The 114,639-nt window shown below is 60.5% G+C and carries 105 protein-coding genes, 1 pseudogene and 1 riboswitch (1 of these 107 only partly in view); of the genes and pseudogenes, 57 read left to right on the forward strand and 49 right to left on the reverse strand.

The window, feature by feature from the left end; genetic code table 11:
- Positions 1-204 (forward strand): annotated as a pseudogene (locus AAFN47_RS21025) (IS5/IS1182 family transposase); the annotation flags it as partial.
- 517 nt (positions 205-721) lie between these two features.
- On the opposite strand, the gene AAFN47_RS21030 reads toward AAFN47_RS21025, so the two are convergent.
- The 4 genes from AAFN47_RS21030 to AAFN47_RS21045 form a co-directional block, all read right to left on the reverse strand.
- The gene (locus AAFN47_RS21030) at positions 722-847 is read right to left on the reverse strand and encodes a hypothetical protein (RefSeq protein ID WP_499811224.1); all 126 of its coding nucleotides are present in this window, start codon (positions 845-847) and stop codon (positions 722-724) included.
- Between the two features lie 25 nt (positions 848-872).
- A complete protein-coding gene (locus AAFN47_RS21035; protein ID WP_499811225.1) occupies positions 873-1,028 on the reverse strand; it encodes a hypothetical protein in 156 nt (51 codons plus the stop codon).
- Between the two features lie 18 nt (positions 1,029-1,046).
- A complete protein-coding gene (gene lpxD / locus AAFN47_RS21040; RefSeq protein WP_499811226.1) occupies positions 1,047-2,099 on the reverse strand; it encodes a UDP-3-O-(3-hydroxymyristoyl)glucosamine N-acyltransferase in 1,053 nt (350 codons plus the stop codon).
- 182 nt (positions 2,100-2,281) lie between these two features.
- Positions 2,282-2,485: riboswitch (cobalamin riboswitch) on the reverse strand.
- A gap of 74 nt (positions 2,486-2,559) precedes the next feature.
- The gene (locus AAFN47_RS21045; RefSeq protein WP_499811227.1) at positions 2,560-3,207 is read right to left on the reverse strand and encodes a TetR/AcrR family transcriptional regulator; all 648 of its coding nucleotides are present in this window, start codon (positions 3,205-3,207) and stop codon (positions 2,560-2,562) included.
- Positions 3,208-3,466: 259 nt separating this feature from the next.
- On the opposite strand from AAFN47_RS21045, the gene AAFN47_RS21050 reads away from it, so the two are divergent.
- From AAFN47_RS21050 to AAFN47_RS21070, 5 genes are all read left to right on the forward strand, one after another.
- The gene (locus tag AAFN47_RS21050) at positions 3,467-5,485 is read left to right on the forward strand and encodes a TonB-dependent receptor domain-containing protein (RefSeq protein WP_499811228.1); all 2,019 of its coding nucleotides are present in this window, start codon (positions 3,467-3,469) and stop codon (positions 5,483-5,485) included.
- 113 nt (positions 5,486-5,598) lie between these two features.
- Positions 5,599-6,504, forward strand: coding sequence for a siderophore ABC transporter substrate-binding protein (locus AAFN47_RS21055; protein ID WP_499811229.1), 906 nt, complete (start codon positions 5,599-5,601; stop codon positions 6,502-6,504).
- A gap of 42 nt (positions 6,505-6,546) precedes the next feature.
- Positions 6,547-7,506: an ABC transporter permease gene (locus AAFN47_RS21060; RefSeq protein WP_499811230.1), complete on the forward strand. Its 960-nt coding sequence runs from the start codon at positions 6,547-6,549 to the stop codon at positions 7,504-7,506.
- The gene (locus tag AAFN47_RS21065; protein ID WP_499811231.1) at positions 7,496-8,440 is read left to right on the forward strand and encodes an iron chelate uptake ABC transporter family permease subunit; all 945 of its coding nucleotides are present in this window, start codon (positions 7,496-7,498) and stop codon (positions 8,438-8,440) included. Before AAFN47_RS21060 ends, AAFN47_RS21065 begins: the two co-directional genes overlap by 11 nt.
- Positions 8,437-9,189, forward strand: a complete 753-nt coding sequence (locus AAFN47_RS21070; RefSeq protein WP_499811232.1) for an iron ABC transporter ATP-binding protein — start codon at positions 8,437-8,439, stop codon at positions 9,187-9,189. Before AAFN47_RS21065 ends, AAFN47_RS21070 begins: the two co-directional genes overlap by 4 nt.
- A gap of 29 nt (positions 9,190-9,218) precedes the next feature.
- Here AAFN47_RS21070 and AAFN47_RS21075 read toward each other — a convergent pair whose 3' ends face one another.
- Both AAFN47_RS21075 and AAFN47_RS21080 read right to left on the reverse strand, forming a co-directional pair.
- Positions 9,219-9,512 carry a DUF2218 domain-containing protein gene (locus AAFN47_RS21075; RefSeq protein WP_499811233.1) on the reverse strand — a complete coding sequence of 98 codons (294 nt, stop codon included), beginning with the start codon at positions 9,510-9,512 and terminating at the stop codon, positions 9,219-9,221.
- Positions 9,513-9,575: 63 nt separating this feature from the next.
- The gene (locus AAFN47_RS21080; protein ID WP_499811234.1) at positions 9,576-11,543 is read right to left on the reverse strand and encodes a TonB-dependent receptor domain-containing protein; all 1,968 of its coding nucleotides are present in this window, start codon (positions 11,541-11,543) and stop codon (positions 9,576-9,578) included.
- Positions 11,544-11,789: 246 nt separating this feature from the next.
- Here AAFN47_RS21080 and AAFN47_RS21085 point away from each other — a divergent pair, with 246 nt between their 5' ends.
- Complete coding sequence (locus tag AAFN47_RS21085; protein WP_499811235.1) at positions 11,790-12,788, forward strand: helix-turn-helix transcriptional regulator; 999 nt, start codon at positions 11,790-11,792, stop codon at positions 12,786-12,788.
- A gap of 25 nt (positions 12,789-12,813) precedes the next feature.
- On the opposite strand, the gene AAFN47_RS21090 is transcribed toward AAFN47_RS21085, so the two are convergent.
- Positions 12,814-13,770, reverse strand: a complete 957-nt coding sequence (locus AAFN47_RS21090; protein WP_499811236.1) for an aldo/keto reductase — start codon at positions 13,768-13,770, stop codon at positions 12,814-12,816.
- Between the two features lie 23 nt (positions 13,771-13,793).
- Positions 13,794-14,504 (reverse strand): SDR family oxidoreductase, encoded by a 711-nt coding sequence (locus AAFN47_RS21095; RefSeq protein ID WP_499811237.1) that lies wholly within the window; start codon positions 14,502-14,504, stop codon positions 13,794-13,796.
- 391 nt (positions 14,505-14,895) lie between these two features.
- Here AAFN47_RS21095 and AAFN47_RS21100 point away from each other — a divergent pair, with 391 nt between their 5' ends.
- Positions 14,896-15,645 (forward strand): GGDEF domain-containing protein, encoded by a 750-nt coding sequence (locus AAFN47_RS21100; RefSeq protein WP_499811238.1) that lies wholly within the window; start codon positions 14,896-14,898, stop codon positions 15,643-15,645.
- A gap of 30 nt (positions 15,646-15,675) precedes the next feature.
- On the opposite strand, the gene AAFN47_RS21105 is transcribed toward AAFN47_RS21100, so the two are convergent.
- The gene (locus AAFN47_RS21105) at positions 15,676-16,329 is read right to left on the reverse strand and encodes a GntR family transcriptional regulator (protein ID WP_499811239.1); all 654 of its coding nucleotides are present in this window, start codon (positions 16,327-16,329) and stop codon (positions 15,676-15,678) included.
- A gap of 96 nt (positions 16,330-16,425) precedes the next feature.
- Between AAFN47_RS21105 and AAFN47_RS21110 the strand changes: the two genes are divergently transcribed.
- From AAFN47_RS21110 to AAFN47_RS21135, 6 genes are all read left to right on the forward strand, one after another.
- A complete protein-coding gene (locus tag AAFN47_RS21110; protein ID WP_499811240.1) occupies positions 16,426-17,403 on the forward strand; it encodes a TRAP transporter substrate-binding protein in 978 nt (325 codons plus the stop codon).
- A 2-nt stretch (positions 17,404-17,405) separates the two neighbouring features.
- Positions 17,406-17,900, forward strand: a complete 495-nt coding sequence (locus AAFN47_RS21115) for a TRAP transporter small permease (RefSeq protein ID WP_499811241.1) — start codon at positions 17,406-17,408, stop codon at positions 17,898-17,900.
- Between the two features lie 5 nt (positions 17,901-17,905).
- Complete coding sequence (locus AAFN47_RS21120; protein WP_499811242.1) at positions 17,906-19,171, forward strand: TRAP transporter large permease; 1,266 nt, start codon at positions 17,906-17,908, stop codon at positions 19,169-19,171.
- 35 nt (positions 19,172-19,206) lie between these two features.
- Positions 19,207-20,049 (forward strand): fumarylacetoacetate hydrolase family protein, encoded by an 843-nt coding sequence (locus AAFN47_RS21125; RefSeq protein WP_499811243.1) that lies wholly within the window; start codon positions 19,207-19,209, stop codon positions 20,047-20,049.
- Between the two features lie 24 nt (positions 20,050-20,073).
- Positions 20,074-20,955 (forward strand): amidohydrolase family protein, encoded by an 882-nt coding sequence (locus AAFN47_RS21130; RefSeq protein ID WP_499811244.1) that lies wholly within the window; start codon positions 20,074-20,076, stop codon positions 20,953-20,955.
- A 100-nt stretch (positions 20,956-21,055) separates the two neighbouring features.
- Positions 21,056-21,739, forward strand: coding sequence for a sulfotransferase (locus AAFN47_RS21135; protein WP_499811245.1), 684 nt, complete (start codon positions 21,056-21,058; stop codon positions 21,737-21,739).
- Here AAFN47_RS21135 and AAFN47_RS21140 read toward each other — a convergent pair whose 3' ends face one another.
- Complete coding sequence (locus tag AAFN47_RS21140; protein ID WP_499811246.1) at positions 21,740-23,710, reverse strand: glycosyltransferase; 1,971 nt, start codon at positions 23,708-23,710, stop codon at positions 21,740-21,742.
- A gap of 241 nt (positions 23,711-23,951) precedes the next feature.
- Here AAFN47_RS21140 and AAFN47_RS21145 point away from each other — a divergent pair, with 241 nt between their 5' ends.
- Positions 23,952-25,613, forward strand: a complete 1,662-nt coding sequence (locus tag AAFN47_RS21145) for a sensor histidine kinase (RefSeq protein ID WP_499811247.1) — start codon at positions 23,952-23,954, stop codon at positions 25,611-25,613.
- A 5-nt stretch (positions 25,614-25,618) separates the two neighbouring features.
- On the opposite strand, the gene AAFN47_RS21150 is transcribed toward AAFN47_RS21145, so the two are convergent.
- Positions 25,619-26,872 (reverse strand): cytochrome P450, encoded by a 1,254-nt coding sequence (locus tag AAFN47_RS21150; protein ID WP_499811248.1) that lies wholly within the window; start codon positions 26,870-26,872, stop codon positions 25,619-25,621.
- A 252-nt stretch (positions 26,873-27,124) separates the two neighbouring features.
- Here AAFN47_RS21150 and cysG point away from each other — a divergent pair, with 252 nt between their 5' ends.
- The 4 genes from cysG to AAFN47_RS21170 are packed head-to-tail and all read left to right on the forward strand — an operon-like array spanning position 27,125 to position 31,129.
- Positions 27,125-28,543, forward strand: a complete 1,419-nt coding sequence (cysG, locus tag AAFN47_RS21155) for a siroheme synthase CysG (protein ID WP_499811344.1) — start codon at positions 27,125-27,127, stop codon at positions 28,541-28,543.
- A 25-nt stretch (positions 28,544-28,568) separates the two neighbouring features.
- Positions 28,569-28,880 (forward strand): DUF2849 domain-containing protein, encoded by a 312-nt coding sequence (locus tag AAFN47_RS21160; protein WP_499811249.1) that lies wholly within the window; start codon positions 28,569-28,571, stop codon positions 28,878-28,880.
- A gap of 39 nt (positions 28,881-28,919) precedes the next feature.
- Positions 28,920-30,590, forward strand: a complete 1,671-nt coding sequence (locus AAFN47_RS21165) for a nitrite/sulfite reductase (protein WP_499811250.1) — start codon at positions 28,920-28,922, stop codon at positions 30,588-30,590.
- Positions 30,590-31,129, forward strand: coding sequence for a DUF934 domain-containing protein (locus tag AAFN47_RS21170; RefSeq protein ID WP_499811251.1), 540 nt, complete (start codon positions 30,590-30,592; stop codon positions 31,127-31,129). Before AAFN47_RS21165 ends, AAFN47_RS21170 begins: the two co-directional genes overlap by 1 nt.
- A 67-nt stretch (positions 31,130-31,196) precedes the next feature.
- Here the strand turns inward: AAFN47_RS21170 and AAFN47_RS21175 are convergent, their stop codons facing one another.
- The 4 genes from AAFN47_RS21175 to AAFN47_RS21190 are packed head-to-tail and all read right to left on the reverse strand — an operon-like array spanning position 31,197 to position 34,941.
- Positions 31,197-31,739 (reverse strand): NADPH-dependent FMN reductase, encoded by a 543-nt coding sequence (locus tag AAFN47_RS21175; protein WP_499811252.1) that lies wholly within the window; start codon positions 31,737-31,739, stop codon positions 31,197-31,199.
- Between the two features lie 59 nt (positions 31,740-31,798).
- Positions 31,799-33,271, reverse strand: a complete 1,473-nt coding sequence (gene cysN, locus AAFN47_RS21180; RefSeq protein ID WP_499811253.1) for a sulfate adenylyltransferase subunit CysN — start codon at positions 33,269-33,271, stop codon at positions 31,799-31,801.
- Positions 33,271-34,188, reverse strand: a complete 918-nt coding sequence (gene cysD / locus AAFN47_RS21185) for a sulfate adenylyltransferase subunit CysD (protein ID WP_499811254.1) — start codon at positions 34,186-34,188, stop codon at positions 33,271-33,273. Before cysD ends, cysN begins: the two co-directional genes overlap by 1 nt.
- A gap of 12 nt (positions 34,189-34,200) precedes the next feature.
- The gene (locus AAFN47_RS21190) at positions 34,201-34,941 is read right to left on the reverse strand and encodes a phosphoadenylyl-sulfate reductase (RefSeq protein WP_499811255.1); all 741 of its coding nucleotides are present in this window, start codon (positions 34,939-34,941) and stop codon (positions 34,201-34,203) included.
- Positions 34,942-35,285: 344 nt separating this feature from the next.
- Between AAFN47_RS21190 and AAFN47_RS21195 the strand changes: the two genes are divergently transcribed.
- Together AAFN47_RS21195 and AAFN47_RS21200 are read left to right on the forward strand one after the other, a co-directional pair.
- Positions 35,286-35,498: a hypothetical protein gene (locus tag AAFN47_RS21195; protein ID WP_499811256.1), complete on the forward strand. Its 213-nt coding sequence runs from the start codon at positions 35,286-35,288 to the stop codon at positions 35,496-35,498.
- A 129-nt stretch (positions 35,499-35,627) separates the two neighbouring features.
- Positions 35,628-36,128, forward strand: coding sequence for a MaoC family dehydratase (locus AAFN47_RS21200; protein WP_499811257.1), 501 nt, complete (start codon positions 35,628-35,630; stop codon positions 36,126-36,128).
- Here AAFN47_RS21200 and AAFN47_RS21205 read toward each other — a convergent pair.
- Genes AAFN47_RS21205 through AAFN47_RS21220 form a run of 4 tightly spaced genes read right to left on the reverse strand, consistent with a single transcriptional unit; the run spans position 36,121 to position 41,234 of the window.
- A complete protein-coding gene (locus AAFN47_RS21205) occupies positions 36,121-36,675 on the reverse strand; it encodes a sarcosine oxidase subunit gamma (RefSeq protein WP_499811258.1) in 555 nt (184 codons plus the stop codon). The genes AAFN47_RS21200 and AAFN47_RS21205 overlap by 8 nt on opposite strands.
- Entirely contained in the window at positions 36,668-39,655 is a 2,988-nt protein-coding gene (locus tag AAFN47_RS21210) for a sarcosine oxidase subunit alpha (protein WP_499811259.1), read from the reverse strand. Before AAFN47_RS21210 ends, AAFN47_RS21205 begins: the two co-directional genes overlap by 8 nt.
- Positions 39,652-39,960 carry a sarcosine oxidase subunit delta gene (locus AAFN47_RS21215; RefSeq protein WP_499811260.1) on the reverse strand — a complete coding sequence of 103 codons (309 nt, stop codon included), beginning with the start codon at positions 39,958-39,960 and terminating at the stop codon, positions 39,652-39,654. Before AAFN47_RS21215 ends, AAFN47_RS21210 begins: the two co-directional genes overlap by 4 nt.
- Before the next feature lie 20 nt (positions 39,961-39,980).
- On the reverse strand, positions 39,981-41,234 hold the full coding sequence (locus AAFN47_RS21220) for a sarcosine oxidase subunit beta family protein (protein WP_499811261.1): 1,254 nt from the start codon (positions 41,232-41,234) through the stop codon (positions 39,981-39,983).
- A gap of 330 nt (positions 41,235-41,564) precedes the next feature.
- Between AAFN47_RS21220 and rpsU the strand changes: the two genes are divergently transcribed.
- The gene (gene rpsU / locus AAFN47_RS21225) at positions 41,565-41,789 is read left to right on the forward strand and encodes a 30S ribosomal protein S21 (RefSeq protein ID WP_220229922.1); all 225 of its coding nucleotides are present in this window, start codon (positions 41,565-41,567) and stop codon (positions 41,787-41,789) included.
- 109 nt (positions 41,790-41,898) lie between these two features.
- Complete coding sequence (locus tag AAFN47_RS21230; RefSeq protein ID WP_499811262.1) at positions 41,899-42,738, forward strand: tetratricopeptide repeat protein; 840 nt, start codon at positions 41,899-41,901, stop codon at positions 42,736-42,738.
- 86 nt (positions 42,739-42,824) lie between these two features.
- Here the strand turns inward: AAFN47_RS21230 and AAFN47_RS21235 are convergent, their stop codons facing one another.
- From AAFN47_RS21235 to AAFN47_RS21255, 5 genes are all read right to left on the reverse strand, one after another.
- Positions 42,825-44,219: an NAD(P)(+) transhydrogenase (Re/Si-specific) subunit beta gene (locus AAFN47_RS21235; RefSeq protein ID WP_499811263.1), complete on the reverse strand. Its 1,395-nt coding sequence runs from the start codon at positions 44,217-44,219 to the stop codon at positions 42,825-42,827.
- Positions 44,220-44,229: 10 nt separating this feature from the next.
- The gene (locus tag AAFN47_RS21240) at positions 44,230-44,649 is read right to left on the reverse strand and encodes a proton-translocating transhydrogenase family protein (protein ID WP_499811264.1); all 420 of its coding nucleotides are present in this window, start codon (positions 44,647-44,649) and stop codon (positions 44,230-44,232) included.
- Positions 44,649-45,800: a Re/Si-specific NAD(P)(+) transhydrogenase subunit alpha gene (locus AAFN47_RS21245; RefSeq protein WP_499811265.1), complete on the reverse strand. Its 1,152-nt coding sequence runs from the start codon at positions 45,798-45,800 to the stop codon at positions 44,649-44,651. The genes AAFN47_RS21240 and AAFN47_RS21245 overlap by 1 nt, the downstream gene beginning before the upstream one ends.
- Before the next feature lie 79 nt (positions 45,801-45,879).
- Positions 45,880-46,104: an aa3-type cytochrome c oxidase subunit IV gene (locus AAFN47_RS21250; RefSeq protein ID WP_499811266.1), complete on the reverse strand. Its 225-nt coding sequence runs from the start codon at positions 46,102-46,104 to the stop codon at positions 45,880-45,882.
- A 142-nt stretch (positions 46,105-46,246) separates the two neighbouring features.
- Positions 46,247-46,975: an N-acyl amino acid synthase FeeM domain-containing protein gene (locus AAFN47_RS21255; protein ID WP_499811267.1), complete on the reverse strand. Its 729-nt coding sequence runs from the start codon at positions 46,973-46,975 to the stop codon at positions 46,247-46,249.
- Between the two features lie 389 nt (positions 46,976-47,364).
- Between AAFN47_RS21255 and AAFN47_RS21260 the strand changes: the two genes are divergently transcribed.
- Positions 47,365-48,651, forward strand: a complete 1,287-nt coding sequence (locus AAFN47_RS21260; RefSeq protein ID WP_499811268.1) for an MFS transporter — start codon at positions 47,365-47,367, stop codon at positions 48,649-48,651.
- Positions 48,652-48,663: 12 nt separating this feature from the next.
- Here the strand turns inward: AAFN47_RS21260 and AAFN47_RS21265 are convergent, their stop codons facing one another.
- Together AAFN47_RS21265 and AAFN47_RS21270 are read right to left on the reverse strand one after the other, a co-directional pair.
- Complete coding sequence (locus AAFN47_RS21265; RefSeq protein ID WP_499811269.1) at positions 48,664-51,000, reverse strand: putative bifunctional diguanylate cyclase/phosphodiesterase; 2,337 nt, start codon at positions 50,998-51,000, stop codon at positions 48,664-48,666.
- 84 nt (positions 51,001-51,084) lie between these two features.
- On the reverse strand, positions 51,085-54,561 hold the full coding sequence (locus AAFN47_RS21270) for an indolepyruvate ferredoxin oxidoreductase family protein (protein WP_499811270.1): 3,477 nt from the start codon (positions 54,559-54,561) through the stop codon (positions 51,085-51,087).
- A gap of 138 nt (positions 54,562-54,699) precedes the next feature.
- On the opposite strand from AAFN47_RS21270, the gene AAFN47_RS21275 reads away from it, so the two are divergent.
- The 6 genes from AAFN47_RS21275 (at position 54,700) to AAFN47_RS21300 (ending at position 59,608) form a co-directional block, all read left to right on the forward strand.
- Positions 54,700-55,392 (forward strand): TetR/AcrR family transcriptional regulator, encoded by a 693-nt coding sequence (locus AAFN47_RS21275; protein WP_499811271.1) that lies wholly within the window; start codon positions 54,700-54,702, stop codon positions 55,390-55,392.
- Positions 55,389-56,279, forward strand: a complete 891-nt coding sequence (locus tag AAFN47_RS21280; protein WP_499811272.1) for an amidohydrolase family protein — start codon at positions 55,389-55,391, stop codon at positions 56,277-56,279. The genes AAFN47_RS21275 and AAFN47_RS21280 overlap by 4 nt, the downstream gene beginning before the upstream one ends.
- A 20-nt stretch (positions 56,280-56,299) precedes the next feature.
- The gene (locus AAFN47_RS21285) at positions 56,300-57,028 is read left to right on the forward strand and encodes a PIG-L deacetylase family protein (protein WP_499811273.1); all 729 of its coding nucleotides are present in this window, start codon (positions 56,300-56,302) and stop codon (positions 57,026-57,028) included.
- Positions 57,028-57,702 carry a 4-carboxy-4-hydroxy-2-oxoadipate aldolase/oxaloacetate decarboxylase gene (locus tag AAFN47_RS21290; RefSeq protein WP_499811274.1) on the forward strand — a complete coding sequence of 225 codons (675 nt, stop codon included), beginning with the start codon at positions 57,028-57,030 and terminating at the stop codon, positions 57,700-57,702. Before AAFN47_RS21285 ends, AAFN47_RS21290 begins: the two co-directional genes overlap by 1 nt.
- Complete coding sequence (locus tag AAFN47_RS21295; protein ID WP_499811275.1) at positions 57,695-58,762, forward strand: 4-oxalomesaconate tautomerase; 1,068 nt, start codon at positions 57,695-57,697, stop codon at positions 58,760-58,762. Before AAFN47_RS21290 ends, AAFN47_RS21295 begins: the two co-directional genes overlap by 8 nt.
- 66 nt (positions 58,763-58,828) lie before the next feature.
- A complete protein-coding gene (locus AAFN47_RS21300; protein ID WP_499811276.1) occupies positions 58,829-59,608 on the forward strand; it encodes a gamma-glutamyl-gamma-aminobutyrate hydrolase family protein in 780 nt (259 codons plus the stop codon).
- Here AAFN47_RS21300 and AAFN47_RS21305 read toward each other — a convergent pair.
- Together AAFN47_RS21305 and AAFN47_RS21310 are read right to left on the reverse strand one after the other, a co-directional pair.
- Entirely contained in the window at positions 59,598-60,614 is a 1,017-nt protein-coding gene (locus AAFN47_RS21305) for a LacI family DNA-binding transcriptional regulator (protein ID WP_499811277.1), read from the reverse strand. The genes AAFN47_RS21300 and AAFN47_RS21305 overlap by 11 nt on opposite strands.
- 146 nt (positions 60,615-60,760) lie before the next feature.
- Positions 60,761-61,237: a MarR family winged helix-turn-helix transcriptional regulator gene (locus AAFN47_RS21310; RefSeq protein WP_499811278.1), complete on the reverse strand. Its 477-nt coding sequence runs from the start codon at positions 61,235-61,237 to the stop codon at positions 60,761-60,763.
- Between the two features lie 170 nt (positions 61,238-61,407).
- Here AAFN47_RS21310 and AAFN47_RS21315 point away from each other — a divergent pair, with 170 nt between their 5' ends.
- The 3 genes from AAFN47_RS21315 to AAFN47_RS21325 all read left to right on the forward strand — a co-directional run bounded on the left by AAFN47_RS21315 (position 61,408) and on the right by AAFN47_RS21325 (position 64,332).
- Positions 61,408-62,199, forward strand: a complete 792-nt coding sequence (locus AAFN47_RS21315) for a creatininase family protein (protein WP_499811279.1) — start codon at positions 61,408-61,410, stop codon at positions 62,197-62,199.
- 62 nt (positions 62,200-62,261) lie between these two features.
- Positions 62,262-63,344, forward strand: coding sequence for a CobW family GTP-binding protein (locus AAFN47_RS21320; protein ID WP_499811280.1), 1,083 nt, complete (start codon positions 62,262-62,264; stop codon positions 63,342-63,344).
- A 13-nt stretch (positions 63,345-63,357) separates the two neighbouring features.
- Positions 63,358-64,332, forward strand: a complete 975-nt coding sequence (locus AAFN47_RS21325; protein ID WP_499811281.1) for a WD40 repeat domain-containing protein — start codon at positions 63,358-63,360, stop codon at positions 64,330-64,332.
- Positions 64,333-64,338: 6 nt separating this feature from the next.
- On the opposite strand, the gene odc2 is transcribed toward AAFN47_RS21325, so the two are convergent.
- A complete protein-coding gene (odc2, locus tag AAFN47_RS21330) occupies positions 64,339-65,472 on the reverse strand; it encodes an ornithine/lysine decarboxylase (protein WP_499811282.1) in 1,134 nt (377 codons plus the stop codon).
- 530 nt (positions 65,473-66,002) lie between these two features.
- On the opposite strand from odc2, the gene AAFN47_RS21335 reads away from it, so the two are divergent.
- The 4 genes from AAFN47_RS21335 (at position 66,003) to AAFN47_RS21350 (ending at position 69,823) form a co-directional block, all read left to right on the forward strand.
- Positions 66,003-67,202: an amidase gene (locus AAFN47_RS21335; protein WP_499811283.1), complete on the forward strand. Its 1,200-nt coding sequence runs from the start codon at positions 66,003-66,005 to the stop codon at positions 67,200-67,202.
- Between the two features lie 2 nt (positions 67,203-67,204).
- The gene (locus tag AAFN47_RS21340; protein ID WP_499811284.1) at positions 67,205-68,116 is read left to right on the forward strand and encodes a LysR family transcriptional regulator; all 912 of its coding nucleotides are present in this window, start codon (positions 67,205-67,207) and stop codon (positions 68,114-68,116) included.
- Between the two features lie 109 nt (positions 68,117-68,225).
- Positions 68,226-68,861, forward strand: a complete 636-nt coding sequence (locus AAFN47_RS21345; protein WP_499811285.1) for a DUF1007 family protein — start codon at positions 68,226-68,228, stop codon at positions 68,859-68,861.
- Positions 68,861-69,823 (forward strand): nickel/cobalt transporter, encoded by a 963-nt coding sequence (locus AAFN47_RS21350; protein WP_499811286.1) that lies wholly within the window; start codon positions 68,861-68,863, stop codon positions 69,821-69,823. The genes AAFN47_RS21345 and AAFN47_RS21350 overlap by 1 nt, the downstream gene beginning before the upstream one ends.
- A 35-nt stretch (positions 69,824-69,858) precedes the next feature.
- On the opposite strand, the gene AAFN47_RS21355 is transcribed toward AAFN47_RS21350, so the two are convergent.
- Genes AAFN47_RS21355 through AAFN47_RS21365 form a run of 3 tightly spaced genes read right to left on the reverse strand, consistent with a single transcriptional unit; the run spans position 69,859 to position 72,165 of the window.
- Positions 69,859-70,506: an aspartate/glutamate racemase family protein gene (locus AAFN47_RS21355; protein ID WP_499811287.1), complete on the reverse strand. Its 648-nt coding sequence runs from the start codon at positions 70,504-70,506 to the stop codon at positions 69,859-69,861.
- A gap of 4 nt (positions 70,507-70,510) precedes the next feature.
- Positions 70,511-71,431: a polysaccharide deacetylase family protein gene (locus AAFN47_RS21360; RefSeq protein WP_499811288.1), complete on the reverse strand. Its 921-nt coding sequence runs from the start codon at positions 71,429-71,431 to the stop codon at positions 70,511-70,513.
- A 26-nt stretch (positions 71,432-71,457) separates the two neighbouring features.
- Positions 71,458-72,165 (reverse strand): GntR family transcriptional regulator, encoded by a 708-nt coding sequence (locus AAFN47_RS21365; RefSeq protein WP_499811289.1) that lies wholly within the window; start codon positions 72,163-72,165, stop codon positions 71,458-71,460.
- 306 nt (positions 72,166-72,471) lie between these two features.
- Between AAFN47_RS21365 and AAFN47_RS21370 the strand changes: the two genes are divergently transcribed.
- The 6 genes from AAFN47_RS21370 (at position 72,472) to AAFN47_RS21395 (ending at position 76,407) form a co-directional block, all read left to right on the forward strand.
- Complete coding sequence (locus AAFN47_RS21370) at positions 72,472-73,458, forward strand: TRAP transporter substrate-binding protein (protein WP_499811290.1); 987 nt, start codon at positions 72,472-72,474, stop codon at positions 73,456-73,458.
- Between the two features lie 88 nt (positions 73,459-73,546).
- Positions 73,547-74,071: a TRAP transporter small permease gene (locus tag AAFN47_RS21375; protein WP_499811291.1), complete on the forward strand. Its 525-nt coding sequence runs from the start codon at positions 73,547-73,549 to the stop codon at positions 74,069-74,071.
- 22 nt (positions 74,072-74,093) lie between these two features.
- Positions 74,094-75,398, forward strand: coding sequence for a TRAP transporter large permease (locus AAFN47_RS21380; protein ID WP_499811292.1), 1,305 nt, complete (start codon positions 74,094-74,096; stop codon positions 75,396-75,398).
- Between the two features lie 164 nt (positions 75,399-75,562).
- Positions 75,563-76,048 carry a hypothetical protein gene (locus AAFN47_RS21385; RefSeq protein WP_499811293.1) on the forward strand — a complete coding sequence of 162 codons (486 nt, stop codon included), beginning with the start codon at positions 75,563-75,565 and terminating at the stop codon, positions 76,046-76,048.
- A 22-nt stretch (positions 76,049-76,070) separates the two neighbouring features.
- Entirely contained in the window at positions 76,071-76,235 is a 165-nt protein-coding gene (locus AAFN47_RS21390; protein WP_499811294.1) for a hypothetical protein, read from the forward strand.
- Complete coding sequence (locus AAFN47_RS21395; RefSeq protein WP_499811295.1) at positions 76,216-76,407, forward strand: hypothetical protein; 192 nt, start codon at positions 76,216-76,218, stop codon at positions 76,405-76,407. Before AAFN47_RS21390 ends, AAFN47_RS21395 begins: the two co-directional genes overlap by 20 nt.
- A gap of 11 nt (positions 76,408-76,418) precedes the next feature.
- On the opposite strand, the gene AAFN47_RS21400 is transcribed toward AAFN47_RS21395, so the two are convergent.
- Both AAFN47_RS21400 and AAFN47_RS21405 read right to left on the reverse strand, forming a co-directional pair.
- Entirely contained in the window at positions 76,419-76,640 is a 222-nt protein-coding gene (locus AAFN47_RS21400; RefSeq protein ID WP_499811296.1) for a hypothetical protein, read from the reverse strand.
- Positions 76,627-77,325 (reverse strand): GNAT family N-acetyltransferase, encoded by a 699-nt coding sequence (locus AAFN47_RS21405; protein ID WP_499811297.1) that lies wholly within the window; start codon positions 77,323-77,325, stop codon positions 76,627-76,629. The genes AAFN47_RS21400 and AAFN47_RS21405 overlap by 14 nt, the downstream gene beginning before the upstream one ends.
- A 103-nt stretch (positions 77,326-77,428) precedes the next feature.
- Between AAFN47_RS21405 and AAFN47_RS21410 the strand changes: the two genes are divergently transcribed.
- Positions 77,429-78,598, forward strand: a complete 1,170-nt coding sequence (locus AAFN47_RS21410) for a pyridoxal phosphate-dependent aminotransferase (RefSeq protein WP_499811298.1) — start codon at positions 77,429-77,431, stop codon at positions 78,596-78,598.
- Between the two features lie 18 nt (positions 78,599-78,616).
- On the opposite strand, the gene AAFN47_RS21415 is transcribed toward AAFN47_RS21410, so the two are convergent.
- The 6 genes from AAFN47_RS21415 to AAFN47_RS21440 all read right to left on the reverse strand — a co-directional run bounded on the left by AAFN47_RS21415 (position 78,617) and on the right by AAFN47_RS21440 (position 86,138).
- A complete protein-coding gene (locus AAFN47_RS21415; protein ID WP_499811299.1) occupies positions 78,617-80,233 on the reverse strand; it encodes a TRAP transporter large permease in 1,617 nt (538 codons plus the stop codon).
- A 6-nt stretch (positions 80,234-80,239) separates the two neighbouring features.
- A complete protein-coding gene (locus AAFN47_RS21420; protein ID WP_499811300.1) occupies positions 80,240-80,920 on the reverse strand; it encodes a TRAP transporter small permease in 681 nt (226 codons plus the stop codon).
- Between the two features lie 69 nt (positions 80,921-80,989).
- On the reverse strand, positions 80,990-81,991 hold the full coding sequence (locus tag AAFN47_RS21425; RefSeq protein ID WP_499811301.1) for a DctP family TRAP transporter solute-binding subunit: 1,002 nt from the start codon (positions 81,989-81,991) through the stop codon (positions 80,990-80,992).
- Positions 81,992-82,330: 339 nt separating this feature from the next.
- Positions 82,331-83,704: a sigma-54-dependent transcriptional regulator gene (locus tag AAFN47_RS21430; RefSeq protein ID WP_499811302.1), complete on the reverse strand. Its 1,374-nt coding sequence runs from the start codon at positions 83,702-83,704 to the stop codon at positions 82,331-82,333.
- A complete protein-coding gene (locus tag AAFN47_RS21435) occupies positions 83,704-85,455 on the reverse strand; it encodes a sensor histidine kinase (protein ID WP_499811303.1) in 1,752 nt (583 codons plus the stop codon). Before AAFN47_RS21435 ends, AAFN47_RS21430 begins: the two co-directional genes overlap by 1 nt.
- A 41-nt stretch (positions 85,456-85,496) precedes the next feature.
- Entirely contained in the window at positions 85,497-86,138 is a 642-nt protein-coding gene (locus AAFN47_RS21440) for a 2-dehydro-3-deoxy-phosphogluconate aldolase (protein WP_499811304.1), read from the reverse strand.
- A gap of 164 nt (positions 86,139-86,302) precedes the next feature.
- Here AAFN47_RS21440 and trhO point away from each other — a divergent pair, with 164 nt between their 5' ends.
- Positions 86,303-87,241, forward strand: coding sequence for an oxygen-dependent tRNA uridine(34) hydroxylase TrhO (trhO, locus tag AAFN47_RS21445; protein WP_499811305.1), 939 nt, complete (start codon positions 86,303-86,305; stop codon positions 87,239-87,241).
- A gap of 48 nt (positions 87,242-87,289) precedes the next feature.
- Here trhO and AAFN47_RS21450 read toward each other — a convergent pair whose 3' ends face one another.
- Entirely contained in the window at positions 87,290-88,312 is a 1,023-nt protein-coding gene (locus AAFN47_RS21450) for a Fe(3+) ABC transporter substrate-binding protein (RefSeq protein WP_499811306.1), read from the reverse strand.
- Between the two features lie 221 nt (positions 88,313-88,533).
- Between AAFN47_RS21450 and rirA the strand changes: the two genes are divergently transcribed.
- On the forward strand, positions 88,534-88,998 hold the full coding sequence (gene rirA, locus AAFN47_RS21455) for an iron-responsive transcriptional regulator RirA (RefSeq protein WP_499811307.1): 465 nt from the start codon (positions 88,534-88,536) through the stop codon (positions 88,996-88,998).
- A 63-nt stretch (positions 88,999-89,061) separates the two neighbouring features.
- Here rirA and AAFN47_RS21460 read toward each other — a convergent pair whose 3' ends face one another.
- A complete protein-coding gene (locus AAFN47_RS21460) occupies positions 89,062-89,343 on the reverse strand; it encodes an SCP2 sterol-binding domain-containing protein (RefSeq protein WP_499811308.1) in 282 nt (93 codons plus the stop codon).
- Between the two features lie 141 nt (positions 89,344-89,484).
- Between AAFN47_RS21460 and AAFN47_RS21465 the strand changes: the two genes are divergently transcribed.
- Positions 89,485-90,636, forward strand: a complete 1,152-nt coding sequence (locus AAFN47_RS21465) for an acyl-CoA dehydrogenase family protein (protein WP_499811309.1) — start codon at positions 89,485-89,487, stop codon at positions 90,634-90,636.
- 8 nt (positions 90,637-90,644) lie between these two features.
- Here the strand turns inward: AAFN47_RS21465 and AAFN47_RS21470 are convergent, their stop codons facing one another.
- Positions 90,645-91,037 (reverse strand): hypothetical protein, encoded by a 393-nt coding sequence (locus AAFN47_RS21470; protein ID WP_499811310.1) that lies wholly within the window; start codon positions 91,035-91,037, stop codon positions 90,645-90,647.
- 465 nt (positions 91,038-91,502) lie between these two features.
- Between AAFN47_RS21470 and AAFN47_RS21475 the strand changes: the two genes are divergently transcribed.
- From AAFN47_RS21475 to AAFN47_RS21485, 3 genes are read left to right on the forward strand one after another with little or no spacing between them, the layout of a single operon-like run.
- The gene (locus tag AAFN47_RS21475) at positions 91,503-94,841 is read left to right on the forward strand and encodes a transglutaminase family protein (RefSeq protein ID WP_499811311.1); all 3,339 of its coding nucleotides are present in this window, start codon (positions 91,503-91,505) and stop codon (positions 94,839-94,841) included.
- A gap of 4 nt (positions 94,842-94,845) precedes the next feature.
- A complete protein-coding gene (locus AAFN47_RS21480; protein WP_499811312.1) occupies positions 94,846-97,251 on the forward strand; it encodes a circularly permuted type 2 ATP-grasp protein in 2,406 nt (801 codons plus the stop codon).
- Between the two features lie 3 nt (positions 97,252-97,254).
- Positions 97,255-98,133 carry a transglutaminase family protein gene (locus tag AAFN47_RS21485; RefSeq protein WP_499811313.1) on the forward strand — a complete coding sequence of 293 codons (879 nt, stop codon included), beginning with the start codon at positions 97,255-97,257 and terminating at the stop codon, positions 98,131-98,133.
- 12 nt (positions 98,134-98,145) lie between these two features.
- On the opposite strand, the gene AAFN47_RS21490 is transcribed toward AAFN47_RS21485, so the two are convergent.
- Positions 98,146-99,045 carry a LysR family transcriptional regulator gene (locus AAFN47_RS21490; protein WP_499811314.1) on the reverse strand — a complete coding sequence of 300 codons (900 nt, stop codon included), beginning with the start codon at positions 99,043-99,045 and terminating at the stop codon, positions 98,146-98,148.
- Positions 99,046-99,170: 125 nt separating this feature from the next.
- Here AAFN47_RS21490 and AAFN47_RS21495 point away from each other — a divergent pair, with 125 nt between their 5' ends.
- From AAFN47_RS21495 to AAFN47_RS21510, 4 genes are read left to right on the forward strand one after another with little or no spacing between them, the layout of a single operon-like run.
- A complete protein-coding gene (locus tag AAFN47_RS21495) occupies positions 99,171-100,457 on the forward strand; it encodes an FAD-dependent oxidoreductase (protein WP_499811315.1) in 1,287 nt (428 codons plus the stop codon).
- Positions 100,458-101,735 (forward strand): TRAP transporter large permease, encoded by a 1,278-nt coding sequence (locus AAFN47_RS21500; protein WP_499811316.1) that lies wholly within the window; start codon positions 100,458-100,460, stop codon positions 101,733-101,735. It begins immediately after the preceding gene.
- Between the two features lie 32 nt (positions 101,736-101,767).
- Complete coding sequence (locus tag AAFN47_RS21505; RefSeq protein ID WP_499811317.1) at positions 101,768-102,751, forward strand: TRAP transporter substrate-binding protein; 984 nt, start codon at positions 101,768-101,770, stop codon at positions 102,749-102,751.
- Positions 102,752-102,798: 47 nt separating this feature from the next.
- Positions 102,799-103,296, forward strand: coding sequence for a TRAP transporter small permease (locus AAFN47_RS21510; RefSeq protein ID WP_499811318.1), 498 nt, complete (start codon positions 102,799-102,801; stop codon positions 103,294-103,296).
- Here the strand turns inward: AAFN47_RS21510 and AAFN47_RS21515 are convergent.
- Positions 103,293-104,489: an MFS transporter gene (locus AAFN47_RS21515; RefSeq protein ID WP_499811319.1), complete on the reverse strand. Its 1,197-nt coding sequence runs from the start codon at positions 104,487-104,489 to the stop codon at positions 103,293-103,295. The genes AAFN47_RS21510 and AAFN47_RS21515 overlap by 4 nt on opposite strands.
- A 56-nt stretch (positions 104,490-104,545) precedes the next feature.
- On the reverse strand, positions 104,546-105,013 hold the full coding sequence (locus AAFN47_RS21520) for an Lrp/AsnC family transcriptional regulator (protein ID WP_499811320.1): 468 nt from the start codon (positions 105,011-105,013) through the stop codon (positions 104,546-104,548).
- 138 nt (positions 105,014-105,151) lie between these two features.
- Between AAFN47_RS21520 and AAFN47_RS21525 the strand changes: the two genes are divergently transcribed.
- Together AAFN47_RS21525 and AAFN47_RS21530 are read left to right on the forward strand one after the other, a co-directional pair.
- The gene (locus AAFN47_RS21525; RefSeq protein ID WP_499811321.1) at positions 105,152-108,628 is read left to right on the forward strand and encodes an indolepyruvate ferredoxin oxidoreductase family protein; all 3,477 of its coding nucleotides are present in this window, start codon (positions 105,152-105,154) and stop codon (positions 108,626-108,628) included.
- The gene (locus AAFN47_RS21530; protein WP_499811322.1) at positions 108,621-109,805 is read left to right on the forward strand and encodes an amino acid aminotransferase; all 1,185 of its coding nucleotides are present in this window, start codon (positions 108,621-108,623) and stop codon (positions 109,803-109,805) included. The genes AAFN47_RS21525 and AAFN47_RS21530 overlap by 8 nt, the downstream gene beginning before the upstream one ends.
- A gap of 34 nt (positions 109,806-109,839) precedes the next feature.
- Here AAFN47_RS21530 and AAFN47_RS21535 read toward each other — a convergent pair whose 3' ends face one another.
- Positions 109,840-110,655, reverse strand: coding sequence for a class I SAM-dependent methyltransferase (locus AAFN47_RS21535; protein ID WP_499811323.1), 816 nt, complete (start codon positions 110,653-110,655; stop codon positions 109,840-109,842).
- Between the two features lie 122 nt (positions 110,656-110,777).
- Between AAFN47_RS21535 and AAFN47_RS21540 the strand changes: the two genes are divergently transcribed.
- Positions 110,778-111,467 carry a winged helix-turn-helix transcriptional regulator gene (locus tag AAFN47_RS21540; RefSeq protein ID WP_499811324.1) on the forward strand — a complete coding sequence of 230 codons (690 nt, stop codon included), beginning with the start codon at positions 110,778-110,780 and terminating at the stop codon, positions 111,465-111,467.
- A gap of 14 nt (positions 111,468-111,481) precedes the next feature.
- On the opposite strand, the gene AAFN47_RS21545 is transcribed toward AAFN47_RS21540, so the two are convergent.
- Together AAFN47_RS21545 and AAFN47_RS21550 are read right to left on the reverse strand one after the other, a co-directional pair.
- The gene (locus tag AAFN47_RS21545; RefSeq protein WP_499811325.1) at positions 111,482-112,312 is read right to left on the reverse strand and encodes an SH3 domain-containing protein; all 831 of its coding nucleotides are present in this window, start codon (positions 112,310-112,312) and stop codon (positions 111,482-111,484) included.
- A gap of 193 nt (positions 112,313-112,505) precedes the next feature.
- Positions 112,506-114,639 carry the 3' portion of an autotransporter domain-containing protein gene (locus tag AAFN47_RS21550; protein WP_499811326.1) on the reverse strand. 1,673 nt of this gene lie beyond the right edge of the window, so 2,134 of the gene's 3,807 nt are visible here — the last part of the coding sequence; its start codon lies beyond the right edge, outside the window; its stop codon occupies positions 112,506-112,508.

Below are 114,639 nucleotides of genomic sequence, written 5' to 3' on the forward strand. Positions count from 1 at the left end.
CCTGTAGAAATCGTCAAACGCAATCAGGCCGGATTTGAGGTGCTGCCAAAGCGCTGGATCGTTGAGCGCACACTGGCATGGCTTGGAATAAACCGCCGCCTGGCGAAGGATTTCGAGCGGTTCACAACGACAAGCCTCGCCTTCATCCAGACCGCAATGATCAAGCTCATGACAAGAAGGCTCGCACGCTACCCGCTTTCTTGAACAGACTCTTAGTGATGTCAGCACAAGGCAGCAACCACAGAGCGCAATCTACAGCCTAACACGTACCATCAGCACCGGACGCCCGCCACGCATTTGCCCCGGTCACACCGACTAAATCCAACCCATCTCACTCCCGGATGCTTGTTGCCATCACTATAAGGCTTGGCCCGATAGCCAACCCTGAGATGCATGAAGATTGATAGTTCACATCTCATCAGGTATTTTCGGATATGCATGAATGTGAGACATCGCGCCTCACTAGAACCACAAGAAAGCCTGTGAACTAGCGCTTTTCTGGCATGGTGGGTTTCCCAGTCACGCCCACCATCTTTCATAAAATATGGCTTTTCAGACGGTCGTTCGGATACTCGCGTCGCATGAGCCGGAATGTGGCTACAGTCTGCTTCAGCCGCCGGCGTCGTCGACGCCTCCGGCTGTCGCCGCGAATTTCCCTTGCCAACGTCAATAATGCGTTTGCGGCCACCATTGCGGATAGTTTTTTCGACCCATCGCGGCATCATTTCACGGAGCCCGGCGTGCATTTGCGAGCCGGCGGTTGGATGCCGGCCGTGGCGTAGAAGCGAACGTGCTGACCATTCTGGTCGTGATCGTCGATCAGAACCTTCGGCTCCGCGCGCTCCATGACATCCTCGTCTTCGGAATTCCAGTTACACCTTCCTGAGGGTCTCCACATTGGCGGAATGATCGAGGAGGAGCGTGAAGGTCCGCGTCATCTTGGAATCCTGAACCGACCAGTTCTCGATAGGATTGGGTATGAAGTAGCGCACAGGCGCGATTAATCGGCGATCATCCCAGGTCCGCATCCCGCGTCATCGCGGACGCTACCGCCCTTCTGTCGTTCGCGCGCCGCGCGCCCTTGAACCTTGTCTGGCGCTGGCGATCTGGCGGAAGAAATCCCGACGCGGCTGCGCCGGACTGCCCAGCAATTCCGCCTTTGGCGGCACATTGCTGATGACGCCGGCCTGCGCGCCGATGCTGGCCCCGTCGCCAACGTCGAGATGCCCTGCAATCGCCGCTTGTCCGCCGATCCGCACGAAATTTCCGATCCGCGTCGAGCCCGCGATGCCGACTTGCGCCACAATGACGCAGCATCGTCCGATCGTCACGTTGTGGGCGATCTGGACGAGATTATCGATCCATGTTCCGCAGCCGATAATGGTGTCGGTGGCAGATCCACGGTCGACCGTCGTGTTGGCGCCGACCCGCACGTCATCCTCAATTATCACCCGTCCCAATTGCGGGATCGCGAGAAAACCGCTCTTTGTGCTGGCGAAACCGAATCCCGGCTGGCCTATCCGGCACCCTGCTCCGATATGGACACGCGATCCGACAATGGCGTAGCTCAGGCTCGCATTGCTTTCGATCACGCAATCTGAACCGATGGATACGCCGCGCCCGACCGTCGCTCCGGCGTCGATGCGGCAACCGGCAGCGACTGAGGCGCCGGCTTCCACCACCGCGTGGGAGCCGATGCGGACCGAACTGTCGACGACGGCGAGCGGATCGATCCAAGCCGTCGGATGGACCCCGCCGGCATGGTCGCCAACGGGATGGAACAGGTTGCAGACCCGCGCCCAAGCGGCGTAGGGCTCGGTCGAGCGAATGGCGATGGAGCCTTCCGGAAGCTGGCTTTCAAGCGAAGGATGTATGATGACGGCGCCGGCTTTCGTGTCCGCCAGCGTCGCCAGATAGCGGCGATTTTCCAGGAAACTGACTTGGCGCCCACTCGCCTCCTCCAGCGATGCAACGCCTTCCAGCAGGATTTCCGACGCATCGGCGTCGCCCTCCGCATGCCGCGCCACAGTCGCCACGTCGAACGGACCGACGCGCTGAAAAAATTGCGGATCACCAACCAATACTCTGTCCTCCTGCAAGGAACGTCCCGGCTTCGCCGGAACCGGTTCCAAATGGGGTATCGACTGCCCGCGCCAGCCCAATGGAGACGATCCATTCTGCCTGCGCCTGAGGGCCGGGTGAACATGGAGGAAAACGTCAGCCGGACCCGATCGAAAGATCGCCGATCATTCGTTGCCTCACGACCGCCCTCCGCGATCAGTCGACTTTCTCACTCATGGTTGGTTTCCGGGCTCTGAAGCCTGTCCTTGCGAACATCTCCGACACCCTTCCCGGACAGGTCGTTGTCCAGTGGCTCGTGTCGGGCGCGGCTTCAATACCGTTGCGGGGGCAGCGCCGGCGTTGAACCGGCTTCCCAATTATCCGCCTGAACGAATCCGGCGGCGCCATAAGCAAGTGCAAATAAACACAGGCGGTCGTAAATGACAACCAACCAAAACACCCGCCGTGAGCCGGGTTGGACTTTTATGCGGAGTGCGATCAGTCTCCGTACGCTTTTTCGATAAAGGAACGCACGCCGCTGAGAACGAATGATTCAACGGCCTCGCGCAACGTCTCTCTGCTTTTTTCGTCACCCGCAGAAACCATGGCGTGCATCATCGCGACGCCGCCGCTATACATCAGGCCCAGCATCTCGTAGAAAGCCGGCCCCATCGTCACGGGGCGGCCGGAACTTTCGGCAATCATCGAAACCAGTTTCGAGATGCCCTCGTTTTGAAGGTTCTGCGCGTTCCTTAACGCCACCTCACGCTCAATCGACGCGCGCTGAATGAGAGGAATGAACGGGTCGAGCGCATTACGACGGCTGTCGACGCCAAGCGTCAGGAGCGCCGCCAGATAGACACGCACCACATCGTCGAGCAACACGGATGCGTTTTCCATGCTCCAGGCCTCAGCAAGCCTGGACAACATGTCATTCACGGTCACGTCCAAAAGCTCGAATTTAGCCGTCAGCAGCGCCTGGACCAATTCGTCCTTGCCGCCGAAATGATAATTTATCGCTGCAACATTGGCGCCCGCGTCTTCCGTGATCGCACGAACCGAGACCTCCGAAATGCCATCACGAGCCATCAGCCGCTCGGCGCTTCGAAGCAGTCGGTCGCGCGTATTCAGGTGGGAAGCGTCCATCTGGTGCGTCGTAGTAGAAGAAAGTGTTTCGAGCAACGTTATGTCCCTGTTCAGCCCGTGGCAATCGCCGTTGCAGAATAGCGCCGGAAGCGAAAAAATTCAAACAATGTTTAAAAACATGTTTTACATGACTAAAAAAGTCACCTATAAACCGCAATCGAACGGGTCGGGGTAACGACCGTCATTTTTTAGCGATCGTCGTTCACGCAGTTCCATGCATCGGCGTAGCCAGCACCACGAACATTTGGGGAAAATGGCAATGCCATACGAATTTTTCCGCGCCAGCCTTTACGCTGGCAGTTTTATTGCAGTCGGCGCAATCGCGGCCGAAGCCCAGGCGCAGAGCGCTACGGTGGAAGTAACCGATTCGGCGGACACCACCGAACTGAAGAAAATCATTGTCGAAGAGGGTGAGGACAAGGGCGACAAACATGCCGGCGCGGCCGATCGCAACCAGTCCATCTACATCTCTTCGGAGGAACTGGAGCTTGTCGACCCGCAAAGCTTGAAAGAGGTATTCGCGGGGGACGCCTCGATTTCCGTCGGCGGCGCAATGACCACGACACAAAAGGTCTACGTCAACAGTATCGACGAACTCAATCTCGCCGTCACGATCGATGGCGTCCTGCAGAACAACAGGGTTTTCCATCACAACACTACAAACTACGTCGACCCGACGCTGCTGAAGTCGGTGCGCGTCGATCCCGGCGTTGCGCCCGCCGACGCAGGCCCGGGCGCGCTGGGCGGATCCATCGTCTATGAGACCGTGGACGCCGCCGATCTTCTCGAAGAAGGCAAGAATTTTGGCGGCTATGCGCGCGTCAGCTACGACACCAACAGCAGCACATTCACCGAAGCTGGCTCGCTCTATGGCCGCGCCAATGGCTTCGAATTTTTGGGCTACGTCAAATACGCCGACGGAGACGACTACACCGCCGGCGACGGCTGGACGATCCCCGGAACGGCGGCCGATTTTCTGAGCTTTCTCGGCAAGGCCGCCTATCAGTCGCTCGATGGGCACCGAATCGAAATCAAGGCGCAGCAGGTTCAGGACAGCGCCCTGCGGCCTTATCGCGCCAACTTCGGCGACCTGCCCGGCATCGAACCGGAAACCCGGGTTTATGACCTGACGCAACGCAACTTCTCGGTAAGCTACAGCGTCGAAGACGCGCAAGGGCTATGGGATCCGAGTATCGTCGTCGGTTACAGCGACGCGACAACCGCCATTCCAATCTATTTCGACCGGCGCTCCGGTGAAAACCTGCAGATCAACAGTGAGGGAACCGCCGGCACCTGGACGGCTAAGGCAGAGAACACGTTCAACCTGGATGAGAAAAACTCGATCACCGCCGGCATCGACTTTTACTCCACAGAAAGTGAATATGTCGACGATATCTACACGATCGACGGCCTGAGAGAAAAATCGACCAATCTCGGCTTCTACGGGCAGGCGCGCCTGGAACCGCTCGACGGTTTTCATCTGTCGTTCGGCGCCCGCGGCGACAATCAGTGGTTCGAAGGCCTCGGCGGCGAGAAACTCGAGAACTTCGGCTTGAGCGGCAACGTCTACGCCGCATACGATATCAACGACTACCTGACCATCAACGCCGGTTATTCGAACGTGTTCGGCGGCATCGATCTTGAAGAAAATTTCATCTACGTTCCGAGTTGGGATTACGCCGGTCTGGAGCCCGTCCGCTCGCAAAATTTCACGGCCGGCATCGAATTCAACTACAAAGGCTGGCAATTGACCGGCGGCGTTTACCGCACCGACTTCGAAAACTTCCGGGAAGCTGACGGCAACAAGGACTTCACCACCGAAGGGTTCAAGCTGGGCGCCGGTTATAACTGGGGCAACGGATTTTTCCGCATAACCTATTCCAACAGCGAACTGACCGTCGACGGCGACTATGTCGATTCCTACTATGCCGGCGATATGGGCATGCCAGTTGGACAGGTGATCGCCGCAGAAATCGTCCACTCATTCGAACAATATGGCGTGACCGTGGGATCCAGTCTCGACGCAGCTCTCGAATATGACGGGCCGGAAAAGGCCGGTGAATCGGCGCTGCCTGGCTATGCTGTCTTCAATGCATTTGTGGAGTACAAGCCGATCCAGCTTCCGAACCTTACTCTGAGGGTCGAAGCCAACAATATATTCGACGCAACCTACTCCGACCGGGCGACCTATGGCGCCGATTATGACGATGAAACGGTGCTGCAGGAGCTCTATGAACCGGGTCGGTCATTTTTGCTGATGGCAAAAGTCAAGTTCTAGGTCGCACAGGCCCTTTCTCAGTGGACATCGGACTCCTGTTCTACTAGGTCAGGTTAACCTCTCAGCCAGACTTACAGGTCCAGCCAAACAAGTCCGTCCGAAGGAGATTTCGAATGTTCAGATTGTTGGCCGCGGCGGCCTTGACAGCCGTACTGGCGACAGGCGCTACCGCCGCCATTGCGGATGAGATTTCAGTGGATACGGCGACTGGTCCTGTAACCGTTCCGCACGCGCCGGAAAAAATTGCTGTCTTCGACATCGGCATTCTGGACACCCTCGACGCGATCGGCGTTGCGCCGGACGGCGTCGTCAATCGGATCTATGTCACCTATCTCGAGGACATCGTAGAACAGGCGGAACCGGTCGGAACTTTGTTCGAGCCGGATGTCGAAGCCCTGCACGCGATGCAGCCCGACCTGATTATCGTCGGAACGCGAACCTCCACAAAAGTGGACATGCTGCAGAAAATCGCGCCGACGATCGATATGTCAATCTGGGGCGACAACTACCTGGAGCAAACGACGGGACGTCTTGCCGCCGTCGGCGGCATTTTCGACAAGGAAGAGGAAGCCGACGCGCTTCGCAGCGAACTTGAAACCCTCGTGGCGGAAACCCGCGAGGTGGTGGATGGCAAGGGAACAGCCCTCATCATCATGACCAACGGGCCGAAGATTTCCGCTTACGGCAAGAATTCCCGCTTTGGCTGGCTCCACAGCGACCTCGGCATTCCGCCGGCGAAAGAGGATATCGAGAACTCGCGTCATGGCGAAGTTGTGTCCTTCGAATATGTGCACGAAATCAATCCGGACTGGCTGATCGTCATCGACCGGGCGGCCGCCATAGGTCAGGACGGCGAACATGCCAAACAGACCCTGGAGAACGCGCTGATCTCCAACACGTCCGCCTGGAAGAACGATCATGTGATCTATCTCGACCCCGCAAAAGCCTATGTCGCAATGGGCGGTGTCCAGGCGACCACCGACCTCGTCAAGACGATCAGGGATGCATTTGCGCAGTGATTGCGCCCAAAGCTTTTCCGACGGCGTAGAGCAGGCGGCATGATGACCAAGCTGCTTGTCGGCGTCCTGTTCGCATTACTTTTCACAGCGAGCCTGTTTACGGGCGTCGCCAACATCAACCCCGGCAGCCTGTTCAGCCAACCGGACGCGCTCTGGATTTTGCTGGTAAGCCGGCTGCCGCGCACGCTGGCGGTGATCATCACCGGAAGCTCGCTTGCAATTTCCGGCATGATTCTGCAGATGCTCGCCCGCAATCGCTTCGTCGAACCCGCAACCGCCGGAACGGGACAGGGCGCAGCCGTCGGCATCATCGCCGTGACCATACTGGCGCCCCAGGCCTCGCTCATGGTCAAGATGATAGCGGCGGTTGTCGCCGCGCTCGGCTCCACCCTGATCTTTCTGCTCCTCATCAGAAGACTTCCAGTGGATCGGCCGCTTCTGATACCTCTGGTCGCGCTGGTCTATGGGGGCTTTGTAAGCGCTATCGCGATCTTCTTCGCCTACCAACTCGATCTTCTGCAGTATCTCGAGGTTTGGATGCATGGCATGTCCGGCGAGTTTTCCGGCGTCATGATGGGTCGTTACGAATTGCTCTGGATCGCCGCCATCCTGTCGCTGCTCGCCTATTTCGTCGCCGATCAGTTTACGATTATCGGGCTCGGCAAGGAAATGACGCTCAATCTCGGACTTGGTTACCGCCAGATTGTGGCCTTCGGCATGGTGATTGTCAGCGTCGTCACGGCTGTGAGCGTCGTCACGGTCGGCATGATACCGTTTGTCGGCCTTGTCGTGCCGAACATCGCCAGCCGCATCATGGGCGACAATCTTCGGGCCAGCCTTCCATGGGTGGCCGTTCTCGGATCGATGCTTGTCCTCGCCTCGGATCTTCTCGCCCGTACGATCAGATACCCCTACGAAGTTCCCGTCAGCATCATCTTCGGCGTCTTCGGCGCCTGCGTGTTCCTCTGGCTTTTGTTTACGAGGCCTGTTCATGCCAGGTAGACGATTGCTGATCCTTTTTGCTCTGCTCGCGCTCTCATGCGTTTTCTATCTGACCTATGGCGCGCGCGGCGACATAGGCTTTGCGCTGCAGTTTCGCGGCCCAAAACTGGTGGCGCTGATGATCACCGGCGCAGCGATCGCCGTTTCTACAAAACTGTTTCAGACCGTGACCGGAAACCGCATTCTGACCCCGGCGATTATGGGCTTCGATTCCCTGTATGTGCTGATCGAGATCACCCTGCTGTTCTCTCTCGGTGGATTCGGCTATGCGGTGCTTGGCGAAAGCACGCGGTTTTCGTTTTCGCTTGTGCTGATGATCGCAGCCTGCATTGCGCTTTTCGGAACTTTGATGCGGCAAACGCAACGCGATCTCCATCGAATGATCCTTGTCGGCATCATTTTCGGAATTCTCTTCCGATCTATCTCGGGCTTGCTCGTGCGCATGATCGATCCAAACGAATACGCCGTCCTGCAGTCCAACCTTTTCGCCAATTTCAACCAGATGGACCTGGATTTGATCGGGCTGAGCTCCCTGCTGATCGGCGTCGCGATCTTCGCCGCCTGGCGCATGCGCAACACGCTCGATACGCTGGAGCTCGGGCGCGAAATTTCCATCAATCTCGGGCTGGACCACGACAGGCTCGTGCTCGTCGTGCTTGGCATTGTCGCTCTGCTGGCGGCGGTGTCGACCGCGCTGGTCGGTCCGATCATATTCTTCGGCCTGATTGTGACCAGCCTCGCCCACCAGATTGTGCCGAGCTTCCGCCACCGCGACCTGCTTCCCGGAACCATTCTGATTGCATGCATTGTCCTGGTCGCGGGGCAATCGATACTGGAACGCGTGTTTCACCTGGACACGACGCTCAGCGTGGTGATCGATCTTGTGGGCGGCCTGACCTTCCTGGTTCTGATCCTGCGGGGAAACATTCGATGATCGAAATACAAAACATCCGCTACGCGATCGGCAACTCCCTGATCCTGGACCAGGTGGACGCCGTGATTCCGAAGGGAGAGGTGACAGCGATCATCGGGCCGAACGGAGCCGGCAAATCAACGCTCCTGTCGCTTGCTTCGCGCCTGATCAAACCGGATGCGGGGGCGATCCGCGTAGACGGTCACGATGTCCATCAGGCCTCGACAGCGGAAATGGCGACACTTCTTTCCGTTCTGCGGCAGGAAAATCACATCGCCAGCCGCCTGCGGGTACGCGATCTCGTTTCGTTCGGCCGGTTTCCGCACAACAGGGGGCAGGCAAGGCCGGAAGACAGCGAGAAGATCGACGAAGCGCTCGATATGATGGAGATGCGCCCTTTCGAAAACCGCTATCTTGACGAGCTGTCCGGCGGTCAGCGACAGAGGGCGCTTGTTGCGATGATCCTGTCACAGGACACGGATTATATTCTTCTGGACGAACCCTTGAACAATCTCGATCTGGTTCACGCGCGCAATCTGATGATGATCCTGGAAAGGCTTAAGAATGTCGGCAAGACCCCGATCCTGGTCATTCACGACATCAACTACGCCGCCAAATACGCCACGCACATTCTGGCTTTGAAAAACGGAACGACCTTCGCCAATGGCCCGACTTCGGAGATTTTCCGCAGCGAACCGCTTTCCAACCTCTTCGATTCACACATCAGCATACAGACGCTGGACGGCCAACTGATCGCCCTACATCATTGACAGGATCTGGAAGTCTCATACAGCTGAAATCAGGCCGTCTCGCGCCGCCATTGCAACTGCAACTTTTCGCGAAAGGCGAAGGTTGCGATGTGGCTGTCTATCACGCCTTGCAGCCTCGGCAGATTGCCTTCGTCAGGCGTGCTGCAGCGAATCGACAATCGGTCGTCCGCCGCCTGCATCTCGCAATGACCAAAGGGAAATTCGACCGCTCCGGCTTCCGTGGACCATGTGGACGGAACCTTGTGGGCAAAATGTTTGCAAAGCTGCTGCAGATATTTTGAGGCCGACGGCGTTTCCGCTTCCGAAACAATGACGTGGAGCATGCCTGATCTCACTTGCTTTGGGGGCCGGACGAACCGGCCGCGCCGTTGCTGGTTAGACTGTTCTCAGAATTTTGCAGTCAGGGTGAAATTGAACGAACGGCCCGGCGAATACACCGGCGTGACCCGGGCGTTCGGATTGTAGGTCGCGCGGCTGAAGTAATTGTCATTGAACAGGTTGGCGACCTCGGCCCGCAGGGTCAGGTCCGCATCCTGGACAGGCGGCCGCCATTCGGCGAAAATGTTGACGACTTCATAGCCGGGCAGCGGGTTGTCATAGCCCTCGTCTTCCAGATCCTGGTTGGAGTATTCGAACGCTATTTCCGCATTTGCGCCGAGCGTCACGCCGTACTGTTCGAACGTATATCCGCCGCCCAGCGTCAAAATGCTGCCGACGGGAACGCCTGAATTGGAATCGCCCGGCAGAGCGATGCGGTCGCCGAATTCGACGTCGGCATAGGTGAATGCTGCAAGGAGGAAAGCATTGCCCCAGCTATAACCCGCCGAAATATCGACGCCTTTCGAGATCAGTGGATCTCCTGTCGTGCGCACGTAAGGCTGGGCGCTGTAATCGTAGGTAATCGGATTGATCATCTTGATGTAGAAAAGGTCCGCTCCGAGGGTCAGACCGCCATACTCGTAAGTGAGGCCGACTTTCGCGTTATGCGCATAGGTCGGCTCCACGAACGGATCGTAAATATAGTCCCAGGCGTGAAACAGCGCCGCCTCGGCTTCTTCCAAACCGCCAAACACGTAGGAATATCCGGCGTTGAATGTCAGCCCTTCGGCAAGCCTGAAACCCAGATTGATGTTTGGTGAAAGACCAAAATTGTCGAATGTCTGCTCGTCAACAGCCCGGTAGCTCTGGAAATCGGCTCGCAGGCCCGTAGACACGAAGAACCAGTCGGTCGGCTCCAGCCGCGCCTGCACATAGGCGCCGACATTCCAGACATTCTCCGACACGTCGCCCGGCCTGCTGAACCGCGGCAAATCATCATGGAAGCGCTCTACCAACGTGTAGTCATTGTAGAAATCAACGCCGGCCGTGACGTCTCCATACCCCAGATGGAACGTATTCTGCGCATGTCCGCCAATGGTCCGGACATCGGAATTGAAAGCCCCGGCAGGCGCCGTATAGCCTTCCTTGTTGGGTCGATGCAGCGCGTTGGAGTTATAATAGAGCAGCACTTCGGGATCGAACAGTCCGTCTGCGCCCTCGATCGTGTATTTGAAGGTCGTGGTCAGCCGCTCGTACAGGTTTTCGTTATAGGCGTCGGTCGGCAACGCCATGTTCGCCCTGAGCAGTCGCAGACCGAAATCGCGATAATATTCGCCAGTGAGTTCGAAACGGTGTCCGTCGACGCTCTGATAGGCGACCTTGCCAAGTCCGTTCCAGAGGTCTGTCCCGGTGCCCTTCTGCTCTTCCCCGTCCCCGGCTTCATAATTTTCGCCGGATCCGCGTGTGATCATGCCGAGAATCTCGAAACCGTTCGAGACCTGGTATCCCGCCCCTGTGACCGTCACGGTGTTGGAATTCGATTCATAGCCGATGATCGCCAGGCCGCCGAGCGTCTGACCTTCGTCCAGCAAATCGGTGGCGTCGACGGTTTCGTATTTGACCGCGCCGCCCAGTGTTCCCGGCCCGTCGTCCGACGGCGCCACGCCCTCATTGATTTCGACGGATTTCAGAAAAATCGGGTTGATGCCGATCGTCCCGTTGTGGTGCCAGACATTGTTTTTCTGCCGGGCGCCGTCGATCGTAACGTTGAGCTTGGACTCGTCAATTCCGTGCACGTAGATCTTCTGGGAGGCGGTCGATCCGCCAGCCACGGTCACCGACGGAGTCATCTGGAACAATTGCCTGAGATCCGTAGCCTGACGATTCTGAATGTCGTCGCGCGAGATATCGACATCATTTTCGATCTTGTCGATGTCGGACTTTTCTTCTTCGCCAGCCGATTCGCCGGTTTCAACAACAATAGTCTGAAGTTGAGTGTCCTGTGAAAAAGCGTCGACCGCACCCAACGCCAACAAGCTGACAGATCCCGCCAAAACCGTTGTAAATCGCGACTTTACCGACATAATTGCCCCCGAAAAACACTACGCGACCAGTCTTGACGAACGACCTATGTCGAATCTGCAAACTTGACTGGTTAACTCATCTATCGGATACAGGGTTTTGAGGCGCCGGAGCAATCGACTTGGTGTTTGCAAATCCACCAATCTTGTTTGCGGAAGGAATATCATCCGGAGCCAAAGGAGATTGGAAGACCACAGTCCATGCTCGTGCAACCGCATTTCGCCAATCACTACGTGACCAAGTCCGACCTGACGGCGCGTCGAGAGGCCCGTGACGACCGTTGGCTGGACCCGTACCTTGACGCCGACGACAGGATTCTGCGCGGCGCCATCAGTTTTCTGACGCTGGAAAAAGGATTGAGCGTTCATTTTTCGAACGCGGTGGACCTGCACGATCTGGAAATCGAATCCGTATGTGAACGCCGGCTGAGCGTGGTGATTTTTCTGGAAGGCTCGGTTGACGCCTCGATCGGCAAGCTGCGCATTCCCATGCCGGAATACGACGCGCCGCAAAAGCGGTGGAACCCGGTCGCCACGATTTTCGCCCAAACGAATCCGGAGCGGTTCGTGCGCAAAGCCCACAAGGGCATGCTGCTGCGCAAGGTCACCATTTCAATCGCGCCGGAATGGCTCGACAAGATGCCGGAAACACAAACGCCGGATCTCGACCTTATCAAGCGGTTCGCGAATTCGCATCTGGCTTACCGAAGCTGGTCTCCCAGTCCTCACGCCATTTCGCTGGCGGAACAGATTATCAGCGCGCCGGGCGGGCAGCCTTTTTTGCAGGCCATCTACATTCAAAGCCGCGTACTCGGGCTGATAGAGGAAGCTTTTCGGCAGGTGTGCCATATCAACGAGCCAGCGCCGAACGCGCCGATCAGGGCGCTGGACCGCACACGCCTGCAGGCCGTCGACCACTTTCTCGACACGCATGCGGGCCCGGGTATAGCCATAGGCGCAATGTGCCAGGAAATTGGCATGAGTGAAAACTCGTTGAGACGTCTCGTCGCCAACGCCTATGGAATGCCGATTTCGCAGTATATCCGGCGCTACATGCTGGAACGCGCCCGCCAGACGCTGGAGCGGGATAATGTCACGATTTCCGAGGCGGCCTACAACGCCGGCTATACGAGCCCGGCGAATTTCGCAACCGCATTCAAGCGGCATTTCGGAATGTCGCCGAGCAGCTTGCAAAAATAACCGACAAGGTTGCTCCCTCGCGGAGTCAGGCTGCTCCGGCCGCGTCAAGCGCCTGCATGTCCTCGTCCGACAGCGTCAGTTCCGCAGCCTTGACGAAGCTATCCAGATGGGCCGGCTTGGTGGCGCTGGCGATCGGAGCGGTAACGCCTTTCTTTGCAATCAGCCAGGCGAGCGCAACCTCGGCGGGCGTCGCCGAATGGTTTTGTGACGCCTGATCGAGCGCATCGAGAATGGCGAGCCCGCGGGCGTCCAGATATTTCTCCACGCGGCTGCCTCTGGCCGATTGCCCGAGATCGGCTTTCGAGCGATATTTTCCGGACAGGAAACCCGACGCCAGGCTGAAGTAGGTGACCACGCCGAGTCCGTTTTCCTGACAAAGATCGCAAAGCGGTCCTTCGAAGGCGTCGCGGTCGTAGAGATTGTATTCCGGCTGAACCACCTGATAGGCAGGCATTCCCTGTTCCGCGGAAATCTTGAGAGCTTTGGCGAGATAATCGGCGTCATGGTTCGATGCGCCGATGGCCTTGACCTTCCCTTCCCTGATGAGCCTGTCATAGGCGCCGAGCGTCTCCTCCTGCGGCGTATCCGGATCCATCCAGTGGGAGAAATAGAGATCGATGCTGTCGACATTCAGCCGAGACAGGGAATTCTCGACTGCCTCGGTGATCCATTTCGCGGAAAGCCCTTTTTGTCCCGGTTTGCCGAGATCCGATGCGACCTTGGTGAAGATCACGACCCTGTCGCGCATGCCTGACCGGGCCTTCAGCCAGTTTCCAATGATCGTCTCGGATTCGCCGCCGCTATTGTCCGGCGCCCATATCGAATAGGAATCCGCCGTGTCGATCGCGTTGAAACCGTGATCGACAAAGGCGTCGAGCAGTGAGAAGCTGGTTTTTTCATCAACCGTCCAACCGAATACGTTTCCGCCAAAGACGATCGGCGCGATCGAGAACCCTGTATCTCCAAGTATCCGCTTATCCATCCTTTTTCCTTTCATTCTTGCTTTCAGGCGATTGCTCCGCCGCCGTCGACCATGATCGTTGCTCCGGTCATGTAGGAATTGGCCATGCATGCAACGACCTGCAGCGCGATATGAGCCGGCGCGCCGATCTGTCCGACCGGCATTCTTTCGGCGGCGCCCTCGAATATCGATTTTCGGGCGTCGCCTTCCAGCCGGTCATACATTTCCGTCATGACAAGACCCGGCGATACGCAATTCACGCGAACAGGCGCCATTTCCAGCGCCAGGCCGCGGGTCAGGCCTTCCAGAGCGGCGTTGATCGCCGACTGAAGAGCAGCTCCTCTTTTGGGCCGCGTGGAGAGCGTTCCCGATATCAGGGTCAGTGAGCCGCCATCGATTATTCTGGCCTGCCGTGCGACACGGTAGGCGCCCCAGAACTTCGATTCCATCGAACGATACGCATCATCCAGAGGCAGTTCGCTCACTGCCGCTATTCTGGTTTCGGCTGCCGAAACCACAACATGATCATATGGTTCAGAGTTCGCGAAGAACGCTTCGACGGCCGGTTGATCCGCAGTATCGAGCACCCGGGCGGACGCTCCACCGCCAAGCCGAGACGCGGCTTTCTCCAGTTTTTCGCTGCTGCGCGATGCAATGGCGACATTTCCACCGGCGGCAAGGGAGGCTTCCGCCACCCCAAAGCCGATGCCGGAACTGCCTCCAACGATCAGAATTTTCTTGCCTTCAAGCGACATGATGCTTCCTCCGTCCCTTCTTGCTCCGGTCCATGAACGAATGATGGCCACGATCGCATCCAGACTCAGTGGGGTGTGGCTATGGATTGACCGGGCAGCCGCGGACGCGACGCTGTTCATTGAGATGGGAGGAAAATCCGAAATGGCAAGTAAGGGCTGTCAATCGGGCAAGGCAAACAGAACAGGTTCGTCACAGTAATATTATCGACTTTTGAAAGTTTCTTTGCACCTTAAAAAAGGCAACCAAATTTACTAAACTGTATAAATCGGTTTAAATCAGGTATATAAGGTATCTTTGCTTTTTATCCCGGATATACGACGGATGATTACCTGGCGCGACACGACAAGGTCAAAGGCAGCGATGCAATGGCGCAGATGAAGAGCCGCTGACATGAAACTCGACTGGTCGTCAAAGGGGTGGGCGCGCGTCTATGCGTTTACGGCGCTCGGCACGCTTGCGTGCATCGGTTTCGCCTTCGCGTTCGACAGCTACTCTTTTGAAGACGGAACCTGGCGCTGGGGCTCCGACCCGATCAACAATCTCCTGATTCCGCTGATACTGGCGCCGCCGCTCTTCCTGTTCATCCTGAGCAAAATGCGGCAGCTCACCATCGCGCATACCGAGTTGATGACGGTCGCGGCGACCGATTCCCTCACGTCCCTGCTCAATCGCCGAGCCTTTACCGAGATGGTCGACGGCTATCTCAACAGGGTGGAGGAAGCGTCCGCTGCGTCTCACAATGCGCTTTTCGTCATTGACGTCGATCACTTCAAGGCCGTGAACGACCGTTTCGGCCATGATTATGGCGACAAGGCGTTGCAGCTTATTGCCGAGGCGATCACCGAAACGGTGCACGACACGGACCTTGTTGGTCGCATCGGCGGCGAGGAGTTTTGCGTTTTCATGCCCCGCAAATCGTCCGACCACTTTACCGACGCCGCTGAACGGATCCGGTCGGCGATCAGCGAAGTCGCCTTTGTTGTCGATAAGCAGCGCCACGTGTTGTCTGTCAGTGTCGGCGGCGTTATTTTCGAGCGCGGCGCCACATTCAGCGATCTTTATCGCGGCGCCGACGAACGACTCTATCTCGCCAAACGCAACGGCCGCAATCGGGTTGAACTGTCAATTTTTCCCGCATAAACCGACGAACCGCTGCATTAGAGCCTCTTTCTACTCCGCGTAGGTTTCAAGGAGATACTGCGCAGTCGCAAGATAATGGGAGGACAGCGCCTCGATCGCGCGCGGCGCATCTCGTTCTATGGCGGCTTCAGCGATAGCCCGATGCTCCGTTGCGGCGTTCCGCGCGCCGCCCTCCAGTACAAGGGACAACCTTCGATACCGGTCGTTGAGGTCGCGCAGGTTCTCGCAAAACGCCAATGTCAGCTTGGATCCGCATTCCGAAATCAAGGCGTGATGAAAATCCGAATGACGTTTCTCCCACGCCTCATTGTACAGCGTCTGATCGTCCGGGTTTTCACGCGGCAAACGTTCCAGCACATGAAGGCTTGCGAGAATCCGTCCTTCCCACATCTCGTCGCCGTTTCCGATCGACTGTCTCAAGGCCCAGGCCTCTTCACGCACCCGCGTGTCGACCAGATCCTTCAGGTCGTCCGCGCTCAAAGGCGCGACCCGGTATCCAAGATTGTGCTCCGCGGTCACAAGACCCGTCGCCACAAGGCGTGCAAGAGCTTCTCTGACCGGCGACACGCTCATCCCGCAAAGCTCCTGAAGTTCGGTCGTTTTCAGAGCCGCACCAGGCTGCAACCGACCCGACACAATCGCATTGCGTATTATTTCCCACGCTTTGGTGCTTCTGCTAATCATCCAAATATTGCCATACTTTCGAAAGTTTTTCACATCTTGCACAATTTTCCTACTTGTGCATCATAGCATAGGAATTATGCAATGCAGGAGGAATGCATGAAAACTCTTTTCGCCATGGCGATAGCCGGCGTCACGCTGTTCACCGCGCCGGCAGCGGCTCAGGAAGTCACCATCAGGTTTCCGGTCGAATACTCTCTCGAGATCACCCCGGGCGCTGCAAACAAGGAATTCAAAAAACTCGTCGAGGAACGTTCGGAAGGACGCATCGAAGTCAAGTTCTTCCCGAGCGGCAGCCTCTACCGCGGCCTTGATCTGGTGCAGGCAATCCTGCGCGGCGACGCCGAGATGACGACGTTGATATCCGCATACTGGAGCGCGCTTGCCCCGCGCAGCGCAGTTTCGGAACTGCCTTACGCCTTTCCGACCAAGCAGTCGTTCTATGACGCCATCGATGACAAGTTCTTTGACCGCGTTTACGCAGAAATGGCGGAAAAAGGCGCCACTGTCATTGGCATCCTGCCCTTCGATTATCTCGTACCGGGCACCCGGGAAACACCGCTGATCGAACCGACGGACATGGAGGGATTGAAGTTCCGCGGCCTGGGCAAGGTCAACCTGGCGATGCTCCAGAAACTCAACGCCAAACCGGTCTCCATCAATTTTGGCGAGATTTCGCCGGCCATCCAGCAAGGCGTGATCGACGGCCTGAACGTGCCGACCGACAGTTACACGGTCTACAAATGGGACGAGAGCATCAGGAACGTCACCTACGCGCATTACTACATGGCCTTTTACCCCTGGACCGTGAACACGGCGTGGTGGAACGGGCTCGACCCCGATCTGCGCGACATCATCCAGACGGCTGCAACGGAAGTCGCCGCCAAGCATCGCGCGCGCTCGGAAGCCGCCTCGGACAAGGCGCTGGCCGATTTGCGGACAGCGGGAGTGGCCGTTCACATGCAGACCGAAGCCGAGCGTGACGTTTGGATGGAAGCGACGCGCTCCGTCTGGGCCGAGTTCGAGCCGCAGATCGGAACCGAACTCATAAACGAGCTCGAAACCTACAGAAAATGATGTTGAACAGGATCAGTTCTGTTCTGGCGAAGGCAGAGGACGGTCTTGCCGTCCTCTGCCTCGCCGGCGTCTTTCTTCTGGTCACTTACGATATGACGTCTCGCACCTTCTGGGGCGTCTCTCTTCCCTGGTCCGAGGAATTTTCCCGCGTTCTGCTAATCATGCTGGTCTATTTCAGCGCTATCGGTCTGACGCGTCGCAACGAACACATACGTGTCGAATTTATCGTCGGTCTGTTTGGCCAATCCGCACAGAAGAGGTTCGCCCTGCTTGCTGACCTGTTGTGCCTGGCGTTCGCGCTGTCGGCGACGTGGCTTGGCGTCGTTTTCGTCAAGGAATCCATTCGCTTCAATCTCAGCTTCGCGCATTCCAACCTGCCGTTCCCGGTATGGGTCGCCCAGTTGATCGTTCCGGTCGGCTTTGCGTTGATCAGTCTGCGTCTGGTCCTGCGACTGCTTGGTGCGCGTCAGGCTGAACAGCTGCGATCGGAAGGCTGACGCAAATGGCCTTTGTTCTCGTTTTCCTGATCCTGCTGTTGCTGGCGATTGGCGTCCCGGTCGGCTTTGCCCTGTGGCTCTCCGGCCTGGTCTTCGTCCTTGTATCAGGCGCGACATCGCTAACCCAGGTGGCGCAGTCCGTCTATTCGTCGCTTGACAGTTTCGTGCTCCTGGCGGTGCCGTTTTTCATCCTTGCCGGCAACATCATGCTGCGATCCGGCTTCGCCACCTACCTGTTTGCCTTCATGCAAAGCCTGGTTGGCGGCATATCCGGAGGCGCTTCCATTGGCGCCACAGGCGCGTCGGCAATTTTCGGCGCCATGACGGGTTCGTCCGTCGCCTCTGCCGCAGCCCTCGGACGGACGATGATTCCTACCATGGAGGCTTTGGGCTATCCTCGCAGCTATACGGCCGGATTGATGGCCGCCGGCGGAACACTCGGGATTCTCATTCCGCCCAGCGTCGCCATGGTCATTTTCGCCGAGTTGTCCCAGCAATCGGTCAAGAGCCTGTTTCTGGCAGGCGTCGTACCGGGTCTCATTTCGGCCGTCGCGATCGGCGTCGTCGCCTTTTCCATCTCCTTCCGGCACGGTTACGGCAAACGCACCGAACCATTCTCGCTCGGCGCTGTCTGGCGCACCTTCGTCAAGGCCGGACCCGCCCTCGGTATGCCGGCCATTGTTCTGGGCGGCATCTATCTCGGTTACACCACGCCCACCGAGGCGGCTGCATTATCCGTGGTCTACGGGCTGTTTGTCGGTATGTGCGTGTACCGCACGATCGGGTTCAGGGATCTGCCGGGCATATTCCTGGACAGCGCGCGGGGCACGGGTTCGATCCTGTTCATCCTCTCCGGCGCGCTCTTTGTCGGCATGCTCGCGACGCTCGTCGGCATTCCGCAGTCGATCGTCGAACTGATCGCGGCGAGCGACTTGTCGCCGATCGGATTCCTGCTTCTGGCCAATGTAATGCTGATCGCACTCGGCTGTTTCCTCGACGGCTTCACGCTCCTGACAGTCGTCGCGCCGCTCCTGCTGCCAAGCGTCGCGGCTCTGGGGATCAACCCGATCCATTTCGCGATTGTCCTGGTGCTCAATATCGAGATAGCGGCCGTGACGCCGCCCATCGGCCTCAACCTGTTCGTCATCACCGGAATTTCCGGCACGACAATGAAGGAAGTGGCCATCGGCGTGGCGCCTTTTGTGCTCGCACTGGTCTGCGTGCTGCTGCTTCTGACGTTTATCCCCTACCTTTCCCTCCTCCTGCTTTAACCGGGCGGACAACTCAACAAGAAAAGGATCACGCTATGAAACTCGTCAGGTTCGGAGCCAAGGGACAGGAAAAGCCGGGCGTCATAAAAGACGACGGAACCATTCGCGATGTTTCCGGAGTGGTCAGTGATTTTGCCGGCGTATCAATCAGTTGCGAGGTGATCGACAAGCTGAAATCACTCGATCTGAACAGTTTGCCGATAGTAGACACAGACGTTCGCCTGGGCGCGCCGCTTGCAGGCGTCGGAAATTTTCTCTGCGTGGGTCTGAACTACACAAATCACGCCAGGGAATCCAACCTGCCGATTCCCGCCGAGCCGATCCTGTTCAACAAGGCGCCCAGTTGCCTCAGTGGCCCCTGCGATCCGGTTGTGCGCGACGCGGACGCCGACAAGCTGGACTGGGAAGTGGAACTGGCCGTCGTCATCGGTCGTCCGGCCTACCGCATCGACCGCGCGGATGCGCTGAACCATGTAGCCGGCTATGCGATATGCAACGACGTTTCCGAAAGAAGCTGGCAGACCGAAGGCACAGGACAGTGGGTCAAGGGCAAGAGCGCTCCGACATTCGGGCCGCTTGGACCATGGCTGGTGACGGCCGACGAAATTCCGGATCCCCAGGCGCTGGAACTAAAGCTCGAACTGAATGGAAAGGTGATGCAGTCGAGTTCGACCGCCGACATGATTTTCCCGGTCGACGAGATCATCGCTTATACTTCCCGGTTCATGCGGCTTGAACCAGGCGATGTCATCACCACGGGCACGCCGGAAGGCGTCGGCATGGGCTGGAATCCGCAGGTCTGGCTGCAGGCAGGCGACGAAATGCGCCTGACCGTGTCAGGTCTCGGCGAACAGCGCCAGACCGTGACGGCAGGTTGAAATAAGCCGGCGAAGGGGTACTCCATGGACGTTATCGACAGCCACCATCATATTTGGCGCCAGGCCGACCTCAAATGGTTGCAGGGGCCGATGCAACCCCGCATCTTCGGCGACTACGAACCGATCCGCCGCGACTATCCCATAGAGGAATTCCTGGCGGACATTCGCTCCAGCAATGTCGTAAAGTCGGTGTATGTCCAGGCCAACTGGCCCAACGACCAGTTCGAGGACGAAGTCAGGTGGGTTCAGGAGACCGCAGACAGAACCGGTTGGCCGATGGGCATTGTCGGTTTTGCCGACATGACTGCGCCCGACGTCCGTCCGCAGCTCGAACGGTTGCGCGCCTACCCCGCCATGCGCGGCATCCGGCAACAGTTCCACTGGCACGAGAACCCGTTGTACCGTTTTGCCGCCAACCCTTCCCTGGCCGAAGATCCCGTCGTCCAGAACAATATCCGCAAGCTGGCGGATTATGCCTGGACCTTCGACCTGCAACTGTTTTCAGGACAGATGAAGCCGGCTGTGGCGCTTGTCGAAGCCTGTCCGGACGTCACCTTCATCCTTCAACATGCAGGCATGCATGAGGACCTGTCCGAAGAAGGCTGGGAGAAGTGGCGATCCGGCATGCAGGCCCTTGCGGAAAAGCCGAACATCGTCAGCAAGCTGTCGGGTTTCGGAACATTCGTCCACCGCGTGGATACGCGCCTGATCCGGCGGATCGTCAACGAAACCGTTGAGATGTTCGGCGCGTCCAGATGCATGTTCGGTTCAAATTTCCCGATCGAAAAGATCTGGGCTTCCTATGAATCGCTGGCGCAGGCGCATATCTCCGCAGCGCGCGTACTGGGCGATGCAGCGGTGAAGGATATCTTCCACGACACAGCGGCAAGAATCTACCGTATTTAGAGTTTCCATTGTCAAAATGTGACCTATGATTGCATTATCGAGCCATCTCCTTGTTCAATGGACATGGTTGACTGCGGTGGATTTTGCCGGAGATGTTTAATTGCAATACCTGTCAACGGGCCACTACAGCAGCCTGAAAGGCGCGATCTTCATCGTCTGCTACGGCCGATCGGGCTCGACCCTGTTGACGCGCCTGATCAACACCATACCGGGCGCATGCATTCGGGGCGAAAACGCCAATGCGCTGATGCATCTCTTTCGCGCCTACGAGGCGGCGCATCGAACGCGTTATACACAAGGAAAACCCGAACACGCGGACACCTCCCCGTGGTTTGGGGCCGACAAGGTCGCGCCGTCCGAGTTCGGCGACGCGCTCGTTGACTGTTTTGTCAGACAGATCCTGAAACCGGGGCCAACAGCGACATGGCTCGGCTTCAAGGAGATCCGCTATCACGAACTGGGCGACAGGCTCGCGGATTATCTTGATTTCCTGCAGCAATTCTTTCCGGATGCGCATTTCATCTTCAATCGCCGGTCCCACATCGATGTCGCCCGGTCGGGGTGGTTCGCGCAGAGACCGGAGGAGACGGTCGAGAACATCGTCGGTGAAATGGATGCGGCCTTTCTCGACTATCACGAAAAACATCCCGGCAATTCGAGGATAACGGACTACGAGGCTTTCTCTGAAGATCCGCGCTGCTTGAAACCGGTGTTCGACATGTTGGGCGAAGAACTCGATCTTCCTCGCTGCCGGGAAATCCTGAACGTCCGTCTGAAGCACTGATCAGCGGCCGGATTGTCGCATCTTCCTCGTCCAGCGTCGAAGCTCATTGCCAATGCGCGCGCCACTCATCATGACGCTATCCGTCTTGAAGCTCTTTCTGGCGGATCGCTCTTGCTGCCTGGCGAGCGCGCGCTTGGCCTGATTTTGTTCAAGGTCACGAATACGAAGATCCATGAGCATCGCGATCTCGACGGCGAGATCCCTGTCGAAACCGCCAAGCGCCTCAAGGAAGCGGCATTCATATGTCCGAAGCAGCGTGACGTCTTCCTCGCTCTGCAGCGGAACAAGCCCCGCAAGCTGCCCCGCGCAGCGCTTGTCTTCATCGTCCATGTGCGCAAGATACTGCGCATGAGTGGCGATGACTCTCTCCAGTGCGAGCGCCGGCTTCCGCCAGTCGCTATAAACCGGCATGGGCTGGTAGGCCTCCGGCGTCGGCAGAAAATGTCCGTTGGCGCCGTTTTCCAGATTGCGGTGAACCCACTCCAGTTCGGCGCCCGTATCAAGCGTTGTGTCGAAAGGCTGCAGGAAGGCCGATTTTCTGAATGCGAAGCAGGAAAACGGGCCCGGCGCTCCAAACAACGCGCGGGCCCGCATGGTCGACGGCGCCACGACTTGCGGCCCGTCCGGTCTGACCTTCATGGGCCTGTCCGAAAATGTGTCGAAACAGACACATCCCGAATGCGGATTCTGCGCAAAGTAGGACGCCGTCTGAGCGAAGCGGTCAACCAGACTGATATCACCGATTTCTGCGATCACGCAGACGTCGCTTTCGGCCCTAGCGATCGCAAGATCGAACGCCGCGCCCCGACCGACGCCAACGGTCCTGACAAGCTCAAGCCCGCCGTTTTCTTCAGACCAGAGATCCAGAAGGCGTTCGGCGGCGCCGTCGTCTGAGCCGTCATCCACGAAAACGATCCTGAATTTCCGCCAGGTTTGCAATGCAAGCATTCGGTGGTAGTCGTCGAGGACATCACGGGCGTTTCTTGCGACGGTCAGAACGGTGAGTTCCGGCGCATCGTCATTCGGAGGCGGGAAACACAGGGATTCGCGAAATTCAAACGCCTTCGACTGTCGCGTTGGCCGACGGTAAACGGAGAAAATCCGCTGGATAGCGGATTTGTCATAGCCGCAGAAACCGATATAGGCGTCGTTGCGATCATATAGCGCGCTTTTTGCCGCCGCCTGTTCGGAGGCGTCTGCGAAATCGTGGATCAGAAGCGCTTCGGGCGCATAGAGAAATCGCTCCGGACCGAAGAATCGCAACATGCGGGCGCAGAGCAACAACCCTTCATGTCCAACAAGCAGAGGATCGAAGCCGCCGAATTCCAGAAACAGATCCCGTCGCCATATCGAAATGCCTTCGGCTGATGGAATGGCGGGCCTGATGCGGCCGCCGAGATCGTAATTCTCGGCGGCCGATCCTCCGGGTGATTTCGGCATGATCCTGCCCCTGACCGCCACTGCGCCATACTGCGTGATGACCGATACAAGCGCTCCGATCGTATCCTTTGTGATTGCGCCGTCGTCATCGAGAAAAAGGACATACTCGCCGCGCGCCACTCGCGCTCCGATGTTCCGCCCTTGAGAGCACCCGACATTGAATGGCGCGTCGATCCGGACGTAGCAGTCCAGTCTGTCGGAAACGGTTATGCCCAGGGAAGGATTGCCGTTGTTGACGAAGACCAACTCACACTCCTGCGTTTTTGAAACGCTCGAAAGTGAGGAGACGAGCGCTGCAAAATCCTGACTGTGCTTGTAGTTGAGGACGACAATCGAAAATTCCGGATTTTCAGGCCCCGATTCACCGCTGATTCTGCATTGAGGAATCAGCTTTTCCGGGAACCCCTCCATTGCGTTGCGGGCGGCGGCGTGATTGCCGGCAAGAAATTGTTCTCCTGCTCGCCCGAACGCCTTTTCAAGTGCGGCGGATGACGGCGCATTCCCGTGAATCCCGCTGACGGTATCGTGCATGTAATCGGTCCCCACGTCTGGCGACAGCAAGCAGCGGCGCGTTCGACGATCGCCGCCGGCAATGTAACAAATTTTAATTTGCCCAAACAAAATATAGGCTATGAGAGGTAAGATATTCTTCGATTCAACGCAATGAAATGAACTTCGACAAACAGGGCGTCGCCTCTTTGGCCACAAAAAAAAGACAATATAATCAGCCGCTTGTATATTGTCTGGCTTGGCAATGTCACCAGGAGCCGGTGTGAGACTGTTTCCCAATGCGCCGATCGGCGCGTTTCTGGTGGCGATCGTTATCGCCGCCATCGCCCCGATTCTCATATTTGTCGTCCTTGTGCTCCAGCAACTTGAAGATGGGCAGCAGGAGGCGCTGGAGCGCCGGGCGCTTCGGGACGCCCGCAGTCTGGCGTCGTCCACCAACCAGCTCCTGAGAGATATGGCGGCCAATATCCGGCTCGTCGCGTCCGATCCTGAACTTGAGGCGGGAGACCTGCAAAATTTTCATAGCAGGACGCAATCGGCTCTCAGACACAGTTCTCTCTTTGTCATACTTGTCGAGGAGGATGGCCAGCAGCTCCTCAACACGCGCGTGCCTTTCGGAGCGCCGCTTGGTCCGATATCGCACATGAAGTCGCTCGCAAGCGCTCTCGAAAGCCAACAGCTCACCGTGTCGGACGTATTCTTCGGTCAGACGAGCAAGCAATGGGTCTTCAACGTGCTTCTTCCGACGCCGCCTGAAACAAATTCGGGCGATGCGCTCATCATCACGCGCAACGCCGCCGAGGTTGCGTCGCTTATTTCCACGGACAGCCTTCCCGAAGGCTGGTCAGCTGCTATCCTCGATAGCGCAGGCAACGTTGTAGCGTCCATAGGACCTGACCAGGCGGACACCGGCGAAACCTTCGATGAACGGTTGCTGGACAGTTTTGAATCGTTCAGTGGCGTCACCCGGGTGACGATCGACGGAGAAAAACTGCTCAGCGGTTACACCAGACTACCTGGCTGGAGCTGGAACGCCGTCGCCTGGGGGCCGATCGGATCCGGACAGGAAGCAATCCGGGAAACCTGGCGCTCGCTGATTCTCGGCGGTCTGTTTCTCCTGGCGATCGCCGTTTTCGCCGCCTATTTGGTGGCAAGGCAGATCCGAAAGTCGATCATCGGCATCGCCGGCATGGCGAACGCGATGGGCGAAGGCAAGATCGTGGCGCCGATCAATACGCCTGTGCGCGAAATCGACACGGTCGCCAAGACGCTTTCAACAGCGTCTTTCGATCGCAGCCAGGCGGAAGACCAGATCAGGTTGATCATGCGCGAACTGGCGCATCGCACCAAAAACCAGCTCTCCCTCGTGCAGGCGGCGATCCGCCAGACCGCCCGCAACGCTGAAACGATCGCAGACTTCAACCGCAGCATCGATGCGCGCATATCCGGCCTTGGCCGTTCGGTCGATCTGCTGACGTCGGAACAATGGGCCGCCGTCCCGCTGGAAACGGTCATCCGCAGCCAGATGGAATTTTTTGGAGACATCACCGCGCGGCTCGACACCAGCGGCCAGACCGTGCTTCTGAAACCGGAAGCCACGCAAAATCTGGGATTAATTCTGCACGAACTTGCCACCAACGCCGTCAAATACGGCGCCTGGTCCGTTCCCACTGGCCGCGTGAGCATCGAATGGGATATCGCGCGCCATGCCGACAAGCCCGAAGATCTGGAAATCAGCTGGCTGGAAATCGGCGGACCGCCAGCCGTCGAACCAACGCGCAAGGGCTTCGGCTCCCAGGTTGTCGTGAGCCACGCCCAGGCTGTTTTCTGGGGCACGGTCACGACGCAATACGGCGAAAAGGGTTTCCGCTGGAAACTCGTCGCCCCCCTGGCGTCCTTCATCGGCTCCAAGGACGAAGAATAGGGTCTTCAGTCCAAAGCAAGCATGGGCAGGTAATCGAAGCCCCTGAACCGCGCCCGTTTCGACCGGGTCGCCGGCCGCTTTCTCCGCATATGCGGAAAGGCGGAGAAGATTTTCGACAGCGCAATACGGCCTTCGATACGGGCGACCGTCATTCCGGCGCACAGATGCGGACCGCCGGCAAAAGCGAAATGGGTGAACCGCCCACGGTCCAGACGAAAGCTGTCGGGATTTTCAAAAACCGCCGGGTCGCGGTTCGCCGCGCCAATGCACAACGTGATCTGTGTTCCCGCGTCAAACCGTTCGCCGTCGATCTCGAACGCCTCGACCGCGCGCCGGTTTCCAAGCTGATTGGGGCTTTCCAGCCGCAGGATCTCCTCGATGGCGGCCGGCCACAGCGACGGATCGGCATTCAGCGTCGCGGTTGTTTCGGGCATGTCGCAAAGCATGTTGACGCCGCTTGCAATCAGATTGGTCGTGGTTTCATGGCCGGCGTTGAGAATGAAAATGCAACTGTGCAGCAACTCCTCGTGCAACAGGCCGTCCTCTGCGTCGACGTCACGTATCAGCCGGCTCAGTATGTCGTCATCCGAAGGCGCCATTTCGGTGCGGCGGCGCGCAACAAGTTCTTTCAAATAAACGAGAAACTCCGCCACGGCGCGGTTGCCCCGGTCGAACTTCTCCTGCGGAATTTCAGGCTCGAGCGCGCCGAGGATAGCAAGCGACCAGCCGCGCAACGGCTCCCTTTCGTTGCGCGGCACGCACAGGAGATCGCTGATGATCTCGATCGGCAGATGGATGGCGAACTGGTCGACAGCGTCGAACCCGGATCCGGGCTCGATATCGGCAATCAGGCGGTCGACGATCCGTTCCACCTGCGGCTCCAGGGGTTTGAGGGCGCGCGGCGCAAGCGCCCCGACAATCGCGCGCCGCACTCGCGTGTGCAGAGGTGGATCGCTGAACACCAGGCTCGTCGTGTGGTGCTCGTACAGCAGGCTGTCTCCGAATTTCGGCTTGAACTCGATCTTCTTGTCTGACGAAAAGGTCTTCGTATCGCGATAGATCCTGTCCAGGTCCGCATGGCGCGTCAGCAGGATAGAGCCGTCCGGCATGCGCCGCACCGGCGTATCGCGCCGCATCCGGTGATAGAAGGGAAAGGGATTTGCGTAGAAAGCGTCCGGCAAACGTCGGAGATCGAAGCCGAGCAGCGTTTCCGGCGGCGCCGTCTCGATGCCGTCATAGGCGTCCAAAACAACAGACATGGCTTTCCTCCCCAAGCCTGTCTGGATGCCACGAAACCGCAAGATTGACAAGAATGGACCGGCGGCATCGGGCTTTCGGAACCTGCTGGTCGAATGACCCACAAACTGCTTCAGCGAGAGCAAAATAATACTCGCGGATCGATCAGGACAGCATTTCATTCCTTCAATCCGGAAGCCGGATTCATCACATTAGGGACAACAATGGCTCAAGGCCGCCCTGACCGGCGCCCACAGCCTGAAAAGGAACTGGTGATGGCCCGCAAGCTCTCGACATTTCCGGCGTTCTTCAACGTAGCCGGACAGAAGGTTGCAATTTTCGGCAATGGCGACGAAGCCTTTGCGAAAACGCGGCTTCTCGCCAACACCGCCGCCGATATCGTCGTTTATGGCGACGCCCTCGAAGCGTCTTTCGAAAAATGGATCGGTCAGAGAAACATCAGGCGCGTCGCCGCTGCTTACTCCATCGATTTCCTGCAGGATTCGACGCTCGTCTTCGCCGCCACCGGAGACGCTGCACTGGACGCGCGCATCGTCACGGACGCCCGCCGCCTCAAGATTCCCGCCAATGCTGTCGATCAGCCTGAGTATTGCGATTTCCTGACGCCCGCTCTCGTCAACAGGGCTCCGGTGTCCGTCGCCATCGGAACGGAAGGCGCAGGCCCGGTGCTTGCCCAGATCATCCGCGCGCGTATCGACCGCATGCTGGCGCCCTCGCTCGGGCAACTCGCCACACTTGCCGAATCCTATCGCGGCATCGTCGAACAGACCTTGCCGCGCGGCGCCGTCCGCCGCGATTTCTGGCGACGGTTTTTCTCCGGACCGGTAAGCGAACAGGTCGACAATAGCGACCTGCCGGCGGCGCGCCAGGCCGCCAACACGCTGCTGTCGAACACCGGTCGCAATTCGGGCCATGTCTGGCTGGTCGGCGCCGGGCCGGGCGCCGAGGACCTGCTCACGCTGCGCGCCCAGCGGGTTCTGATGGAAGCCGACGCCATCCTTTACGATGCGCTCGTTCCGGAAGAAATCGTCGACATGGGCCGCCGCGACGCCGAGCGGATCTCCGTCGGCAAGCGCAAGGGCTGTCACTCAAAGACACAGAACGAGATCAATGACCTGATCGTCGATATGGCGCGGAGCGGGAAGCGCATCGTTCGTCTGAAATCCGGCGATCCGCTGATCTACGGCCGTGCGGCGGAAGAAATGGCCGCTTTGCGAGACGCAGGCATTGGCTACGAGATTGTGCCGGGCATCACGTCCGCCTTCGCGGCCGCCGCCGATTTCGAGCTGCCTCTGACCCTGCGCGGCGTCGCCTCTTCTCTGGTCTTCACCACGGGCCACGACCTTAACAGCGAGGTGCTGCCCGACTGGGCGCGGCTCGCCGTCTCGGGCGCGACCGTCGCCGTCTATATGGGTCGCACGGTCGCGGCCTCCGTCGCCGAGAGGCTGGCGGCCGCCGGTCTTTCCAGCGATACGGCCGTCGCGATTGTCGAGAACGCCAGTCAGGACAACAGGCGCCTGATGCATGCGACGCTGAAGGAGCTGCCGCTGATCGAGACGCTCGACGACCTGACAGGCCCCGTCATGGTGATCATCGGCGACGCGGTCGCCGGCGCCAATTTTGAAAAATCGACCCCACTGGTCGCGCTGGTTCCGGAAACGGCGGCGGCCTGAGGCAGATGAAAGCAGGAGTATCGACATGATGAAAGTACTCACAGCAAACCGCCTTGGCGACGGAATCGCCGTTTGGCTTGACGCTAATGGACGTTGGCTGGAACAGATAGACCATGCCCTGATCGCCCGTCATGACGACGCAGTCGCCGCGCTGGAAATCGCGGGAAAGTCCGCCTTCAACAAGAACATCGTCGTCGATGTCGCGCTGATCGATGTCGAGGAGATTGACGGGGAAATCTATCCCGTAAGGCTCCGCGAACGCATCCGCGCGGCCGGTCCGACGGTTCGCGCGGATCTTGGAAAGCAGGCCGAGTTCCGCCCGGCTTCCGCCGCGTAAAATCCATTCGTCACGGACGCGCCGTCCGGGGAGTTTTTCATGTACCGCTACGATGAGTTCGACCATGATTTCGTTCAGCAGAGGGTCGCGCAATACAGCGACCAGGTCGAACGCCGCCTGTCCGGAGAAATCACGGAAGACGCCTTCAAGCCGCTCCGGCTGATGAATGGCGTCTACCTGCAGCTTCACGCCTACATGCTGCGCGTTGCGATCCCCTATGGCACGCTCAACAGCCGCCAGATGCGCAGGCTCGCGCGTATCGCCCGCGATTACGACAAGGGCTACGGCCACTTCACGACGCGCCAGAACATCCAGTACAACTGGCCGAAATTGTCCGACACGCCGAAGATCCTGGAAGAACTTGCCGAGGTCGAGATGCACGCCATCCAGACATCCGGCAACTGCATCCGAAATGTCTCTGCGGACCACTTCTCCGGCGCTGCGGCCGACGAGGTCGCCGACCCGCGGCCCTATGCGGAGATCCTGCGGCAGTGGTCGTCGAACCATCCGGAATATTCGTTTCTGCCGCGCAAATTCAAGATCGCCGTCACCGGCGCCGAGCGCGACCGCGCCGCAATCCAGGTCCACGATATCGGCCTGCATCTGAAGCGCGACGACAACGGCGCGCTGGGCTTCGCCGTCTATGTCGGCGGCGGCCAGGGCCGCACGCCGATGATCGCCAAGAAAATCCGCGACTTCCTGCCGGAAGAGCATCTGTTGTCCTATGTCACAGCCATCATGCGGGTCTACAATCTGCACGGCCGCCGCGACAACAAGTACAAGGCGCGCATCAAGATCCTGGTCCACGAGACCGGCACGGAAGAATTCGTCTCTCAGATCGAGGCGGAATGGGAAAAGCTGAAGGACTCCGAACTGAAGCTTCCCGAATCCGATCTTGCGGCTATCGCCAGCTATTTCCAGCCGCCGGAACTGCAGGACAGGCCGGAAGGCTGGTCGGGCCTTGCATCCGCCAAGAAGGCTGATCCCGGCTTTGCAGCCTGGGTGCATCAGAACGTGACGCCCCACCATCATCCCGATTACGGGGTCGTGACGATATCCCTGAAGCCGATCGGCGGCATTCCGGGTGACGCCAGCGACAGCCAGATGGAAGCGGTCGCCGATCTCGCCGAGCGCTTTGCCCATGACGAGATCCGCGTGTCGCATGAGCAGAACCTGGTTCTGCCGCATGTAGCCTTCGCCGACCTTGAGAAAGTCTATCGGGCGCTGCTGGACGTCGAACTGGCGACAGCCAACGCCGGTCTTGTCTCCGACATCATCGCCTGCCCGGGCCTGGACTACTGCGCGCTGGCCAACGCCCGTTCGATCAACGTCGCGCAGGATATCTCCAACCGCTTCGCCTCGCTGGAGCGGCAGCGCGACATTGGCGAGTTGAAGATCAAGATTTCCGGCTGCATCAACGCCTGCGGCCACCACCATGTCGGCCATATCGGCATTCTGGGCGTCGAGAAGAAAGGCGCGGAGCTCTACCAGATCACGCTTGGCGGGTCCGGCGATGAGAACACATCTATCGGCCAGATCATCGGCCGCGGCTTCGCACCCGACGAGATCACCAACGCGGTGGAAACAATCGTCGAGACCTATCTGGGCGTGCGCTTAAATGCGGATGAAAACTTCCTCGCCGCCTACCGGCGAGTCGGGCCGCAACCGTTCAAAGACGCCCTCTACGGCGAAACCTCGAAGGCAGCGTGATGACCGAGACGCTTTTTCCGGCTGAGACCAGACTGTGGACACAAGACGGTTTCGTCGAAGACGATCCATGGACAATCGTCACCGATGAAGAGACTACTGTCGACGGCAATGCGAAGCAGGTCCTGCCGCTGGCGACATATCTGGAGCTGGACGATGCGAGCCGGACCCGCGCCGTTGGCGTTCTGCTTGGCCCGGCCGACGACGTGATGGATCTTGAGCCGTTTCTCGACCGGCTCGATCTGATCGCCGTCACCTTTCCCGCATTCAATGACGGCAGGGCGTTCTCCCAAGCCTCCCTGCTGCGGTCACGCCTTGGTTTTCAGGGCGATGTCCGCGCCACCGGCGATGTGCTGATCGACCAGGTTCCACTCATGCTGCGTTGCGGTGTAGCGAGCTTTGCAGTGACGAACCCGACCGCGCTGAAACGCCTTGCCGAGGGGCGGCTGCCGGGTATCGACGCCTACTATCAGCCCGCCGCCGCCCCCGCGAAGTCCGCCGGAAAATACAGCTGGCGCCGAGCGCCGGGCGCTGCGGCCTGATGTTTAAGGCCAACCGAACCCGTGTTCGGCTGGCGACAGCAAGACCCGTCGCTCAAAATTCCCGTTTTCACATCTCGCCCTGCGACGATTCCACGTAGGCGGCGAAACGTTTTACGTAATCGCGCAGCGCCGTTGCTCCTTCCGCAGAGGATAATTCGGACCTTATTTCGCCAGGCGATTTCGACATCAGCGGTCGGCTCAGGAAGATATCCGGATTGAACCGGGACGAGACGGTAGCCAAAACCGTGCGCAGCGAGGCGAGCATGTCGCCGCCGCGGTGCGAGGCGTGGGCAAGCACGATCGGCTTGCCGATCACCGCTTCGTCCGAGACGAGCCAGTCGATGGCGTTCTTCAGGCCGCCGGGAATGGCCCGCACATATTCCGGGCTGGAGACGATCAGCCCGTCGGCGCTGTCCACCGCTTCGACAAAACGCCGGACCGAATCCGGCGGTTGCGGCGTCTCAAGGTCCGGTGAAAAGATCGGTAGGTCGCCGATCTCGCGAAACAGGCTGATCTCGATGTTTTCTGGCGCGGCGCGGGAAATCGCTTCCAGCAACGCCGTATTGGTGGAGTCACTGCGAAGACTGCCGGAAATCGCCAGAAATTTCATGAACCGCATCCTCACTGCCCGCCTTGCGCTGCAGGCGCAAGACGGCCAGTAGGAATGATTCAGTCGAGCGTGTCCAGAACCGCCCGCGCTTCCTGCCCGCTGACGCGGCGAATTTCGATGTGGTCGCGAAGGGTCGCAAAGGCTTCGCTGGCGAGCAACTCGTCGGCGGTATCCGCCGGCAGGCTGATCAGCACACGGTCCTTGCCGCCAGAACCGATCCCGTCGATCCTGCCGCTCTTTGCCGTGATCATGCCGCCGGCGACCGTATTGTTGGTGTCCGGATCGATCAGGACAAAGGCGCCGGTCTCGCGATTGGCCTCGTAAGGATCGAATATCGCCGTCTCGTCGAAAGCCAGATGCACCTTCCCGATCGCGTTGAGCGGAAGGTTGTGGGTCTGGCTCCACTGCCCCGATTTGAGATCGAGAACGGATTGCGGTTCGACGCGCACGCGCTGACGGCGGCTGGAGGACTTGAGCCAATAGCGCTTGCCCGGCGCAATCGCGTCTTCAGACAACGCGACGAGCTTTGCATCGAAGGCAAGACCCGAAACCGGCGCCGCGTCGACCGAGGCGATCATGTCGCCGCGCGCCACGTCCACCGGCCGGTCAAGCACCAGCGTGATGGCGTCGCCGGCGACCGCCGCATTGCGCACCAGATCGAATGTCACGATCTGCCGGACATTGGCGACCGTGCCGGAAGGCAGGATGACGACGCTGTCACCGGGCTTCACCGATCCGCCGGCGACCGTGCCCTGATAGCCCCGGAAGCTCTCGTTCGGACGGCTCACGCGCTGCACCGGAAGACGGAAGCCGACAGCCTGAGCCGTTCTCTGCGTGGCGAGCTCCAGCGCCTCGATGAGCGGCGGACCCGAATACCAGGGCATCGATTGATGGCCGGAGTGAACGACGTTCTCTCCAAGCAAGGCCGATACGGGAATGGGCGTTACGTTGGTGACGCCGAGCGACAGCGCCAATTGCCGGAACTCCGCCGCGATATGCTCGAAAATCGATCTGTCGTAATCGACAAGGTCGATCTTGTTGACGGCGAGCACGAACTGGCGGATGCCCATCAGCGACGCAATCGTCGCGTGGCGACGGGTCTGTTCCAGAAGGCCGGCGCGCGCATCGACGAGCAGCACTGCGAGATCGGCGGTCGAAGCGCCGGTTGCCATGTTGCGCGTATACTGTTCGTGGCCGGGCGTGTCGGCGACGATGAAGGAACGCTTGTCGGTCGAGAAATAGCGGTAGGCGACGTCGATCGTGATGCCCTGCTCGCGTTCGGCCTGCAAACCATCCAGAAGCAGCGCGAAATCCGGCAGACCCAGTTCGTTCTGCTGGATGCTCTTTTGCCCTTTCAGCGCCGCCGCCTGGTCTTCCTTGACCGCCTTGGTGTCCCAGAGCAGGCGCCCGATCAGGGTCGACTTTCCGTCGTCGACGCTGCCGCAGGTGATCAGCCGCAGCGGCCGCGCATTGCGGATCGCAGCGTCCGTCTGGACCTGGCTGCGGACAGCTGTTTCAACATTGGCTGACATCAAAAATACCCTTCGCGTTTCTTTTTTTCCATGGAGCCCGCCTCGTCGCGGTCGATCGCCCGGCCCTGCCGTTCGGAGACAGTCGCCGTCTCCAGCTCCTCGATAATCTCGTCAAGCGTAGTCGCGCTGGAGCGGATTGCGCCCGTCAGCGGGAAGCAACCGAGCGTCCTGAAGCGGATTGTCTCCATTCGCCTGACCTCGCCCTGCAGCAATTCCAGACGCTTGTCTTCCGCCAGGATCAGCATGCCGTCGCGTTCGACGACCGGCCGTTCGGCGGCAAAATAGAGCGGCACGATGGGGATGTTCTCGGCCTGGATGTAGCGCCAGATATCCACCTCGGTCCAGTTGGAGAGCGGAAAGGCGCGCACGCTTTCGCCCTTGCGGATCATGCCGTTATAGATCGACCACAGTTCCGGCCGCTGGTTTCGCGGATCCCAGCGGTGATCCGGCGTGCGGAAGGAATAGATACGCTCCTTGGCGCGCGAGGCTTCCTCGTCGCGGCGCGCGCCGCCGAATGCCGCGTCATAATGGCCGGCGTCCAGTGCCTGGCGCAGCGCCTCGGTCTTCATGATATTGGTGTAGACGGACGAACCGTGCGTAAACGGCGTGACGTTTTCCAGGCTGCCGCGCGGGTTGGTGTGTGCCACCAGGTCCAGATCGAATTCGGCGACCATGCGGTCGCGAAAGGCGATCATTTCGGCGAACTTCCAGCCCGTGTCGACATGCAGCAGCGGAAACGGGATCGGGCCCGGATAGAAGGCCTTGCGTGCAAGGTGCAGCAGCACGGAAGAATCCTTGCCCACCGAATAGAGCATGACCGGCCGCTCGAACTCGCCGGCGACCTCCCTGAATATGTGGATGGCTTCGCTTTCCAGCGCCTTGAGGTTTGGATCAAGGGGCGGTTTGTTCTCAGTCATTCTGATGTTCCATTATTGAATTGCGGAAGCCGCCGGCTGGCTGCCATCGACATGAAGGCCGCATTCGCGTTTCTCGTCGTTTTCCCACCACCAGCGTCCGGCGCGCTCGTCCTCGCCGGGTTTGATGGCGCGCGTGCAGGGTTCGCAGCCGATCGAGGGATAGCCGCGCTCGTGTAGCGGATTGGTCGGCACGCGGTTGCCGGCGACGAAGCTGCGAACATCCTCGATGCTCCAGTCCGCCAGCGGATTGGCCTTTTCCAGTTTCCGGTTCTCGTCATATTCGATGAACGGAACCTCGGCGCGCGCGTTCGACTGCTGACGGCGCAGGCCGGTGATCCATAGATCCGCCCCCTCAAGCGCGCGCCCCAGCGGCTCGAGCTTGCGCACGCCGCAGCAGGCGTGGCGGGCGTCGACGCTCTCGTAGAACCCGTTAACGCCATACTGTTCGATATAGGCTGCAAGCTTTCCCGGATCGGGCGCAAACCGCTCGATCTCGATACCGTAACGGCGTTCCGTTTCCTCAATGAGCGCAAGCGTCTCGGGAAACAGGCGGCCTGTCTGAAGCGTGACGATGCGCACCTGCGGCGCGGCGTCGGCCAGCGCGGCCGTCAACACCTGGTCCTCGATGCCGAGACTCGTGGTGAAGACGGGATTGACCTTGTCCATGGTCATGACGCGGATCCGCTCGATCAGCGTCAGTTCTCCCAGATCGTCGGTCGGTGATTTCAGTAGAATGTTCGTTCCGGATTGCATCGGCTTTGAACTCCGGTTGCTGCTGGCTCCAAGACTGGACCACTTCTGGCTCCAGTTGAAACAACCGGGTTCTATATGTGCGCTGCTTGCGACAAAGAATTGTCGCCCGCGGGCGAAAAGGCGGAAAATGCGTTTTTTGTCGCCGCCGTCGCGGCTGATCTTTCCCTGTTCGCCGCCCATCGCGAAGGGTTTGAACCTGCCAACCGCACGATGCTCGCCAGAGTAGCATCTCAGCAATACTGTCATACAAAACAATAAATCTTTTACTCATCAATAATGCCTAATATGTAACAGATACAGCGCCTTAATAATAAATATTTGTACACAAATATTGCAGGCGGTAGTTGAGCAGATTGATTTCAAATAACGATAACTCAATAACGCCGCTCGCGCTGGGCTTCGACAATTCCGGCTACCAGCTTGGCGCCGGCCTCGAGTTCGGAGGCCCTGCGACGACGCTGTCCAGCTGGATCAACGGCAGCTACCGCGCGCCCTTCGACAGCGACAACGGCGTCGCCACCTGGGACGCAACCGCGGGAGTGAAAGTCGCTTTCTGAGGATTGCCGCCCGCAACCGGAGAGCGGGCGTCCTGTCAAATCTTGCAATGGGACGATGCATCCCCTTCCCATCGGGCGATCGGGTCTGTATGGAAACGCAGGCTCAACAGGCTCGGAGGCGGACTGCATATGCCGGAGAAAATCTCACTCGTCGATCTTCCAGATCTGGTCGGGAAGGAAGTGGGCGTGTCGGACTGGATAACTGTCGACCAAAACATGATCGACCTCTTCGCGGACGCCACGCACGACCACCAGTTCATTCATGTCGATCCGGAACGCGCGAAGGCCGAAACGCCTTTCGGCGGCACGATCGCCCATGGTTTTCTGTCGCTCTCGCTGCTGTCGACGATGAACTACACCGGAACGCCTGAAATTCGCGAACGGAAGATGGGCATCAATTACGGCTTCAACCGGATCCGTTTCATGGCGCCGGTGAAATCCGGCGCGCGGGTGCGCGGCCGCTTCACGCTGAAGGAGGCGCGCTACCGGGCCGCCGACATGATCATGCTGAGCTACGGCGTGGTCGTGGAGATCGAGGGCGAACCGAAACCGGCGCTGACCGCCGACTGGCTGACCGTCGGCCAGTTCGATCCCAAGGATCATCCAAACAGGGTCGAAGCCGCTAAATGACAGGGTCGCGGATGGCCTCTGCGAGAAATCCGAACACATAGTCGGAGAAGGAGCCCCAGTGCTCCACGCGGAAAGTTTCCGCTTCTTCCCGCAGGAGAACTACCTCGACTTTGCCCAGCATTGTGCGCGAACAGGCGCCGAGCGGAAAGGCTTCCAGCGACAGGTTCTGCGGACAGCCGGCCTTGAGCGCGGCCTCCGCTCCCTTGCCCGATACGATCAGCGCGACATTGCGGTGGGAAATATCGACGGCCGCGTGAAGCTGCCTGACCTTCGCGCAGGGCGCCATCAGGTCGGCGCCCGTCTCATCGATCACCAGCCACTCGTCCGGGCCGAGCCACAGCGCCGTCCGTTTGCCGTTTCTCGACCGCGCGGATGTCTTCGGCGCGTCCGGCAGTTTCACGCCGAGCGCCCGCGACAGCGGTGCGACGGCTTCGGCGCGCGCCCGGAGCGAAAGGCGGCTCGCGAAGGCGGCGGGCGTTATCGTGACGACGCCCGTTCCGGCGACGTTGCCCTCATGGGGCAGGATCATTGCGGCGGACTCAACCATTGACGCGCTCTCCCTTCTCGTCGAAGAAAACCATGCCCGTGACTTCCACTTCGATCGTTCGATCCGGCATCGGAACGTATAATGTGTCGCCCATGCGATCCTGTCCGCCGGCGATCAGCGCCATGGCGATGGAGCGGCCGCAATTGGGAGACCAGTAGGACGACGTGACGTGGCCGAGCATCGTCATCGGCGTCGGCTGGTTCGGGTCGGCCACGATCTGCGCGCCCTCCTCCAGCACCGTCTCCGGGTTTTTCGTCTTGAGGCCGACGAGCTGCTTGCGTCCGCCCGCCACGAGATCGGGCCGTTTCAGGCCGCGGATCCCGACGAAATCCGGCTTGCTCTTCGCGATCGCCCAACCAAGGCCGGCGTCGTGCGGCGTCACCGTGCCGTCGGTGTCCTGGCCGACGATGATAAAGCCCTTCTCGGCGCGCAGCACGTGCATGGTTTCGGTGCCGTAGGCGCAAGCGCCAAGCGGCTCCGCCTGCTTCCACACCGCTTCCAGCACCGCCTGTCCGTAATGCGCCGGCACATTGATTTCGTAGCCCGGTTCGCCCGTAAAGGAGACGCGGAACAGCCGCGTTGGCGCGCCGCAAATCCTGCCTTCACGCACGCTCATATGCGGCATGGCTTCGTTCGAAAGGTCGATGCCTTCGGCCAGCGGCGCAATGATGTCGCGCGCCTTCGGCCCCTGCACCGCGATCACCGCCCACTGCTCCGTGGTCGAGGTTAGCCAGACGTCGAGGTCCGGAAACTCCGTCTGGAGATAATCTTCCATGTGATTGAGAACGCGCGGCGCGCCGCCGGTCGTCGTGGTCACGTGAAAGCGATCCTCCGCCATGCGGGCGACAACGCCGTCATCGTAGATGAAGCCGTCCTCGCGCAGCATGATTCCGTATTTGCAACGGCCCGGCGCCAGCTTCTGCCAGCCGTTCGTGTAGATGAGATCGAGGAACTTCGCGGCATCCGGCCCCACCACCTCGATCTTGCCGAGGGTCGAGGCGTCGAAGACGCCGGCCGTTTCGCGCACGGTCTTGCATTCACGGCCGACGGCGGCTTGCATGTCCTCGCCGGCGCGCGGGAAATACCAGGCGCGTTTCCAGTTGCCGACATCCTCGAAAATTGCGCCCTGCTTCGTCGACCATGCATGGCTGAAGGTCTTGCGGGCCGGATCGAAGAGCTTGCCGCGACTGTGATTGACGATCGCGCCGTAAGTGACCGGCGTATAGGGCGGCCGGAACGTGGTAAGGCCAACCTCCGGCATCTGGCGTCCGAGGGATTCCGCGGCGATCGCAAGGCCGTGAATGTTCGACGTCTTGCCCTGATCGGAGGCCATTCCATTGGTGGTGAAGCGCTTGACGTGCTCGATGGAATGCATCCCTTCGCGCACGGCGAGACGGATGTCCTTCGCCGTCACGTCGTTCTGGAAGTCGACGAAGGCCTTGGCCGTTCTGTCGGCGCCGGCGCCCCGGGCGCTGCCCGACATGCCGCCCGACCAGTCGATCGCGCCTGTGGCTTGGATGCGCAGCGAGAGCCGCTTCGACTTGCCGGCGCCAAGGGCGGCGGCGCGTCCCGCTGCGGTCGCTTCGTCAACCGTTTCCTGCAGGCCGGTCACGCCGTTGCAGCCACCGACCGAAACGCACGCCTGCACATTGTCGCCCGGCAGAAAGCGCTCCGTTTCGGAATCCCAGACCACCTTGCCCCGGGATTGGGAATAGAGATGGACGGCGGGCGTCCAGCCAGCGGAGGTGATCAGCGCGTCGACCGGTATCTGCGTCTTGCCGCGGGCGCCTTCGACTGTCATCGAGGAAATGCGCCGTCTGCCCTTCGCGCCCACAACAGCGCTTGCCGTCATCACGTCAATGCCGAGATCGGCAGCCGTGGACAACAGTCCCTCGCCCGGAGCATCGCGCGTATCGACGATCGCCGGCACGGAGACGCCGGCGCGCGCCAGATCGAATGCGGCGGCGTAGGCTGAATCATTGGCCGTGTAGACCCCGACCTTCGAACCGACGGCAACGCCATAATGGTTGAGATAGGCGCGGGCGGCGGAGGCGAGCATGATTCCGGGGCGGTCATTGTCGGCGAAAACCATGTGACGCTCGATAGCGCCCGTGGCGAGAATCACCTTTTGGGCGCGCACCTGCCAGAGCCGCTCGCGCGGCAGATCCGGATGCGGATCGGAGAGATGATCGGTGACCCGTTCGCACAACGCAACGAAATTCTGCGCGTAATATCCGAAGGCAGTCGTGCGCGTCAGAACCCGGACATTGTTCATGGCGGAAAGTTTTGCGGTCGCGTTCTGCGCCCAGTCATAGCCGTCTTCGCCGTTGATCGTGACGTCGGCGTCATAGCGCAGCGCGCCGCCCGCTCCTGCCTGCTCGTCGCACAGGATCACGCTTGCGCCGCTCATCGCCGCCGCAAGCGCTGCGGAAAGCCCGGCCACGCCGGCGCCGACCACCAGTACGTCGACATGCTCGTAGCGGCCCGAATAATGGTCCGGATCGGGTTCGTCAGGCGCGACGCCGAGACCGGCCGCGCCCCGGATGAAAGGCTCATAAAGCTTCTGCCAGGCGACTTTCGGCCACATGAAAGTCTTGTAGTAGAAACCCGCGGCGAACATCGGAGACAGCATGTCGTTGACGGCGCCGACGTCGAAGGCGAGCGAGGGCCAGCGGTTTTGCGATCCGGCCCGCATACCTTCAAACACTTCCTGTACGGTGGCCCGGACATTCGGCTGGCGGCGGGCGCTGTCGCGCGAGATGTCCATCAGCGCGTTCGGCTCTTCCGAACCGGCGCCCAGCACCCCCCGCGGCCGGTGATACTTGAAGGACCGGCCCATCAGGTGCACGCCATTGGCGAGCAGCGCCGAGGCGAGCGTGTCGCCTTCCAGGCCCGTATAGATCTCGCCGTCGAACGTGAAACGGACTATTCTTGCGGGCGTCAGACGCCCTGCGCTCGCGATCCGGTTGGCTCCGCTCATTTCCCGTCTCCCTTTTTAATGAGAGAATCGATGTCGGGTTTCGGTTCGCCGGTCTTGTAGGTCGCAAGAAACTTGTCGGTCACGGTGTCGCGCACGGCGTTGAAAAAGCAGCCGCAGCCATGGACGTGCCGCCAACGCTCATAGGCAAGCCCCTTCGGATTGGACCGGATGAAGAAGAACGTCTCGAATTCGTCATCGCTGATATTGGCCATGTTGGTCGGGCGCGCGATATGCGCCTCGCCGGCATGGGCGAACTCCAGTTCGGGCCGTTCTTCCTGGCAGTAGGGACAGTAAATGAGAAGCATGTCTTTGACCCTGAATTCGTTCAGTGAGCCACGGCCGCGGCGGCGGCCTCGTCGATCAGTCTTCCGGCGCGGAAGCGCTCCAGCGTGAATGGCGCATTGATCGGATGCGGCGCGTCATTGGCGATTGTATGCGCGAAAACATCGGCAGATCCAGGAGTCGCCTTGAAGCCGCCGGTTCCCCATCCGCAATTCACGTAGAGGCCGGGCGCCGGCGTTTTCGCCAGTATCGGCGACCGGTCGGGCGTTACGTCGACGATGCCGCCCCAGGAGCGCAACATCTTCATGCGCGTGAAGATCGGGAACATCTCGCAGATCGCATCCAGCGTATGGCTGATAATGTGCAGTCCGCCGGTCTGGGAATAGGAGGTGTACTGGTCGGTGCCTGCGCCGATCACCAGTTCGCCCTTGTCGGACTGGGAGATATAGGCGTGCACCGTGTTCGACATGACGACGCAGGGAAACACCGGTTTGACGGGTTCGGACACCAGGGCCTGCAGCGGAAAGCTTTCAAGCGGCATGCGGACGCCGGCCATCTGCATCAGAACCGAACTGTGACCGGCCGCCACGACGCCGACCTTCTTCGCGCCGATGAAGCCGCGCGTCGTCTCGACGCCTTCCACGGCGCCGTTCGATCCGCGCTTGATGCCCGTCACTTCGCAGTTCTGGATAATATCGACGCCGAGGTCCGATGCGCCGCGCGCATAACCCCAGGCGACAGCATCGTGGCGCGCGACGCCGCCGACGCGTTGCAGGGCGGCCCCCATGACCGGATAGCGCGCCGTCTGCGAAATATTGAGCGGCGGGCAATAGGCCTTCGCCTGCTCAGGCGTCAGCCACTCGTTTTGCACGCCGTTCAGCCGGTTGGCGTGGATGTGGCGCTGTGCGCCTTGCACGTCATGCACATTGTGGGCGAGCATCATCACGCCGCGCGCGGAATACATGACGTTATAATTGAGTTCCTGGCTGAGATCGCCCCACAGCTTGATCGCATGATTGTAGAGACCGGCGCTCTCGTCATAGAGGTAGTTGGAGCGGATGATGGTGGTGTTGCGCCCGGTGTTTCCGCCACCGAGCCAGCCCTTCTCCAGCACCGCAATATTGCGGACGCCATGCTTGCTCGCCAGGTAATAGGCAGTTCCCAAACCGTGTCCACCGCCGCCGATGATGACGACGTCGTATTGTTTCTTCGGTTCGGGCGAGGTCCACTGCTTTGGCCAGCCCCTGTGTCCGCGCATTGCCTCGCGCGCGACGGCGAAAATCGAGTATTTCCGCATCGATACGTCGAACTCCCGGTCTCACGGCCGATCCTGTTTCGGCCAGGCTCAAGCATCTGTTCGCAGATTTGGCGGAACCATGATGCTTTCTTTGCGACGTTCAGCGCCGCGCAATTTCCGTCCGGGACTTGCAGGCGGACAAATTTGAGCCAAACTCGCCGATTACAAAGGCCAGCTATGGACTTGAGCGCGCAACTCTGGTAAAGGCAGCCTCAACCGTGAGGTCTTCAGACTTTCGCGCAGTAGGCATTTGTCCTAATTTTTTTCGATAGATCCCGACTGTTCGCGCGGCCGCGCCGCTGAACATAAACCGGAAGGAACGTGACTAAGGTGCAGGTACTCGTCCGCGACAACAATGTAGACCAGGCGCTCCGCGCTCTGAAGAAAAAGATGCAGCGCGAAGGCATTTTCCGCGAAATGAAGATGCGGGATTTCTATGAGAAACCCTCTCAGAAGCGCGCGCGCGAAAAGGCTGAAGCCGTCCGCCGCGTTCGCAAGCTGGCGCGCAAGCGTGCGCAGCGCGAGGGTCTGCTCGGCGGTCGCAGCAGTCGCTGAAGCCTGCCATCATTCAAACGTTTTTGCGCGTTTTGCTGGGCGGGGCGACACGTTCGCCGCCGCCCTTTTTGACAAGCGGCATTGAGAGACGATTGAACAGGGATCCCGGGTGAACGCCATCCATCGAAAAGCCGAAGGACGTTTGAAAGCCGCAGCCTTGCTGCTTGCCGCATCGACCATGCTTGTGGCGGCCGGCTGCTCGACGACCGGTCCGGTCGAGGTCATCAGCATCGACGAGGCTCAGGGAACCCAGGAGAACATCTCCTCGCTCACCAACGTCATCCGCAACAATCCCAACGATCCAAAGGCCTACAATACGCGAGGCAGCGCTTACGGCCGGGCCGGAGAGTTCAACAAGGCGCTGGCTGATTTCAACAAGGCCATCGCCATAGATCCGAACTATTACCAGGCCTACGCCAATCGCGCGCTTGTGTATCGCGGCATGGGAGACCTGTCGGCCGCCTCGAACGATTACAACAAGGCCCTGCGGATCAATCCCAGGTACGACGTCGCCTATATCGGCCGCGGCAACATGTACCGCCAGGCCGGCCAGACCAACAACGCGTTCAACGATTTCCAGGCGGCGATCAATCTCGATACGACCGATCCCCGCGCCTACAACAATCGCGGCCTGATCTATCAGACGCGCGGCCAACACAAGCTGGCGATCGAGGATTTCTCGACAGCCATTTCGCTGTCGCCAAGCGCGCCCCTGCCCTACAGCAATCGCGGCCTCTCCTACCTGGCCCAGGGCGACGATGAGAATGCGTTCGCCGACATCAACAAGGCGCTCGATCTCGACAAGACGATCGCCGAAGCCTGGGTCAATCAGGGACTGGTCTATGAAAAACGCGGCGATCTGACGAAGGCCAAGCGCTCCTACTCCCATGCGGCGCGGCTCGACCCCGACTACAAGCCGGCCAAGGACGGCCTCGCCCGGGTCAGCTGACCGGGCTTCTCGCTCTCGACAATTTTGAGAAATGCGCGCGCATTGTCCGACCCGCGCCAGCGCGCGGGTCGTTGCATGGCTTTGCGTCAGTCGATCGCCTTGACGATGTCTTCCGTCATTTTCTTGGCGTCGCCGAGCAGCATCATCGTGCCGTCCTTGTAGAACAGCGTATTGTCGATGCCGGCGTAACCGGAGCCGAGTGAGCGCTTGACGAAGAGGCAGGTCTTGGCCTTGTCCACGTCAAGGATCGGCATGCCGTAGATCGGCGACGACGGATCGTCGCGCGCCGCCGGATTGGTCACGTCGTTCGCCCCGATGACATAGGCGACGTCGGCCTGGGCGAACTCGGAATTGATGTCTTCGAGTTCGAACACTTCGTCATACGGCACATTGGCTTCGGCCAGGAGCACGTTCATGTGTCCGGGCATACGGCCTGCCACGGGATGAATGGCGTATTTGACCTCGACGTCCTTTTCCTTCAGCAGATCGGCGAGTTCTCTCAGCGCATGCTGCGCCTGGGCGACGGCCATGCCGTAGCCCGGAACGATGATCACCTTGGACGCATTCGACATCAGGAACGCGGCGTCTTCGGCCGAGCCAAGCTTCACGGAGCGATCCATGTCGTCGTCCGCGGCGGCCGCTGTCTCGCCGCCGAACCCGCCGAGAATCACGGAGATGAAGGAGCGGTTCATACCCTTGCACATGATGTAGGACAGGATTGCGCCGGATGAGCCGACAAGCGCGCCGGTGATGATCAGCGCCAGATTGCCGAGCGTGAAACCGATGCCGGCGGCTGCCCAGCCGGAATAGGAGTTGAGCATCGATACGACGACGGGCATGTCGGCTCCGCCGATCGGAATGATAATCAGCACGCCGAGAGCCAGCGACAGGATGACGATCAGCCAGAACACGCCGTGACTTTCGGTCGCTACCAGAACAGCGACCAGTACGACGATGGCTATGCCGAGGCCGGCGTTGATCGCATGCCGCATCGGTAGCATGATCGGCTTGCCGGACATGCGTCCGTCAAGTTTCAGGAAGGCGATGATCGATCCGGTGAAGGTGATCGCGCCGATGGCGACTCCGATCGACATCTCGATGAGCGCCTGCCCGTGAATCTCGCCAACCGCGCCGATCCCGAAGGAGGAAGGCGCATAAATCGCAGCAGCGGCGACCATGACGGCGGCCAGACCGACAAGCGAATGGAAGGCCGCGACCAGCTGCGGCATGGCGGTCATTGCGATGTTCCGTGCGACATAGGCGCCCACGCCCCCGCCAAGCGCAATGCCGACGACAATGAGCAGGAAGCCGCCCCAGCCCGCCGATGTCAGCGTCAGGGTGGTCAAGATCGCCAGGCCCATGCCCACCATGCCGTAGATATTGCCCTGGCGGCTGGTCGTGGGGTGCGAGAGACCTCTCAAGGCGAGAATGAAGAGAACGCCTGATACGAGGTAAAGGAAAGCTGCGAAACCTGGTGTCATTCGACAGCCCTCACTTGTCTTTTTTCTTGTACATGGCGAGCATTCGCTGGGTGACCAGGAAGCCGCCGAATATGTTCACCGAGGCGAGCACCAGGGCGATGAAGCCGAAACCCGTGGCAAGCCCGCTTGCGGATATGCCGACGGCGAGGAGCGCGCCGACGACGATCACGGAAGAGATGGCGTTCGTTACAGCCATCAGAGGCGTATGGAGCGCCGGCGTGACCGACCAGACCACATAGTAGCCGACGAAAATCGCGAGCACGAAGATGGCGAACTGGAAGACGAACGGGTCGATCACGCCGTCGCTTGCCGCGTGAGCGGCGGCTCCGGCTGTTTCAGCCGCGGCCGGAAGATCGGCGACGGCGTCACGCACGCCTGCAACCGCGGCCTCCAGGCTATCGAGGGCCTTGTCGAGTGCAGTATCGGCCATCATGCTCCTCCGTCTGTTGCGGTTCCGCCGAAATTCGGATGAACGGCGTTTCCATCATGGGTAAGCAGCGTCGCTTTCACCAGTTCGTCTTCGGTGTTGATCGAGACGGTCTTGGTTTCTGCGTCCACCAGGGTTGTGAAAAACGCCATCAGATTACGCGCATAAAGCTGCGAGGCGCTGGCTGCAACGCGACCCGGCACATTGTTATAGCCGATGATCCGCACGCCCTCGACTTCCGCCACCTGACCTGCCTTGGCGCCTTCGACGTTGCCGCCGCGCTCCACGGCCAGATCGACGCATATCGAACCCGGCCGCATCGCCTTCAGCATGTCTTTCGTAATCAGCCTTGGCGCCGGCCTGCCCGGTATCAGCGCTGTCGTTATGACGATGTCCTGTTTGGCGATGTGATCGGCCACCAGCGCCGCCTGCTTGGCCTGGTATTCCTTCGACATTTCCTTGGCGTATCCGCCAGCGGTTTCGGCGGCCTTGAATTCCTCATCTTCGACCGCAATGAATTTTGCGCCGAGCGAGGCCACCTGCTCTTTCGCCGCGGGCCGCACATCGGTCGCCGAAACAACGGCCCCGAGACGGCGCGCCGTGGCGATCGCCTGAAGACCGGCGACGCCCGCCCCCATGACAAAGACCTTTGCGGCGGGAACCGTGCCGGCCGCGGTCATCATCATCGGCATGGCCCTGTCGTATTCGTGCGCTGCGTCGATGACCGCGCGGTATCCGGCCAGATTGGCCTGCGACGAAAGCACGTCCATCGACTGCGCGCGTGTGATGCGCGGCATCAGTTCCATGGCGAACGACGAAATCCCCGCCTTCGCCATGGCAGCAATCGCCGTGTCGTTCGAATAGGGGTCGAGGGTCGCGATCACCACCGCGCCCTTTTTGTAGGTCTTGATCTCGGCGTCCGTCGGACAGGCGACCTTCAATACCACGTCCGCAGTCTTTGCGCCTGTCGCGGTCACGAGCTTGGCGCCGGCGGCGGCGTATTCTTCGTCCGGAATGCGCGACTCAAGTCCCGCGCCCTTCTGTACGGAGACGCCGAATCCCAGTCCGATCAGCTTTTTGACGGTGTCTGTGGAAACCGCCACCCGGCTTTCGCCGGAAGTCGATTCTTTCGGAACGAATACAATACTGGCCAAGTTTCTCTCCCCGGTGTTTACGACATGCCAGAACGCCGAGGCAGGCTTGCGCCGACCGTCCGCACACGTCCTGATGCAATCATCTCAGAAGCATGACGCCGATAACGATGAGAATGATCGTGAGAAGCGAGGAAAAGATGAAGCCTGCCGACGTGAAGAAGCCGATCGCCATGCCAAGGAGGATCGCGATGATGGCCATCATTCCGTATTTCGAGAAGCTCAGGAACGCCTCGTAGGTTTTTTCGTGTTCTGCGTAATCCATATCAGCGCCGGTTTCTACCGGCCCGGTTGATTCTTCAGCCATGAAGATGCTCCCTGCAAAGTAACCGCATGCATCGGGACGGTTCGTACACGAGCTGGATACGCCAGTCTATCTTGCCTGTTCCCGTAGAATAGACCCTTCGCATACACGAAAGGCAGGGCAAAGGGCAAGGCGTCTTTCCCGGTTATGCGGCGCGCAGATATTTGGCGGTGGGCCGGATGGTGAGTGGCGGGATTTCCTGCTCCTCGTGCGGTGCAAACATCATTTTCTGTTCAAAGAGCTGCGAGCGGAAGAATGGAAAACGCGTATAGAGCCGCGGCAGGGTCGCTGGAACGTTGACGGACAGTAAAGCCGCGTCGACATTGTAGTTGTTCCAGTTGTATTGGGGCTGAAGCAGACGATAGGCCTCGAACACCCGTGTGTAGAAAGCCTCATGCGTTGTTTTGACGAAGGCCAGGCAATGGTCGACCTTGAAGTAGTCGGTGGCCATGGTGGCTATGCGCAGCGTCAGATAGGGAATAGCAGGAATTTCCCTTACAATCGCGGGATCGGCTGCGAGACGCGCCGGATCGATGATTGTCTTGCCTGCGTCGAGCAGCGGATCGAGAACCTCCGGAAACGCCTTCCTTGCGGGGCTTATGCGATGATCCGGCGTTACGTGATGGATGCGTACAGTGCTGACGAGTTCTTCGTCATAATAAACGCCGAAAACATAGGCCTGCGGATCGAAATCATAGTCGTCGACGGCGCTGTCGCCAAGGAAAGGCATGATGTCGGCGGCCAGAAACGCCTTTCGACGCAGCCGGGCGATGTCCTCGAAGTCTTCGGTGTAGGATATTCTGCGATATTCCACCTTGTCGAGAATACCGAGCAACTTTTCGTTAAAGACGGACTGTTTGCTCGACTTGTCCATCGGCGCCCCTGCATTGGTAAAGAACTGGTAAATGGTACCAGCGTGATTTTATTTAATAAAGATTTAACAATTCTCTAACGATTGAGATTTCATGTTAAGGTTAATTCTGAATTTCGAATGGCGGGAGAGATAATCGTTAGGCTGCAGCTTGCATCGACGTGACACACACATAAATAGTAATCTCCGTCAACGTTATACATCAAACGCAAACACAAACGTCCAGCGCGATACAAACAAACTCTTATTAACCGGTTCAAAACCAGTCATTTTTCAACACTTTAAGCCATTGCCCGCTCGACATCGTTGACCAACAGCGTCTCGTGCGACGAAACTGTGATTCGGCGCCGCGAACAATGCGCGATTATTGTGGCAATCAGGGGTTAGGAAACATGAATGGCGGGGGCGTCAGCAAACTGCAGAAGCCGGCTCTCGTTCTGGCTATCCTCGGCACAATAAATCTGGTTAACCAGATGGATCGGGTGCTGTTTTCACTGATGGTGGAGCCGATCAAGGCTGAATTCGAGTTTTCCGACAGCCAGATGGGACTTCTCGGGGGCATTGCGTTCGCCGTTTCCTATGCCGTGATCGGATTGGTCGCTGGAAGGATTGCCGACAGTTGGAACAGGGTCCGGCTGATAGGTCTTGCCCTGGTGATTTGGAGCGCGGCGACGGGCGCCATGGGCTTCGCCTACAGCTTTTTGCAGATGTTCGCCGGTCGCGTGGCGGTCGGCGTCGGTGAAGCAGGCTGCGTTCCGGCCTCCCAATCGATCATTTCCGACACCGTGCCGGTCAAGGACCGAGCGATGATGATCTCGCTCTTTACCGGTTTCGGCACCGTCGGCACGCTGGTCGGCCTGCTGCTCGGCGGTCTCGTGCTGGAACAGATCGGCTGGCGCATGACATTCGTCGCTTTCGGACTGTTCGGCGCCATACCGGTCGCGATGCTTTTTCTGTTTCTGCGTGATCCACGCCCCGAACGTCGCTTCGTCGCAACGGAAGCGCTTTCGTTCGGCGACGTGAGCGCAATGCTGAAGCGTCGCGAGACACAGGCTTTGATCATTGCCATTCCGTTGCTCTACACCATGGTTGGCGCGGCCACCTGGATTCCCGCGCTCTTTCAGAGAACCTACGGAATTTCCACGGAAGAATTCGCCCGGGTCGGCGGCGCTTTCCTGGGTCTCGGCCTCATCGCCGGAACATTCGGCGGCGGCCTGATCATCAAGTTTCTGGTAAAGCGCGACGCCCGCTGGGAGTTTTGGTGGTCCGGATTGTCCTGCGCGCTGGCGCTTGTTCCGCTGCTGCCCCTCTATCTGGGCGCGGATCTCTCCATCGCCTATCCCTGCCTGTTCGCCGCTTTCTTCATTTCAGCGACAGGTTTCGGTCCCTCCATGGCCTGCATGCACAGGATCGCCAACCAGGCCGTTCGCGCCACGGCGATCGCCGTCATCATGTTCGCAACGTCCCTCATCGCCTATGGCGGAGTGCCGGCGGCCATAGGCGTTCTCAGCGATCTCTTCGCACAAATGGGAACATCGGCCGATGACGGCGCGTCGCTCAGAAACGCCATGCTCGTGACGATGTTACTACCGCCGCTCGCGTCCATCATGTTCTTTCGCTACGCTTATGTGGCAAAACTGGACGACGCGCCGGACGATGCAAAGGCAATCAGCGGATAGATACCAATGCAATTATTCGACGGAATGAAGCTTGTCTTCGGCGAGAGCGGCTTCAGCTGGAGCAAGTTGCTTGCGATCCCGGCCTGAAATGCTTGAAATAAGCTCGGCGATGCTTCCATAGGGCACCGGAACGCCGAAGAAGAACCCCTGAACGAATTCGGCGCAATTGCTGCTTCTGATCAACTGCAACTGTTCCTCGGTTTCAACGCCTTCGATCACGACTTCCATGCCGAGTTCCCGGGACAGATGAACAATGCCCTTGAGAAGCTTGAAAGTCTGTTCGTTGCCGGTGATGTCCGAGACGAAGGACCGGTCGATCTTGACCTTGTTGAGTGGCAGCAGATGGAGATAGCTGAGGCTGGAATATCCGGTGCCGAAATCGTCGATGGCGATGACGACGCCCTTTTCGCGCAGCTTCTCCAGAACCCTCTTGGCTTCGGACATGTCCTGAACAAACGCGCTTTCCGTCACTTCGAGCTGCAATCGCGAAGCTTCGAGGCCTGAGGCCTTGAGAGCCCCTTCCACCATATCGACGACGTCTTCATTGCGCAGATCGTTGGCGGACAAGTTGACCGAGACGCCGACATCGTCGCCCCAGTTCGCGCAATCCCGGCAAGCGACGTTCAGCATATGCCGCGTCAGTTCGCCGACAACGCCCATCTCCTCGGCAAGGGGAATGTAGGTGGCGGGAGACACGGACCCGAAATCCGGATGGTACCAGCGTGACAGCGCCTCGCAGCTGGCCACCGCCATCGTGCCGGCGGCAAACATCGGCTGGTAGACGACGGAGAAGGATTTCGTGCGGATCGCATCTCGAAGAGCCGCCTTCATCTTCTGCAGACGTGTATACTTCTCGTCCATGTCATCGGCGAAGATCGTCCAGCCGTTCTTGTTGTTGTGCTTGGTTTCATAGAGCGCGAGATCCGCCTTGATATGCAGGTGGTCGAGGCGCGATTCCGACTTCGTCGACACGACGACGCCCGCGCTGAGACTGACGAAAAGGCGGTTGCCGTTGATCAGATAGGTTCCGCGCAGACTGTCGAACAACTCCGTCATTAGCTGATCGACATGGGCCTCATCCTTGACGTTGCGAACGAAGACGACGAACTCGTCGCCGCCGAAGCGAGACAGCGTCATGGTGTCGTCGGCAAGCCCCGTCAGCCGCGCCGAAAGCGCGCACAACAGCCGGTCGCCGGTCATGTGGCCGCTGGTGTCGTTCACGTGCTTGAAGTCGTCAATATCGAGCACGACGAGGGCAAAGCGCTCGTCATCCGGCATTTCGCGAATACTCTGCTCGACGAATTCGGCGAAATAGGCGCGGTTCGGCAAACCGGTGAGCTGGTCGTATCGCGCCATGTGCATGATTTTTTCTTCCGCGCGGATACGGGCTGTCACATTCTCGAAGATCAGGACGGCGCCCTCGTTGCTTCGCCGCTTTGCGGTGAACTCGAGATACCGGTCGTCGGCGAATTTCAGAAGCGCCCGCGACTTTCGCCCGTCGAGCAATCCTTCGAGCTGGGAGCGCACGACATCGGCCCGCTCCTCGGACAGCAATGTCCGCTTCACTCCGTAGCGAAGAATCGCGTTGATCGTATGGCCGGTGAGCGTCACGCCGTCCCGAAGACCCAGCAATTCTACGGCCTTTCGGTTGGCGACGACGATACGTCTGTCCTTGTCCAGCATGAAAAGGCCATGCGGCATGTTGTTGAGCGCCGTGTCGAAGCGTCCGGCGACCATGGCGAATTCCCGATGGCTCATGACGTTGTCATAGAGGAACTCGCGCACGCCATTGGCCATGGATCGCGTCGTCAGTATCAACGGAATGATCAGCAGGCCAAGCAACGCCATGAACAGGTCGCCGCGCAGGAAAAGCGCAATGAGAAACGGCGCGCAGGCGCAAATGGAAATGATGTCGACGATGCGCTTTGAGCCGTAATTCCTTCCGACGACGGACACCATCGAGCCCATTGTGATCGACAGGGAGGCCAGTTCAGCGAAATTGTCCCGCGTGATGAAAAAGCTGTAGCCGGTCATACACCCGACGGTCAGCGCCAAAAGACCCACCCCGATCGTGTAGTTGCGCTCCCATCGCGCGATGGTCGCCCGATCGTTGACGGAGAACTCGACTTCATCGAACCTGTGAAAGGATTGATTGCGGCCAACGAAGATCAGAAAAATCAGACCGGCGAACACCAGGTACGCCGGGTCCCTGACCTTGAGATAGATCAGAAGACACGTCACTACGTGCGCGATCATTCCGGCCCGCAATGTCATGCGATTGCCGAATAGCGATCGCACGAATGACAGATATACATCTGTCGGGATGTCGCCGTCCGTATTTGCCGTCATCTGTGATGCCATTTATTTTCGGCTCAACAGTAAAGTAAAAGAATTAAGGAAGCTTTTAAGTGCTGTGAACCCCCAACCCTAACTTTATTCAGCGGCAATATTCTTCGTAAAGGGCTCTCCGTCGTAAAGTCTCCTGAGTTCGAACGCTTCCTTTTCCGCCGCCTCGATTGAACGCTTCTTGACATGTCCGTAGCCGCGAATGTTTTGCGGGTAGGAAAGTAATCTTGTAGCGGCGTCCAGATTTCCGGCGACCAGACCGCCCGCCACTTCACCGAGAAGAGTTTCATATTCCCTTAGTATGCGTCGCTCTTCCCGTCGCTCCTCCTGGTATCCGAAGAGATCCAGCGCCGTGCCTCTCAGGCCGCGCATTCTTGCGAGAAGCGGGTAGAGTTTCATGAGCCACGGTCCGAAACTGCGCTTCTTCAGGCGTCCCTTTTCGTCTCGTTGCGCAAGAAGCGGCGGCGCAAGATGAAATTCGAGGCTGTCCCATCCCTGAAACTGGCGCTCCAGCTGCCTTTTGAAACCGCCATCGGAATAGAGCCGCGCAACCTCGTATTCGTCCTTGATCGCCATCAGCTTGAAAAGCGCCCGGGCCGCAGCCTCTGTAAGGGGGCCGGCCCGGCCTGCGACAGCGGTCTCCGCCGCCTCGATCGCGGCGACCTTCGAGCGGAAGCGGCTGGCGTAGGCGGCATTCTGATAGGCGTGAAGAAACGCGCTGCGACGCGCGATCATCTGCTGCAGATCTTCCGTCTCGCCGTCTTCTTCAGCAGGCCTGTCGGCGTCCTCGATCAGAGACCGGACATAATCCGGATCGACCAAGGCCCTGCGCCCCCAGCGAAACGCCTGTATGTTCATGTCCACCGCCTGACCATTTAGCCGGATCGCCTCCTCGATCGTTTCGGCGGCGAGGGGAACCGAACCCGATTGCGCCGCCATGCCCAGCATGAACATGTTGGCGGCGATCGCATTGCCGAACAGCTTGTTGGCGGCGTGAGAGCCATCGAAGAAAGCAACGTTTTCCTCCCCGGCCGCCTGCGTGATCGCCCGCTTCAACCGCTCGGTCGGAAGATGATAATCGGCGTTGCGCGCAAAATCGCCAGGCATGACTTCCGCGATATTGGCAATGAAACGGGTCTCGCCCTCGCGAACGGCCGCCAGAACCTTGCGCGACCCGGATACGACGAGATCGCAGCCGAGCACCAGATCAGCCTTGCCGGCGGGCACCCGGATCGTATGGATGTCTTCCGGACGTTCGGCGATGCGCACATGCGAAAAGACCGCGCCGCCCTTCTGGGCGAGACCGGCCATGTCGATCATGCCGCAACCCTTGTTCTCCAGGTGCGCGGCCATGCCGAGAATGGCGCCGATCGTGACGACGCCTGTTCCGCCGACGCCTGTGATGATGCAGGCCCAGCCAGTGTCCATCGGAGCGATCGAAGGCTTGGACACGCCTTCAAGCGGATCGCCTGTCAGGGCCAGCCCTTCCGCTTTCCTCAGTCTGGCGCCGTGCACCGTCACAAAGGATGGACAGAAACCCTCGATACAGGAGAAATCCTTGTTGCAGCTTGACTGGTCGATCCGGCGCTTGCGCCCGAACTCGGTCTCTACCGGCTGCACGGAAACGCAGTTCGACTGAACGCCGCAATCGCCGCATCCTTCGCAAACCAGTTCATTGATGAACACACGCTTGTCGGGATCCGGAAAGGCTCCCCGCTTGCGGCGGCGGCGCTTTTCCGCCGCGCAGGTCTGGTCGTAGAGCAGCACCGTCACGCCCGGAATATCGCGCAGCTCCCGCTGGACGGCGTCGAGTTCCGACCTGTGATGAAAGGTGATGCGCTCCGGCCAATCCATGCCTTGCGGATATTTGGCGGGTTCGTCGGACACGAGGGCGATCCGGTCGACGCCCTCTGCGCGGACCTGTCGCGCAATCGCGTCGACGGTGAGCCCGCCTTCGTGCGACTGTCCGCCGGTCATGGCGACCGCGTCGTTGTAAAGGATCTTGTAGGTGATGTTGATCTTCGACGTCAGCGCGAAGCGGATCGCCAGCAGTCCTGAGTGATTGTAGGTGCCGTCTCCGAGATTCTGGAAAATATGCTCTCGGTCGGAGAACAGCCCCTGCCCCACCCACTGCGCGCCCTCGCCGCCCATCTGGGTAAAGCCCTGGGTGTTGCGATCCATCCATATCGACATGAAATGACAGCCGATCCCGGCCGCCGCCGCCGAGCCCTCCGGCACTTTGGTCGAACTGTTGTGCGGACATCCGGAACAGAAATACGGCGTTCGCTGGGCGATGTCCGCCGTATCGGCAAGCATCGCCTGGAACTGGCGGACACGCTTGACCTTGGCGTCGATTTCCTCCGAATGGCCAATCACGCGCAGGATCCGCTCGCCGATGGCGACAGATATGTCGTTGGGGTCGAGCGCGCCGCGAACCGGAAACAGCCAGTTGTCGTGTTCGTCCCTCTTGCCGACGATGACCGGTTGATGGCCAGCGCCATAGAGCTCCTCACGCAATTGCGCTTCGATCAGGGAACGCTTTTCCTCGACCACGATCACCATGTCGAGACCGTCGACCATGGGAAGGAAATCTTCGCGCGACAGCGGCCAGGGCGTCGCGATCTTGACCAGACGCAGGCCGATCCTCTCGGCTTCCCGCTCGTCGACGCCCAGATCTTCCAGGCTCTGCCGCACGTCGAGGAAACTCTTGCCGACGCTGATAACGCCCAGCTTCGGACTGCGTCCGCCCGAATAGACGATGTGATTGAGGCGATTGGCGCGAATGAAGGCGCTTGCGGCCTGCCGCTTGTATTCGTGCAGCCGGATTTCCTGGCCAATGAAATCCAGTTCTCCCGGCCTGATGTTCAGGCCGCCCGCGGGCATGTCGAATTCCGGCGTGACAATGTTCAGCCGATCGAGACCCCCCTCCACGGAAGCGGTCGACTCCACATTGTCCTTGACGCATTTCAGCGCCGCCCAGGTTCCCGCGAAGCGCGACAGCGCATAGCCGTACAGTCCGTAATCGATGATTTCCTGGACGCCCGCCGGATTGAAAATCGGGATCATGGTGTCGACGAACTGGAATTCCGTCTGATGCGCGTTGGTGGAGGATTCCGCCGTATGGTCGTCGCCCATCAGCGCCAGAACGCCGCCATGCCTGGAACTGCCGGCAAGGTTGGCGTGGCGAAAGACGTCGCCCGCCCGGTCGACGCCCGGTCCCTTGCCGTACCACAAGGCGAAAACGCCGTCGAAGCGGCCACGACCGTCAAGCTCGGCCTGCTGGGTTCCCCAGCACGCGGTCGCGGCGAGTTCCTCGTTGATGCCTGGCTGAAAGACGATGTCGGATTCAGCGAGTTTTCGCCCGGCGCGCGCAAGCTGCTGGTCAAGACCGCCGAGCGGCGATCCACGATAGCCGGAGACGAAGCCGGCTGTATCGAGACCCGCCCGTCGGTCCAGTTCCTTGCGCATCAGCAACAGCCGAACAATCGCCTGGGATCCGGTGACGAATATTCTGTCTTTTGTCAGATCGTACTTGTCGTCGAGCGTTACGTCATGTGCTGTCATCGCATCCTCCGTCGCTTAGAGTAATTCTATTTCACGGCGAATAAAAGCAACCGATCGCTTTGCGACGGGCGATGTTCCAGAGCCTGCGACAAAGTCCGTTTGACTTGGCTTCGCTTTGGATGCATGTAACATGCAATTATGCAAAAGAACGAAAAGATAGAACGACCGTACAAGAGGGCGCGGCCATCCACGCGGGATGCGATTCTCGACGCCGCCGAGACGCTCATGGCGCAGCACGGCTATCATGCCGTCAGCCTGCGCGAGATCGCGCGCGCATCCGGCGCCAATCTCGGCAGCGTCACCTATCATTTCGGCGCCAAGGAAAATCTGCTGGCCGAAATCTACGAGCGCCACACGCGCCCGATGAATCTGCGGCGCATGGAATTGCTGCGCGAAGCCGAACGCATCAACGATCGGGAAGACAGATTGCTGGCGATGATCCGGTCATTCGTGCTGCCGGCGTTTTCCTCGCAATCCGACGTTGCAGGCGGCGGCGCCCGGTTCACGAGAGTGAGGGCCATTCTGTCGATGGAGGGCAACGAAGCCGCCCAGCGAATCATCGCCGCATCTTTCGACGATACAAGCCACGCATTTGTCGACGCGATCGCGAACTGCATTCCCGGCGCCGACCGCAACGCGATTGTCTGGCGCTGCCATTTCCTGCTGGGCGCCCTTTACTACACGCTGGTGAATGGCGACCGTATCGATCGCCTGACCGGCGGCGCATCGAGCGGCGACGATCACGAACTGGCGATCGATCAACTGGTTCACGCCACGGCGGCCTCGCTTCGCGATCTTTCCGGATCCTGCGGCGGTCGAACCTCGACGTGACGGCGAAGCGCCAAATCGTTACTCCGGGCTATCTGCCCTTTGATCCTGATCCGGGCAAACCTCAGATCGTATTGCCTGAAGGCGCTTGCGACAGCCATTGTCATGTCTTCGGACCGGCGAACAGGTTTCCCTACGCCTCGACGAGCAGCTATGTGCCTGTCGACGCCCCCGCCGAATTGCTGTTCAGGCTGCACGACCATCTGGGCTTCGAGCGATGCGTAATCGTCCAGGCGAGTTGCCATAGCGCGGACAATTCCGCGCTGGTCGACGCCTTACGCAAAGCCGGCAACAAGGCCCGGGGCGTTGCAGTCGTGGACCCGGCGACCGGCGTTGACGAACTCGAAATGCTCCATGAGGCGGGCGTGCGGGGCGTGCGCTTCAACTTCGTCAAGCGTCTGAAGGCGCTTCAGCCTCTGAAAGACCGCCTCAAGATCGTCGAAAAGATTGCGCCGCTCGGCTGGCATGTCGTCGTGTATTGCGAACCCGACTCGATCGACGCCGTTCGCCTCCTGATCGAGACTGTCGAAACGCCGGTTGTGATCGACCATATGGGCCGTGTTCCCGTGGAGAAAGGCGTCGACAGTCCCGAATATCAAACACTGGAACAACTTTTGACAAGCAGTGACCGCCTGTGGATCAAGGTCAGCTGTCCCGAACGCCTGTCCAGACAGGGACCGCCCTACATTGACGTGGACGCGGTGTCGAAGCGGCTGATCGAGGTCTTCGCGGACAGGGTGCTGTTTGGCGCCGACTGGCCGCATCCCAACATGGTGAGCCACATGCCGGACGACGGACTGCTGGTCGACCGCATCGCGCGCATTTGCCCGAACGTGACCGTGAGACGAAAAATGCTGGTCGACAATCCGACCTGCCTCTACTGGAACTGAGAAACAAGGAAGGAGACCCCATGGACAAGACCGGACTGGTTGTCAGCGCCCACGCCGCGGATTTCGTATGGCGCGCCGGCGGCGCGATCGCCCTGCACGCCGCACGCGGATACCGTATGACGGTTGTCTGCCTGAGCTACGGCGAACGCGGAGAATCCGCAAAGCTCTGGAAAAACGAGGGCATGACGCTTGAAATGGTGAAAGCCGCGCGCAAGGCGGAGGCGGAAGCCGCGGCGCAAGCGCTCGGCGTCGCAGATCTTGTGCTCTTCGATATCGGCGACTACCCGCTTAATATCGACGCCGCCGCCATAGACCGGCTGGTCGACGTTTTCCGCCAGGTGCAACCGAGCTTCGTGCTGTCGCATTCGCTGGATGATCCCTACAACACCGATCATCCGGCCGCCACGCGCATGACGCTCGACGCCCGCATGATCGCACAGGCCTGGGGTCACAAGCCGGGGGAAAAGGTGCTCGGCGCGCCGCAGATGTATCTCTTCGAGCCGCATCAGACCGAACAATGCGGCTGGAAGCCCGACACCATTCTCGACATCACCGATGTCTGGGACAAGAAACGCGCCGCCATCGAGTACATGGAGGGGCAGGAACATCTGTGGGACTACTATACCAACGTCGCGGAAAACCGCGGCAACCAGTTTCGCCGCAACTCCGGCGGCCAAGCTGGCGGCAGGTCGGCGCGCTACGCCGAAGGCTTCCAGTCGATCTTTCCAAGAACCGTGGATGAACTGTGATGGGCGCTGTTGTCGTACAGAATATCGAACGCGCCGAGGCTGCGTCGCGCGACGCGCTCGGCCAGTATGGGGTGGCGACGGTCCACGAGGCGCAGGGGCGAAAAGGCCTTCTCGCATCCTACATGCGGCCGATCTATCCCGGCGCTCTCGTCGCCGGAACGGCGGTGACGGTTTCGCTGGCGCCCGCCGACAACTGGATGATTCATGTGGCGGTCGAACAGTGTCAGGAGGGCGACATCCTCGTCGTTGCGCCGACATCGCCCTCCGACGCCGGCTATTTCGGCGAGTTGCTGGCGACGTCGCTTGCCGCGCGCGGCGTGCGCGGTCTGGTGATCGACGCTGGCTGCCGGGACGTCAAGCCGCTGTCCGAGATGCGCTTTCCCGTCTGGTCGAAGGCGGTTTTCGCACAGGGCACCGTCAAGGAAACCCTGGGCAGCGTCAATGTGCCGGTGGTTTGCGCCGGCGAACTCGTCAATCCGGGTGACGTGATCGTCGCCGATGACGACGGCGTGGTCGTCGTCCGGCGCGAGGAAGCGGCCGACGTCGTTGCGAAATCTCAGGCGCGCGAGGAAAAGGAAACGGAGGTGCGCCAGAAGCTTCAATCCGGGCAGTTGGGTCTCGACGTCTACGGCATGCGCGAAAAACTGAAGGCGAAAGGCCTGAAATATGTCTGACGGGATACCTTGCGTCTGGATGCGCGGCGGCACGTCCAAGGGCGCCTATTTCCTGAAGGAGGATCTGCCGGCGGATACCGCGGAGCGCGACCGGTTGCTTCTGTCCATCATGGGATCTCCCGATCCGCGGCAGATCGACGGCATCGGCGGCGCAGACCCGCTGACGAGCAAGGTCGCCGTCATAAGCCGGTCGGACCGTGAAGACGCCGATATCGACTACCTGTTCCTGCAGGTCTTCGTCGATCAGGCGATTGTCACCGACGCCCAGAATTGCGGCAACATTCTCTCCGCGGTGTTGCCGTTTGCAGTCGAGAAGGGTCTTTTCAAACCGGATAGCGAAAAAACCGAAGCCCGGATCTACATGGTCAACTCCGCTCAGGTGGCCATCGTCACGATCGACACGCCGGGCGGCAAGGTCAGCTATCGCGGACAGGCTTCCATCGACGGCGTTCCCGGAACCGCGTCGCCGGTGCTCGAGGATTTTCCGGAAGCCGCCGGATCGACCTGCGGCGCCCTGCTGCCGACGGGCAACCCTGTCGACATGATCGACGGCGTTGAGGCGACGCTGATCGACAACGGCATGCCGGTGGTGGTGGTCGCCGCTAAGGATCTTGCAATCAGCGGCTATGAGACCCGTGAAGAGCTTGAGAGCAACGAGGAAATGAAAACCAGGCTCGAAGGGCTGCGCCTGAAAGCCGGGCCGATGATGAACCTTGGGGACGTCAAAGCGAAGTCGGTGCCGAAGATGACCCTGGTCGCGCCGCCGGCAAGGGGAGGCGCCATTTGCACCCGCACCTTCATTCCGCACCGTTGCCACGCCTCGATCGGCGTTCTCGGCGCTGTCAGCGTCGCCACTGCCTGCATTTTGCCGGGATCGCCCGCTCACAAAATGGCGCTAATTCCGGCCGGCGATCGCAAAACGATTTCGGTTGAACATCCCATTGGCGAGACGAGCGTGGTGATGGAAACCGAGCCGGAAAGCGACGGCGTCAAGGTTCGCAAGGCGGCCATTGTGCGCACCGCGCGCAAACTGTTTGAGGGTCTCGTCTATCCGGCTTGACGGGTCGTCGCACTTGTGTGCATCTGCCGTCAAACGCATTGGCGCACGGCCAGCCAGGAGATGCAGATGACCAAGCCTATCGTGGCGCTCCCCGCAGACGTCAAGCACGCTGACGGATATGACTGGCACGCCTCGCCTCGCCAATATGTCGATGCCGCGATGAAGGCCGCAGACGTCGTGCCTCTGATCGTGCCTGCATTCGGCCTGGAAGAGGACGCCGCCGAAGCGATAGCCACCGTGCTCGACCGGGTGGACGGCGTACTGGTCACCGGCGCGCGCAGCAATGTCTATCCCGAACTCTATGGCGAGCAGCCGACGGAAGCCAACGGTCCTTACGACAGGGAACGGGATGCAACCAGCATCCCGTTGATCCGCGGCGCGATCGAGCGCGGCGTCCCGCTCTTTGCGATTTGCCGGGGCATACAGGAGCTCAATGTCGCGCTTGGAGGCACGATCGCCACCGAGATTCATGAACATGAAGGCAATCTCGATCACCGCCGTGTCGAAAGCGACAATCCGGATGTACGCTTTTCCATCCGTCAGCAGATAAACATCGATGCGGGCAGCTGCCTCGCCACTATTCTTGACGCGGAGAAAACCAGCGTCAATTCCCTGCATCGTCAGTCGATCGGAAATCTGGCGCCGGGGCTCGACGTCGCGGCGGTTGCTGACGACGGGGTCATCGAGGCGGTGTCGGTGACAAATGCGCGGGGATTTGCCGTCGGCGTGCAATGGCATCCCGAATACTGGGCGACCACCGATGCAACTTCACAGCAGCTTTTCAAGGCGTTCGGAGACGCCGTGCGGGCTTACGCAAAGAGCAGGGAAAGAGCGCTTACGGCTTGAGCGGCGTCGTCGACTGACGAATCCGCATTTCAGGCCGGATCAAATGCAATCCGTCCGCCTCGCTTGAACCGTTGAGCTTGTCCAGCAGCGCGCGCGCCGCCATGCGGCCAACTTCAGACTGGCCGTTCCAAACGGTCGTCAGAGACGGCGTCGCGATCGATGCTTCCTCCAGATCGTCGTAGCCGGTGACGGACACGTCCTTGCCGGGAACCAGGCCGGCTCTGGCGATGCCGTTCATGAGTCCGATCGCCACCAGGTCGTTCCAGCACACGGCGGCCGTCGGCTTCTGCGGCAGAGACAGGAAATTGACCGCCGCCTCGAATCCCGCCTGCTTGGTTCGCGGACCGGGAATGCGCAGGTTGGAATCGACCTTTATGTTGGCCTTTTCGAGGGCCGCGACATAGCCTTCATACCGGTGACGGCCCGTCGAAGTCTGATCGGTGCCGCCTACCATGGCGATCACGCGGTGACCCAGTCCGATCAGGTGGTTGGTCGCCAATGCGATGCCGTAGGCGTCGTCGCCGCGGAAAATCGGGACATCAAGATCGTCGACCGTGCGGGCGATGAGAATGGCCGGCATGTTGTTGTCTTCCGCCAGCAGGATATCGTCTTTCGGCGTTCCGATAGCCGGCGACATGATCACGCCGTCGCCTCCGAGCTGCAGCAGGGTTTCAATGAAATTGCGCTGCTTCTCCACCGAATCATAGTGGTTCGAGAGGATGAAAGTTTGCCGGTTCCTGTCGAGCTCGCTTTCGATGGCCCGGAGAATTTCGGCGTAGAACGGATTCATAATGTCATGCACCACCACGCCGATGATGCCCGATCGCGATGTGCGCAGGCTGGCGGCGCGACGATTGTAGATATAGCCCAGCGCGCGCGCCTGCTCCTTGATCCGCTCCCGTGTCGCATCGGCGACCAGAGGACTGTCGCGCAGCGCCAGCGACACCGTAGCGGTGGAAAGTCCCAGCGAGTAGGCGATCGTCGAAAGCTTGACCTTCTGGACCAATAAACAAACCCTCTCCAATAGGACCGGCCAGCGCGCCGGTCACCTGCGCGCTCGCTTTTAAAGTGAAATTAAAAAGTTTTAAAGAGCGCCGGCGGAACTGTTGCGCCGGGATGGGCGCGCAGACGCGCTCTCCGAACTGTCTTGGATCACGTGTTGATTGCCGAGACCAGATTCTGGTCGATCTTTTTCAGAAGCTTGCCAAGGGTCTTTACGTCCTTGGCGCCAAGACCTTCGGCTGCGAATTTCTGCGAGCGCTTCACCGCCTTCCTGACCGCCTTGACCGCTTCCTGTCCCTCTGTTGTCAGGAACACCCTGGACTGTCGGCCGTCTGTCTCGGACTCGCGTTTTTCCACAAAGCCCTGGGCGGCAAGCCGGCTTATCGTTTTGGTCATTGTAGGGGCGCGCACGCCAAGCTCGGCGGCGATCGCCGACAGCGGCTGACCATCATTGGCGTCAAGAAACAGGATAACCGAATCCTGGCCTGCATAGAGACCCACTTCCAGCAATTGCCGGGACAAGAGCGTTCTGGAGCTGCGCGCGGTCGCCGCAAGTTGTGCGAAAAGATCAACCTCCCGGTCCGCGTTCTTCTTCCGGTCTCCGTTGGATTTGCTTTTTTTGGCCACTTCAGGTCCCCTCTACGGTTGCGAAGGAATGCATTCGGACAGACCACTATACGCTTTGACTGTGCCGAAATCAAAATGCACCCATAGATTGTATATACGGTTAAATCGCCGAAGTCTCCTTATCGCCTTACCGTTGACCGGGACCGCTTACACGAGTAACCGCTTGGTTCATGACATCACCGGAACCAAGATGGTCGGAAAATCCGCCAGGACCGGACGACGCAGACCGTTCGGACTGGATCGCCGTATTGCCGCTCGGCGCCTTCGAGCAGCATGGCCCGCATCTGCCGCCGGAAACCGATGCGATAATCGCCGAAGGCATTGTCGAGCACGTCATATCCGTACTTCCCGATGATCTTCCGGCGTCCTTTATGCCGGTGGAGCCGGTCGGCTATTCGATTGAACATGTCGATTTCGGCAATACGAAAACACTTTCCTTCGACGAAGCCGTGCACCGCTGGCTTGGTATTGCCGGAGACCTTCATGCAGCCGGCGTCCGCAAATTCGTCATGCTCAACGCTCATGGTGGAAACTCGCCATTGATGACGATCGTCGCAACGGAGGCGCGAATCCGGTTTGCAATGCTGGCTGTGGCGACAAGCTGGACGCGCTTCGGATTGCCGCCCGACACGATCACGGCGGACGAAAGGGCGTTCGGCATCCATGCCGGCGAAATCGAGACCTCGGTGATGCTGGCGCTCAGGCCCGATCTCGTCGACATGAAGCGCGCCGACGACTTTCCTTCACTGCAGGCGGACCTCGAACGCGAGACGCGGTGTCTGCGCGCCTACGGCCCACACGCCTTCGGCTGGAAAATGCGCGACCTCAATCCGAAGGGAGCGACTGGCAACGCCCTGGCGGCGACCGCAGAAAAGGGACGGAGACTGATCGATCATTCCGTTGACGGTTTCATAGACCTGCTCCGCGACGTCCATGAATTCGATCTCGAACGCCTCGCGTAACCACTGGCGCGCGAGCCGCCATGGTCCTATATGAAGTCTCGAATTCTTCCCGGAGCTTTTTCATGAGCGAAGCCGCAAGCCCCATTCCTGTGACAGTCCTGACCGGCTATCTCGGCTCAGGCAAAACCACCCTTCTCAACCGGATCCTGACGGAAAACCATGGCAAACGCTATGCGGTGATCGTCAACGAATTCGGCGAGATCGGCATCGACAACGATCTCATCGTCGAATCCGACGAAGAGATCTACGACATGAACAATGGCTGTATCTGCTGCACCGTGCGCGGCGACCTGATCCGCGTGGTCGAAGGTCTGATGCGCCGCCCGGGTCGTTTTGACGCCATAGTCGTGGAAACGACCGGCCTCGCCGATCCGGCGCCTGTCGCCCAGACATTCTTCATGGACGACGATGTGCGGTCGAAAACGAGGCTGGACGCGGTCGTCGCGCTCGTCGACGCCAAGCACCTGCCGTTGCGTCTGAAGGACAGCCGCGAAGCCGAAGACCAGCTCGCCTTCGCCGATGTGGTTCTGCTCAACAAGACCGACCTCGTCGACGCAGACGAACTCGAGCGCATAGAACAGACGATCCGGTCGATCAATCCTTCGGCGCGCATATACCGAACGGAACGCGCCGCGATCGACCTTGAAAAGATCCTCGACCGCAACGCCTTCGATCTGCAGAAGGCGCTTCAGAACGATCCGCATTTCCTCGACCATGACCATCCCGATCATGTTTGCGGGCCGGATTGCGATCATGATCACCACGATCACGACCACCATGATCATGACCATCATCATCACCACCATGATCACGACCATCACCACCATGATCATGCCTCGGGGATTCACGACACAAGTATCCGATCCATCTCGCTGAGGGCGGGACCGCTCAATCCGGACCGGTTCTTCCCCTGGATTCAGTCGATCACCCAGAATGACGGCCCATCGATCCTGCGGCTCAAAGGCATCATCGCCTTCGACGACGATGACGAGCGCTATGTCGTGCAGGGTATCCATATGCTGATCGAAGGCGACCACGAACGCGCGTGGAAGCCTGGCGAAAACCGTGAGAGCCGCATGGTTTTCATCGGTCGCGATCTCGACGCTGAGAAATATCGCCGCACCTTTGCAGCCTGTCAGGCCTGAGCGTCTCACGCGAATGCCTACAGTCGCGCCTCTGGACCTCAACGCTCATTGTCTTGCCGCCGCCTTTCTGGGCGATGTTCCGTTCTTTGCTCTGGTTGACGGAACCGTCCACTGGCTCGACCACGGTCATCGTCACGCTGATATCTGCGACGGCGCGGTCTCGGCCAGCGCCGATCCGATTTCCGGGCGGCTGCTCATCGGCGGCGAAGACGGGAAAGTCGGCAGCATAGACAGCCGCGGCGAGACACGAGCAATCGCCTCGCTGCACAACAAGTGGATCAACAGCGTTGCCGCCGGACCGCGCGGGAGCGTCGCCTACGGCGCTGGCCGATCGTCCCATGTCGTTGTTGAAGGGGGGAAAACACACGAGTTCGCACAACAGCGAACGGTCGAGGGGCTGGCCTTCGCCCCCAAGGGCATGCGGCTCGCCGTCGCGCGTTACAATGGCGTGTCGCTACACTGGGTCGGAACCCAGGCGCCGGCGGTCGACCTCGAATGGACCGGCGCGCACACAGGCGTCGTCTTTTCGCCGGACGGCGCCTACGTGGTGTCGACCATGCAGGAAAACGCCTTGCACGGCTGGCGGCTAAAGGACAACAAAGACATGCGCATGAGCGGCTATCCGGTCAAGGTCAAGTCGCTGAGCTGGAGCGCGAAGGGAAAATGGCTGGCGACCTCCGGAGCGCCGGCCGCAATCGTCTGGCCCTTTACCGGCAAGGACGGCCCGATGGGCAAGGCGCCGCTGGAACTCGGCACGCGCGGCGACCAGATGGTGACCTGCGTCGCCTGCCACCCCTCGGACGAGGTGGTGGCGATCGGCTACACGGACGGGATGGTGCTCGCGATCCGTTTCGGCGATCAGAAGGAAGCGGTGATGCGCAGAGGCGGAAACGCCCCGATCAGTTCCATGGCGTGGAACAGCCGGGGCGTTCAATTGGCGTTCGGCTCGGAAGCCGGAGAATGCGGCGTTATAGACCTCTCGGCCTGAAACGCGTCAGATCACGTAGGACCGCAACGGCTCGAAGCCGTTGAAGGCGACCGACGAATAGGTCGACGTGTAGGCGCCCGTGCCTTCGATCAGCACTTCGTCGCCAATGGTCAGCGAGACAGGCAGCGGATAGGGCGCCTTCTCATAGAGCACGTCGGCGCTGTCACAGGTCGGGCCGGCAAGCACGCAGGGCTCGAAGGCATCGCCGTCGCGCGGCGTGCGGATCTGGTAGCGGATCGCTTCGTCCATCGTTTCGGCGAGACCACCGAACTTGCCGATGTCGAGATAGACCCAGCGCAGATTGTCGTTGTCGGCCTTGCGCGACACCAGAACCACTTCCGCCTTGATGACGCCGGCGTTGCCGACCATGCCGCGGCCCGGCTCGATGATGGTCTTCGGGATGCGATTGCCGAAATTGCGGCTCAGCGCTTCGAAGATCGCCTGGCCATAGGCTTGTGCAGTCGGGACGTCCTTCAGGTAACGGGTCGGAAAGCCGCCGCCCATATTGACCATCTGCAGCTGGATGCCCTGCTTCAGCAGCGCGTCGAAGACGCGGCGCGCATCGGCGAGCGCCCGGTCCCAGGCGTCCAGGTTGGTCTGCTGGGAGCCGACATGGAAGGACACCCCATAGGCCTCGAGGCCGAGGTCGTTCGCATAGCCGAGAACTTTCGACGCCAAGTCCGGAACGCAGCCGAATTTGCGCGACAGCGGCCATTCGGCGCCTTCGCCGTCGGTCAGCACGCGGCAGAAGACCCGTGCGCCAGGCGCTGCGCGGGCGACTTTCTCGACTTCCTCGCAGGAATCAACTGCGAACATCGATACGCCGAGATCATGGGCGCGCGCGATATCGCGCTCCTTCTTGATCGTGTTGCCGTAGGAGATGCGGTCAGGCGTCGCGCCGGCTTCGAGAGCCAGTTCGATCTCGACGACCGAAGCGGCGTCGAAGTTGGAGCCGAGCGAGGCCAGCATCCGCAGGATTTCCGGCGCCGGGTTCGCCTTGACGGCGTAATAGATGGCGCTGTTCGGCAGCGCCCGCGAAAAGGCGCTGTAATTGTCGCGCACAATGTCGAGATCGACGACGAGACAGGGGCCGTCGGGTCGTCGGGTGTTGAGAAAATCGCGAATTCGATCATTGGTCATTACACTCTCCCAATCGGAGCGCCTTGCGCTCCTTTACCGGACGAATCCGGTAGACAAAGAGTATCTCATACTTGCCGCCCGCCAGGCGTTGGAGAACCGGGCATGCGACGCATATGCGACACGACGAGGGACGACCGCCCCCAATGAGCGATACGTCTGGCTTTGTCTGCCTTGGATTGGATGGGAGTCCCAACCGCACTTCCGGCAATGAAGGTGTGCCTCTAGCAGTAACCCCGGCGTTTGGAAGGCCGGCAGACACCATAAAGGCCCGCACCGTCGTTGCTTCAAGATGTCCTCGCTCTGAAGGTTGGCCGACAGAACGACTGGAGGGGTTAGTTCCAGGTACCTTACCGATGACCTCACCAATTCGAGGGTCGGCGGACACCCACAGGCACGTGCGACTTTGGGCAAGACGCAAATAGTCGCTGCCGTTGTCATAATCAAGTAAAAACTTGCAACGAATCTGCATGGCTGTATTGCATCCAATTTCGTTGAACGACATATAAGCTACAGTTCAGTTTATTGAGACAATGAGCGCGACAACAATGCCATCCGACGCCTGGAACGCATTCATAGAGAGCCCTGGACCCGAGGTCGCGTCCAGCGGTGCGGGACCGCTTGAGGGTTGCAGTCTCGCGGTCAAGGATATCTATGACGTGGCGGGCTATGTCACCGGCCGGGGCAATCCCGACTGGAAGAACGAAACCGACCCGGCAGAACGCACGGCGCCGTCCGTTCAGATCCTGCTGGACGCGGGCGCCAGGTTCACAGGCAAGACCCAGACCGACGAGCTGGCCTTTTCGCTGACCGGCGACAACGCGCATTATCCGAGACCCGTCAATCCGGCCGCGCCGGACCGCGTCACCGGTGGATCTTCCTCCGGTTCGGCGGCCGCCGTGGCGGCGGGCCTTGCCGACATTGCCACGGGTTCGGACACGGGCGGCTCGATCCGCGGCCCGGCGTCGTTCTGCGGCCTGATCGGTCTGAGGGCGACACACGGCGTGATATCTCTCGAAAGGACAATGCCGCTCTCCCCCAGCCTTGATGTCTTCGGCTGGTTCGCGCGCGATATGGACCTCTATGAGCGCGTCGCCGGCCTTTTGCTGCCGGATTCCGATGCACGGTTTGCCCGCGTCATGCGACTGCCGGAGATGGAAGCCCTGCTTATCGGACCGGACGCGCGAGTGTCCTACGAAACCGTCCTCGCCAAGGCTCAGGACGTGCTTGGCGAAGCTGGTGAAACAGCAATAGAAAGCCTCGACGCCGATCAGAGATACTGGTGCTTTCGAAACATTCAGGCCCATGAAGCCTGGCGCGAACATGGCGCCTGGATATCCGCGAAGGATCGCAACCTCGGACCGGGCGTCAAGGAACGTTTTGACTACGGCGCAACCATAGACAGCCGTGCCTACGAAGAAGAAACGCAGCGCAGGCGGGACCTGACGCGGGAAGTCGGGCAACTGCTCGGCAACGACGGTCTGATACTCATGCCGACCATGCCGGGAGCGGCGCCGCTCGCTGAGGCCTCCTTCGAAGCCGTCCAGGATTACCGCGAAAGGGCGCTGCGCTTGTTGTGCATCTCGGGATTGACCGGCATGCCGCAACTGACTCTGCCGATGGCGACGGTGTCGGACGCGCCCTTCGGATTGTCGCTGTTCGGACCCGCCGGGTCCGACCGGGCCCTGCTGCGGCTGGGCCGGCGGATACTCGAGGCCGCCCACGGGAGCTGATCATGGATTCGCTGACCAGAATTCGCGCTTTCATCGACGTCGTCGAGGCCGAGGGATTTTCAGCCGCCGCCCGCAAGAACGGTCGCTCGAAAGCGCTGCTTTCGAAATACGTCCGCGAACTGGAAGACGACCTTGGAGCCCTGCTGCTCAACCGGACAACCCGCCAGTTTTCCCTGACGGAAGCCGGCCACACCTATTACCGCACCGCTTCCGACATCTTGAAGGAGATCGACAACCTGGCGGATCTCGTGCGCGAGAACAACGCCGACCTGAAGGGCACGATTCGCATTTCCGCGCCGCGCACCTTCACTGACGCCCAGGTCGGACGCTGCATGGTGGAGTTTGCAAAGGCCAATCCCGAAATCAGGCTGGAAATCACCTCGGAGGATCGTTTCGTCGACCTGGTGGAGGAAGGCTTTGACGTCGCCATCCGCATTACCCGCCTCGCCGATTCCGGACTGATCGCCCGCAAACTGGCGCCGTTCCGGGTCTTTGTTTGCGCCAGCCCCGACTTCATGGCCGGCCACCCGGATCTCAAGGACCCCACGGATCTCGCGCGGGTTCCCTGCATCACCGACACCAACACAAAGTCGCTCAACAACTGGCAGTTCAAGGGCAGAAATGGCGCGATGGTCTCGGTAACGGTCAAGGGACCGATGGAGGTCAATAGCCCGATGGCCAGCCTGGAAGCCGTCCGGTCGGGACTGGGCGTCGCCCTGTTGCCGGATTTCATCGCCTGGCCGGCGATCCGCAGCGGTGAGATCCTGAGCCTGTTCGAGGATCGCCTGCCCGATGATTCCGGCATCTATGCAGTCTATCCACATCGGCGCTACCTCCCGGCCAAGGTCCGCGCCTTTGTCGACTTCATGGCGGCGTGGTTCAAACAGAATCCCGGCTGCCATGCGTCATCGTAGCAGGTGCATTCCCGGCGCAAGCGAGGTAGTATTGACGAAGCGATCAAACAACCGCCTCAATCGTCTGCCAGCACACAAGGATTGTCGATTCCCTGAAAGATCCGATCGCATGAAGACGCTGATATCAGCAGGATGCCTGGCCATCGCTTCCGCTTCGGCGGCGGGCGCCCATCCGCACGTCTTTGCGGAGGCGCGGCTTGAGGTGATCATCGACGACCATGGCGGCGTCGACCAGCTACGCCATGTGTGGCGCTTCGACGAGCTGTTTTCATCGACCGTCATGCTGGATTTCGACGCCAACGCCGATCTCGAGCTCGAAGAAGACGAACTGGCGGAAGTCGGCACGGTGATCAAGGATTCACTGGCCGATTACAATTACTTCACCTTCGTCACCAAGGACGGCAGGGAAATCGACGTTACGCCGCCTGATGTCATCCACGCGGATTTCCGGGATGGGCAATTGCTGCTCTTTTTCGCCGTGAAGCCATCGGAAAACATGACCCTGACAGGCGACATGTCCTTCGGGACCTATGATCCGACGATGTACACCGCGATAGAGTTCTTCAACGACGAGGACATGGTCATCAAGGGCAACGCAGGCGCATGCCGTCGCGAAGTGGTCAGGCCCGACGCCGACGAAATCATCGCGCAGAACCAGGACATGCTTACGGACGCCTTCTTCAACGATCCGACGGGTAATGATTCCTCGAAATTCTTCGCCACCAGGCTCCAAATATCCTGCTGATGTCTGATGGACGCAAGACCGCGATCCTGATTTGCGCCGCCTGCGCGCTCGCTCTGGCGCTGTCCGACGCAGCGCTCGCCCAGTCGTCTCTCGGCATTGGCGCGGCGGAGCCCGCCATCAGGACGGACGGCCTGTTCGGCTCCGTCATGAGCTGGATCAATACGCAGCAACAGACTTTCTACCGGTCGCTTTCGACGGCGCTCAAGGCGATGCGCGAGGACCCGACGAAACTCTGGGTCCTTATCGGGCTGTCCTTCAGCTACGGCGTCTTCCACGCCGCTGGTCCCGGGCACGGCAAGGCCGTGATTTCCTCCTATCTGATCGCCAACGAGCAGGCGTTGCGCCGCGGCGTCGCGATTTCCTTTCTCGCCGCAATCATGCAGGGGCTTGTCGCGATCGGCGTCGTGGGCCTCACCTATTTCGCGCTGCGCGGCAGCAGTATTTCCATGACCGTCGCGACCTGGTGGCTCGAACTCGCCAGCTACGCCTTGATCGCGGCTTTCGGCGGCTGGCTGCTGGTGCGCAAGTTGCGTCCGTCGCCGGCGCATGACGGCCATCACCATCACGACATCGGTCCGGATGGAACATGCGCGACCTGCGGCCACTCCCATGCGCCGGATCCGGTCAAGCTCCAGTCGGCGGATTTCGATCTGCGCGGCGCCTGGTCGGCCATCGTTGCGGTCGGCCTGAGGCCCTGTTCCGGCGCGCTGATCGTGCTGACCTTCGCGCTTCTGAACGGCCTCTATCTTGGCGGGCTCCTGTCGGTTGCGTCCATGTCGATCGGAACGGCAATCACGGTGTCCATCCTCGCCACGCTGGCCGTGACCGCCAAAGGGGTCGCAGTCCGCTTTGCAAGCTCTGAGTCAGCGGCCATGCGGGTCACGCATGTCATCGAGATCGCCGGCGCGGCGCTGGTGCTGGTCCTGGGTCTGACACTGCTGACAGCCGCGCTCCAGGCATAGCCACTTCCGTGAGCGGGGCGGTCAGCCCCGCGCCGCTATCGGAGCAACTGTTCGATACGCCTGACGGCGCTCGACACGCCTTCAATCACCGGAACCGGCACGAGCGGAGCGACGATATCCGCCATCCCGCCCGCCGCAATGGCGCCGCCCAGAATGATGCAGTCAGCTTGATCGCTTTCGATCACAGCATTCGCAAGTTCGGCCAGCGCCAGCGCCGTGCCCGACGGATCCAGATGGCTTTCCAGCACGCCACGGTCCAGCGCATGCACGCCGCCGAGCGAGCGCGACATCCCGTATTCCTCCGCCAGCCTTTCAATGCCGGCGACCGAAGACGGCGCCACGGTGACGATGGAAAAGCGCCCGCCTTTCCGCACGGCGTCCAACATGGCGGCTTCTGCGATGCCAACGACCGGGAAAGGCGCCTCGAACCGGATCTCCTTCAGACCCGGGTCGCTGAAACAGGCGATGATCGCGCCATCCACCGACGCCGGATGATTGAGGATCGCCGTGCGCGTCGCTACCGCTGCGAGCAGCATGTCGGCTTCGGTTTCGATCGCCGGCGGACCGCCCTTTGCTGTTAGCGCGGTGGTTGTCGTTCCGGGCGCCGCGGCCCTTTGCGCGCCTATGCGCGCCAGATCTGTTATCGAGTCGGAACTGTTCGAATTGACGACCAGAATGTGCATCTTTTCAGGACGCGGCTTTCGCTGTAGTCGTACCGGAAGCGCGCCACGCCGGCAGCCCCATGAAACCGCGCCAGGCATGGGCGATTTGCGCGCGGGTAGCGAACCACACGTCTCCGCGCTCCGACATATGCGTCAGCAGCGCCTTCAACCCGGCAATTCTGCCAGGCCGACCGATGATGCGCTGGTGCAGACCGACGGACATCATTTTCGGCGTTGTTTCGCCTTCGGCCCACAGCCAGTCAAAGGCGTCGGCGCAATAGCGGGTGAAATCCGTCCCGAAGACGAACCCGCCGCCGGGACTGAAGCGCATGTCATTGGTGTCGAAACTGTAGGGAAGCACCACATGAGGCCCGTTTTTCTGCGTCACGACGTAGGGCAGGTCGTCGTTGTAGGCGTCTGAATCGTAGAGAAACCCGCCATGCTCACATAACAGCCGGCGCGTGTTGACAGACGCAGCCGAGCGGGTGTGCCAACCGACCGGCGCCGTCCCTGCAACGTCCTTCAGCACTTCGAACGTCCGGGCTATCACCGCCGCTTCGTGCGCCGCGTCCATATACGCGTGACTTTCCCAGCGATAGCCGTGGCAAGAAATTTCATGCGCCCTAGAAACAGCTTCCGAAATCAGTTCCGGAGCCCGTTCCGCTGCGCGCGCGCAGGCGCTGACAGTGAGCGGGACATCAAACGAAGCCAGAAGATCCAGTATCCGCCTGAACCCCGCGCGCGGACCGTACTCGTAATGGGAGGTCATGCACAGATCCGGCTTTCCCGCCACCTCGTCCACAACTTCATAGACCGGCTCATTGCGGTCGTCGCCATCGAGAACCGAAAGCTCCGCCCCCTCTTCGAAATTCAGGACGAACGATACGGCGATGCGGGCGCCGCCCGGCCAGCGGATCTTCGGAACCGCTGCGCCGTATCCTTTCATATCCCTCGTTGCGTATTGCGACCCGCTCATTTCGGGCCAGCGCCCAGATGCGCAAATGCCGATGCAAGCGGTTTCGACGGCGGTTTCCTTTGACCCAGATCGAGGCTCGCCATCACGTCCCGCAGGTGGTGGCGCATCGCATGAGCGGCGGCGTCCTCGTCGCCATCGGCGATACGATCGATCAGCGACGCATGTCCGTCGAGCGAGCAGCCCGACGCGTTGGGTCGCTGGTAAAGCGCCACCACGAGATTGTCCCGAGCGACCAGATCGCGAACGATATCCGCTACGACCTCGTTTCCGGTGATGCGGGCCAGCTCGCAGTGAAACTCCCCGGTCAGCCGATGGGCGCTGCCAGCCATGTGGCTTGACCGCGCCTCATGTTCTTCGGCGAGGATCTCGCGTAACGCCTTGAGGTCCTTAGGGCGGGCCATGCGGGTAGCGGCACGGATGACGCCCTCTTCTATGATCTGTCGGGCGGCATTCACCGTGCGGGCTTCCTCAACCGACGGACGCGCGACGAATGCGCCTCGCATGGGTTCGATGACCACGATTTTCTGGTCGGTCAACCTGTGCAGGATCGGCCGTATGCGCGTCTTGGACACCCCGAACACCTTTCCGAGTTCGTCCTGTCCAAGTTTCTCCCCCGGCGCCAGACGTCCCTCGATGATGGCGTCGGATATCTCGCGCAGGATTTCGCTGTCGGTCAACGCCTGCTTCACGCCACTCACTATCATGCCTGGATCGTATCCTATTTCTCTAGATAAAACAGGTTTGAAAGAAGACTTTGCGCCAGACACGAACCGGCGCAAATTCTGTATATCGATCCATGAACGCAGTTGTCCATCTGATTCATACATATATTTGCTGATTTTCCGTCAATATGCTGAAAATTTGTGCAGGAAAATTTGATCGCATATAAATTCGCCTTATTTTTTTAAATCGTATACGATTTTTGTTGCAATTGATATCCGATAGTGATGCACTTCTTCCTGCGCCCGCAGTGCGGGACCAACAACAGCAAACAGACGGGAACCGGAACAATGAACCTAAGGCGCACATTCAAAGCCCTCCTCGCCGCCGCGGCGTTGAGCGCCGCCGCCTCGACGGCGTCTGCCGAAACTAGCTGGATCATGGCGAGCGGATACGCCGATTCCAATTTCATGACCCAGAACATTCAGAAATTCATCGAGGATGTTGAGACGGCGACCAACGGCGAACTGAAAATCACACTGCATTCCAACGGCACGCTCATCAAGCTCGACGGGATACGCCGCGCAGTGCAGACCAATCAGGTCCAGATCGGAGAGGTCCGTCTCGGCTCCTATTCGAACGAAGATCCGATGTACAACCTCGCAGGCCTGCCGTTCGTGGCTGGTGACTACGAAAGCGCCTGGAAGCTCATGGAGGCGCAAAAGCCGTATTTCGACGCCATGTTCGACGGTCTTGGTTTCAAGGCGCTCGCCTATCAGCCGTGGCCGGGACAGGGTTTCTACACCAAGGAGCCTGTGAACGGCCTTGCCGATTTCGAAGGTCAGAAACTGCGCATCTATTCCAAGGCCACGCAGGACATGGGCAACGCGCTCGGCTTCGAAGCGACCATTCTGCCTTTCGCGGAAATTCCCCAGGCTTTCGCGACCGGCCTCATAGACGCGCTGTTCACCAGTCCCCAGACCGGCATCGACATCCAGGCCTGGGATAACACCAACGATTTCACCGCTGCCGGCGCCATCTACACAAAGAACGCCATCATCGTGAACAAGGAGGCTTTCGAGTCGCTACCCGAAAAGGCGCAGGCGGCCCTGATTGCGGCTGGCGAAGCCGCGACGATCCGTGGCTGGGAAATGAGCAAGGCCATTTACGGCGAACAGCTCGACATACTCAAGTCCAACGGAATGACAGTGACGGAAGCCCCGGCCGAGATCATCGAGAAGCTGAAGGAAATCGGCGGCGTGATGATGCAGGAATGGCAGGCGACGGCCTCGCCCGAGGCGATCGCCGTGCTGGAAGCCTATCAGTCAAGCATGTAGCTTCTGGATGCAACGCAATCCGCTCCCGCTTCCGTCAGGAAACGGGAGCGGGCAGGGTGCAGGCAGGCGCAATAGCCGGGACAAGCTGATGCGAAAAGGACTGGATCTTCTCTATACCGCGAGCGGCGGCGTTGCGGCCGTGTGCCTGTTCATGATCGCCGTGACCATTGTCGCCCAGATCGCAGGTCGCCTTGTCGGCGTGACCATCGACTCGACAGAAAGCGGCGGCTTCTTTCTTGCCGGCGCCACCTTCATGGGCATGGCCTACACGCTGAAGACTGGCGGCCATGTGCGCGTCTCGCTGCTCGTTTCAAGATTCAGGGGCCGCGCGGCTCTGCTGTCGGATATCTGGATATGCGCCTTCGCCATGGTCGGGTGCGGTTTTCTGACCTGGCACACGTTCTTGATGACGCACGATTCCTGGCGCTTCGGAGATCTCAGCCCCGGTCTTCTCGCAGTGCCCTTCTGGATCCCGCAATCGGTCATGCTGACGGGGCTTGCTATTCTCACCATCGCCTTCGCCGATGAACTGGTGCTGGCGATGCGCAACCGGACGCCGGGCTACGCACGACCTCGCGACGGCGCGCTCGAAGGCGCCGAAGAAGCGGAATGAACAAGCACAAGAGGCCGGCGCAATGGAAATCCTGACGATCACCGGCATTCTCGGCCTCATCCTCCTGGCCCTGCTGGCCGGTGGGTTGTGGATTGGCATAACACTCGCGGCTGCAGGATATGTGGCCATAGCGGTTTTCTCGCCTGCTCCCGCCGGTTCGCTGATGGCCACCACATTGTGGGACAACAGCTGGAACTGGGCGCTGACCGCCCTGCCCCTTTTTGTCTGGATGGGCGAGATCCTGGTTCGATCCCGGCTTTCCGAAGACATGTTTTCAGGCCTTGCGCCCTGGCTCGACCGGCTTCCGGGAAGACTGCTTCACGTCAACATCGTCGGTTGCGGAGTGATGGCGGCTGTCGCCGGCTCCTCCGCCGTGACCTGCGCGACGGTCGGCCGGATGAGTCTGCCCGAACTGCAACGTCGGGGCTACAGCGAGGACATGGCCATCGGCACTCTGGCCGGTTCCGGAACGCTTGGTCTGCTGATCCCGCCTTCGATCATGATGATCGTCTATGGCATTTCCGCGCAGCAGTCGATTTCGCGCCTGTTCATCGCCGGCGTCATTCCCGGCCTTCTGATCATGGGGCTCTTCATGGGTTATGTCATGGTCTGGTCGGCGTTCAACAGGAAATCCGTGCCGCCAGCCGACGACGCGCTGCCGATTCTTGAAAAACTGCGCCGGTCCCGCCGGCTCATTCCCATAATCCTTCTGATAGCCATGGTCATCGGCTCCATTTATGGCGGCTATGCAACGCCAACCGAGGCCGCGACGCTCGGAGTCTTCGGCGCGCTCGGCCTTGCCTGGATCACCAGCGCGCTGTCCTGGCGAAGTTTTGTTGACAGTCTGATGGCGGCGATGCGCACCAGTTGCATGATCACCGCAATTATCCTGGGCGCCGCCTTTCTGTCGGTCGGCATGGCGTTTCTCGGCATTCCGCTAAAGCTGGCCGCCTGGGTCGCGGAACTCGGGCTGTCGCCAATGCTCCTGCTCCTGCTCCTGACCCTCATTTACATCGTCCTTGGCTGTTTTCTCGAGGGCGCCTCGATGATCGTTCTGACCACATCGGTCGCGCTGCCGATGGTGGTGAGCGCCGGGTTCGACCCGATCTGGTTCGGCATCTATCTGATTATCGTCGTGGAAATGGCGCAGCTTACGCCGCCGGTCGGCTTCAATCTTTTCGTCCTTCACGGCATGAGCGGACGCGATATGTGGACAGTCACCAAGGCGTCCGCCCCGTTTTTTGGTTTGCTCGTGCTGGGCGTCCTGCTGCTCACGCTCATGCCCGGACTGGCGACGTTCCTTCCGACATTGATGTTGTCCCGATAAATCCCTTTCGTCCTGTTCCCTGATTGTGTAGCCGACCGGACGATAATCGCTTGTTCCTCCTGCGGGTCCGCTTTGCCGCGCCAAAAACAGGAGGAGAATACCCTGAGCGACGCCAACAAGATCCTGCTGCCGACATCTCTCGTCGGGTCCTAAGCCATGCCGCAATGGCTGATCGACCACAACAAGCCTGCCGGCCGGTTTCCGCCGCGCACCCGCGCCAGGAAATTGTGGCGTGTCGACAAAGCTATTCCAACCGCTTCGCAACCGCGCTTGAAGGCGTCGACATCGACAATCCGGGAATCGCGCTCGACCGATCCGGCCATCCCAATCCGGTGCGGCGCGTGGTCGGAAAGATCCGCCGCAAACATGCCGTCGAAGTCGAGGACGTGAGATTCCTTCGCGCCAACACCGACCGCCGCATCAAGATCACCGTGCCTGGCCCCTACACCATGTCGCAGCAGGCGCAGAACGATTTTTACGACAGCGACGCCGAAATGGCGATGGACTACGCCGCTGCCGCCAACGAGGAAATTCGCGACCTGTTTGAAGCCGACGTCGGCGCCGACATCGTCCAGTTCGACGAACCCTACATGCATGCGCGGCCGCGGAAACCTGAAGAATACGGGCCTAATGCGTTGAACCGCGCTTGACGGCGCCGAGGGCGAGACAGCCTTGCATATCTGCTTCGGTTATGCGGCGATCATCCACGAATGTCCGGAAGGCTATTCCTTCCTGCCGCAGTTTTCGGCCTGCAAATGCAACGCCGTTTCAATCGAAACCGCCCAGTCCAACGTGGATTGCAGTGTGCTGGAAACGCTTGCCCGACAAGACCGTTGAAACGGCCGACGTGGTCGCCGGGCGCATTCGAAAGGGCCTGAAACATCACCCGACGGACAAGATCGTCGTCGCGCCCGATTGCGGCCTGAAGTACCTGCCGCGCGATATCGCCTTCGGGAAAATGAAGGCCATGGCTGACGGCGCCGTGATCGTCAGGAAAGAGCTGCAGTAGCCGGCGACCGTTCAGCTTTCATCCGGGCCGCCGTCATGGCGCCGCTTGTAAAGGCCGCGCAACCAGAAGACGGCGAAGAAGGCAAGCACACACAGCACGGCGATCACGATGGCGAGCCAGGGTGAGATTTCACCGAGAAACAGCATGATCTGCGGCATGAAGTAGAACAGGCCGAAGGCCCCGGCGAGGATGATCGCCGCCGCGAGCGCGGAGGCGCGGTCATTCCTGGTCATTGGACGTCCTTTCTGGTCTCATCTCTTCAAGCTTTCGGATCTGCCTGCCCTCACCATCGAAATTTGTTTGATCGAGCCATTGCTCGAACGCATTGCGAAGGGCCGGCCACTCAGCATCGATGATCGAGAACCACGCGGTGTCGCGGTTTCTGCCCTTGACGACGGCGGCCTGCCTGAAAACGCCTTCCGGCGTCATGCCGAAACGCAGCGCCGCGCGTTTGGAGGGCGCGTTCGCATTGTCGCATTTCCATTCGAAACGCCGATAGCCAAGCGTATCGAATACATAGCGAGCAAATAGGAAAAAGGCTTCGGTCGTGACTGGCGTCTGGGCAATCAGGCTGCTCCAGTAGATATGGCCGATCTCGATGACGCCCATCCCTTGCGTGATTCGCATCAGGGTCTGGCGACCGCCGATGACGCCGTTCGCCTTGTCGATCACGACGAAGTAGAGCGGATCGTCGCTTGCCTGCGCGGTTTCTAGCCAGGGCTGGAAATCGGCGCGGGAAGACGGCGGGATTTCCGGCAGATAGGTGAATCGCGCGGCTGCGTCGTCCACAGTAGCGGCGGAAAACAGACCGTTCCCGTGCCTGGCCGCCGACAGCGGCTCCATCCGGGCGAAGCGGCCTTCCAGCGTCGTGCGTTCGGGCCGGGAACATCCGGTCCAGTGTTCGAGGTTTCGTGCCATTGCGCCCGATCTGCATGTTTACGGATATTCATCTACAGGTTAGAGCAGGTCGTGACCAGATCGAACAGGTCACGGACAGACCATTGAATTTTGGGAGAGAGATGTGAAAACCGTTGCGGCCTTCGACCGCCTGGGGGAGGAAAACGCCTTCGCCGTTCTTGCCCGCGCAGCAGCCTTGCAGGCTTCGGGCCGGGACGTCATCAATCTCGGAATCGGCCAGCCGGACTTCAAGACGCCGGCGCATATCGTCGAAGCGGCCGTGAAGGCGCTGCGCGACGGCCAGCATGGCTATACGCCCGCAAACGGACTTCAGGCGACCCGCGAAGCCGTCGTTCGCCGAACCCTGACCACGACCGGCGTCGAGGTCCCGGCGGATCGCGTGATGATCATGCCCGGCGGCAAGCCGACCATGTTTGCAGCGATCATCATGTTTGGCGAGCCGGGCGCCGAAATCCTCTATCCAGACCCCGGCTTTCCGATCTACCGTTCGATGATCGACTATTCGGGCGCGACGGCCGTGCCGGTGCCGATCCGGGAGGAAAACGGCTTTGCTTTCTCCGCCGAGGAAACACTGTCGCTGATCACCGACCGCACGCGGTTGCTGATTATCAATTCACCGGCCAATCCCACGGGAGGGGTGACGCCCCGCGCAGAGGTCGAGAAGCTGGTTGCGGGTCTCGAAAAATTCCCCGACGTCGCGATCCTCTCCGACGAAATCTACGACGTCATGACCTATGACGGCGAGACGCATACGTCGCTGTTGACCTTTCCGGAGATCCGCGACCGACTGATTGTGCTTAACGGCTGGTCCAAAACGTGGGCCATGACCGGATGGCGCATGGGCTGGTCGATCTGGCCGGACGGTCTCTATGACAATGTGCGCAAGCTGGCGGTCAATTGCTGGTCCTGCGTCAATGCGCCGAGCCAGTTCGCCGGCGTTGCGGCGATCGACGGTCCGCAGGACGAGGTCGACGCGATGATCGCCTCCTTCGACCGGCGCCGCAGGCTGGTGACCGAAAAACTCGAAAGCGTGAAAGGCGTGAGCTGCATCCTGCCCAAGGGCGCCTTCTACGCCTTCGCCAATATTCGCGACACCGGCTGGAAATCCAAAAAGCTGGCCTCGGCCCTCCTCGAGGAAACCGGGGTCGCCACCGTCGGCGGTCCCGATTTCGGCACGTTGGGCGAAGGCTATATCCGCCTCTCCTGCGCCGCTTCCGACGATGACATCATCGCCGCGATCGAGCGGATCGACCGGTTTCTCATTGCGGCGTGACGCCGAATTGGCCGCCGCCTACCGCGTGACGATCTCCGGACCCATCAGCGCGTAGGGCAGCGTGGTCGAAAGCGCCGGCAGATAGGTCACGAGGATCAGGAAGACGAACAGCACGGCGACGAACGGAAGCGCCGCCTTGACCACCTGCATCAAGCTCATCCCCGTTATACCTGAGGTGACGAAGAGGTTGAGACCGATCGGCGGCGTGATCATGCCGATTTCCATGTTCACCACCATGATGATGCCCAGATGCACCGGATCCACGCCGAGTTCCATGGCGATCGGGAACACCACGGGCGCCACGATCAGCAGCAGGCCTGACGGCTCCATGAACTGCCCCCCGATCAGAAGCAGCACGTTGACGGCGATCAGGAAGGTGAACCAGTTGAAGCCGATCCCGATCATCGTTTCCGCAATCGACTGCGGAATACGCTCTCCGGTCAGCACATGGGCGAACAGCAGCGCGTTGACGATGATGAACATCAGCATGATGGTCGTGCGCGAGGCGTCGACCATGACCTTGCGGGTTTCCTCGTTGAAGAAAGCGCGCAGGAAATTGCGTCCCATCAGGCCAAGATTGCGTCCCCAGACCGGAAATCCCGCTGTGAGATAGGACGGTATGGCGGCGACGCCGCCGGTTCCCCGCCACAGCGCATAGGCGATGGTGATGGCGACGGAAAGGACCACCCCGACCCAGAAGCGGTGGGAGAGCGTCACGGTTTCGGAATCGGCGGTCGCAAAGAAGGACAGGATCATCCAGACGAAGAAGAAGGCGAGACCATAGACCGTCGCCGAGAAGCCGACGCGCCGCCTGTCGGAATCGGTTTCTGAGACCCAGGGGATGTCCTTCATCGGACCCATGTCGCGATAGATGAAGATCGCCACGAAGAAGGCGTAGACAGCCGCAACCGCGGCCGCTTCCGTCGGCGTAAAGACGCCGCCATAGATGCCGCCGAGAATGATGATGATCAGGAACATGCCCCAGCCGGCCTGTTTTCCGCCCTCGATCAGTTCGTGTACGCCCTTCCATGGTTCGGCGGGCAGGTTCTTGTAGCGGGCCATGACATAGATCGCGATCATCAGCATCAAGCCAGCGACGATGCCCGGAATGACGCCGGCCAGAAACATCCGGCCGACAGAGACATCGGTCGCGGCAGAATAGACGACCATCACGATCGACGGCGGAATGAGAATGCCGAGTGTCCCTGCATTGGCGATCACGCCGGAGGCGAATTCCTTTGAGTAGCCCACTTGGCGCATGCCGGCGATGGCGATCGTGCCGATCGCGACGACGGTGGCCGGCGAAGACCCCGAAAGCGCTGCAAACAGCATGCAGGCCAGCACGCTCGCCATGGCGAGCCCGCCGCGAAAACTGCCGACGGCTGCGATCGCGAAGCGGATAATCCGGTTGGCGACGCCTCCGGTCGACATGAAGGCCGAGGCGAGAACAAAGTAGGGAATGGCGAGCAGCGTGTAGTTCTGCGACGCGGTGAAGAGCTGCAGCGCCACGGACGACATGGAGTCGGCCGAGAAGAAGGCGATGATGAGTATGGAAGACAGCCCCAGAGCAACGGCGACGGGAACGCCGAGAAACAGCAGGACGAGAACGAGGACAAAGAGAATGGCGGCGGTCATCTCGAATCAGTCCTTCAGCACGTTGCGATTTTCGGCGACGAGGTCTTCCGCCTCGTGGCCGGCGATGATCAGGTCGCGTTCGCCCGTCCAAATCTGGATGAAAGCCTGCAGGCCGCGAAAGGCCAGAAGCGCAAGGCCCACCGGCAGGATGAGATAGGCGATCCAGCGCTGGATCCGGTCCTGCAGGCCGAAGGTTTCCTGCATCCACTCCGGATAGCGCAGATCATCGAGACCGATGCCGATCTGGAACATGCGGTTCCAATAGAAGATTGCTCCGCCCTTGGTGTCGGCGCCGAACAGGTTCAGCCAGGATGCCCACAGCAGCGTGATCGCATAGGCGAACACGCAGAAAGCGCCAAAGAGGGCGGCAAGGCGGAAAAGCCGCGCGGGAAACAGCCGGATCACCGCGTCTACGCCAAGGTGCAGGCCGGCGCGCGCGCCATAACTCATTCCGAAGAGGATCATCCACGCAAACAGGATGCGGGTGAATTCAAGCGCCCCGCCCCACCCGGAATTGAAGCCGTAGCGCGCAATGACCTGGGAGAAGGAGACAATGGTGATGAGCGCCAGCAGCACCGCCAGCACATTTTCCTCGAAACGCGCGATCGCTTCAGGATTCGCCCGTTCGACAAGAAAAAATATCACGACGACGAGCGCCATGATCCCGTAAATCAGGAATTCCCCCATTTCGCCCTCCCCGTGACGAAGTCGTGGATGCCCGCAATAACGCGGGCATCCGGTTTATCCGGTGAACAATCAGCTGCTTGAGTTGGAATCCACCGCAGCCTGGATGACATCTTCACCAATGTCGTCCTTGAACTGGTCCCAGACGGGTCTCATCGTTTCGACCCAGATCTTGCGCTGCTCGGGCGTAAGCTCGCGAATTTCACCGCCTGCGGCGATGATGCCCTGCTTGGCTTCTTCGTTGATCGCCGTAGCCTGTGCATTGGCCTTCTGCACTTCTTCGGCGAAGATCGTCACGAACTGCTCGCGAACATCCTGGGGCAGGCTGTCCAGCCAGTCGGTCGAGGTAATCGCCAGATAGGTGAGAAGCTGGTGGTTGGTCTCGGTGACGCCATCCTGCACTTCAAAGAACTTCTGCTTGTAGATGTTGGACCAGGTGTTTTCCTGACCATCCACAACGCCGGTCTGCAATGCGCCGTAAACTTCCTTGAAGGCAAGTTTCTGGGCGGAGGCGTCCATCGCCTCGATCATGGCGACCGCGACGTCCGATGTCTGAACGCGGAACTTCAGGCCATGCGCGTCTTCCGGCGTCAGAAGCGGCTTGTTCGCCGAAAAATGCTTCAGGCCGTTATAGATATACCCAAGACCGGTATAGCCCTTGTCCTCGACAGCGCCGAGCATCTCCTGTCCGACCGGGCCTTCCGTGAAGTTGTTGACTGCATCCATGGAGGAGAACAGGAACGGCAGGTCAAAGAGGCGATACTTCTTCGTATAGGCCTCGAACTTGGAAAGCGATGGCGCGGCGACCTGAACGTCGCCAAGCAGCAGGGCTTCCATCACCTTGTCGTCGTCGAAGAGGGTGGAGTTCGCATAGACCTCCATGCAGGCCTTGCCATTCATCTCTTCGTTGATGCGCGCCGCAATGGCGGTGGCGGCGTCGCCCTTGGGATGGCCGCTGTCAGCAGTCACGTGACTGAACTTGATGACGATTTCGCCATCGTCACAGGCAGCCATCGCCTGACCTGCCGACGCGAAGAGTGCGATTGCCGAAACGGCGCCTAGTAGTTTCTTCATAGTCTCCTCCAGAGAGCCTTGGCTCTTGCTGTTAGCGAACGGCTTTGCCCGTTCGACCTCATTTGCTCTTCCGGCCCGGGGCCGGCTCAATACGTCATGCTGTTTCAGGGATGCGCTTCGATCTGCAGTGTCGATACGAAACTGCCCCTCCCCAAAGACAACGTGCCGTCATTACATCCTTAGCAAGCATCATGCCAAACCTGGGAAGGTCCGGCAATTATCAAAATTTATGCATGAATCAGAAAGACATGGGAAGATTGCGCCGCATCAGACCGCGCAGGCGCTACTGCAACATTGGGTAGTCTGCGACACAACCTGAAGGGGGCAATGGGCAGGAATCTACACATCGGCCTGTCCGTCTTTTCCGGCGTCCTCCACATCTGCGGTCACGCCGAGCCGCTTCATCTTGTCGTAGAGCCCTTTTCGGGAAATTCCGAGCGCCTCGTACACCGGTCGCAACGCGCCGTTGTGGCGCGCTATTTCAGCCTCGATCGCCGCCTTTTCGAAGGCGGCCACCCGCTCGGCCAGCGTCGCGTCGGGATTGCCGGCGACGTCTGACCGGTCGTCGAAACCCGACCACATGCCGAGCACGAAGCGGTCGGCGTAGTTGCGCAGTTCCCGCACATTGCCCGGCCAGTCATGCGACAGCAATTGCAGTTCCAGGGCGTGGTCGATCGGCGGTATCTCCCTGCGATATCGAGCGCGCGCGTCCCGCGCCAGATGGAAGAAAAGCAGCGGAATATCGTCCTTGCGGTCTCTGAGCGGCGGCAGGGTGAGGGTCACCACGTTCAGCCGATAATAGAGATCTGAGCGAAAAGCACTCTTGCGCCCTTCCGCCTCCAGATCGAATTTCGTCGCCGCCACAAAGCGGACGTCAAGCGGAACGAGATCGTTCGAGCCCAGTCGTTCAATGCAGCGATGCTCGATCGCCCGCAGCAATTTGGCCTGCAGGTCGAGCGGCATGGATTCGATTTCGTCAAGAAAGATCGTGCCGCCATTGGCGTGTTCGAGCTTGCCGATACGCTGTTTCTGCGCGCCGGTAAATGCGCCGGGTTCGTGACCGAACAGTTCCGACTCGAAAATGTCGGCCGGTAGCGCGGCGCAATTAATGGCGACGAAATTGCCGCCGGAACGCGGGCTGTAATCGTGCAGCGCACGAGCGACGACCTCCTTTCCGGACCCTGTTTCGCCGACGATCAGCACATCGACGTCGGTGTCCGCGACCGCGCTGATCTGACCGCGTAGTTTGACGATCGGCGCAGAGCGGCCGGCGAGTCGCTGGATCAGGTCGTGACGCTGGTCCAGTTCATTGCGCAATGTCCGGTTTTCAAGGACGAGCCGGCGTTTCTCCAGCGCCCGCTCGACGACCGTGGACAATCTGGAGACGACAAAGGGTTTCTCGATAAAGTCATAGGCGCCGGCCCGCATCGCCTCGACCGCCATCTGCACATCGCCATGCCCGGTGATCAGGATCACCGGATAGGCGGAATCGACCGCAAGAACCTTTTTTAGCAGCGCCATGCCGTCGTCGCCCGGCATCCGGATGTCCGTGACGACCACCGCATAGTCGTCACGTCCGAGCCGCGCGACAACATCTTCCGAGCCCGCATGCGCCGTGACGGGCAGGCCCTCGAGTTCCAGCCCCTGGGCAAGCGCATGGCGCAAATCCTCGTCGTCGTCGACCAGATGCACTGTCGGGGAATCGTCGCTCATTACTCCGCCGCCTTCCTGTGGCTGTCGGCGCACCGCAGCCATATCACGAACCGCGCACCGCCAAGCGCGCTTCTTTCCAGAGCGATCCGTCCGCCGAAATCGCGCACGATTCCGCTGGCGATCGAAAGACCGATGCCGATGCCGCTGCCGACGCTCTTGGTCGTGAAGAAGGGCTCGAACACGCTGTCGGCGTTCTCGTCGGAAACGCCCGGTCCGTCGTCGTCCACGCACGCCGCCACATGGCCCTCGTCGTCGCACGACAAGCTGACGATGATCCTGCCATGTCCCCTGTCTCCAATCGCGTCGACCGCATTGTTGATCAGGTTGACGAACACCTGCGAAAGTCGGATGCGTCCGCCGAGCACCTGAGGCAGGTCGTCCGGCGGGTTCCATTCGATCACGACGCCGGCCTTGTTGGCCCGCGGCTTCGTCAGCATCAGGGCTTCATCAACGATCGGGGCAAGCGCGACCGGCTTCACGCTCGTGCCGGGTTTGCGCGAAAAGGAAAGCAGGCTGCGCGAGAGCCCCGCCATGCGATCGACCAGGCCGGTAATGCGGCCGAGATTGTCGCGGACGCTGTCGATGCGATCCTTTTCGAGCAGTCTGACCGAATTGTCGGAATAGGTGCGGATCGCCGCAAGCGGCTGATTGAACTCGTGGCTGAGCGCTGCGGACATCTGACCGAGCGCCGCCAGTTTTCCCGCCTGGACGAGTTCGGCCTGGGCCTTGCGCAAGCGCTCTTCGGCTTGCCGCCTTTCGTCGATTTCCTGCGACAGGGACAGGTTTGTTTCGCGCAAGGCGCGGGTGCGCTCCCGGACCAGCCGCTCGAGTTTCAGCGCCGTCGATCGATCTCTGCGCATGCGCAGGATTTGCGCTTCGCGCCACTGGACGAGGGCGAACAGACCGGCGCCGATCAACAACACCACGAGGGCGGCGATCACACCGCCGACAACGCTCGCCGAAAACAACGGCCGCCGGTCGGTCAGCACATGCAACTGCCAGTCCAAAAGTGGAAGGTCGCGTGAAAGGTCGTCCCCCGGAAGCACGCTGTCTCCATCCCGATACTGCAACGCCTCACCGTTCATCGTCGCAAGGGAGGAAAAGGGTTGCAGGCGCCATTCGGGTCGATTGCTGAGGAAGATGGTGCCCGTGCGATCGATCACATAAACAGGATCCGGCGACAGCGACCATGTCGCCTCCACTGCATCGAAATTGACGTAAACCGCCACATGGCCAAGCAGCCTGGAACCTTGTCGAACGCCGAATGCGAAGGCGTAGACGCGACGGCCGTCGCCGGTAATCAGCGCCTGTCGACCAAGCCGGCCCTGCGCTGAAGCGCCAAGCAAGGCGCGCTGTTGTGCGTGTGATACGGGAAAGTCGTAATCGGCTGAAGCCAGAACGCTGCCGTCGGGCCGCAGGAAAGCCACGTCCTCGGCTCCTGACATGCCCGAAATCTCGATTGCCTTGCGCTTGGCTTCCGCAGCGTCTCCTGCGCCATCGAACAACGCGATGACGGATTTCTCCTGGGCCAACAGAGGCGGCAGCAGTCGGTACTTGTCGAGGATACCCGTCAGCGCCTCCGTCTGGACGGCGAGCGTTTCCGCCGCTCTGACCTGCAACTGCCTTTCCGCCTGCATGCGCAATAAAAGACCGCTACCATAGGCGGCGGCGGCGCCGACGACGATTGTCAGGAGCAGGGCTGCCAGCTGCAGCTGGCGAAACGACCTGCGAATGGTGTATCCGCTGACCATCCCGACAATTTATTCAGTTTTGTCGCGGAACGCCATCTGCGTCAGGACGCGGTCAGGGCGCAGGCTTCTTCAGCGAGGCGGGTGATCGCCTTCCAGTCGCCGGCCGTCACGAGTTCCTTCGGTGCGACCCAGGAGCCACCGACGCAGACGACATTGGGCAGTGAAAGATAGGTCTTGGCGTTGGCGGGCGTTATTCCGCCGGTCGGACAGAAACTGGTTCCGGCAAGCGGCGAGGACACGGATTTCAGGAAAGCGGCGCCGCCGGCTTGCTCGGCCGGAAAGAACTTCATGACGCTGTAGCCTTCCTCGCGCAGGCTCATCACCTCGCTGACGGTCGCAGCGCCAGGCAGCAGCGGGACGGGCGCCTTGCGGGACACGTCGAGCAGTTCCTGCGTCGTGCCGGGCGTGACGATGAATTTCGAGCCGGCCCGCATTGCCTTTTCGAACTGCGCGGCATTGAGAATGGTTCCGGAGCCAACCTCCGCGCCCTCCACCTCGTCGGCCACGGCGCGGATTGCATCGAGCGCCGCCTCCGTGCGCAGCGTGATCTCGATCGCCTTCAGACCGCCGGCGACGAGCGCGCGCGCCAGCGGAATGGCGGTCGCCACGCTGTCGACCGCAAGCACCGGTATGACCGGCTGCAAGGTCAGGATGGAAAGCAGTTTTTCGGTCTTCACGCCCATGTCGCCCCCGGCAAGCCATTGAAACACGTTACCGTCGATACCCCGCCATGCCGGCCATGTCCATACAAGCGCAAGAGTAGCGCCAGAACGACGAACAGGGCGAAAGCGCACAGAAACCCACGCAACCGTTGCACATCCGGGTTTCCGGTTATAATGCAACGGCCATGAACACACATGATACGACATCGCGCGCGACAGACGATTTTCTGGTCGCCGCCCTCTATCATTTCACGCCGCTGCCGGAGTTCGCGTCACTGCAGGCGCGCCTGCAGGAGGTCTGCGTGAACAATGGCGTGAAGGGCACGCTGCTGCTTGCGTCCGAGGGGATCAACGGAACGATCGCCGGACCGGACGACGGCGTCCGCACGGTCCTCGACCATCTGCGGTCGATCCCGGCCTTCAGAGGCCTGGAGCACAAGGAAAGCCGCGCTTCGGACATGCCGTTCAACCGGATGAAGGTTCGACTCAAGAAAGAGATCGTGACGATGGGCGTCGAAGACATCGACCCGCTGAAAAGCGTCGGAGCCTATGTCGAGCCAAAAGACTGGAACGCGCTGATTTCCGACCCGGACACGATTCTTGTCGACACGCGCAACGACTACGAGGTAGCCATCGGGAAGTTCCGGGGCGCCGTCGACCCCGAGACGAAGTCGTTTCGCGAGTTTCCCGGCTGGGTGCGCGACCACGAAGAGATGCGCAAAAAGCCCAAGGTCGCGATGTACTGCACAGGCGGCATACGGTGCGAGAAGGCGACGGCGTTCCTCAAGGCCGAAGGATACACCGAGGTCTTCCATCTCAAAGGCGGCATCCTGAAATACCTTGAAGAGGTCCCGGAAGAGGAAAGCCTCTGGGAAGGCGCCTGCTTCGTCTTCGACGAACGCGTCTCCGTCGAGCACGGCTTGAAAGAAGGGCCGCACACATTATGCCACGCCTGCCGTCATCCTTTGACGCCGGAGGAAACGCAAAGTCCGTTCTACGTTAAAGGTGTGAGCTGCCCGCATTGTCATGAATCGCGCAGCGAGGAAGACCGGGCGCGGTTCCGCGAACGCCAGAAGCAGATCGAGCTTGCGAAAGAGCGCGGTCAGAAGCACATCGGCGAATAGAAAAGGCGACCGCAATGGCCGCCTTTCAGAACTTGCTGATATTCGAAATCAGTTGTTGAATCCGACCTTATCGACCAGTTCGGACGCGGTCTTGCGGTGGATTGCAATGTCTGCCAGCGGAAGCGTGTCTGGCTTGATGTCTCCAAACGACTTGACGATGTCGGACGGCTCGACCCCTTCGGCGACCGGATATTCGAAAACCTGCTCGGCGTAGATCTTCTGGCCTTCCGGACTAGCCAGAAACTCCATGAGCTGGACCGCAGCGTCCTTGTTCGGAGCGTTCTTGGCGAGCGCCATGCCGGAAATATTGACGTGCGATCCGCGGTCTGCGGAGTTCGGAAAAAGCACCTTGATGGAATCAGCCCACTCTTTCTGTTCCGGCTCCTTTTCGTTGGTCTTCATCAGACCGACATAGTAGGTGTTGCCGACGCCGAGATCGCATTCACCGGCATAGATGCCCTTCGCCTGGGCGCGGTCATTGCCGGTGGGTTTGCGCGCCAGATTTTCCTTGACGCCTTTCAGCCACGCCTCGGTTTCGGCTTCGCCATGATGCGCGATCATCGAGGCGATCAGGCCGATATTGTAGATGTGCTGTCCACTGCGGATACAGATCTTGCCCTTCCACATCGGATCGGCGAGATCTTCATAGGTGATCGCGTCCTGCGCGACCCTGTCCTTCGAGGCATAGACCACGCGCCCACGCGTGGTTACCCCGAACCAGTGGCCGTCCGGGTCACGATACTGGGCCGGTATCGACGAATTGACGTCATCGCTTTCGACAGCTTCGGTGACCCCTTCGTCCTTGGCGTTGCTCAGACGGCTGATGTCGACGGTCAAAATGACGTCGGCCGGAGAGTTTTCTCCTTCCGCCTTGATCCGCTCGACCAGCCCCTTGTCCAGAAACAGAACATTGGTCTCGATGCCTGTCTTCTCAGTGAAAGCGTCCAGCAGGGGCGCAATCAGGTCCGGCTGGCGATAGGAGTAGATATTGACTTCATCTGCGAAGGCGACGCCCGCAGTGGCGACTGCAAAGGCTGCGCACAGCACCGTTTTGCTAAACTTGTTTTTCATGGCGTTTCCCCTCGATGGTTCTTTCACTTTAAAACATGATAGCGGGTGTCCATATTGACTGCAATAGAAACAAGATAATCACAATCATGTTATTTCGACCCGGAACACCAAAAAACCGCACAGGGAGGATACCGCTATGCATTACTCGTTCGTCTTAAAACTTGACACATGCAATCTAAATAAATAGAATGATTCTAAATTAGAGACAGGTGAGCAATCCCATGCGGGTGACCAAACAGACAAATTATGCAGTCCGGATACTGATGTATTGCGCTGCCAATCCGATGGAACTGAGCCGCGTGCCGGAGATTGCGAAAGCTTACGGCGTGTCGGAACTCTTCCTCTTCAAGATCCTCAAACCGCTGGTCAGGGCGAAGTTGATCGAAACCGTCCGCGGCAGAAACGGCGGCATCAAGCTGGCGCGTCCGGCCGAGGAGATCACCCTCTTTGACGTGGTGCGTGAAACGGAAGACAGCTTCGCGATGGCCGATTGTTTCGAAAACGAGGACTCCGATTGTCCGCTGGTTGACAGTTGCGCCCTGAACTCGGCGTGGCGGGAAGCGCTCAACGCCTTTCTCATGTCTCTTTCGAAACACACGATCGCCGATCTTTCGGCTTCGCGTTTCGACATCATCGGACGGCTGGGCATTCCAACGGGAGAGCCCTTGGCCGCCGCGGCGCGCTGACCCGGACTTCGCCCCTGCCCGCCATGGCGACGACAGGGGCGTTTTTTCGTCAGCAATTCCGGTTTAAAGAACCTGGCTGAGCTTCATTGCGACGCCCATGTCGCCCTCGATCTTGAGCTTGCCCTGCATGAAGGCCGCCGTCGCGTCGAGGTCTCCGGCGACGATTGATTCCAGGTCGTCGAGGCTCAGGCCTATCGTGCAATCGGCTTCCTTGTCTTCCGTGGTGACCGTCTGGTTGTCGATGACGAGAACGCCATCGTCGCCGCAGTCGAATTTCACGACATTGCTGAAGGAACCCTGTTCCACGCGCGGCCGAATGGTCTCGGCGATATCGGAAATGCTCATTCGTCGTCTCCTCTGAGGTGATGTGTTGTCGGGCGGCATATAATCGTCATCGCGGTCCGGCGCCAAGTAGGCCGGCGAAAAATAATGACGTTGACGTAAAGGTAAATCAGTGGAATTCTCCTTTCGCCGGGAGGAAGGCCAATGAAATTCACGGACGAGCACCGACAACTGGGCGCGACGGTCGCCCGGTTCGTCGAGACGGAGATCAATCCGCATGTCGACGCGTGGGAGGACGCGGAGCAGCTTCCCGCCCACGAGCTCTTCGGCAAGCTGGGTCAACTTGGGCTTCTCGGTGTTAAATACGACACCGCCTGCGGCGGCCTCGGGCTCGATTTTTCCTATTCCATGGTGATGGCCGAAGAACTCGGCGCAGTGCATTGCGGCGGCGTGCCGATGGCGATCGGCGTCCAGACGGATATGTGCACGCCGGCGCTCGACCGCTTCGGATCGGACGAGCTGAAGCAGGAGTGGCTGACGCCCTCCATCGCCGGCGAGCTGGTCGGCTGCATCGGCGTGTCGGAAGCCGGCGGCGGCTCGGACGTCGCGGCGCTGAGGACAACGGCTGTTCCGGACGGCGACGACTATGTCGTCAACGGCTCGAAGATGTGGATCACCAACGGCATGCAGGCCGACTGGTGCTGCCTGCTCGCCAACACCGGCGAAGGCCCGGCGCACCGCAACAAGTCGCTGATCATCGTGCCGCTCGATTCGAAAGGCGTCACGCGACAGAAAATCCACAAGATCGGCATGCATTCATCCGATACGGCCGAACTCTTCTTCGACGATGTGCGCGTGCCGAAGCGCAACCGCATCGGCCAGGAAGGCATGGGCTTCACCATGCAGATGCAGCAGTTCCAGGAGGAGCGCCTGTGGGTGGCGGCCTCCAGCCTGAAGTCGCTCGACCGGCTGATCGACGAAACCATCGCCTATGCGCGCGAGCGACGCGCCTTCGGCAAATCAGTCCTCGACAACCAGGTCGTTCACTTCCGGCTGGCCGAACTGCGCACCGAGGTCGAGAGCCTGCGCGCGCTGACCTGGCGCGCCATCGAGGATTATGTCGACGGCAATGACGCCACGCGGCTCGCCTCCATGGCGAAACTGAAATGCGGCAGGCTCTATCGCGAAGTCGCCGACGCCTGCCTGCAATATTGGGGCGGCATGGGCTTCACCGCCGACAATCCGGTGAGCCGCGCCTATCGCGACGGCCGGCTTGGTTCCATCGGCGGCGGCGCGGACGAGATCATGCTCGGCATCATCTGCAAGCTCGAGGGAACGCTGCCGGCAGGCCGCTGAATCCCGGATCAGGCGTTGGCCCGACCAGCCGGACTGTCCGCCGAGAACAGAATGAAGGCGAACAGCAACACGCCTATCAAGGTGATGATCGAGGAAACCGCGACGACCGGCTCCATCGCCGGATTGCCCGACAGGTACAGATAGAGCGCGATCGTCATGACGACGACGCCGAAGGTGTAGATCGCGTACTGGACGCGCGCCATCATCCCTTCCGCCTTGCCAGGCGCCAGCGCAAAATAGATGCCAAAAATCGCCATCGTCACCCAGCCGAGCAGATTTGCGTGGGCGTGGGCGCCGATGACGTCATGATTGCCGGATATCGCCATTTTCAATCCCATGACGAGCCCGACGACAAGAAAGATGATTGCAGTCTGGAAGTAGAGTGTTGCAAGTCTCGGCATGACGGGCTCCTGGCTGGTTGGTTCGAGATTCAGGCCATCTCCACCGCCTGACTTGGCGTTCCACGGGAATTCACGAACGTCAGCCGGCCAGGACGGGAACAAGCACCGTTAGCGCTAATCCTGCTTCTGTCAAGCGGCGTGAGCCGGCTTGCAGGGACTGCGCGCTGGAAGCTGTTTTCGGGTGAACCGAACAATGAGATTGACATTCCTGCTCCTGGCGATCCCACAATCGCGAATACTGTTTGTGCATCGCCGCCGTTTGTGAAACCATTGCGGCCCACACGCATTTTCTGGTGGAGCAAATTTGAAATGTGGGTCCCGCAAGACGCGAACTCGTTTTCAAATGTCAAATTTGAAGCTCCACTGAAAATGTAATCCAGCTATTGGTCCTGAAGATTCCGACATTTGCTCCAGGACGAGTCGCATCGAGACGCAAATGTCGGAATCGGACCACTAGTAGTCGACATGTCAATCAAAGCCTCAATCTATCATCTCACCCACTACCGCTATGACCGTCCGGTGACGCTTGGCCCGCAGATAATCCGTCTGCGCCCGGCGCCGCACAGCCGAACGCGGGTCATCTCGCATTCGCTGAAGGTCGCGCCGACGAAGCACTTTGTAAATCACCAGCAGGATCCGTACGGCAACTGGATGGCGCGGTTCGTGTTTCCCGAACCGGTCAGGGAATTCAAGATCGAGGTTGATCTGGTCGCCGACATGACGGTCTACAATCCGTTCGATTTCTTCGTCGAGGAAAGCTCCCAGGAATGGCCCTTCGACTACAGCGAGGACCTGTCTCCGGATCTCGTGATCTATCGCACGCCCGAACCGGTCGGACCGCTTCTGGGCGACTACATGCAATCGATCGACCGCTCGATCGATCGCACAGTCGATTTCATCGTCAATCTCAATGCGCAACTCGCAGGCGACATCGGCTACGTCATCCGCATGGAGCCCGGCGTCCAGACTCCTGAAGAAACCCTGGAGCGGAAAACCGGCTCTTGCCGCGACACGAGTTGGCTGCTCGTCCAGATATTGCGCAATCTCGGATTTGCGGCGCGGTTCGTGTCGGGCTACCTCATCCAGCTCAAACCGGATCTGGTGTCGCTCGACGGGCCGGCGGGAACCGACCATGACTTTACCGACCTGCACGCCTGGACCGAGGTCTATATTCCCGGCGCCGGCTGGATCGGCCTCGACCCGACCTCCGGACTTCTGACCGGCGAGAGCCACATACCGCTGGCCGCCACCCCGCACTATCGCAACGCCGCGCCGATATCCGGCATGGCGAGCGCCGCCGATGTCGATTTCGACTTCGATATGCAGATCAGGCGCACGGCCGAACATCCGCGCATCACCAAGCCGTTTTCGGAAGAAGCCTGGGCGGATCTCGACCGGCTTGGGCATGAAGTCGACCAGTCGCTCGCCGCCGGCGACGTGCGGTTGACCATGGGCGGCGAGCCGACCTTCGTCTCGATCGACGATTTCGAAGCCGACGAATGGAACACGGAAGCCGTCGGACCGACCAAGCGCGAATTCGCCGACAAGCTCATACGCCGCCTGCGCGACCGTTTCGCGCCCGGCGGTTTCCTGCATTATGGCCAGGGCAAATGGTATCCCGGGGAAACCCTGCCCCGCTGGACCTTCTCGCTCTACTGGCGCAAGGACGACACGCCGATCTGGTCCGACGAAACGCTGATCGCCGCCGAGTCATCTGAAACGAAGGCGACGCCGGCGCAGGCGGAAATCCTGTTGAAGACCATCGCGGACGAGCTCGGCGTCGACAACAGCTTCGTTGACGCGGCCTTCGAGGATCCGGCGGAGTGGATCGTCAAGGAAGGCAATTTGCCGGAAAACGTGACGCCCGAGAACTCTAAGCTGAAGGATCCGGAAGAACGCTATCGCATCGCGCGGGTATTCGGGCGGGGTCTCACCGAGCCTTCCGGTTACGTCCTTCCGATCCAGCGCTGGCAGGCCAAGGCCGGGGAGCCGCGCTGGCAGACCGAAAAATGGAAGACCCGCCGCGGTCATCTTTATCTGGTGCCGGGCGACAGTCCCGTCGGCTACCGGCTGCCGCTTGGAACGCTGCCCTACATTCCGCCGGCGCAGTTTCCCTACATCAATCCCGCCGACCCGACCGAAGAGCGCGGGCCGCTGCCCGATTTCTCGACACAGGACGGCGTCGCCGCCAATCAGGGCGCGCGTGGCCAGCCCATGGCCTCCTTCAACGCGATTGAACCGGGTCAGCAGATCGTCGAACAGCATATCGGCGATCTGGATGGCGCCGTGCGTACGGCCATGTCGGTGGAACCGCGCGACGGACGGCTCTGCGTGTTCATGCCGCCGGTGGAAAAGGTCGACGACTACCTGGAACTCGTGGCGGCGGCGGAAGCCGCAGCCCGCAAGATCGGCATGCCCGTTCATATCGAAGGCTACGCGCCGCCCGGCGATCCGCGCATGAACGTCATTCGCGTCGCGCCCGATCCGGGCGTGATTGAAGTCAACATTCACCCGGCCGAGAGCTGGAGCGAGTGCGTTTCGATTACAGAAGCCATCTATGAGGAAGCGCGGCAAACGCGCCTCGGGGCGGACAAGTACATGATCGACGGCAAGCACACCGGCACCGGGGGCGGCAATCACGTCGTCGTCGGCGGCGGCAAGCCGATTGACAGCCCTTTCCTGAGGCGTCCCGATCTTCTCAAGAGCCTGATTTTGCAATGGCAGCGCCACCCGAGCCTTTCCTATCTTTTTTCCGGTCTGTTCATCGGCCCGACGAGCCAGGCGCCCCGGATCGACGAGGCGCGCCACGACAGCCTCTACGAACTGGAGATCGCGCTTGCACAGATACCGGCGCCCGGCGAAGGCGCGGCGCCGCTTCCCTGGCTGGTCGACCGGTTGCTGCGCAACATCATGGTCGATGTGACCGGAAACACCCATCGCGCCGAAATCTGCATCGACAAGCTTTACTCCCCGGACGGGCCGACCGGACGGTTGGGCCTTGTCGAGTTCCGCGGTTTCGAGATGCCGCCGGATGCGCGCATGAGCCTGGCCCAGCAGGTGCTGATACGCGCTCTGATCGCGCGCCTGTGGCACAGCCCGATAGGCGGAAAGCTGACGAGATGGGGCACAGTGCTGCATGATCGCTTCATGCTGCCGCATTTCGTCTGGGAGGATTTTCTGGACGTGCTGAGGGATCTGGACGAACACGGTTTCCGCTTCCGGCCGGAATGGTACGAGGCGCAGGCCGAATTCCGTTTCCCCTTCTGCGGCGAGGTCGAATATGAGGGCGTGCATCTGGAATTGCGGCAGGCGCTTGAGCCCTGGCACGTTCTGGGGGAGACCGGAGCGATCGGCGGCACCGTGCGCTATACCGACAGTTCGGTGGAGCGTCTTCAAGTCAAGCTGACGACGACGGATCCCGACCGCTATATCGTCGCCTGCAACAGGCGGACGGTGCCATTGAGCAAGACGGGCGCGGGCGGCGTGGCCGTGGGCGGCGTCCGCTACAAGGCCTGGCAGCCGGCCATGTCCCTGCATCCGGTGCTGCCCGTCAATGCGCCGCTGACATTCGACATCTTCGACAGCTGGACGGGGCGGGCGCTCGGTGGTTGCGTCTATCACGTGGCGCATCCGGGCGGCCGCAATTACGAGACGTTTCCGGTCAACGGCAACGAGGCCGACGCGCGCCGTCTTGCGCGTTTCGAGGCGCTCGGCCATACTCCGGGCGCCTATGCGCCGCAGCCGGAGACGCCGCATGGAGAGTTTCCTCTGACACTCGACCTCCGGCGGTCACCCGGATTCTGATCTCATGCCCGTTCAAGGCGCCGCGACGATTCCAGATGCGATTGCACGGTTGGTGTCAGCCTACCGGACCATGCCCGGCGTGCCTGACGAACTGATGAGCGAGGCCGGCGCCGTCCGGCCTGTCTGGCTGAACCTGCTTGACGCGCTGTCGAACATGACCCCGGACGAACTCTCCTCCCGGATGGCGCGCGGTGACCAGTATCTGCGCGACGCCGGCGTTTTCTACCGCCAATACGACGCCGACAAGGTCTCCGAACGCAACTGGCCGCTCAGCCACATGCCGGTGCTGATCGACGAGGACGAGTGGACGACAATCAGCGCCGGGCTGATCCAGAGAGCCGACCTGCTGGAAAAGGTGATCGCAGACATTTACGGCGACAATCGTCTGGTGGCGGATGGCCATATTCCCGCCGAACTGGTCGCCAACAATCCGGAATGGCTGAGACCGCTGGTCGGCGTCGAGCCGCGCTCCGGCCATTTCCTGCATTTTCTTGCCTTCGATATCGGCCGCGGGCCCCAGGGTCAGTGGTGGGTGATCGGAGATCGCACGCAGGCGCCGTCCGGCGCCGGTTTCGCGCTGGAAAACCGGATCGCCACGACCCGGGTCTTCGCCGAAACCTACGCCAATTCGCATATCCATCGCGTCGCCGGTTTCTTCCGCACCTTTCGCGACAGCATGCTGGCGTTGCGCGGCGGCGATGAAGGCCGGGTCGGCATCCTGACGCCCGGCCTGATGAACGACACCTATTTCGAACACGCCTATATCGCCCGTTATCTCGGCTTCATGCTGCTGGAGGGCGAAGATCTGACCGTGACCAATGGCGAACTGATGGTGCGGACGGTCGCCGGCCTCAGGCCGGTCAGCGTGTTGTGGCGACGCCTCGACGCTGTCTGGGCCGATCCCCTGGAACTGGACGAGAATTCGCGCATCGGCACGCCGGGACTGCTCGGCGCGATCCGCTCCGGCAATGTCACAATGGTCAATGCGCTCGGCTCCGGCATTCTCGAAACCCGGGCGTTCCTCGCCTTCCTGCCGCGCATCAGCAGGGCGATCAACGGCGAAGCGCTGTCGATCCCGAATATTGCGACATGGTGGTGCGGCCAGAAAGCCGAACGCGACTACGTCAAGGCGCATGCCTCCGCCATGACCATCGGCAACGCATTTGCAACCCGGCTTCTTTCGGATTTCGACGATGTCTCGGCCGTCGGCGGCGCATTCAACCGCGAGATCGGGCAGTCGCTGGAGGACTGGATAGACCAGGGCGCCGGACAGCTTGTCGGGCAGGAAGCCGTCATGCTGTCGACAACACCCGCCTTTCAGGACGGTACACTGACGCCGCGGCCTATGAGCCTGCGGGTTTTTCTGATGCGGACGGCCGACGGCTGGCAGGTCATGCCGGGCGGTTTCGCCCGTATCGGCAAATCGGACCGCAGCGCGGCGCTCGCCATGCAGAAGGGTGGCTCGGCGGCCGATGTCTGGATCGTCTCGAAGAACCCGGTTTCCCCGGACACGATGCTGTCGCCGACGGCGGCGTCGTTCATGCGCAAGCAGACCAGCGCGCTTCCGAGCCGCGCCGCAGACAATCTCTTCTGGTTGGGGCGCTATGTGGAGCGGGCGGAAAACATGATCCGTCTTTTCAGGGCCTACCACGTGCGATTGTCGGAAACGCAGGGCGCAGGCACGCCGTTGCTTCAGTCCTTGCAGGACTACCTCAAGGGCATGGGCTCCGATCCGGACACCCCTTTTCCCAAGGGCGTCGTCGCCACGCTGCAATCCGCCTCGCACGCCGCCGGCAATGTGCGCGACCGGTTTTCAGTCGACGGTTGGACGGCCCTCGACGATCTGACGCGCGCAGTCGAGGACATGCAGAGAAACTCGCTGCCCGGCGCCGACATGGCCGGCTCCATGAGCGTTCTGCTGCACAAGCTTTCCGGCTTCTCCGGGCTTGTCCACGAGAACATGTACCGATTTACCGGATGGCGTTTTCTGAGCATCGGCCGCTCACTCGAACGGGCGGGCGCGCTGCTCGCCGCGCTCGCATGGTTCGCCGACGAGGAGGCGCCTGAAGGCGGACTAGACCTCGCCATCGAGATCGCCGACAGCTCCATGACTCACCGGCGACGTTACGCGGTGGCGATAAACCGGTCGACGGTCGTCGATCTTCTGGCCCTCGACCCGCTCAATCCGCGCTCCGTCATCTACCAGTTGAACGATATCAGCACCCATATCGGCTTCCTGCCGGGCGTCGATCCGCACCAGCGGCTGACCCCCTTGCAGCGCTCGGTGCTCGAGGCGCAGACCAGCCTTTCACTGAAGACGACCGAGACGGTTGGCACGGACGAATTGCTCGAACTCGGACAGAAGGTGACGGCCATTTCCGAGCATCTGGCCGCGGCCTATCTGAGGTAGGCCATGTTCTACGACATCACGCTCCGCATCGAATATGTCTACGATCATGACGCGGATTCCAGCCGGCACATGGTGCGGCTCTATCCGGCCGACCTGCCGGGAAAGCAGCGGCCGGTCGCAGCCAATCTCACCGTTCAGCCGAAGCCTGGAGAATGGATCAACCGGTTCGACTATTTCGGAAACAACTTCATCGAACTGGCCTTCACCGAAGCGCATCATGAAATCGCCTTCACGGTCCAGTCGAGGGTCGAGATGTTCGAGACGAGCCCGCTGTTCGACATGTCGCCCCGCCTCTCCGAACTCGGCCGCGACATTGCGGCGCAGACGCGGCTTGAACCCTGGTCGCCGCATAATTTCATCGGCCCCTCGCCACGCGTCGTCATCGACGAGGCGACGCGTTGCTATGCGCGTGAGGCTGCAGGCGGCGATCCGAATACTCTGAAGGCCGTGCATGCGATTGGATCGGCGCTGCATCGCGACATGCGGTTCGACCCGGAGGCCACGACCGTCGACACGCCGATGCTGGAGGCGTTTCACGCCCGCAACGGCGTCTGCCAGGATTTCACCCACATCATGATTTCCTGCCTTCGCGGCATCGGAATTCCGGCCGGCTATGTCAGCGGCTTCCTGAGAACCATCCCCCCACCCGGGCAGCCCCGCATGGAAGGCGCAGACGCCATGCACGCCTGGGTGCGCGCCTGGTGCGGCTGCGAAATCGGCTGGGTCGAATACGATCCGACCAATGCGATCGCTGCGAACACCGATCACGTGGTGATCGCCCGGGGACGCGATTATTCCGATATCGCACCGGTGCGTGGCGTCATGCGCAGTTACGGAGACCACAAGACGACCCAGTCGGTCGACGTCGTCCCGGTGACCTGAAAATGAACTAAGTCATCTGACTGACTCTATTTCTCTGATCTGGCCCTCCACCATTCCTGCGAACACTTCGGCGATCTGCGACAGCGGCGCAGACGGGTTGTAGAACAGGTTGAGAGGGAAGGCGACCTCCTCCTCGAGCGGCACCGGGCATACGCCGTAATCCTCGGCTCCGTGCGCCGTCAGGCTGTCGAGGAGAGTAATCCCCAGCCCGTGACGCACCATCGCCAGCGCCGATACGGTCAGCCGGACCCGTATCAGCGGGTCGATAATCACGTTGCTCTTCTGGCACAGTTCCTCAATCATCTTCTGCTGGAACTGGTGTCCGTGAAATCCGACGAACGGTTCCCCGGCGAGTTCTCTCACAGACACGGCGCGGCGTCCGGCCAGCGGGTGGGTTTTCGGCGTCAGGCAGATCAGCCGCCCCTCGCCCAGCCTCCGGCTTATTATTCTCGGATCGTCGATGTCGTAGATCGTCAGCGCCAGATCCACCTGCTGGATCAGCAGTTGCGGCACGATCTCCTCGATGTAGAGGACGTCGAGCGACAAATCGATGTCCGGTTTTTCCGCGTGCAGCGAAGCCAGCGCATGGGGAACGATGGACAGCCCGAGACCGGGCGAAACGCCGATAGACAGTTCCCCTTCTTGCTGGCCTCTGGCGACGGCGAGCCGCCGATTGAGCCGCACCACTCTGTCGTGGATCGCCTCGAGGTCATCCATCAGCGTCGCCGCCTCTGGAGTGGGGACGAACCCATGCGGCCCGCGGTCGAAAAATGGGATGCCGACGACGCTCTCGCTGTGTCTGAGCATGCGGCTGACGCTCGGCGTCGATACGTGCAGCATTTTCGCAGCTCCCGTGATCGATCCCGTAAGCATCACCGCGCGCAACACTTCGATCTGTCTCAGGCTCAGCATGGATCCACTCCTCGATGCGGACGTGATTAGCATTCTGCTAACATGGCGGCAACGAATGTTAATTGACGCGAGGCTTCCGGTCCAATTTTCTGACGCCGGGAGCCAACCGCTGTCGGGGGAGGACTATGCAGAGCAGTCGATACGAGTGTGACGTCTTCGTTCTGGGCGGCGGCATGGCCGGCTGCATGGCTGCGATCGCGGCGTCCAGAAGCGGCGCGCGGGTTCTGCTGGCGGAAAAATCCGGATTCCTCGGCGGCGCGGCGACGGCCGGTTCGGTCTCGCAGTTCGTCGGCTGGTCCACCCGCGCCGGCCGCCAGGTCGTGCGTGGCCTTGCCGACGAGGTGATCGACGTTCTCAGGAAGGAAAGCGGCGCCGGCGACATGGGCCGCTTCGTCATGTCGACCGGCAATATCATGGACCGGATCGAGTATGACGCGGACTTGCTCAAGATCGTCCTCGACCGGATGACGACGGACGCCGGCGCGTCGGTGGTCTTTCATTCGATGCTGGCGGCGGTCTCGAAGGAACAGGACTCGGTCCGTTCCGTGCACCTCGCCGTCCCGGGCGGCGTGATGAACGTTCGCGCGGCCGCTTTCGTCGACGCCTCGGGCGACATGGCCCTGCTGGACGGTTCGGGGTCGGAATTCCTGCCCGATGACGGCGCAAGCCGGCAGCCGGCGACGATGATGTTCTCCATGGCCCCGGTTGACTTCGAACGCCTGAACGGCGTGACCCGCGACGAAAAAACCGCGATCATCGCGCAGGGCCTTGCGGCGGGCGATCTGACGCGGGCCGCCCTGCATCATTCCAGGGTTCCCGGCAGCGATGTCGCCTGGTTCAATATTTCACGCGTCGTCGTCGACCCGTCGGACCCGTTTTCCCTGAGCGCCGGCGAAATGGAGGGACGCCGACAGGCGCTGCGGATCTCGCGGTTTCTGCGCAGCGCGCTGCCCGGTTGCGAGCACGCGCGGCTGAACCAGATCGCGCCGATTCTCGGCATTCGGGACACCCGCAGAATGGCCGGCGACCACGTGCTGACGGTCGAGGAACTGCGCCAGGGGGCAAGCTTCACCGATACGGTAGCCTGCGGCGCCTATCCGGTCGATATCCACCATGGCGATTCCGCGGAGCTGACCTTCGAGGAGTTCGGGGAAGATCACTTCTACCGGATACCCTACCGTTCGATGCTTCCAGCCGGTCTTTGCAACGTCGCGGCGGCCGGTCGCGGAATATCGGCGGAACGCGAAGCCTTCGCCGCGCTGCGCGTCATGCCAAACGCGATGGCGATGGGACACGCCGTCGGCATCGCGGCGCATATTGCGGCGAGCCGGCACGCCGGCGCGTTTCGAGACGTTTCGGTTCCCGAGTTGCAGGACGCGCTTCGCCGACAAAACGCATTTCTGGGGAATTGAATGGCGCTCGCGGCTCTTTTCATCAGCTTCACGATCCTGATGCTTCTCGGCGCGCCGGTCGCGCTCGCGATGGGCGTCGCGTCGATGATCTACATGTTCTTTTCAGACATTCCCGCGACAGTTCTGATCTTCTCGATGGTGGACAGTCTCGGCGGCATCACGCTGCTCGCCATACCGTTCTTCGTGCTTGCCGGCGAAATCATGAATTCCGGCGGCGTCACCAAGCGGATTTTCGAGTTCGCCAATCTTCTGGTCGGCCATGTCCGCGGCGGACTGGCGCATGTGAACATCGTGTCGAGCATGTTCTTCGCCGGTATTTCCGGATCGGCCGTCGCCGACACGGCCGGCCTCGGCAGGATCGAGATCCGGGCGATGACAGAAGCCGGCTATCCGAAGCCGTTCTCGGCGGCCGTCACCGCTGCATCGAGTTGCATCGGACCGATCATTCCGCCGTCGATCCTGATGGTCCTTTACGGGACAATGACGGATGTCTCGATCCCGGCCCTGTTCCTCGGCGGCCTCATTCCCGGCGTCATGCTCGGCGTCTTCATGATGGTCTATGTCTATTTCGCCGGCGGCCATTACGTGTCGCCAGGCAAGCGGGCGAGCCTGCGCGAAATCATGAGGAGCGCCGGCCGCAACATTCTGCCGCTGCTCACCCCGGTCGTCATTCTGGCCGGACTGGTTTTCGGTCTCGTCACGCCGACCGAGGCCGGCGTGGTCGCCGTCGTCTACGCGCTCACCGTATCGGTCGTCCTCGGCGATCTGCGGCTTGGCAATCTCGCGCCGATGCTGACCGAAACCCTCATCACCTCGACGCAGATCCTGTTCATTCTGGCCATGTCGACGCTTTTTGGCTGGCTGGTGACAACCGAGCGGATTCCGGAGACGCTCAGCGCCATATTTGCTGGTTCGGGATATGGAGAAATCGCGTTCCTGGCGACGATCAACGTGCTCTTGCTGATCCTCGGCACGTTCATGAGCCTGACGTCGATCCTCATCATTTTCACGCCCACGCTCATCGGCATGGCGACGTCTCTGGGCGTCGACCCGGTGCATCTGGGCGTCGTCGTCGTGCTCAACCTGACGGTCGGCCTGATAACCCCGCCGGTCGGATGGGCGCTGTATATCGTCACCGAAATCGCGGAAATCCGGTTCGCCGAGACGGCGCGTGCGATCCTGCCGTTCCTCATACCGATTCTGCTGGTGCTGCTGCTGATCACCTACGTTCCGGCGCTCGTGCTTTTTCCCACCGAACTGCTGTTCGGCGGGGTTTGACTGCAAGAAACATCAAAGGAGGAGAAACCCAGATGATGAAGACAATGACCGCCGCGGCGGTATTCGCCGCCGCCGCAATTGCGCCGCTCGCGACAGCCAGCGCGCAGACCGTGCTGCGCCTCGCCTGCCCGTCGGCGCCGACAAACCCAACCTGCCAGACCGCCAGTCGGTTCGCCGAAGACGCCAACAGTCTGTCAAACGGCGCGCTCGACGTGCAGGTCTTCCCGTCCGGCCAGCTTGGCAAAGGCAAGGAGGCGATCCAGCAGACTCAGGCGGGAATCATCGACCTCGTCGTCGAGGACATTTCCAACTACGGAAACTTCGTGAAAGACTACAACATCGTCTCCTGGGGGTTCGCCTTCCGCGACGAGGATCATTTCGAGGCGTTTCTGGATTCCGAACTGCAGACGGACATGGCGGAGGATCTGCGCAAGAAATTCGGGCTGCGGCTTTTGTCCGTCAAATGGGCGAAACTGCCGCGGGTGGTCGTGTCGACGAAACCGGTCTTCACGCCCGACGACGTCGTGGGCCTGAAATTCAGGGTTCCTGGAATTCCCTCCTACATCAAGACATGGGAAACGGTCGGCGCCAATCCCGCCTCCGTTCCCTGGGGCGAATCCTTCCAGGCGCTCAAGACCGGCGTCGTCGACGCGATGGAGTCGCCCTTCGATTCCGTCGTCAGCCAGAAATTTCACCTGGCGGCGCCCTATGTCACGCGAACGGACCATGTCTTCGCATCGATTACCCTGGCCATGAACGAAGCGAAGTTTCAGGGCCTGACGGATGAACAGAAGGCGGCGCTAGAGGAGGCGGCCGCAAAGGCCGCGGACTTCTCCCGAGGCCTCGCCGACGAGAGCGCGGAATCCGTCGTCCAGTCCATCCTTGGCGACGGCGGCTCCGTGATCATGATCAATGTGAAGCCTTTCCAGGACAAGCTCCAGGAGGCCGTCGCCGAGCAGGAGGACGAAGGCTTGTGGAGCAAGGGACTGATGGAAAAGGTCCAGGCCATACAGTAGGAAGAAAGCGGGCTGGAAATCGCCGACTTCCGGCCCGCGACACCGTCATGATGAGATCACTCGACGCATTTCTCGATATCCTCTCAAGGATTTACCTGCGCCTGTCGCAGGCGCTGCTGGTCGCCCTTGTCGCCGGGGTCTTCTGGCAGGTCATCTCGCGCTATGCTTTTTCGAAATCGATCATCGGTCTCGACGAACTGACCAAATTCGCCCTCGTCTGGATCACCTTCATGATGGCCGTCGTGCTGCATCGTAGAAATCGGCATATCTCCATCACGATCCTCACAGACGCCGCGTCGGACAGCTTCAGGAGAACCGGCAAGATAATCACCGGGGTCGCGACGATGGCGCTGTGCGTGTTCGTATATATCCAGCTCTGGAATGTATGGGGATTTCTGGGCCTGGTGTCGCCGGTGTTCGAAATCCCGGACTACGCCTACCGTATCGCCCCGCTGTTCGCCTTCGGCCCGATTTTCCTGCAGGAATGCGTCAACCTCGCGCGCAACGCCGGGCGAGCGGCTCCGGACGGCGCCGCCCGGGATTAGCCGATTTCCCTTTCCGCATTGAACAGTCTGACCAGCGGCCGCATGGCGAGCACGCCGAGAAACGGACCGATTGCGAGGCACGCCAGCAGCGTCGGCCAGCCGAACGCGGCCGCGAATAGCGGCGTAATCTGCACGGTCGCCACGGTCAGCAGGAAACCGAGAGCCGTTTGCAGCGTCAGCAGGCTGCCGGCCCATTCGGGCGGGACGAAATCCGCGACCAGCGCCGAAAACTGCGCCGAGTCCGGGATCACAGCGATGCCCCACAGCACGAAAAGCGCAAACGTCAGCGCCGGAGGCCCGCCAAAACTGAACGCTGTAAGGATGGCGAGCGATCCACTGGCGATCATGGCGATGATCGCGACCCGCGCCTTGCCGATCCTGTCCGCATAAAGGCCGGCGATGACGCAGAACGGAGCGCCCGCCGCGATAGACACGAAGGCCGTCAGCTTGCCCAGGCTGCGCGCCGCTTCAGGATCGAGCGTGAGCGCATAGGAGGCTGCCGCCGCCGCGGCGCCCCAGGCCCACAGGACATAGAGTTCCCACATGTGGCCGAAATAGCCGAGATAGGCCGAGCGCACGCGCGCATCCGTCCACGCCAGCCTGATGGCCTCCGGACGAAAGGCCGGCGCGCGGCGATGATAGGGGCCAAGCTCTGAAATCAGCACCAGGCATCCGCCGGCCGCGGCAACCAGCGAGCCGGCGCCGAGCGCCATGCGCCAGTCAGCCCCGCCGAGAAAGGCAAGTCCGTAGGGAACCGATTTCCCCAGCGTCAGCATGCCGACGAGAATCCCGACCAGCAGGCCTCTGTCCCGCAAACCCCATCCGACAGTGATTTTCATGCCGACCGGATAGACGCCCGCCATCAGCGCGCCGGTTGCAAAGCGCAGCAGGACCGCGCCGAACCCATCAATCGGGATGAGCAGCAGAAGCGCATTGGCGCCGGCCGTCGCGACCGCGCAGGTCGCCAGCAGCTTGCGCGGATCCAGCCGGTCGGCGAGCCCCGAGACGGCGATCGTGAGGGCGCCTATGACAAATCCAGCCTGGACGGCGCTCGAAAGCAGTGATTGCCGGGCCTTCGTCAGCCCGACCTCGGCGGAAATCTCAGGCAGGATCGCCGCCGTCATGAACCACAGGCACATCCCGGACGCGGTGGCCGCGAGAAGAAACAGAAGCGTGCGCGCCTTGGGGGTCATCGACTGTCATGCCTGAGAAATGAAACGGCGCAACCATACAGCGACGCGCAAACGAACTAAACCGGAATGTAGGAGGCCTTTTTGATTTCCTTCAGCACCACATTGGTCTTGACGTGGGCGATCCCCGGAATGCGAAACAGGAACGTTTCGAGAAAGCTGTTATAGGCGTCGAGGTTCCGGCAGATCACCTTCAGGTGGTAGTCGGCGTCGCCGGTGGTCGAGAGACACTCAAGAACCTCCTCGCGCGCCATGACCCTGGCGATGAAATCCTCCACATGGTTGCTGTCCTGTCGGGCGAGGCTGATATGCACGACGGCCTGGAACCCCCAGCCGGCTTTTGCGCTGTCGACAACAGCTGCGTAGCGCTCGATGAGCCCCGCCTTTTCCAGCGCATTGACGCGCCGCCAGCAGACCGATGCCGACAGGCCGACTTTCTCGGCGAGCACCTGGTTCGACATGCGGCCATCCTGTTGAAGCAGCCTCAGGATCTGGCTATCGCGGCTGTCAAGATTCTCCGGCGTCATACATATCTTTCATTTTTCCGATGAATTTCGGTTAAATTATCCAACAATTACTCAGTATCCAACAAGATTGAAAGGAAATTCCAGCTTTTTCGGTTAGAATTGTTCCAGCATGCATTTCGGACGTCAGGGAGAAGGCGCATGACTGCAGCATCAGAGCAATTCGACCGCGACTACGTCCTTGACGACCGCTACGACCGGAACGATGGACGCGTCTATCTGACCGGCACACAGGCGCTCGCCCGCATTCTGCTCGACCAGGCCGCGCGCGACCGCGCGGCCGGCCTGAACACGGCGGGCTTTGTATCAGGTTACCGCGGATCGCCGCTCGGCGGCGTCGATCTCGAACTCTGGCGCATCAAAAACCGGCTGAAGGACAACCACATCGAGTTTCTTCCGGCCGTGAACGAGGATCTCGCGGCGACCGCAATGCTCGGCTCGCAGCAGGTCGAGACCAATCCCGACAGACAGGTCGACGGCGTATTCGGCCTCTGGTACGGCAAGGGACCGGGCGTCGACCGGGCGGGCGACGCGCTCAAGCATGGCAACGCCTACGGCTCCTCTCCCCACGGCGGCGTTCTCGTCGTCGCCGGAGACGATCACGGCTGCGTCTCGTCCTCCATGCCGCATCAGTCGGACGTCGCCTTCATGGCCTGGTTCATGCCGACGCTGAACCCGGCGAGCATCGGCGAATATTTGCAGTTCGGCGAATATGGCTACGCGCTCAGTCGCTATTGCGGCATGTGGGTCGGCTTCAAGGCGATCTCCGAGACGGTGGAGGCGGCCGCCTCCGTCGCGTTGCGCGCCTCACGGCAATTCCTCGCGCCCGATCACGCCATACCGGAATCCGGCCTGCACTACCGCTGGCCGGATCTGCCCGGCCCGCAGATCGAGGAGCGCATGGAGGCGAAGAAGGAGGCGGTCTTCGCCTTTGCCGAGGCCAATCCCATCGACCGCCGGATTTATGGCGTAAAGAGCGCCAGCTTTGGCATTGTCACCACCGGCAAGGGCCATCTCGACCTGATGGAGGCGATGCGGCTTCTGGGTCTCGACGAAGCCGCCTGCCGCGCCATCGGAATCGACATCTACAAGGTCGGCATGGTCTGGCCGCTTGCGCGCCGCGACGCGCTGGATTTCGTGCGCGGCAAGCGCGAGGTGCTGGTGATCGAGGAAAAGCGCGGCATCATCGAAAGCCAGTTCAAGGAATATTTCTACGACTTCCCGGGCGACAAGCCGGACCACATGGTCGGCAAGCGCGACGAGGACGGAAACCGTCTCGTGCCGTGGACCGGAGAGCTCTCGCCGATGCAGCTCGCGCCGATCGTCGCCGGCCGCCTCGACCGGTTGTTCGGCACGGACGAATACGGCAGGCGGGCGGCGCAACTGACAGGGGCTGCAAATCAGCCCATCGAAATCAGGGCCGGCGCGCGCACGCCCTATTTCTGCTCCGGCTGCCCGCACAACACTTCGACGAAGGTTCCGGAAGGATCGAAGGCGCTCGCCGGCATCGGCTGCCATTTCATGGCGAGCTGGATGGATCGCGAGACATCCTCCCTCATCCAGATGGGCGGCGAAGGCGTCAACTGGGCCGCCTCTTCGAAATTCACCGGCAACGGCCACATCTTCCAGAATCTCGGCGAAGGCACCTGGTATCATTCCGGCTCCATGGCGATCCGGCAGGCAATCGCCGCCGGCGCCAACATCACCTACAAGATCCTGTTCAACGACGCCGTCGCCATGACCGGCGGCCAGCCTGTCGACGGACCGGTCAGCGTCGAGACCATCGCCCATGAGGTGCGCAGCGAGGGCGTTGAGCGCATCGCGCTGGTCTCCGACGAACCGGAGAATTTCTCCCTGTCCAAGCTGCCTGCCGGCGTGACTCTGCACCATCGAAAGGACCTCGACCCGGTGCAGCGGGATTTGCGGGACGTGAAAGGCGTCTCCGTGCTGATCTACGCCCAGACCTGCGCTACGGAAAAACGCCGCCGCCGCAAACGCAAAACGATGGAGGATCCGGAGCGCTTCGTCGTCATCAACGACCTCGTCTGCGAGGGATGCGGCGACTGTTCCGTTCAGTCCAACTGCCTCAGCGTCGAACCGAAGGAGACGCCTTTCGGCCGCAAGCGCCAGATCAATCTGTCGACCTGCAACAAGGATTTCAGTTGCCTCGACGGCTTCTGTCCGAGCTTCGTCACCGTTGAGGGCGCCAAACGCCGCAAGACCCGGCCCGATGTGGTCGACAGTTCCGGCCTGGTTGCGATGCTGGACCAACCGCTGCTCCCCACTCTTGATGAACCTTACGACCTGCTGGTTACCGGCGTCGGCGGCACCGGCGTCGTCACCGTCGGCGCGCTGATCACCATGGCCGCGCATCTCGAAAACAAGGGGTCTTCGGTGCTCGACTTCACCGGTTTCGCACAGAAATTCGGACCGGTCCTGAGTTACATCCGCATCGGCGAGACGCCGGACGCGATCAACCAGGTGCGCATCGACTGCAACGCGGCCGACGCGCTGATTGGCTGCGACATCGTCGTCGCCTCATCGCCAAAGGCTTCGGCGACCTACCGTCCCGGCATGGCGGCCGTTCTCAATCTCGCTGAAATGCCGACGGGCGAAATCGTCCGCTTCCGCGACGCGGACCTCGCGATCGACCGCCGCATCGAGTCGATCAGGCGCGCTATCGGTCGCGATGACATTCCGTCAGTCGACGCCAACGCGTTGTCCGCGCGCCTGCTGGGCGACACCGTTTTCGCCAACGTGATGATGCTCGGCATGGCCTGGCAGGCGGGGCTCGTTCCGGTCTCGCTGGAGGCGCTCATGCGCGCGATCGAACTCAACAGCGTCGCCGTCGAAACCAACAGGAAAGCCTTCGACTGGGGTCGCATAGCCCAGGCGCGGCCCGATCTCGTTCCGGGCGACGCGGACGAACAGACGGTCATCGAAACGCTGGAGCGGACGATCGCCCGACGCGAGGCGTTTCTCGAAGATTATGCGAACCGTAGATACGCCGAACGCTATCGCGCCCTCGTCGATCGCGTCCAGGCGCGCGAGAAAGAGCAGGGAACCGGGGGCGTCACGGAGGCCGTCGCCCGATCCCTCTTCAAGCTGATGGCCTACAAGGACGAATACGAGGTCGCCCGTCTGCATGCGCGTCCGGCGTTTCTGGAGGAACTGAAGGAAAAATTTGAAGGCGATTTCCGCATTCGCTACCATCTTGCCCCGCCGCTTGTCCCCTCGGAGAAGGACTGGCGCGGGCGGCCGCCCAAGCGCGCCTTCGGCCCGTGGATGCTCTCGGCCTTCCGGGTCCTCAAACATATGAAAGGCTTGCGCGGCACGCCGCTCGATCCGTTCGGGTACACGCAGGAGCGTCGCATGGAGCGGGACCTCATTGTCTGGTACGGTAAGATCGTCGAAACCTGCCTGAAAGATCTCGACCGCGACAATCAGCGCCAGTGGCGGGCGGCGCTTGCGCTGCCGATGGACATAAGAGGCTATGGACCGGTCAAGCAAGAAGCGGTAGCAAGGGTTCGAACCGACATGGCCCGCAGGCTTTCGGAACTGGACACACCACCGAAGCCGGCGCGAAGCGCACCGACCAGGGAAATGCACAATGTTTGAAAACGTACAGGCCGCCCCCGCCGACAAGATCCTGGGGCTGATGATGCAATTCCGCGAGGATCCGCGGGACAACAAGCTCGACCTCGGCGTCGGCGTCTACAAGGACAGCCACGGCGACACGCCGGTCCTCTCCGCCATCAAGTCGGCCGAATTGCGCCTGTTCGATTCCCAGAAAACCAAAGCCTATGTCGGCGTCCAGGGCGACAGGGAATTCTGCGTCGAGATGGGTTCGCTGGTGCTTGGCGACAGCGTGTCCATGGACAGGGCGCGGATCTGCCAGGCGCCGGGCGGCACCGGCGCACTGTCGATCCTTTCCATGCTGATCGGACGCACGGCGCCGGATGCGACCGTCTGGGTCTCCGATCCGACATGGCCGAACCACATGCCGCTGCTCAAGAACGCGCATCTGAAGACGCAGCAATACCCCTATTACGACACGAAGAACGGCAAGCTGCTGTTTGCCGGGATGATGGAAGCGCTGTCGGTGGCGAAGCCCGGCGACGTACTGCTGGTCCACGGCTGCTGCCACAACCCGACCGGCGCCGATCTCGACCTCGAACAATGGACGGCGATCGCCGATCTGTGTCTGGAAAAAAGTCTGCTGCCCTTTGTCGATTTCGCCTATCTCGGCTTCGGCGACGGGCTCGAGGAAGACGCAGCCGGCCTGCGCCTTCTCGCTTCGAAAGTTCCGGAAATGCTGATCGCAGCCAGCTGCTCGAAGAATTTCGGCGTTTATCGCGAACGCGTAGGCGCGGCGATGATCATCGCGGCGGCGCCGGCGCAGGCCGAAGCGACCTTCACGCAGCTGATGTCGGTGACCCGCGCCGTCTATTCGATGCCGCCGGATCATGGCGCGGCGATCGTGCGCATGGTGCTGACGGATCCGCATCTGAAAGGCGAATGGATCACCGAACTCACAACAATGCGGAACCGCATGCTGAAGCTGCGATCCGGTTTCGCCGAAGCGCTGCGTCGCGAATCCAATTCCTCGCGCTTTGATTTCATCGCCGACCAGCGCGGCATGTTCTCCCGCCTCGGCATCGCGCCGGAAGAGATCGATCGCATCCGCGCCGATCACGGCATCTATATTGTGGGCGACAGCCGCATCAACATCGCCGGCCTTCCGGACAACCGGCTTGACGAGGTGGCGCGCGCCATCGTGTCGTCGATCGAGTAACGCTTTCCGGCGGCTGACCCGCCGCCGGTTCGCCTCAACGCCGTTCGCCGATCGTCACCAGATACTCGCGCTTTATGTGCAGCAGACCGTCCGCTGTCTCATAGCGCGCGTGATAGGCGTCGAGGTCCCGGATGAAGGCGGCGCGGACGTCGCCCTCCAGCCTGTCCATGACATCGCGCACCGGACCGAACCCGCGCATGTACCAGTTGCGGATATGCTCCGGGGTATCGTGATAGGCGTTGCTCACGCCGCGCTCGAACGTCAGATTGAATGAACCGCCGAGTAGCCTTTCGACGCAATCCGGGTCGCCCCAGTCGAGCGGGGAACGCTCCGGCGCCGGCGCCTGGCCGTGCTTCGCGATCAATCCGAAGAATTCGGCGACGCTTCCGCCGGGAACCCAGGTCGCGAGCGCCAGCCGGCCGCCCGGCCGGCAAACCCGCGCGAGTTCCGAAGCAGCCTTTTCGTGATTGGCCGCGAACATCACTCCGAAGGTCGAGATCACCCTGTCAAATTGCGCGTCGGCAAACGGCAGATCTTCCGCGTCGGCCTGCATGAACCGGACCTGCGGACAGCCGGGTCCTGAGAGATTGACGGCCGCCTCGAGAAGCGTTTCGGAGATGTCGACGGCGATAACCTCCGCGCCGCTGCGCGCCACGTTGCGCGCCGTCCAGCCGGTGCCGGTCGCCACATCCAGCGCCGCGTCGCCGGCGGATGCAGCAAGCCGCTGGGCCGCATGGGCAAGCGCGTCGGATATGACGAAACTGATATCGTCATAGTCCCTGCCGCCTTTGCCCCAGAGCCGGGCTGCCTCCTGGTGATGGGGAAGAACAGTCGTATCCGTGTCGAGCATTTTCGCCTCCTTGCGTTTGTCATGTGGAGGAGACCACGCGCCGGCGGATGAAAACAGTACACGAAGTGTAGTATTCGCCAGCTACAACGAATGGTATTCTCTGCTCCAGGGAGGAAGACGCCATGAAGACCTACGGTCAGTTCTGCCCCATCGCCAAGGCTTCCGAAGTTTTCTGCGAGCGATGGACGTCGCTCATCCTGCGCGACCTCTCTGTCGGCGCCACCCGGTTTTCACAATTGCAGCGGGGCATTCCGCTCGCTTCGCCCACCATGCTTTCCCGGCGTCTGAAACAGCTGGAGGCGGAAGGCGTCGTCGAGCGACGCAGGGCCGAGGGCCGGCAAAGCTGGACCTATCACCTGACGCCCGCCGGCGAGGAATTTGTGCCGATCGTCATTGCGCTTGGCGTTTGGGGCCAGCGCTGGACGCGCCGCCAGCTTCAGGAACACGAAATCGACCTGGATCTGCTTCTCTGGGCCATGGAAAACAGCGTCAATCCGGCCGCCTTCAAAAAGGAACGCGCCGTCGTCGAGATCCAGTTCACCGATCAGCCCGCCCACAAGCGCCGCTGGTGGTTCCTTAACGAGAAGGAGCGCTGCGAATTGTGCATCAAGGAGCCGGGCTTCGACGTCGATCTCTATGTGAGATCGGATCTGCCAACGCTGATCTATGTCTGGCGGGGAGACATGTCCCTGACGCAAGCTCTGAAGGCGGACCGGCTTGAAGCGCATGGCGACCGAATGGCTAGAAAGACGCTGCGCGCATGGCTGGGCGTCAGTTCACTCGCCCACGTGCAGCCGGCCGGGCATGAGTAACGCCCGGGCTCGCGTCAGCTGGTCTTGCGGATGAAGGACTTGTAAATATAGCCCTTGCTGCCGTCATAGACGACTTCACACCAGTGGCGGCATGACTCGTCCGTCTTGATCGCCGCGTTGGCCGGCACCACCTGCATGACGCGGGAGCTGTTGGTCGGGGCGGAGCGCAGATTGACGGCCTTCGTCGTGCGGCCTGCCACCAATCCGTCGTCATCGGCTTGCGGCGCTTTCTCGGCGACCTTTTCCGACTTTTTGGCCGGCTCCGGCGTCGTCGCCGCATGCTCGGACGTAAGCGACGGCAGGATCACCTCCGTGACGCCGTCTTCCTCGAGCGGCTCTTCCATCGCGACGAGCTTTTCTTCCGTGTCGGCGATCGCAATGTCTTCGGCGTTGCGGTCGATCGATCCTGTCCGCGCCGTGTCGATTTCCGATTCCACCCAGGCGTTGGCGAGACGCACCGCGGCGACGTCCTGGCGCAGCAACGGGTTGATCCGCTTCGCCGTTTGCTTGGGCTCCGGCGCTTCTCCGGTTGAAACCGGGGCCCTGACCCGAACCACGCGGGCGCGTTTGGATGGTATGGAGGCAGTTTCGGTCGCCGGCGCTTCGAAGGAACGCGCGTCCTCCGGCGTAACAACGGCGACCGTCTGCGCCATCCTGATTTCGGGTTTTTCTTCTTCCGGCGCTGCGCCGACAGTCGTGAAATCCGGCGCCAGAGCCGTGCCAATACCTATTCCGGCAAGAGCGAAAACCGCGAGCGGCAAAAGGTGCCGCGCCTTGCGCGTTTCCGGGTCTGCGCCGATTCTCCGGACGTCCCTATCGGACATGTGTCCGTTTTGCCTGTCCATGAATCCCGTCTCCGCATTACTTTTCACCCTGCACTAAAACGGCAGTTTCGGGCGAAAATCGGGTCGCGAATTCACATTGCGTTTACTATGTTAACATGTGGTGATATTCGCCACGACGCACTGGCGCGCGCGGACACAAAAAGACCGGCGTCGCGAAGACGCCGGTCCTGTGATTTTCGGTGTTGGGTGAGGTCTACCAGTTGACCCGGAAGCCGCCCTTCGCGTTCAGCGTCGTGTAGGTGCTGTTGAACTCGGTTCCGCCCGAGACGAAGCCCGACATCGACCTGTTGGCGTTGGTTACGTTGAGAACAGCCGAGACTTCTCCGAAGACGCCGTCAATGCCGTCCTGGAAGGTTGCCGAACTGCCCGATCCGAGGTCCGTCACAGTCACGCTGTTGGCGTCCTCGAACTCGTTCCACACCTTGCCGAGAAGCGAGACTTCCGCCTGTGCGCCGCTCGCCATGTTGAAGTCCGTGCCGATCCTGGCGCCGGCGCCGGCCCGCAGGCTGTTGCCGTCGCTGAAGCTGACGGATGCGCCGCCCGACTGGAAGTTGTCGAGGCTGCTGTTGACATAGGCGAAGGAGGCGATCGGTTCGATATAGCCGCGATTGCCCTGGAAGCGGTAGCCTGTGTTGGCGAGCACACCGACGCTGGTCGCGTCAGGGCTTCCGGAGACCAGATTGACCCCGTTCACATTGGCTGTGTAGTCGCCGCTGAGGAAGTCGGCCTTGACGGTCGCATCGACGTAGAAGCTGCCCTTCGTGTAATCGAGATAGGCGCCGACGGTGGCTCCGTCGAAGTCAGCCGTCGCGGCCCAGGACGTGAAGTTGGACTGCGAGCTGATGTAGCCGCCGAACAGGCCTGCGCGGAACGGACCATCGTCTCCGAAGCGCATGTCGACACCGCCGATGATGCTGTAGATGTCCTGGTCGTAGCTGGTGTCGACCACGGAGGTCACGCCGCCAATCGTTCGGGCAAGTTCGGTGTCCCGATCGGTCCACGAACCCTGAACCTTGAGCCAGACGCCCTTGTTGTATGCGGCTGTCTCGAGCGGCGCGACCGGAGTAGGCGCGGCGGTGGTGATGAAGTCGGCGTTGTAGGTGGTGCCGAAGGCTTCAGGCCAGCGATTGCCGCGGATGTGATCGGCGACCACGTCGTTCGTCTGGTACCAGGCGTTCTGAACCTGAGTGACGAGCGAGGGAAGCTGGTCGACGGTCGGCGCCCAGGTGCTGCGCAGCTCGAAGTCTTCGTAGTCTTCATCCTGCGCCATGTACCATGCGAACATGCCGTCGGCGATCATGCCGGTGTTGCCCCAGTTGAAGTAGCCGTCCGACGCCGAAGAGATGTAGAAGGCGTCGCCCTGGACGCACGGCCCGTAGCAATTGTTGTCGATGTAGGCGTTCTCGTCATACTGCACGACGTCGATGCCATACTGGTTGATGCCGCCCGGAGTGTTGCTCAGCACGTTGACGATCACGCCGTTCGAACCCTCGATATTGTAGGCGTAGTCGGAGGAGTAGTTCGACAGGACGAGACGGTCGGACATGCGATTGTAGAAATCGACATCGACCGCAACGTCGCCGTAGCCGCTCCAACCCGAGCTGTAGCTGCTTTCGTTCAGGAAGTTGACATAGGTGCGGTCATAGGCGTCGCCGTCGATCATGCTCAACGCGCCGTCATTGTCGAACCAGTTGAGAGCGAACGATGCGGAATGGCTGTTTCCGTCAGCGAAGGCCGTCTGGATGACACCGCCCTCGTCGTTGTAGAGGCTGCCGTTCTGTCCGAGGTAGTTCTCACCCAGCGTATACCAGGCGCCGGAGTTGCTTACCGTATTGCTGTAGTCCGTGTCCTCGAGCAGTATGCGTCCGACAGCGATGCCGGAGTTGTCAAAGTCGAAGATGTAATAATCTTCGGCAACGACCAACACATCATTGGCCGCATCGGCGTAGTTTTCCAGATTGCTCAGGCTGCCGGCGGCGCCAGCAGAAAGGGCATAATCGGAAATGCTGGCGACTTCATACCAGATATCGGCCGTGCCGTCGTAATCGTCGACATCGGCGAAGAAATCGACAGGCTCGCCGTTGAGGATGCTGGCGTTGATCGTGTCGCCGTCCACCGTGAAACCGGGCAGATTGATGCTGCCGGCAATGCCGGTGTTCATGATCTCGACTTCGTCGAAACCAGCCACATCATACACAGGCATGTCTTCGCTGCCGTAACCGACGGCAAGTCCGCCCGTATGAATGTACCCGGTATAGAAGGAGGACATCTCGACTGCGCTTCCCATCGGGGCGATGTAGAAGGCGTTGTCGCCGGAGTAGTACCCG

This window comes from Hoeflea sp. CAU 1731, assembly GCF_039888615.1.
GTDB lineage: Bacteria > Pseudomonadota > Alphaproteobacteria > Rhizobiales > Rhizobiaceae > Flavimaribacter.

Bases quoted from the DNA above. Each gene is read 5' to 3' on its own strand.
- AAFN47_RS21030 (WP_499811224.1), bottom strand. From the start codon at position 847: ATGGAGCGCGCGGAGCCGAAGGTTCTGATCGACGATCACGACCAGAAT.
- AAFN47_RS21035 (WP_499811225.1), bottom strand. From the start codon at position 1,028: ATGCGGACCTGGGATGATCGCCGATTAATCGCGCCTGTGCGCTACTTC.
- AAFN47_RS21045 (WP_499811227.1), bottom strand. From the start codon at position 3,207: ATGGACGCTTCCCACCTGAATACGCGCGACCGACTGCTTCGAAGCGCC.
- AAFN47_RS21050 (WP_499811228.1), top strand. From the start codon at position 3,467: ATGCCATACGAATTTTTCCGCGCCAGCCTTTACGCTGGCAGTTTTATT.
- AAFN47_RS21055 (WP_499811229.1), top strand. From the start codon at position 5,599: ATGTTCAGATTGTTGGCCGCGGCGGCCTTGACAGCCGTACTGGCGACA.
- AAFN47_RS21060 (WP_499811230.1), top strand. From the start codon at position 6,547: ATGACCAAGCTGCTTGTCGGCGTCCTGTTCGCATTACTTTTCACAGCG.
- AAFN47_RS21065 (WP_499811231.1), top strand. From the start codon at position 7,496: ATGCCAGGTAGACGATTGCTGATCCTTTTTGCTCTGCTCGCGCTCTCA.
- AAFN47_RS21070 (WP_499811232.1), top strand. From the start codon at position 8,437: ATGATCGAAATACAAAACATCCGCTACGCGATCGGCAACTCCCTGATC.
- AAFN47_RS21075 (WP_499811233.1), bottom strand. From the start codon at position 9,512: ATGCTCCACGTCATTGTTTCGGAAGCGGAAACGCCGTCGGCCTCAAAA.
- AAFN47_RS21085 (WP_499811235.1), top strand. From the start codon at position 11,790: ATGCTCGTGCAACCGCATTTCGCCAATCACTACGTGACCAAGTCCGAC.
- AAFN47_RS21090 (WP_499811236.1), bottom strand. From the start codon at position 13,770: ATGGATAAGCGGATACTTGGAGATACAGGGTTCTCGATCGCGCCGATC.
- AAFN47_RS21095 (WP_499811237.1), bottom strand. From the start codon at position 14,504: ATGTCGCTTGAAGGCAAGAAAATTCTGATCGTTGGAGGCAGTTCCGGC.
- AAFN47_RS21100 (WP_499811238.1), top strand. From the start codon at position 14,896: ATGAAACTCGACTGGTCGTCAAAGGGGTGGGCGCGCGTCTATGCGTTT.
- AAFN47_RS21105 (WP_499811239.1), bottom strand. From the start codon at position 16,329: ATGATTAGCAGAAGCACCAAAGCGTGGGAAATAATACGCAATGCGATT.
- AAFN47_RS21110 (WP_499811240.1), top strand. From the start codon at position 16,426: ATGAAAACTCTTTTCGCCATGGCGATAGCCGGCGTCACGCTGTTCACC.
- AAFN47_RS21120 (WP_499811242.1), top strand. From the start codon at position 17,906: ATGGCCTTTGTTCTCGTTTTCCTGATCCTGCTGTTGCTGGCGATTGGC.
- AAFN47_RS21125 (WP_499811243.1), top strand. From the start codon at position 19,207: ATGAAACTCGTCAGGTTCGGAGCCAAGGGACAGGAAAAGCCGGGCGTC.
- AAFN47_RS21130 (WP_499811244.1), top strand. From the start codon at position 20,074: ATGGACGTTATCGACAGCCACCATCATATTTGGCGCCAGGCCGACCTC.
- AAFN47_RS21140 (WP_499811246.1), bottom strand. From the start codon at position 23,710: ATGCACGATACCGTCAGCGGGATTCACGGGAATGCGCCGTCATCCGCC.
- AAFN47_RS21150 (WP_499811248.1), bottom strand. From the start codon at position 26,872: ATGTCTGTTGTTTTGGACGCCTATGACGGCATCGAGACGGCGCCGCCG.
- cysG (WP_499811344.1), top strand. From the start codon at position 27,125: ATGGCCCGCAAGCTCTCGACATTTCCGGCGTTCTTCAACGTAGCCGGA.
- AAFN47_RS21160 (WP_499811249.1), top strand. From the start codon at position 28,569: ATGATGAAAGTACTCACAGCAAACCGCCTTGGCGACGGAATCGCCGTT.
- AAFN47_RS21165 (WP_499811250.1), top strand. From the start codon at position 28,920: ATGTACCGCTACGATGAGTTCGACCATGATTTCGTTCAGCAGAGGGTC.
- AAFN47_RS21170 (WP_499811251.1), top strand. From the start codon at position 30,590: ATGACCGAGACGCTTTTTCCGGCTGAGACCAGACTGTGGACACAAGAC.
- AAFN47_RS21175 (WP_499811252.1), bottom strand. From the start codon at position 31,739: ATGAAATTTCTGGCGATTTCCGGCAGTCTTCGCAGTGACTCCACCAAT.
- cysN (WP_499811253.1), bottom strand. From the start codon at position 33,271: ATGTCAGCCAATGTTGAAACAGCTGTCCGCAGCCAGGTCCAGACGGAC.
- cysD (WP_499811254.1), bottom strand. From the start codon at position 34,188: ATGACTGAGAACAAACCGCCCCTTGATCCAAACCTCAAGGCGCTGGAA.
- AAFN47_RS21190 (WP_499811255.1), bottom strand. From the start codon at position 34,941: ATGCAATCCGGAACGAACATTCTACTGAAATCACCGACCGACGATCTG.
- AAFN47_RS21200 (WP_499811257.1), top strand. From the start codon at position 35,628: ATGCCGGAGAAAATCTCACTCGTCGATCTTCCAGATCTGGTCGGGAAG.
- AAFN47_RS21205 (WP_499811258.1), bottom strand. From the start codon at position 36,675: ATGGTTGAGTCCGCCGCAATGATCCTGCCCCATGAGGGCAACGTCGCC.
- AAFN47_RS21210 (WP_499811259.1), bottom strand. From the start codon at position 39,655: ATGAGCGGAGCCAACCGGATCGCGAGCGCAGGGCGTCTGACGCCCGCA.
- AAFN47_RS21215 (WP_499811260.1), bottom strand. From the start codon at position 39,960: ATGCTTCTCATTTACTGTCCCTACTGCCAGGAAGAACGGCCCGAACTG.
- AAFN47_RS21220 (WP_499811261.1), bottom strand. From the start codon at position 41,234: ATGCGGAAATACTCGATTTTCGCCGTCGCGCGCGAGGCAATGCGCGGA.
- AAFN47_RS21235 (WP_499811263.1), bottom strand. From the start codon at position 44,219: ATGACACCAGGTTTCGCAGCTTTCCTTTACCTCGTATCAGGCGTTCTC.
- AAFN47_RS21240 (WP_499811264.1), bottom strand. From the start codon at position 44,649: ATGGCCGATACTGCACTCGACAAGGCCCTCGATAGCCTGGAGGCCGCG.
- AAFN47_RS21250 (WP_499811266.1), bottom strand. From the start codon at position 46,104: ATGGCTGAAGAATCAACCGGGCCGGTAGAAACCGGCGCTGATATGGAT.
- AAFN47_RS21255 (WP_499811267.1), bottom strand. From the start codon at position 46,975: ATGGACAAGTCGAGCAAACAGTCCGTCTTTAACGAAAAGTTGCTCGGT.
- AAFN47_RS21260 (WP_499811268.1), top strand. From the start codon at position 47,365: ATGAATGGCGGGGGCGTCAGCAAACTGCAGAAGCCGGCTCTCGTTCTG.
- AAFN47_RS21265 (WP_499811269.1), bottom strand. From the start codon at position 51,000: ATGACGGCAAATACGGACGGCGACATCCCGACAGATGTATATCTGTCA.
- AAFN47_RS21270 (WP_499811270.1), bottom strand. From the start codon at position 54,561: ATGACAGCACATGACGTAACGCTCGACGACAAGTACGATCTGACAAAA.
- AAFN47_RS21275 (WP_499811271.1), top strand. From the start codon at position 54,700: ATGCAAAAGAACGAAAAGATAGAACGACCGTACAAGAGGGCGCGGCCA.
- AAFN47_RS21285 (WP_499811273.1), top strand. From the start codon at position 56,300: ATGGACAAGACCGGACTGGTTGTCAGCGCCCACGCCGCGGATTTCGTA.
- AAFN47_RS21290 (WP_499811274.1), top strand. From the start codon at position 57,028: ATGGGCGCTGTTGTCGTACAGAATATCGAACGCGCCGAGGCTGCGTCG.
- AAFN47_RS21295 (WP_499811275.1), top strand. From the start codon at position 57,695: ATGTCTGACGGGATACCTTGCGTCTGGATGCGCGGCGGCACGTCCAAG.
- AAFN47_RS21300 (WP_499811276.1), top strand. From the start codon at position 58,829: ATGACCAAGCCTATCGTGGCGCTCCCCGCAGACGTCAAGCACGCTGAC.
- AAFN47_RS21315 (WP_499811279.1), top strand. From the start codon at position 61,408: ATGACATCACCGGAACCAAGATGGTCGGAAAATCCGCCAGGACCGGAC.
- AAFN47_RS21320 (WP_499811280.1), top strand. From the start codon at position 62,262: ATGAGCGAAGCCGCAAGCCCCATTCCTGTGACAGTCCTGACCGGCTAT.
- AAFN47_RS21325 (WP_499811281.1), top strand. From the start codon at position 63,358: ATGCCTACAGTCGCGCCTCTGGACCTCAACGCTCATTGTCTTGCCGCC.
- odc2 (WP_499811282.1), bottom strand. From the start codon at position 65,472: ATGACCAATGATCGAATTCGCGATTTTCTCAACACCCGACGACCCGAC.
- AAFN47_RS21335 (WP_499811283.1), top strand. From the start codon at position 66,003: ATGAGCGCGACAACAATGCCATCCGACGCCTGGAACGCATTCATAGAG.
- AAFN47_RS21340 (WP_499811284.1), top strand. From the start codon at position 67,205: ATGGATTCGCTGACCAGAATTCGCGCTTTCATCGACGTCGTCGAGGCC.
- AAFN47_RS21345 (WP_499811285.1), top strand. From the start codon at position 68,226: ATGAAGACGCTGATATCAGCAGGATGCCTGGCCATCGCTTCCGCTTCG.
- AAFN47_RS21350 (WP_499811286.1), top strand. From the start codon at position 68,861: ATGTCTGATGGACGCAAGACCGCGATCCTGATTTGCGCCGCCTGCGCG.
- AAFN47_RS21355 (WP_499811287.1), bottom strand. From the start codon at position 70,506: ATGCACATTCTGGTCGTCAATTCGAACAGTTCCGACTCGATAACAGAT.
- AAFN47_RS21360 (WP_499811288.1), bottom strand. From the start codon at position 71,431: ATGAAAGGATACGGCGCAGCGGTTCCGAAGATCCGCTGGCCGGGCGGC.
- AAFN47_RS21365 (WP_499811289.1), bottom strand. From the start codon at position 72,165: ATGATAGTGAGTGGCGTGAAGCAGGCGTTGACCGACAGCGAAATCCTG.
- AAFN47_RS21370 (WP_499811290.1), top strand. From the start codon at position 72,472: ATGAACCTAAGGCGCACATTCAAAGCCCTCCTCGCCGCCGCGGCGTTG.
- AAFN47_RS21375 (WP_499811291.1), top strand. From the start codon at position 73,547: ATGCGAAAAGGACTGGATCTTCTCTATACCGCGAGCGGCGGCGTTGCG.
- AAFN47_RS21380 (WP_499811292.1), top strand. From the start codon at position 74,094: ATGGAAATCCTGACGATCACCGGCATTCTCGGCCTCATCCTCCTGGCC.
- AAFN47_RS21385 (WP_499811293.1), top strand. From the start codon at position 75,563: ATGGCTGATCGACCACAACAAGCCTGCCGGCCGGTTTCCGCCGCGCAC.
- AAFN47_RS21400 (WP_499811296.1), bottom strand. From the start codon at position 76,640: ATGACCAGGAATGACCGCGCCTCCGCGCTCGCGGCGGCGATCATCCTC.
- AAFN47_RS21405 (WP_499811297.1), bottom strand. From the start codon at position 77,325: ATGGCACGAAACCTCGAACACTGGACCGGATGTTCCCGGCCCGAACGC.
- AAFN47_RS21415 (WP_499811299.1), bottom strand. From the start codon at position 80,233: ATGACCGCCGCCATTCTCTTTGTCCTCGTTCTCGTCCTGCTGTTTCTC.
- AAFN47_RS21420 (WP_499811300.1), bottom strand. From the start codon at position 80,920: ATGGGGGAATTCCTGATTTACGGGATCATGGCGCTCGTCGTCGTGATA.
- AAFN47_RS21425 (WP_499811301.1), bottom strand. From the start codon at position 81,991: ATGAAGAAACTACTAGGCGCCGTTTCGGCAATCGCACTCTTCGCGTCG.
- AAFN47_RS21430 (WP_499811302.1), bottom strand. From the start codon at position 83,704: ATGAGCGACGATTCCCCGACAGTGCATCTGGTCGACGACGACGAGGAT.
- AAFN47_RS21435 (WP_499811303.1), bottom strand. From the start codon at position 85,455: ATGGTCAGCGGATACACCATTCGCAGGTCGTTTCGCCAGCTGCAGCTG.
- AAFN47_RS21440 (WP_499811304.1), bottom strand. From the start codon at position 86,138: ATGGGCGTGAAGACCGAAAAACTGCTTTCCATCCTGACCTTGCAGCCG.
- trhO (WP_499811305.1), top strand. From the start codon at position 86,303: ATGAACACACATGATACGACATCGCGCGCGACAGACGATTTTCTGGTC.
- AAFN47_RS21450 (WP_499811306.1), bottom strand. From the start codon at position 88,312: ATGAAAAACAAGTTTAGCAAAACGGTGCTGTGCGCAGCCTTTGCAGTC.
- rirA (WP_499811307.1), top strand. From the start codon at position 88,534: ATGCGGGTGACCAAACAGACAAATTATGCAGTCCGGATACTGATGTAT.
- AAFN47_RS21460 (WP_499811308.1), bottom strand. From the start codon at position 89,343: ATGAGCATTTCCGATATCGCCGAGACCATTCGGCCGCGCGTGGAACAG.
- AAFN47_RS21465 (WP_499811309.1), top strand. From the start codon at position 89,485: ATGAAATTCACGGACGAGCACCGACAACTGGGCGCGACGGTCGCCCGG.
- AAFN47_RS21470 (WP_499811310.1), bottom strand. From the start codon at position 91,037: ATGCCGAGACTTGCAACACTCTACTTCCAGACTGCAATCATCTTTCTT.
- AAFN47_RS21475 (WP_499811311.1), top strand. From the start codon at position 91,503: ATGTCAATCAAAGCCTCAATCTATCATCTCACCCACTACCGCTATGAC.
- AAFN47_RS21480 (WP_499811312.1), top strand. From the start codon at position 94,846: ATGCCCGTTCAAGGCGCCGCGACGATTCCAGATGCGATTGCACGGTTG.
- AAFN47_RS21485 (WP_499811313.1), top strand. From the start codon at position 97,255: ATGTTCTACGACATCACGCTCCGCATCGAATATGTCTACGATCATGAC.
- AAFN47_RS21490 (WP_499811314.1), bottom strand. From the start codon at position 99,045: ATGCTGAGCCTGAGACAGATCGAAGTGTTGCGCGCGGTGATGCTTACG.
- AAFN47_RS21495 (WP_499811315.1), top strand. From the start codon at position 99,171: ATGCAGAGCAGTCGATACGAGTGTGACGTCTTCGTTCTGGGCGGCGGC.
- AAFN47_RS21500 (WP_499811316.1), top strand. From the start codon at position 100,458: ATGGCGCTCGCGGCTCTTTTCATCAGCTTCACGATCCTGATGCTTCTC.
- AAFN47_RS21505 (WP_499811317.1), top strand. From the start codon at position 101,768: ATGATGAAGACAATGACCGCCGCGGCGGTATTCGCCGCCGCCGCAATT.
- AAFN47_RS21510 (WP_499811318.1), top strand. From the start codon at position 102,799: ATGATGAGATCACTCGACGCATTTCTCGATATCCTCTCAAGGATTTAC.
- AAFN47_RS21515 (WP_499811319.1), bottom strand. From the start codon at position 104,489: ATGACCCCCAAGGCGCGCACGCTTCTGTTTCTTCTCGCGGCCACCGCG.
- AAFN47_RS21520 (WP_499811320.1), bottom strand. From the start codon at position 105,013: ATGACGCCGGAGAATCTTGACAGCCGCGATAGCCAGATCCTGAGGCTG.
- AAFN47_RS21525 (WP_499811321.1), top strand. From the start codon at position 105,152: ATGACTGCAGCATCAGAGCAATTCGACCGCGACTACGTCCTTGACGAC.
- AAFN47_RS21530 (WP_499811322.1), top strand. From the start codon at position 108,621: ATGTTTGAAAACGTACAGGCCGCCCCCGCCGACAAGATCCTGGGGCTG.
- AAFN47_RS21535 (WP_499811323.1), bottom strand. From the start codon at position 110,655: ATGCTCGACACGGATACGACTGTTCTTCCCCATCACCAGGAGGCAGCC.
- AAFN47_RS21540 (WP_499811324.1), top strand. From the start codon at position 110,778: ATGAAGACCTACGGTCAGTTCTGCCCCATCGCCAAGGCTTCCGAAGTT.
- AAFN47_RS21545 (WP_499811325.1), bottom strand. From the start codon at position 112,312: ATGGACAGGCAAAACGGACACATGTCCGATAGGGACGTCCGGAGAATC.